Raw genomic sequence first — 113942 nt, forward strand, 5'->3', positions numbered from 1 at the left:
CCCTGTCGATCGGCATCTCCGCCGCCAACCTCCACGACAGCCAGGCACTGATCCCGCTGGTCCGCGGCATCCCACCCATTCGCTCACGTCGCGGCCCAAGGCGCCGTCGGCCCGCCAAGCTGCACGGCGACAAGGGATACGACTACCACCACCTGCGGCGATGGCTCGCTTCCCGCGGCATCCGGCACCGCCTTGCCCGCAAGGGCATCGAGTCGTCCCGGCGGCTGGGCCGGCACCGCTGGGTGGTGGAGCGGACCGTGTCCTGGCTGTCCGGCTGCCGCCGTCTGCACCGCCGCTACGAGCGCAAGCCGGAACACTTCCTCGCCTTCACAGCCATCGCCGCGACCCTCATATGTCACCGCCGACTGACCAAGTGAAATGACGTCTTAGTACTCCAGCTGGAGATCGTGATCTTCATGTCTGGGATGCGGCTTGCCGCCGGTTATGGCTGGTTCGGGATCGAAACAGCAACCTCGGCCGTGGGACCGTCCTGCTTGGCGCCTCGGATTTCAGGGACGCATTTTCCGTTAGGAAAGCGTTGCGGTGCCGAGGTGGCGGCGATGTGCTCGCTGTCGGCAGGTCGCTCCGCAGTAGCGCGCAGGGCGGCCAGTGGACCGGGCCTCGAGCCGGGCCCCGCATTCCTCGCACCGCGACGCTGCGTGAAGCGTGCCGGGGGTGTCACGAAAGCCCCGCTCTTGCGTGACGAATGAGGGAGCCCGCAGGCTCTCCAGTGCCAGCTGCACCATGCGGGCGCCGCCGTTCCGGTCGTGGTGGGCGGCCCATATCGTCGCGCACCCGACGGTGAGGGCTGCGACATCGTCCGTGTTGACGTCGGTACGGACGCCGCCGGCGTGCTGGGCTGCGCGGAGCAGTTGGTCAAGTGCCTGGCGGAACCGTCGCGCCGACGCGGTCAGGCTCGGCCGTGGCCAGCTCGTTTGCGTGGTCAAGGCGTCGCATGCGGGCTTGCGCCCGTGGGACGTGTCGACGACATCCAGGAGGAAGCCGAACAATGCCGCGGCAGGGTCAGTGCGGGCCGCCCACTGTTGAGCGGTCTCCACCAGGTCGTCGAGCTGCTGGGCGAGTACGGCCTCCAGCAGGATCTCCTTGCTGGGGAAGTGCCGGTACACGGTGCCGGCGCCAACCCCCGCCTGCCGTGCGATCGCGCCGAGCGAGACGTCCAGGCCGTGCTCGTCGAACGCCTGCGAAGCGGCGGCGAGCACCTTGCGGCGGTTACGGCGGGCATCGGCCCGGCTCGCGTCCTGGGGAACTGCGGTCATGTCACGTAATCCCTTGTCCGTGCCACTCAACCGGGTGGAGCATTCCACATCGCCCCCGGGTCCAACCGCACCGCACCCACCGACCATCCCGGGGCGGAGGACGACATGACCACTGACCACTTGGTCGTTGTGACCGGTGCGACCGGTCGGCAGGGCGGAGCCACCGCACGCCGGCTTCTGACGGCTGGCAGGCCGGTGCGCGCGCTCGTGCGGGACACCAGCGCACCCGCCGCCAAATCACTTGAAGCCGCGGGTGCGGAGCTCGTGCGCGGCGACTTCGACGACCCGTCGAGCCTGCCCGCTGCGCTGGAGGGAGCAGCGGCACTGTTCGCCATACCGCCCGTGGCGTTCGGGCCGGCCGGCTCCGGGGTGGAACGGGAGTTCGCCCGTGGCCGGGCGCTGACCGATGCTGCGGCCGCGGCGGGAGTCCAGCACGTCGTGTTCACGGGGGTCGCATCCACTCCGGGGCGTCCGGGTGGCTCCGAGGGGAAGAAGCGCATCGAGGACTACCTGCGTGAGCGGATCCGGTCAGTGACCGTGCTGCGTCCGGTGCGGTTCATGTCGAACTATCTCGGTTCGACGCCCATCGGTATCGACGGCATTGTCGACGGCGTGCACCGGCACATCTTCCCGCCGGATGAACCTGTCCAGATCATCGCGGTGGAGGACATCGCCGAGTTCGCGGCGCTGGCCTTCGACCAGCCGGACCGGTTTGCGGGACGGAGTCTGGAACTGGCCGGAGATGCCCCCACCCCGGCCGAGGCGGTCGCCGCGATCAGCGAGGCCACCGGTGCCGCAATTCGCTACGAGCAGATCACCCACGCCGAGGCAACCGCACTCAACCCCGAGATCGCCCAGGTCCGGGAACACTGGGCAGCCGGATCACGCTGGCACGCCGACATCGAGGCGCTGCGCATCATCCATCCCGGTCTGCGTACGCTCGCGGACTGGCTCGCCGAATCCGGCGCCATCCTGCTGCAGAAGCGACTCCTCGAATCCGCCTAGAACTCCAGCTGTTGGTCGTGATCTTGCTGGTGAGGGCCGGTGCGTGGACGGGTACGGCCACCGTTGATCATCGTAAGTTGTGTGGAGAAACGACGAGACGGTGGCCGCAGGTCACAGCATAGATCCCGCCCGTTGGCGGAAGGCGTTCGAGGTCGCCATGGGGCGGATCGCGGGCCGCTTCGCCCGGTACGAACCCCGCCTGCGGGCCGGGCGGTTGGTACTGGGTCTGCTGTCGGACCTGCCTCGCAAGAATTGCTGGACCATCGCGGAATGGGCCGGAGAGACCAGCCTGCACGGCATGCAGCATCTGCTGTGCCGGGCCGTCTGGGACGCCGATGCCGTCCGTGACGACGTGCGCGAATACGTCGTCCAGCACCTTCACGACGAGGCAGCCGTCCTGGTCGTCGACGAGACCGGCGACGTGAAGAAGGGAACCCACACCGTCGCCGTCCAGCGCCAGTACACCGGTACTGCCGGCAGGATCGAGAACTCCCAGGTCGCGGTCTACCTCGTCTACGCAGGTGCCCGCGGACACGCGGCGGTGGACCGGGAGTTGTACGTCCCGCGCTCCTGGACGTGCGACCCGGACCGCTGCCGGGCAGCCGGGCTCGGCGAGGACACCGTCTTCGCGACCAAGCCGGAACTGGCCCGGGTGATGATCGAACGATTCCTGGACGCCGGACACCACGTCGGCTGGGTCACCGGGGACGAGGTCTACGGCGGCAGCCCACGACTCCGTACGGCTCTGGAGGAACGCGGCATCGGCTATGTCCTCGCGGTGCCCTGCTCGGCCGAAGTGCCCACCAGCGCAGGCAAGATCCGCGCCGATGCCCTGGCGCGGAAGGTGCCGAAGCGCGCCTGGCAGAAGCTCTCGGCCGGACGCGGCGCGAAGGGACAGCGGTTCTGCGACCGGGCCGTCATCGACCTCGCCGAGGCAGCTCCGGGCCGCCACCAGCTGCTGATCCGCCGCAACCGCAGCACCGGTGAACTCGCCTACTACCGCTGCCACTCCACCACGCCGACATCTCTGGCCGCCCCGGTCAAGGTCGCAGGTTCCAGATGGCGGGTGGAGGAGACCTTCCAGACTGAGAAGGGACTGGCCGGGCTGGATGAGCACCAGGTCCGCCGCTACCCCTCGTGGGCCCGCGGGGTCACCCTCGCGATGCTGGCCCATGCTTTCCTCGCCGTGGTCCGCGCCGGCGAACACGCACACCGACCCACGCCGGACGACCTGATCCCGCTGTCCTGCAACGAGATCTGCCGCTTGTTCATCGCGCTCGTCGTCCGGCCCGTCCGCGACGCGGCCCACCAGCTTGCCTGGTCCGACTGGCGCCGCCGTCACCAGGCACGATCACGCACCAGTCACTACCGGCGGCAAGCCGCACCCCAGACATGAAGATCACGATCTACAGCTGGAGTATTAGGCTGGCCGTTGACGTACTGCCGGCGGACGCCATGGCGGAGAACGGCCAGACGGTTGGAGATGTTCGCAAGGAGATCGAGCTCCAGGAGTGGGAGATGGCGCTCGATGTGCTCATCGAGATCGCGGATGTCCATCCGGTATCCATCACCTTCTGGGAGATGCTCTCCGAGGCTGCACGGCAGATGATGCTCGACCGCAGCCGCCGTTGGTGCGAGTGGCGGCGCTGGGAAGTCAAACACGGCACGATCCGTGCCACCTTGACCCTCCTGGGAGCCGACGAGGGCGGACGCCAGAGTGCCTTCTCAGGGGACGGCCAGCTCAGACCTCTGTGGGACATCGGTCACCGCACCGCAGACGGGCAGCAAGATCTGAATATCGCGCGGCTCTGGGTGGAGTTCGAGCCGCAGCTTGGCCCTGGAGAGACAGCCGACGTTCGCCTGGCTCCCCTGCAGCCCGAGCGATGGCAGCATCTGAAGCCCGGTGACGTGATCATCATGCACGAGGCCCAACCGGCCGCTGGCATCGCCGAAATCATCGAGGTCCTGCCGCCTTGAGCCTGAGACCAGGGCAGCCAAGGGCGAAGAGCCCGTGGTCGGACGGCTGTCAGCCGCTGTCAGGGCGGTCGGTGAGTCGGCCGGCGCTGGTGCGGAAATCGGGCATGCCGAGGTGGACTGCGGTGTGCCGGGCTGCGAGGGCGCGCATGGCGGCGAGTTTCTGCTCGGCGGCGGCGAGGCTTGCCTCGATCGCGGCGACCTCGCCGAGCCAACCGTGTTCCTTGGCCTCCTGGAGCCGGTCGAGCGGTTCGCGTGGATCTCCTCCAGGCGGGGCATCTGCTCGGGATCTGGCCGCAGGACGGGGCATCTGATGCAAGCGTGCTCATGGACGCAGGGGGTGCCGAAGTCGCGTGCGCAGACTCCCAGCGCCACCTTGCGCAGCTCGAAGTGGGCCAGGAAGTCCTGCCACTCCTGTGCGGTGGGCTCGCGGTATTCCTCACTGGGCCGCAGCGACCGGCGGCGGGCGATGAAGGACCGGTGGTGGTTGATGACGTCCTCGGGGTAGATCGCTGCGTATCCGAGAGTCGTGTCGACCGTCCGGTGGCCGCAGATACGGGCGGCGATGTGCGGTGGTAGCCCGGAGCGGAGGGCGTCGGTCACGAAGATCCTTCGGAAGTCGTGCGGCGTGTACCGAAGTAGCTCGTTGGCTGGTCCGATCAGTCCACTCGCGGTGAGGGCGTCGTTGAGGCAGGTGTAGATGTAGTTGCGCGGGATCGCTCGGTCCTCCGGGCCGCAGCGGCGCTGGAAGAGGAACGGCATCGGCGCACTCCAGAGCCGTTCCAGACTGTCGTAGGCGGCGACCAGCGGCATGGCCTGCTGCCCGCGCCGGACGCGGTGGATGATCGCCGTCAGCACCTCCCGAGTTCTGGCGAGACAAGCAGCAGTCGCTCCTGGTCGAGCTTGGACGGGGCGACTTGCACCATGGGCACGATCTCGCCGGTGGCGGGCAGCTGGTAGGCGACGAAGCTGTGGTGGGTGAGCTCCAGTGCTTTCTCGATGCGCATGCCGGTGTGGCGAAGAACCTCGACGATGGCCCAGGCCCAGAACGCGCGTTCTTCCTCGACGGTCAGGTCAACGGCGCCGGCCGGTGACTGGATAGTCGGCGTAGACACGGGACGACACCCCGGCCCGGCGTAGGAGGGTCTCGCCCGCCGGGGTGATGAAAGGGGCTCCAGCCATGGTCTCCCGCCCGGTGGCGAGACACGTCTGGGCGTCCTTGAGCTGGCGCTCGACGGCTTTGACCAGGGCGGGGAGCGGGGGCAGGAGGGTGCGGGTGCGCTGGTCCATGGCCGCTTTGCGGCGGGCGCGGCTTTTGCTGTGGTCGGTATCGCTGTCGCGGACCGGGCAGGGAGCGACCCACGGGCCCCACCGCGCCGGCTCTTCGGCGGCCCAGCGGGCGAGATCCTGGTAGAACGCCCGGGCCCAGCTGAAGACGGCCCCGTCAACCCTCGGCCAAGCCCTCGTGTGGTCCGGCCGCGGCCGGGGGCTCGACGTCACCGTCGTGGCATCCCGCTTTGCGACTCGGTCCAAGCTTGATCGCATCCGCGCATTGGATGCCGTGTTGGAGCTGGTGGACGGCGACCCCGAGATGGCCCGCGAGCGGGCGGCGGCCATCGCACGGTACGACGGCATCCGGCTGGTCGAAGACAGCCTCGACCCGGTCTCGGCCGCCACTCGACGGCACGGTCGTGTCCTGGCCCAGGCCTGGTTCACCCCCGGCACGGCCGCCGTCCGGTCGCAGCAGCGTTCTGCAACACACCTGGGCGCCGGCAATCCAGCGACCGACCGATGCCCGCAGTGCGTCCGGTGGTTCCGGGCTGGTTGTGCGCGTCTGCCGGCCTGTGCCGCGCGGGCATCTGGCCTGGCCGCCGTGTTGGGGCGCCGACGGGTCAGTAGAACCACTGCTGGGCGACCACCTCGCCGCGTCCCAGAAGCGCCGTGCGCTCCTTCAGGCTGGCACCGGCCATCGCCATGGCCGTGGCCCGTACATGGCCTTCCAGGACGACGAGCCGCGTGCCAGGACCGGAATCGACCAGAATGATCTCAGGAACCGAAGCGCCTGCCACGAAGGCATCCCGCAACGCGGTGTAGAACGCCTCTTGCCCATCCGGCCCGGTCGGCTGTTCCGACGCGAACGTGGCCGCCAGCCTCGTTCCGCCGGTGGCCTGCACCCAGTAGTCCCAGTTGATGTAGTGCACTCGGGCCACATCAGCCGCGTCGATACGCACCCGCCACCAGCCCAGATCCCGTACAGGCAGCCCTCCGATGTAGGACTCGAAGGAGGTGTCCGCCTGGTCGAATCCGCGGTACTCGCGCAGCAGACCCAGCCGAGCGGCATTCGCCTGTCCGTCGGTGAGGTCCGGGCTGGTCACGAGCGCCGCAGGCAGAGCATCGCGCTGCAGCAGACTGCCCACAAGGGCGCCGAACCGATCGGAGTGAGCCTCAGCGCCGAGCCAGACAGCGACCACTTCATCAAGGGTGACGCGCAGGAGAAGGTCCATCCAGGCCTCGGAGCTAGGGCGTCTGACACCTGCCAGGGTAGGTGCGGGCTCGGATGGCCGCCTCTCCTTCAGCTCAGCTCAGCCCTCAGACCCGGTGAGGCTCGCGCACCCAGAAGGCGCCATTGGCTTCGGGCACGAACCCTCACCATCCACGCAGGTTCTCCGTAGGGAGACGTCAGGGGTGCAGGTCGCTCTGCGTTCTGGCAGTCGGATCCGGTGGCGCTCTTGGCGGCGCCGGCAGCGGCGGACGGTCCAGTGAATGCCTGTTCGTCTTGATCGCCGGTCCGTAGTCGGGGCTGGGCCAAATGCGGGGCGTGAATATGCCAGAGGGTTGTGCGCCGGAGTGGGAAACGCGCGGCGTCGTGTTTCGACAGGCCCCGCGCCGTCCGGGTGATCGGTCCCTGAGGTCGCTGTGTGTGGTGGAAGTGATGCTTACGGCGTGTGCGACGGGCCCAACTTCCCACGGGGTCGCATCGACGGGCGAACGCGTCCGCGGACGTCGCGCTGTCCTTCTCTCTTGGCACAGTCCCCTCGTGCGCTCGGTGATGCGTGCGGTTCAGGAGCACGGTTATGCGAAGACGCACACGTCATGCCCGATGGCGGCCGTCACCCAGCGACAAGGCCGCGCCTCGGATCGTCGCGCTGGTCCCCGCGCACAACGAGGCCGGCCGGATCGGTGCGGCCATCACCGCCCTGCGGATACAGAGCCGGGCCCCGGACCTGATCGTGGTGGTGGCGGACAACTGCACGGACGCCACGGCGGACATCGCCCGGCGGGCCGGGGCGAGGGTGGTCGCCTCCGCGGGCAACCGGCACAAGAAGGCCGGGGCCCTCAACCAGGCCCTGGACCAGGTCCTCAACGGCCTGGCCGACCATGATCTCGCGCTGGTCCAGGACGCCGACACCACCCTGGTCCCGTCGTTCATCGCCAGCGCCATCGAGGCGCTGGATGCGGATGTGGGGGCGGTCGGCGGGATCTTCTACGGGGAGCGGGGCGGCGGACTGCTCGGCGCCCTGCAGCGGATCGAGTTCCAGCGCTACGCGAGGGAGATCGCCCGGCGTGGCTACCGCGCCGATGTGCTCACCGGGACCGCGACGCTGTTCCGGGTCTCGACGCTGCGGCAGATCAGGCAGGCCCGGCTGGACGGGCTGATCGGCGGGGGCGTCTCGTACTACTCGCTGGCTTCGCTGACCGAGGACGACGAGATCACCAAGGCCGTACGCACCCTCGGCTACCGCACCGTCTCACCGGCCGGGTGCCGGGTGGTCACCGAGGTGATGACCACTGTGCCCAAGCTGTGGCATCAGCGGATGCGCTGGCAGCGCGGGGCACTGGAGAACCTGCGGGACTACGGCTGGACCCGCGTCACCGCCCCCTACATCGTGCGCCAGGGCCTCATGGGACTGTCCGTGCTGGCCCTGGCGATGTACCTGTCCTTCACCGTGTGGATGCTCGCCCGCGGCCGTCCCGAGTTCTCCCCGTTCTGGCTGGCCATCGGCGTCATCTTCGTCGCGGAGAAGGTCGTCACCGCCCGCGGCGCCGGCTTCAGGTCCCAGCTGCTGGCCGGCACGCTCGCCGTCGAGCTGACCTACGACCTGTTCCAGCATGCCGTGTATGTCCGCTCCCTGTGGGACATGGCCCGCCGGCGTGAGGAGCGCTGGTGCGCGACCTGACGGGACCGGCACTGCCCACAACGCCGACCCATATAGCCGGAGCAGCGGTAGCGCCGTGCGGCGATGACGGGCGGGAGACGAGACGGGAGATCCGTGTACGCAGGCGTGCCACTGGCCAGTGCCCTGGGAGCCGGCGGAGCCTCCGCGCTGTCCGCTCGGCGGCGTTCCGGCTTCGACACCCTCGCCACCGTGGTCGCGGCCACCACCCTGCTCATGGCCGGGGTGTCCGTATGCAAACTCCTGCCACGCCGCCGGATGGACGCCGCCTTCGCCGACGGTCCGGTCCCCTTCGCGCCGCAGCGGCTGGCTGCCCGGCTGCCAGCAGAGCGGAACACGGCCGGCGTCCGGGTGGAGGCCTCCTGACGCCGGCCTCCCCGGCCGCTGCCTCGGGTGCCTCGCGAAGAGGCGTCCCTTTCACACTCCGCGCCGCACACAGCCGAGCGCGGTCGTAGAGGCCCGGGTGCCCGCCCGGACATGCCGGAACACCGGCTGCCGCCGGTGCCCCGCGCCACAACAGGAGGAACAGCAATGACAACCAGAACCCCCGCCGCAGCGGCCTACCCCGACGGTACGATCATCACAGCGGCAGGCAACGGCGAAGCAGGATTCGTCGCAGACGGCGGCCCGGCCGCCGGCACCAAGCTCCACAACCCGCATTCCGTGGCCGTGGACAGCTCGGGAAACCTCTACATCGCCGAGGCCAGCAACCACCGGGTGCGCAAGGTGACGCCGGGCGGGACCATCACCACGGTGGCGGGCAACGGCCAGGGCGGGTTCGTCTCCGACGGCGGCCCCGCTGTCGCCACCAAGATCTACAACCCGCATGGCGTGGCGGTGGACGGGGCAGGCAATCTTTACATCGCCGACTACTCCAACCATCGGGTCCGCAAGGTGACACCCGACGGGATCATCACCACGGTCGCGGGCAACGGCCAGGCCGGGTTCGTCTCGGACGGCGGCCCCGCCGTCGCCACCAAACTCAACGCCCCGATCGGGGTGGCGGTGGACAGGTCGGGGAACGTCTACATCGCCGATTACGGCAACCACCGGGTCCGCAAGGTGACACCCGACGGGATCATCACCACGGTCGCCGGCAACGGCCAGCCCGGGTTCGTCTCCGACGGCGGCCCCGCCGTCGCCACCAAGCTCTACTACCCCTGGGGACTGGCGGTGGACGAGGACGGGAACCTCTACATCGCCGACCGCTACAACCACCGGGTCCGCAAGGTGACACCCCACGGGGTCATCACCACCGTCGCCGGCAACGGCCAGGCCGGGTACATCGCCGACGGCGGCCCCGCCGTCGCGACGACCCTGCACTACCCCTCGAGCGTGGCCGTGGACGGGGCCGGGAACCTCTACATCGGCGACGGCCACAACCACCGGGTGCGCAAGGTGACACCCCAGGGGACCATCACCACCGTCGCCGGCAACGGCATCGCCGGGTACATCGCCGACGGCGGCCCCGCGGTGGGTACGCAGCTCTACTACCCCTACGGCGTGGCCGTGGCCCCCTCCGGTGACCTGTACATCGGTGACTCAGCGAACCACCGCGTACGCAAGGTGTTCGCCGCGGCGACCATGACCCCGCCGCCCCCGCCCATCGCCGACCTGTACGGCGAGCTCGTCCTGCCCGTCATGGTCCCCCGCCGCCAGGAGTTCGACCTGGGCGCGCGGATCCACAACCGCGGCCCCGCCATCGCCAGCGGCGAGCACATCACGGTCGTGCTCACCCTGGCCGACGGCCTGGAAAGCGCCCAGGAGACAAACGGACGGCGTCTGACCCGGACCTTCCCCGGCACCGACCTGGCCCCCAACAAGGGCTCCCTGGACGGCGTGTTCCGCATCCGCGCCGTCGACACCGCCAAGCCGGGCACCTACGAGTCCACGCTGGAGATCCAGTACGGCGGCGACCTCAACCTCAAGGACAACAGCTTCACCCTGCCCGTCACCGTCGTCGTCCCCGAGCCGGTCGCCGACGAGACCGCCCTGACCGTCTACCAGGAGAACATTCCCGAGGCCGCTGCCGGCCAGTCGGTGCGGGTCCTGCTGCGCTTCGTCTCACCCGTCGGCCAGCCGGTCAACCCCGGCATCATCACCCAGCGGTTCACCGCCCCCACCGGCTTCGTCTTCACCGGCCGGCCCACCTACACCTACCCCGACACCGTCCAGGGCGCGATCAGCGGCGAACTCGAGCACGAGATCTACGACTCCGGCCGCACCCTGATCATCCGCGACAACCCTCACCTCAACACCGCCGACACCGACGCCGGCACCCTCGTCTACAGCCTCGGCCTGCAAGCGCAGCCCGGCGCCGCCCCCGGCCTCGTGAGCGACGGCTCGGCCAGCATCGGCCGCCGCGCGCCCGTGCAGATCCTGGCCAAGGTCACCGGCACCGCGGCAACGCCCACCCTCCGCATCGTCCAGAGCCGGCTCGACCAGGCACGGGTACACCCGGGCCAGCAATGGGCCTACCCCGTCGTGATGACCCTCACCAACACCGGCCAGACACGCATCGGAGCGACGGACATCGTCTTCACGGCTCCCGAGGGCCTGTGGTTCACCGAGAACCGGGTGATGATGTCCAGCGAAGGCACGGCAGGCGAGACCGAACTGGCCGGGCAGCGCTCCAACGGCAACCGCACCCTGACACTCCGCAGCGCCGCCCTCGACCTGGCCCCCGGCAAGTGGGCCGTCCTCTACCCCGAGATGGAAGTCGAAGCCGACGCCGCGAGCGGCGCCGTACGCGTCGGCATCCGCATCGGCACCCCACCCATCGCCACCGGCAACGCCACCGTCACCATCGAGCCATAACCCCTCACAGCACCCCGAACCGGTACGCGCGACGCCGACCCAGCAGGGTAGGCCGATCCAGCTGACGCAGCGGATCCGGGCGCGCCTGTGCCAACCCGCGCAAAGCCTCCCGAGGCGCAACCTCGGGAGGTCACGGCGACAACCACAACCGCCAGGTGAACAGTCTGCCGGGGTTCCTGGCCTGGACGCACTCAGCCCCGTCGTGACCTCACCCCAAGCGTCCGGCTCCCCCTCCCCGCCCCCTTCCGCCCGCGCCAGACCGACACGGACCATCGTGCCGCCGTGCAGCCCTCGGGAGGATCAGAAGTGCCGTTCTCAAGACAGTGGAGCAGAGTCAGGTGCACCGCTCCATGACAGCCGCACCGCTACAGAAACCGCCCCACGACAGTGACTACGCCCCTTCCTCAGCACCCCACCAGCGACGTCACCCAGTTCTGGACTGCCGTCACTGACATCCACCCACTGACACCAAACGGCACATCGCAGCCGTGCCGACCGGCCTCGTGCGCGCGGCAGTCGAGGAGCGGTTCCGGCGGGCGTTGTCCTTCCCCAGCCGGGTCGGGGAGGCGGAGGCGATGGCAGCCGCCGTTCCGGGTCGGCGCCTTCTACCGACCGCCAACCCCGATGGCCCCCTGACGAAAGACACAGGGCCCCCGCAAGTCCGGCCGCCTGGGTGGCCAGCGGCACGGAGAAGGCGTCCGGTAAGGACACGGAGCGCGGTATGTGGCGTTCGTCAGCGGTCAGGTCGCTGAGGGTGCGGGAGATCAGGGCGGGAGAATCACCGAAGTCATCTGGCTGCGGTGCGCGTCCGCGAGCTGTACGGCCAGACCCGGGCTCGTCCGGTGGAGTGCGGTGGGCTCATCCGACCGCTCCAGCCCGCTTAGCCCACCTGGGCCCACGTGTCGGTGCAGATCACAGGTTCGGGTGTCCTTCCGTGCTTCCATCGCGCCAGGAGGCATATGAGATGACCGATGACCGACAGCAGCACGCCGACCCCAGACCGACAGCGTCCCGGCGTCGCGTGCTGGCCACCGCCGCCCTTGCGCCCGTACTGACCGGAGCGATCGGGGCGGTTCCCCCCGCCCGGGCCGCGACCGCCGAGCCGGGGGCCGAGCCGGTCCACACCCCGGTTGCGCCGGTGATGACCGAACTCGCCGACTGGGCGGACGTGGGCGCGGCCCTCGGCGCGCCGGGCGGCATGAAGCGGTTCATGTACCACACGCCCCTGCTGCGCCGGGACCTCCATGTGGTCTCCCGGGGCATCATGATCAACCCCGCGCTCGCCCTGGGCACCCATGTGTCCTTCGTCCGGTACGCCGACGGCAGTTCGCTCCTGATGGGCGACGCGGTGGTCACCGAGCGCGAACTCCAGCCGTTCAGCGACGCCCTCAACGAGCACGGGATCGGGCAGACCGCGATCCACAAGCACCTGCTGGCCCAGCGGCCCGACGTCTGGTGGTGTCACCTCCACGCCCACGGCACCGACCCGGTGGCCGTCGCCCGCGGTCTGCGCGCCGCCCTGGACCGCACCGCCACCCCGTTCCCGAAGGCCCATGCCGCTTTCGCCGTGTCCCCCGACGTGCCCCTCACCGTGCGCTTCGACCTGGACACCGCGGCCATCGACGCCGCGCTCGGGGTGAAGGGCACCGCCGACAGCGGCGTCTACCAGAGCACGTTCGTCCGCCGGGAGGCCATCACCGACGGCCACCTCCTCCTTCCCCCGGGCCTCGGCTCGACCACCTCGTTCAACTTCCAGCCGCTCGGTCGCGGCCGGGCCGCAGTCAGCGGCGACTTCGCCGTGATCGCCGACGAGGTCCAGGACGTCCTCACCGGACTCCGGCGCGGCGGTGCCGACCTCGTCGAGCTCCACCACCACAACCTCAACGACCAGCCCCGGCTGTTCTTCGTCCACTACTGGGCCGTCGGCGACGCCGTGACCCTGGCGCGGCGCCTGCGCCCGGTCGTGGACGCCACCAATGTCGCGCCGATGAAGGGGACGGGTGCTGGGTAACTACCCGCCGAAAGTCCCGCGGACCCTGCGGGTCAGGGGCGGAGAAGGGCGATGGTCGTCCGTCCGCGCCGGGCCCGGCTGGATCGAGCGTGCGCAACCTTCCGGGTTCGGCGTAACCAGGTGGTCGCGATCACGAAGCCCGTCGGAAGACGGTGGCTGGTCCGATGATCTGGGCGCCGAACCGGGCACGGACCTGGTCGATGGTGTTCTCCGCGACCACGCTGGCCTCGCGTGAGGTGTCGAGGCTGATCTGATGGGTGGCCTGACCGGCCTTGGCCAGGTCCTCGGCCTTCCACATCAGTCCTGTCTGCCAGCCGCGTTGGAGAGCTGCTGCGTCCATCATCTGGTAGGCGAGCAGATGTACATCCTCTTCGTGGGCGGATGCCTCCGCCAGCCGCCCGGTCTTGTCCCCGCGGCCGTCGCCGCCGAAGGAGAGCGTGAGGGTCAGTGTCGCCAGCGAGACAGCCGGCGTGTCGGCTCGGGCGCCCGCACCGGTGAAGCCGCTGAATGCGGCGCCGATCTGCTGGATGAAAGGTCCGGAGCGAGGGCAGCAGCGCGGCCACTGCCGCGAGTTGCCCGAGCCCGACCAGCACCGCGCTCGACGCGAGGAGCACGGCTAGGACCGCCACGGTCATCACCTGCCGCTGTTCATTCGCGCCTTCCCTGAAAGGGAACGAAGGGGTCCGGAAAGCGGGTCCCTCCGCAGCGGTGCTGACGCGCCACGGAGGAACTGCGCACAGCATGGTGCGACCGACACCGAACATTCAGAGCGATCATGCGATTACGAAACAACGGCACCCCGGCGCTCGCACAGCCCTGACGGTCCGTTACTCCATCACAGCCACAAAAAGGACCAAATCGCGTCCTAATGACCGCGCAGCAGTTGCCGGACCGCGCGGCGAATCGCGATGCGACGGGCGAGGCCGGGCGAGGCGTAGGCGGTGACGACCAGGACGGCCGTGGTGGTGAACGTGGCGAGCGGGCCGATCCAGCAGGAGACGAGCAGGACGGAGCCAGCACAACACCGCGCGGTGCGGGGGCCGCGCGGCCCCCGCACCGCGCGGACCGACCACCGGCCGGTGCCCTCCCCCACCCGCCGGCCTCCAGTTCCCTGCCTCACTCAGGACCCCGAGCTCGGTGTCCGGCTGGCAGGGGGCGCAGGCCGGGACGTCGTGGCGCAGCGCGTCCAGAGCCTGCTCCCGGGTCACCGGCCGGCACCGGCCGCGCTTCGCCGCCGCCCAGCAGGCGCCGCGGTGCAGCCTGTCGTCACCGCTCCGTCACAAGTAGTCGCCGCCCGGAACCCTCCGCTCTCCCGCCCTGTCTGCACTCACGTACCACGACCACACGTACCGCGGGGCAACAACCGACCACCGAAACCCGCGGACGAGACGACTCAGGGGGACGACAGCATGCGGCACAGCAACGGCATTCGCAGGGCGGCTCTGGCGACGACGGCGGTCACGGCCGCCGCGGCGGCGGTGACCGGCATCCTGCCCGGCACCGCCATCGCGGCGAGCACCACCACCGCCACCCCGCCGCCCGCCTGCCCGGCCTCCGCCCTCCAGGTCAGCGCCTGGCAGGCCGCACACCGGCCCGTCGGGACCGGGACCGGGGCGGCGGTCGTGCAGTTCACCAACGTCTCCCGGAGGACGTGCGTCCTGAAGGGCCATCCGACGGTCGCGGGCGCCGGCAACGGCTCCCCCGCCCACAACACCCCGCTCAAGGTCACCCGCACCGGCAGGGCAGCCACCGTCACGGTCCGGCCGCACGGCAAGGCGTGGGTGAAGCTGACCTTCGTCCAGGTCCAGGGGGAGGCCGACGGCTACTGCGTGTCGGGCAAAGATCCGGTGACATATCCGACGATGGTCGTCGGGCTGCCGCACTCCGGGAAGCACCAGATCGCCCTGAACGACGGGGTGTGGGCCGAGTGCGACAACAAGGTGACCGTCACCCCGGTCTCGGCGGTCAAGCCTTCCTGACCCCCCGTCCCCACACGTCGAGAGCCTGCATGACGATCGCAAGCCTCTGGCCTACCTTGACGAGGAACTGCACATAAGTGCAGGTCAGCGATAGTTGGCCGCGCAAGGCTGGGCTAAAGCGGGAGCGGGTCAGGGCTTGGCGTCGGCTCCCTGGCGGCAGGCCTTGACGGGCTCGGGCAGGAATCGGTTGAGCAGGGCCTGGCGCTTGGTGGCCCTGTCACCGCCGACCACGTGGTCCTTGCCCGCCAGCAGGGCGTCGACGCCCTGCTGGGCGACCAGGCGCTTGTCGTTCTTCTGGCCCTTGCCGATGGCGGTCCTGCCCATGCCGGCGCGCTGGTGGAAGTCGCTGTCGGTCGCGCCGGGAAGCAGCGCGGTGACGGTGACGCCGCTACCGCGCAGTTCCTCGCGCAGGGACTCGGCGAAGGAGTAGCCGAACGCCTTCGACGGCCCGTAGACGGTCTCGTAGGGGGTGGGCATGGTGGCTGAGATGGAGGAGGTGATCAGGATGCGTCCCTTGCCGCGGGCCAGCATGCCGGGCACTACCCGCTTGGCGAGGTGGATGACCGCGTTGACATTGAGGGCGATCAGCTGGAGCTCGTCGTCGAGGTCGGTGTCGGTGGCGAAGGCACCGCCGATGCTCCGGCCGGCGTTGAGGACGGCGACGTCGAGGGGACGACCGATCTCCTGCACCTGCTTCCACGGGTTCTCCACGCCGGCGTAGGTGGCGAGGTCGGCACGGAGCGGATGGACGGTGGCGCCTTGGGCGCGCAGCCTTTCGGCGACGGTGTCGATGGAGTCGCCGCGGCCGGTGCCGATGAGGTCGTAGCCGCGGTCGGCGAGTTGGCGGGCGATCTCGGTGCCGATGCCGTTGGAGGCTCCGGTAACGAGGGCGAGCGGCCGGTTCGCAGGCATGGCGGACATGATCACTCCTTGTCTCTGGACTCTTGGCTGTGGGAGGGAGGGCCGGCGGGGCCGTCAGGCCAGGCGGGACGCCGCGGCGGCCCTACGCGCGGCGGGAGTCCTGCTCGCCCGCCTGATCACGCTGTGGCTGGGCGGTGTCCTGGCCGGCGGTGGCGGGGCGGGTGGTGGACTGGGCGTACCAGCTGGCGAGGATGCGCAGTTTCTCGAGGTCGTCGTCGGTCTTTCCGGCGTAGACGAAGAGGATCTGGTCGGGGTCGCCCGGCAGGGAGAGGGCTTCGTAGGTGATGTCGAGGCGGCCGACGACGGGGTGGTCGAACCGTTTGCTGCCCCAGGTGCGTTCGACCACGGTCCGCTCGGCCCACCAGGTGCGGAATTCGGGGGACACCGAGCGAAGTTCGGCGACGAAGGCGGCGATCTGAGGGTCGTCGGGGTTGCGGCCGGCCTCGGCGCGCAGCACGCCGACGACCTCGGAGGTGACCTGCGCCCAGTCGAGGTAGAGGGAGCGTGCGGCGGGGTCGAGGAGCATCCAGCGCAGCAGGTTGCGGTCGCCGGGCGGCCGGTGGTTGAACGGGGTGAACAGGGCGTCGAGGAGGTCGTTGGAGGCCAGGACCTCGTTGCGGCGGCCCAGGACGAAGGCGGGCTGGTCGTGCAGGCCGTTGAGCATGCGCAGCAGCTCCGGCCGCACCTGCTGCGACGGCGCCGCTTCCGCGCCGCGGCGGGGCTGGGGACGCAGCAGGTCGCGCAGGTACTGGGTCTCGGCCTGGGTGAGCCGCAGGGCCTCGGCGATGGAGAGGATGACGCCCTCGGAGGCACTGGTGAGCCGTCCCTGCTCCAGGCGGGTGTAGTAGTCCACGCTGACCCCGGCGAGCTGCGCGACCTCCTCGCGGCGCAGGCCGGGTACCCGTCGGCCCGGGTAGTTCGCCAGGCCGACCTGCGAGGGTCGGACCGCGTCACGCCGGGTGCGCAGGAACTTCTTGATCTCCTCGGCATTGTTCGCCATGGCTGCCAGTGTTCCCCGGCTCGCGGCGGGGCTCCACTGACGTGGGGGGGAAGGTTTTTCCCCGGCAGCACTGGCCCCCGTTCATGGCTTGGCCAGGCGCTTTTCGGCGTGCATGAATGGTGGGGCGGCCATCGCAGCGACCTTTTCCAGGTCCGCGGCCCGCCTGCCGTGCGTATGGCACAGGCCGGGGCGGGCGCCGCTTCACCCCGTACACAGCACCCCCGTCACCGTCACCCGCCGTGATCGCCGTGATCGCCGTGATCGCCGTGGGAGGGGTGCGCCCGTTCTGAGGGAGATCCGCATCGTGACTGCTTCGCAGAAGGTCTGGTTCATCACCGGCTGCTCGACCGGCTTCGGCCGTGCCCTGGCCCAGGAGGTTCTCGCCGCCGGCCACAGGGCGGTCGTCACCGCCCGCAACGTCGCCCAGATCGAGGATCTCGTCGAGGACGACGACCAGGCGCTCGCCCTGCCCCTCGACGTCACCGACCCCACGCAGGTCAAGGAAGCCGTCGGAGCTGCGGAGAAGCACTTCGGCGGCATCGACGTGCTGGTCAACAACGCCGGCATCGGGTACTTCGCCGCCGTGGAGGAGAGCACCGACGACGAGATCCGCCGGATCTTCGACATCAACGTCTTCGGCCTGTCCGACGTCATCCGTGCCGTCCTGCCGGGCATGCGCGCGCGCCGCTCCGGGACGATCGTGAACTTCTCCTCCATCGGAGGGCTGCGGGCCTTCCCTGCTGTCGGCTACTACGCCGCCACCAAGTTCGCCGTCGAGGGCCTGACCGACGCCCTGCGCCAGGAGGTCGCCCCGCTGGGCATCACCACGCTGCTCGTCGAGCCGGGCCCCTTCCGCACCGACTGGGCCGGCCGGTCCGCCAACGAGACACTGCCCGAGCGGGAGATCGCCGACTACGCCGACACGGTCGGCGCACAGCGTGCCGCGTTCCGCGCGGACACCGGCAAGGAGCCGGGCGACCCGCACGCCGCCGCCCGCGCGATCATCACCGCCCTCGCCGACGACACTCACCCCCTGCGCCTGCTGCTGGGCGCCCCGGCGTACGGCATGGCGATCGACCACCTGGAGTCGATGCTCGCCGAGATCCGCGCGAACGAGGCACTGACGAAGTCGGCCGACTTCGACGCCTGACCTCAAGCCGGGGCGGGCCGGCCGGTGACAGCGTCGTACGGCCTGTCACCGGCCCTGCGCCGCCGCCCTGGCGCTCCCCGGCCAACTTGTTCCTCGACTTCGATACCCGCGCACTCACCGCCAGAACGCCGCTATGCGTCAAGGAGACAGTCACCATGGCAGACCGCCGCGACAACCACCTCCAGGGCCGGGTCAGCGTCATCACCGGCGCCTCGTCTGGCATCGGCGCGGCCAGCGCCCGGGCCCTGGCCGCGCAAGGAGCCCGCGTCGTCCTCGCGGCGCGCAACGCCGAAAAGCTCAACGCCCTGGTCACCGAGATCCGCGACGCCGGGGGCACCGCCACCGCCCGCATCACCGACGTCACCCGCCTCGACGACGTCGAGGGCTTGATGGAGTTCGCCGCGAGCGAGTACGGCCCCGTCGACCACCTGGTCAACAACGCCGGCCTGATGCTCTTCTCCAAGTGGTCCGACCGTGCCGTCGACGACTGGGACAAGATGATCGACACCAACCTCCGTGGCTACCTGCACGCCATCAGCGCCGCCCTCCCCGGCATGATCACCCGCCAGTCGGGCCACATTCTCAACCTGAGCTCGGTGGCCGGCATCCGCGTCGGGGCCGCCAGTGGCGTCTACAGCGCCACCAAGTTCTTCATCCGCGGCATCACCGACAGCCTCCGCCAGGAAGTCGGCATCACACACGGCATCCAGGTATCCATGATCAGCCCGGGCGTCATCGACACCGGCTGGGCGGACAAGGTCTCCCACACCGAGGGCAGGCAGATCGCCCAGGACCTCAACCAGGGCGCCATCCACCCCGCCCGCGTGGCCGACGCCGTCGTGTACGCCCTCGACCAGCCCGCCGACGTCACCGTCAACGACATCGTCATCCACCCCACCCGCCAGGACTGGTGAATTCACCCCCAGCCCCACACGGAAACGGAGCACCTCGCATGAGCAGCGCCGCCTCCTCTCACCGTCCGCTCGCCCTGGTGACCGGGGCCTCCGCGGGCATCGGCTACGAACTCGCGAAGCTCTTCGCCATCAACGGCTTCGACCTGATCGTCACCGGCCGCAGCGAGCACACCGACGAAGCCGCGGCCGACTTCGCGCGGCACGGCGTGCGCGTGAATCCCGTACGCGCCGACCTCTCCCAGAGCGAGGGCGTCGAGGCGGTGTGGCGGGCGGTGCAGGAAACCGGTCGGCCGCTGGATGCCGCGGTCCTCAACGCCGGCCGCAGCATCGGCGGCGCCTTCCTCGACACCGACCTCGACGACGAACTCTCCCTCATCCAGCTGAACGTGGCCTCCGTCGTCCACCTGGCCAAACACGTCGCCCGGCACATGGCCGGCAACCACCGCGGCCGCATCCTGATCACCTCGTCGCTGTCGGCGACCCTGCCCACGCCCTACGAGACCGTGTACGGGCCCTCCCGCGCCTTCACCCGCATGTTCGCCCTCGGACTCCGCGAGGAACTCAAGGAACACGGCGTCACCGTCACCTGCCTCATGCCCGGCGCCACGGACAGCAACTTCCACGCCAGCGCCGGCATGAACAACACCGCCTTCGGCCCCGACATGAAGAAGAACAGCCGAAAGGAAGTCGCCCGCCAAGGCTTCCTCGCCCTGATGAACGGACGCGCCGAGGTAGTCGGCGGCGACACCGCCACCAAGCGCACCGCCATCGAACACCGCTTCCTCCCCGAGACCTACAAGGCCGCCCGCCACGCCACCAAGGCCAAACCGCGCCCTCAGCACTCGTAGGTGAACTGTCAGGGAAGCCGATCAGTCGGGCCGCAGGGGTCCGGTGCCCTCCCGGCCGGCGATGTCCAGCCCCACAGTCGGCTTCCCCGTCACAGGATTCGGTGCTCCTGGCGGCAGCTTGCCCTTCCGCCGCGGCATCGGCGCCGTCTCAATGTCCTGCGGGCGATCAGGGACGCAACGATGAGATGGCCGTCCGTACCAGCGTGCTCCCGTCCCATTCCGCGCCCAAATAACCGACAGAGAGACGCCGTTCGCGGACGATCGCTTCCGCTGCGTCGGCCACGTCCTCAGGGCGGGCGAAGACCCGCTGGAGCGGGCTGATCGACCTGATGCGGGTGGGGATCCGCGGATTGGCGGGGCAGTGGGCACAGGCCCACCCTCGTTCGGAAGCGGATGGTGATGGGTCTTGGTCTGCGGCTGGCGTCTCAGGTGAGGGTGAGGCGCATCCGGCCGCCGGCCCCGGCGGTCGGGCCGGTGGAGTAGGCGCGGACGGCGCCGGGGGCGAGGTGCCGCTGGGCGAGCGCGGCGTCGACATCCTGGAGGTAGGGCCAGTGCGGGAGGCGCTCGGCCCAGCCGGGGGTGGGCACACGCGGATCGAGCAGCACCCAGCGACCGGCCGGGCCCGGCAGAAAGGGGCCTGTGGGGGTCACGAGGCGCGCCGGTAGATGGTGGCCGGGCCGATGACCCGGGCGCCGAACCGGGCGCGGACCCGGTCGACGGCGTTCTCCGCGACCAGGCGGGCCTCGCGGGACTGGTCCAGGGTGATCTGTTCCGTGAGGCTGATCTGTTCCGTGAGGCTGATCTGTACCGTGACCTGTCCGGCCTTGGCCAGGTCCTCGGCCTTCAAGACCAGTCCGGTCAGCCGTCCGCGCTGGAGCGCGGCCGCGTCCATCAGCCGGTAGGGCCGGGCAATCCGTCAACGTCCGCAGGGTGAGCAGGTTTTGGGAACCGGGCGATGTGTGAGCAAGGGCTTCCTATCCTGGCCTGTATGGCGACACCAGATTTCATCCTCGCGCTGCGAGAGAAGATCGGGAACGACCCGCTGTGGCTGTCAGGGGTGACCGCGGTGGTCCTCAGGGAAGGACGTGTCCTGCTGGCGCAACGCGCGGACAGCGGCCGGTGGACCGCAGTGACTGGCATCATCGACCCTGGAGAGCAGCCAGCGGACGCCGCGGTCCGGGAAGTACTGGAGGAGACCGGAGTCGAGGTGGTTCCTGAGCGGCTGGCGATGGTGAATGTCACCGATCCGGTGGTCTATGACAACGGAGACCAGACGCAGTATCTCGACTTGGTGTTCCGGCTCAGCTGGCAGTCCGGTGACCCGTATCCAGCCGACGGCGAGAACACTGCCACCCGCTGGTTTCCTCTGGACGACCTGCCTCCCATGACAGACGACATGATCGCTCGCATCGCCGCTGCTGTAGCCGATGAGCCCGCCGCTCGGTTCGTCGTCTCCCCGCAGTCCGAGCACGGTCACCCCACGGCCCAGCCGGCGGCAACGGGCTGAACAGCCTCCGTAGCCCATGATGACGACGTCGCGGCCGTCGCCGTCCGCCGTAGGCGCCACGGGACTCCTGAGCGCTCCCCGTAGGTGGCTGGAACCCGTGTTACGGCTGCGTCTGCTCCCGGTGAGGAGGCGACCGCACTAGCGATGCGGCGCGCCCTGCGCGGCGACAGGCTCCTGGCCCCTGCCGAGTCGCGCATGCGATGCCGCCGACCGCGAGCCGGCCCGCGTTTTCCAGGGACGCAATCACCACGGGGGCGGCCTGGACGGGGGCGCACGGCTCGCCGCGCAGCACATCACCGCCGCAGCCCGGACGGTCAGCAGCACACCCACGCCTGCCGCGCCGGCCGGCATCTGCTCTCGACGCCCTGCTCCCGCTCGGCTCGTTCCTTCCTGCACCGACGCCCTCCGCTGCTGGGACGCGGCAGCCGCGCGACGGATTCGATCGGCGTCGGCTTGCCCACAGTGGTGTTATCAAGGGTGTATGGAGGCATTCTCCGAACGCCCTCTGAGCCCGGAACGTCATCCGCACGTCGGACGCTCGCGCAAAGGTCGAGCTTCCCGGATGGACCTGCGCAGTGCGGCAGGTCAGGTGTTCCTCCTCCAGGTCGCCATCGTGGTCGTGCTGGTGGTGGCCGCGGTGGTGGGCATGGTGCTCCAGGCGGCGAGTGACGCTCTGCAGCAGGGGCGACGGGAGTCGGTCATCGCGGCCCAGTCGTTCGCGAGTGCCCCTGGCGTGGCCGCGGCACTGCAGAGCCGGGACCCCTCGGCGGTGCTCCAGCCGCGGGCCGAGGCGGCGCGCAAGCGCACAGGCATGGATTTCGTCGTCGTCATGAGCACGGAGGGGATTCGTTACACGTACCCCTATCCGCAGGAGATCGGGAAGAAGTTCGTCGGCGCCATCGCACCGGCGCTGAAGGGCCGTACCGTCATCGAGCAGGCCGGCGGGCCGCCTCTGCCCGCGGGCAAGGGGACGGACGTGCAGGCGGTGGTCCCGGTGACCGACTCGCGCGGCAAGGTGGTCGGCCTGGTCTCCGCCGGAATCACAGTCAAGAACGTGGCGGGGCTGTGGCTGCCGCAGCTGCCGATCATCTTGGCCAGCGGCGCGGTCGCGCTGGCGCTGGCCATGACGGGAACGACCCAGGTGTCCCGGCGGCTGCGGCGGCAGACCTTTGGCCTGGCTCCGGCGGAGCTGGCACAGCTGTACGAGCACCACGAAGCGGTCCTGCACGCGGTGCGGGAAGGGGTGCTGATCACCGGCGCCGACGGACGGCTGCTGTTGGCGAACGACGAGGCGACGCGGCTTCTCGGACTGCCGGCTGACGTGCGGGGGCGCTCGGTGCGGGAGCTGGGACTGTCGGAGCCGGTCATGAGCCTGCTGTCGTCGCGGGAGGAGGTCACCGACGAGGTGCGTCGCGCCGGGGACCGACTGCTGGCGGTCAACAAACGGCCGACGTACCCGCAGGGCGACCGGGGAGGCAGCGTGGTGACCCTCCGGGACACCACGGAGCTGGCGGAGATCTCGGGTCGGGCCGAGGTCTCGCGGGAGCGGCTGAAGCTGCTGTACGAGGCCGGGGTGCGGATCGGGACGACGCTGGATGTGAGGCGTACGGCCCAGGAGCTGGCCGACGTGGCGGCGCCACAGTTCGCCGACCTCGTGACGGTGGATCTGCTCGACGCGGTGCTGCGGGGGTGGGAGCCGACGGCGGAGGGCTGGCGGCATCTGCGCCGGGCGGCGATCGGCGGCGAACAGCGGATGATGCCGGTATACCGGCTGGACGAAGTGATCGCGTTCTCACCCCGCACCCCGCAGATGCGGACGCTGCAGGAGGGGCGGGGGATGCTGGAGACGGACCTGCGCCGGTCAGACGGCTGGCGGGAACAGGACCCGGAGCGCGCCCGGAAGGCCCTGGAGGGCGGGCTGCGGTCGCTGGTGGCCGTGCCGCTGCGGGCGCGGAACGTACCGCTGGGCGTGGCGAACTTCTACCGGACGGCGGATTCTCCTGCGTTCGAGCCGGAGGATCTCGCCTTCGCGGAGGAACTGGCCGTACGGGCGGCGGTAGCCATCGACAACGCCCGGCGGTTCACCCGGGAGCACACGATGGCGGTGGCGCTGCAGCGCAGTCTGCTGCCGCGTGGACAGCCGGAGCAGGACGCGCTGGAGGTGGCCTGGCGGTATCTGCCCTCGGAGGCGGGGGTGGGCGGGGACTGGTTCGACGTCATCCCGCTTCCGGGCGCGCGCGTGGCCCTGGTGATGGGTGACGTCGTCGGTCACGGGCTGCACGCGGCGGCGACGATGGGTCGGCTGCGCACCGCTGTGCACAACTTCTCCACCCTGGACCTGCCCGTGGACGAGGTGCTCGGGAACCTGGACGACCTAGTCGTGCGCATGGACAACGAGAAGAACAGGGGTGATGCCGTGGATGGCCAGGAGGGGGAGGGAGTGACCGGAGCGACCTGTCTGTACGCGGTTTACGACCCGGTGGCGGGGACCTGCACGACGGCCCGTGCGGGACACCCGGAACCGTTGGTGGTGCGCCCGGACGGGACTGTCACCTGCCTTGGTGTGCCGGTCTCGGCGCCCCTCGGCCTGGGCGGCTACCCCTTCGAGAGCGCCGAGGTGCCCCTGCCGGAGGGTTCGCAACTGGTGCTGTACACCGACGGCCTGGTGGAGAACCGCGCCCACGACTTCGACGTCGGGATGGAGAGGCTGCGCCGGTCTTTGGCCGGGGCCGGGAAACGCACTCCGGAGGAGACGTGTCAGGCGGTGATCGACGCGCTGAAGCCGTCACGCCCCTCCGACGACATCGCGCTGCTGACGGCACGTACCCGAATGTTCCCGCCCTCGCGCGTGGCCGAGTGGGACGTGCCGCCCGATCCGGCGTTGGTTCCCTGGGCGCGGGCGCGCTGCAGGGAGACGTTGCTGAAGTGGGGGCTGGAGGAGACCGGATTCGCCACGGAACTGATCGTCAGCGAGTTGGTCACGAACGCGATCCGGTACGGCTCGCCGCCGGTCGGCGTGCGGCTGTTGCACGGACGCTGTCTGATCTGCGAGGTCTCGGACGGCAGCGGTACCTCGCCGCGCCTGCGGCGGGCGGCGACCACGGACGAAGGCGGGCGGGGGCTCTTTCTGGTGGCGCAGTTCGCGCAGCGATGGGGAACGCGGTACACGACCCGTGGCAAGGTCATCTGGACGGAGCAGCTTCTTCACGACGGCGAAAACGCCGCCTCGGGCGTCGCACCGGTCGACTTCCTTCTCGACCAGTTCGACCTCGACCAGTTCGATGATCCCGGGTTGTGAGCCGCCGTTGACCCCGAGCGCCGTACGGTCGACCTTCGTCGTGCCAGCGGTGTAGCACCATCCGGCCTCGCCCCGCTGAACGGACGGCCTCTTCCGACCGGAGTGCTACTGCCCTCTGAGTGGCATCCGACCGCATCCTGACGTCGCCGTGCGGGGTGACTTCCGCACGACCCGCTACCCAGCCGCCCCGCCCTGAGCTTGACGATCAGCGACTACCGTCTGATGGGCCGATGGGCCGCCGTCCACGGCTCTCCTGTGACAGGGGTGCTGGCCACTCGCCGGCTCGGTGACGCCGGGCCCCGAACCGTGCATCACGGTGGCGTCACCTTCGCCCGTCGGCAGCCAGGGTGGTGCGAGTCAGCCGTCCCACGGTGTTCACCGTGGGCCGAGTGCGGCGGTGAGTCGGTCTGTCGTGACGATGGCTTGGGCGTAGGTGGGGCCGTTGAGTCGGTGAGCGGCGTGCATCATCTCGGGGCTGAGGGCCGCGGTGGCGTCGGTGACCAGCGTGACGTGGTAGCCGAGCTCCATGGCGTAGCGGGCGGTGGCCTCGATGCAGGTGTTGGCCAGGACGCCGACGACAACGACGTGAGTGATGCCGTGCTGCTTGAGCTGCATGTCCAGGTCCGTGTTGGCGAACCCGCTCGATCCCCAGTGTTCGTGTACGACGACCTCGCTCGGCTGCGGCTGGAAGTCAGGGTGGAACTCCCCGCCCCACGAGCCCCGGGCGAAGTGGTGGAACTCCTGGATCTTCCGCTGCGAGGGGGTCGGATGGTCCCACGACTCGTAGTCGCCCGGCTCCCAACGGCGGTGCGGTACGAAGACCACGCGCACACCGTTTTCGCGGGCGGCGGCGACCACAGACCGGAGATGGTCCAGAAGATCGACGCTGCGGGCCACGGGTTCCAGGCGGGGCCAGACCTTGCCTCCCTCCGAGAGGAAGTCGTTGTAGGGGTCGACCAGCAGGACGGCCGTGTGGCGAGGATCGTAGGTTTCGGCCATGGTTCCTCCTCGTCCCGGCCCTACTTGGCGGGGGGCGGTCCCGGTCTGCTCACAGTGGTGCCGGGCCGGGAGGCGTCACGCCTTGTGCCCGAGTCCGCTTCGCGTGCCCGAGGCACACGGTCGGTACAGGATTGCACCGGTACAGAATTGCACCGGTACAGGATTGAACGCGCTATCCGGCCGCGGCCGGGTACTTCCCGGCGTACGGCCGTAGGTGGTCGATCTCCGTCTTCTCTGCGTACTGCTCGCTCTGGCTGAGCAAGTGACGGACGTGGGGCTGACGTGCGTGTTCCTCGAAGGCGGCTCGGTCGGCGTACAGCTCGAAGAAGAGCCGCTGGTTCGGTGCTCCGTCGACTTCACTGCAGGCGTACACCAAGGTGCCCGGCTCGTGTTCGAGGACCCCCTCGACGGCATCCCGGACCAGTTCGTCGAACGCTTCACCAGCACCGTCACGCAGCGTGAAGCGGACACAAAGCGCCACCTGACTCATCCCTGCCTCCTTCTGCCACTCCCAGTCTCCTCACCCAGCGGGCGGCACGCGCGTCGACGGCTCTGGTCCGATTGCGAGAGCACAGGTCACGGCTGAGCATGAGGCTGCGTTGTCACTCCTTTCCAGCCTGGCCGGTAGCTGCCGTCCATGCCACTCCCCCATTCGCCCGGCTGCGCGTCGAATTCGCGCGTCACGAGGAGCAGCGCGATCAGCGCGTTGACGCCGAGTTGGCAGGCGGTGGAGTCGCTCAGGTGGTCGGGTACCGGCAGGAGCCTTCGGGCGTCAGGCACGAGGTATTCCTGCCAGGTACGCCATCAAAGATCCTGGCCTTCGTCCGAACGTGGCCAGGGCATGATTTCCGCTGTGCATGAGGACGAGAAGCGGCGCGGGAGCGTGTCGTACGCGCTGACCGAGGCGGAACACGGCCATGTCTGGGGCGTCTGTGCCGAGGTGGAGGGGCTGTTCGGGGAATGCCGGCGCGGGACGTACGAGTTGTTCGGCTGGGTTCCGGAGGGATCCGGCGTGTTCGGCTGGGTCGGCAGCCGGGTGTGGCTGGTGCCGGAAGATGAGGCATGCGATGCCTGGCTGCTGGAGGACGCGGAGAGTTCGGGGCAGCCCGTCGGGACGGACAGTCTGGCGCTTACCGGCCTGGACGACTACGAAGGCCCGCCCGAGGGGTACAGGGGGCGCGTTCGCGTGCACGACGGGCATCGCTGGCTGGGCTCCTGCCAGGAGTTCACCCGCATCATGTCGCCCGAGCAGATACCTGCACCGATGGTCCTGCGAGGGCTCGCGCCGAGTGATCGGCTCCGGGCGGCACTGGCGAAGGGCACCCGGCGGGCCCTGGATCTGGAGGAGGCCGCGCTGGAGATACGGGACGGCCGAGGGGAACTGCTCACCGATCGGCTGCTGTGGACCACGATCAGCGCCTGGCGCCCATCCCCCTGCCGAGAGGACCTGATCGACCTTGAGCTCGACGGAGGCCGCTTCACACCGGTCCCCGAATATGCCCGGTCGATCTGGGAGCGGTGGTTCGCCGGACCACCGGCCGCCGTGAACACCTGGGCCGGCCTCGACACCCGCCGCCGCGGGGCCTGGCGTGACCTTGTACGCGAGCGGGGCTGCCGACGATCCCACCGTGACCGGCCGGCCGGTCACGCCTACGAACTCGACGGCCGGTACATCACCGACGAACCAGCTCTCTATCTGGCGCTCGGCGAGGCGGTCAACGGACCCGGCGGCTACTTCGGCGGCTGCCTCGCCGCCCTCGACGATTGCCTGCGCGGCGCCTTCGGCTACACCGCCCCCGCCAGCTTGCTCTGGCGAGATGCTGCGACCGCGCGCGAGCACCTGTCCCACGCCCTCACACCGGACGGCCAGCCCTACGATTTGTTCACCACAGTCCTTGAAACCCTGGCCGAGGGCGGCATGGACGTCACCTTGGCATGATCGGCTGTCCGATCCCCCGCCGATCGCGTCCACGGTCGAAGCCAGCCGACCTGCTCACGATCGCGGATGGTGCATCAGGGCGTCCGGGTCCCCTTCACCGCGGGGCCGCAGAGAAGGAGACCCACGGCATGCCCTCTACGGGGCCTTACCGTCGGCGTATGACATCCACATCTACAACACCGCCCTGTCCCCCGCGGACGCAGCCGCGACCGGTGACAACCCCACCATCAGCCAACTCGACTGACCACTGGAGCTCGTTCAGGCGCTCGACCGAAGCGCTCCGGTCGAGCGCCTGCTGAGTTCGCGGGGCGATCGTGCGGCACACCCACGTACCGACCTATCCGCTGAACGCACCGGACGGGAGCCCGGAAGCCGGCTCGACCGAGGACTTCGCCCAGTACTCGGGCCAGGACGCCCGGTCCGGAGTCTGGCGGGCGCCGGTCCACCTGACGGAACTCGGCGACTACCGGGTGACCGTCGATCTACAGGACGCCACCCCGCCCCGAGCGCCGAACTCGTCGCCGGCACCAGCGGCATGCCCTTCCAGCAGATCGCCACCGAACCCTTCAGCCTGCACGTCGCGTACGCCACCCACACCAGCATGAGCGCGAACCTCAACGACGACGCATTCCTGAAGGTCTCCGGCTACGTCTACTACGAAGACGCGCAGCGCCACATGGCCCGCCAAGCCCGCCGTCACCCTGCAGTGCGCCAAGGACGGCAAGACCGGCTGGAAGAGCGCCACCACAGATCGCTCCAGCATCATCCCCCGCTCCCCCGCCGCAATCCGTCCCGCTGTCCCGGCCCGCCGACGACTACCGCTCGTACGAAGTCGAGATCACCGAGCTGTGCGTACGACGGGTCCTGATTGACGAGGAGCACGCCCGGGCCGAGCACGGGGTTCAGGAGTTCATCCGGCCCCACGTCGACGCCGTCCGCGCCATGCTCCGGGGCCGTCGACCGGCACGGACGCGGGTTCCGCACGCGCACACCTGTTGCGGCGGGCCAGGTACGTGCACCGCCCGCGGGGCGCCTGAGTCAATGCAGTGGAGCCGGGTGCCGGGGTGGCTGATGCGACACGCCTCCGACCCCTCGAGAAGCTGGCGGGCTTCGTCGCGGCCGATCTCACGGTGACGGCGCCGAGCCGCCATCCCGCAGTTCCCTTCATGGACCTGGAGAGGGTCGCCGCTGCTCCCGGCCTGCAGCGCGCCCGGCTCACCGGCCTGGCGGTGCGCGCCGCGGACCTCATCGGTTCCTGGCAGGTCACCGAGCAGCTGTCGCGGGGCGGGAGCCCGGCCGGCGGCGGAGGACGTCGTCGACCGGGCACGGTCCCGGTTCGGGCAGCACGTGATGGTCGGCCCGGCAGCACTGCTCGGCAGGGCCTCCAAGACGACGGCGTCGGCTGCGCTCGGGGAGCACGGCTGCCGGGATCGTGTCGCGGGTCCGGCAGTGTCTGTCCCCCACACGGAGCAGGAGCGGATCGTTCCTGCCCACCTCGTTGGAGTGACAGGCGCCAGAAGGGGGCGGTCACCGGGGCAGGCTGGACCTGCATACCCGTGACCTGTGCAAAGGAGTTCCCCATGCGTCTTCGTACGGCTGTCGTCGCGGCCTTCGGCGCGCTTGCCCTCGTGGTGGCCGTCCCGATGTCCGCGAGCGCCGCCACCGGTGACTTCTCCTACAAGTTCGCCGGTCTGGACGGCACTCCTCAGTCGGCCACCCTCCATGACCCGGCAAGTCCCGGTTGCATCACTCTGCCGGAGGTCGCCGACCCGGGCTCCTCCGAGCCCGCGTTCGCCCCGCACAACGACACCGACGAGTGGGTGATCGTCTTCACTGAGCCGGACTGCACGGGCGATTCCTGGACGCTGAGGCCCCACGGAAACCCCGCCACGGACCGCCTCAAACTCCGCTCGGTGTTCCTGACCGGCCGCCACTAGCGCTCATGCCGTGTCCATCGTGTCCACCGTCGGGCAGGTCCCCCACGTCTTTCAGACGCACCGGCTCCAGGTGCCACGTCAGCGAGTCGAGCAGCTGTATGAGTCCGTTCAACGACGCGCACGTCGCGGTGCCGGGGCTGGCCGTGGTGGAGATCGCGGCCGCCGATGACGGGACCGATGGTTTCCTATGCGAAGGACCCGCGCTGCATCGCCATGGCCGAGGTCCTGGTTCCGTTGCTGCGCCGCTCCTGCCCCGAGGGGGCTGGCGGTTTCGGCGGCTCCTACCAGGTGAATCTGGACGACGAGGTAGCTGGCGGGCTCGGCGGAGTCGAACTGATCCGGGCAGCGATGCGCAGGGTGGCCCGGCCGCTGGACTGGAATGTCGAGACGATCGGGTGGATCGGCACGCGCTTCGGAACGATGGTCGCCGTTCGGGACACCCGGGAGGTTCCCGCAGCGCACCGGAATGTCGTAAGTCCGGGTCAGACGCGTCTGCCCCGGGCTTGCTGTCGGCGTGGTCAGCTGTAGCGCGGGAGCCAGACCGGTGCGCTGCTGCCGCGAGGGAGCAGGATGTCCCGGAAGTGGCCTGGGGTCTTGGACATGACCACCTGGTCGGTGACGCCCTGGTAGTGGCCGCAGGGGGTGTCGGCGCTGAAGGTGTCCGGGTCCAGGTAGGCGTGGGGGGACTCCGGGTCGGGGTTGAGCGAGACCTCATGGGCGTAGTCGCGGTCGAAGACTCCGAGGCTGAGGATCCACGTGGCGATGCGGGTGAGGTTGAGGGTGACGCGGTAGCTGCCGCCCTCGGTGGCGCGGCGCATGAGCGCGGCGATGACCCCGGTGCTGCCCAGCCAGGCCAGGACATAGTCGTTGACGACGCTGATGTACGGCAGTGCCGGCGTGCTGGTGGCCTTGGCGGCGATGCCGTCCTCGCCCTCCATGAGCATGATTCCGGTGAGCGCACCAGCCGTCTGGTCAAAGCCGACGCGTGTGGCCCAGGGGCCCGCGCCGCCGACCAGGGCGAAGTTGAGGTGGATGATGCCAGGACGGATCTCCACCGCCTCCTCGGCGTTCATGCCGACTTTCTCCAGATAGCCGGGGCGGCGGTTGGCGTAGAAGATGTCGGCATCGCGCAGCAGCCTGCGGATCTGCGCCCGCCCTTCCGGACCATAGGGGTCGATGGTGACGGAGCGGACGCCGACGTTCGCGCTGTTGTACGTGATGTCGTGTTCCAGTTCGTTGGGCCGCCAGATGTTCAGCACATCCGCGCCGTGTTGGGCCAGGTCCCGGCCGACGCCTGCGCCGGCGATGATGTGGCTCATGCCCAGAGCGCGTACTCCTGACAGCGGCTGGTCCACCGAGGAGGTCAGAGGTTCAGGCTCGCTGTCGCCGATCTTCTCGATCTTCACCAGGGGCTCTCGGGCGATGTACTCGCATTCCGGCTCGCGGAGGAACTCCGCTGTGGTGCGGAGCATGGGCATCACCACACCGATCTCATCACCGGCCTTCTCCAGCTCCTCGGCGTTCCATTTGGCAACGGCATCGGCGATGGCCTGCTGCTCGGGCCAGGCACGGAGCAGCTTGTAGACGCTGTTCTTGATCTTTGGGTAGGGGTTCAACGGCATCACCCAGTGGCCGTCGCGCGCTTGGTAGAAGTTGAAGCCCAGGGGGTTCGTCGGGTCTGACGGGGTGCCACCGGGGTAGCCGTTGAGCAGCTCCCACTTCTTGTCGTAGAAGGGGCACAGCCGATGCGGGGCCTTGCGCAGATCCATCGTGATGTCCTGGCCCTCTCCGCCGCGGTGTCGCCAGAGGGCAGCCAGGGCGACCGACTTCGCCGTCATGCCCAGTGAGGGCACCGCGCCGAGGCGCATGATGCTCGGGACGACCGGGTCGCGGCCGAGGAAGGTGATCTTTCCGTCGGTGTCCTCGGGGCGCAGGTCCACTGAGGCGAGTACTGCGCGCAGGGCTTCGTGGATGTCGAAGCCGCCGTCGTCGGTGAGCGGGTTGTCGATGTTGTGCTGAATGCGGTCGGTGAGTTCTTCAACGCTCATGAGGGACCAGCTTTACGGGTTCTCAGGTGTTGGACGGTGGCCGGGGCGAGCCGGCGTCTCGGTTCACCTGTCGGCTCAGCCGTCGCCGAGGGCACGCATGACGGCGATCTGCGCGCGGTCGCGTTCGGTGGCGAGTTCATCGATCGTGCCGCCGAATTCCTTGGCCTGCTCGTTCAGCAGCTGCTTGGTGGATTCGTCGAATGCGACGTCCTCCTTGACCATCGCGGCCCAACGGCGCTCCATGCCGACCCCGAGGTGGTCCATGAAGTGGGCGAGGCCGCCCTCGCCGCCGCCGAGGTGGAAGCTGCGGAAGGGGCCGGTGCCGGCCCAGCGCTGGCCGATGGACGACGTGACGATGTCGTCCAGTTCCTGCATGGTGACCACGCCTTCGCTCACCAGGTGCACGCACTCGCGGAACATCGCCGCCTGCAACCGGTTCGCCACGAAACCGGGTACCTCTTTGCGCAGCACCTGGGGACGCTTGCCCAGGGCGAGGTAGAAGGCTCGGGCCCGCTCGATCGTCTCCGTCGACGTCCGGCCGCCCGGTACCACTTCGACCAGCGGGACCAGATGCGGCGGGTTGAAGGGGTGCCCGATGACGAGTCGCTCCGGGGCTTTGAGGACCGTGGCGATCTCGGTGGCGGGGATGCCGGAGGTGGAACTGGTGAACAGGGCGTCGGCAGGCGCGTTGGCCTCGATGACGCGCCACATCTCGTGTTTGACCTCCAGCCGCTCCGGGCCGTTCTCCTGCACCATGCCGGCCGTACGGACGGCGGCGGCGAGATCCGGTTCGAAGGACAGGTCCGTGGTGAGCTTGGACGTGTCCAGCCCCAGCGCCTGGAGCGCCGGTGATGCCTCCGCGATGGTCCTGCGTACGGCCTCGTCGACGCCGGGCTGCGGGTCGCTGACCGTGACGGACAGGCCGCGGGCCAGGAACAGTGCCGCCCATGACGCGCCGATGACACCTCCCCCGACCACGGCGGCGCTCCGGATTCCGGCAACGCCGGGGCTCTCGGGCATGGCAATCCCTTCGGTGGCCGACGTTGCGAGGTCAGGCCAGGTAGTCGTGAATGACTTCGCCCGGGCCGAGCCTGAGGTCGGTGAGGACATGAGAGGCGGAGACGATCTCCAGGACCGGCAGGTCTGCGAGCGGGGCCAGCGCATGGGCGAAGAGCTGCAGCCGAGCCGGGCCACTCCAGGAGCCCTTGACGGTGATGTCGGTGATCTGCGAGCGGATGAGTTCGCAGATGCGCGGCGTACCGTCGTAGTTCGGCAGCTTCTTGAGCATGAACGTCGGCTGCGTGACTCCCTGCCGGGCCTCGTCGGCGTCGAGCGGTGCGTGCTTGTAGCCCATCGTCGCCCGCGCGACCGGAAGGGAGCCGAAGTCAAGGCTGCCGACGAGGGTGTCGCTGTCCACGAACAGCCGAGGCTTGCCGACCTTCTTCGGGTAGGCGCTGATGTCACGTCCACTGGCAATGGCCGGGAAGTTGTCGACGTACATCGAGAGGTTGTACTCCCCGGCCACACCGTCGAACTCGACGACGGCGAGCTGCCCCGACTCGGTGTAGTCGCCGAGACCAGTCGTGTCGGGCATCCGCATGACCTCGTAGCAGACCAGCGGCTCCACCACCCGCAGCGGCTCAGGTACCACCTTCTCCAGGGCGCGCGGATCCGTCCGGTAGGTGATCCTCAGATACTCGCGGTCCGTGAACCAGTACGGGCCTCTCGGGAAGGCTGGGGCATCCAGCGGCGTGCTTGTTGCATGCACGACGTCCTCGGCGCGCATAGTTCACCCTTTCGCACCAAATCACCCTGCATCAACGATAGGTGGATATTCCGATCCGCACATCTCGCTGTGCTTTGGCGATCCGGCGCGGTCCGGCCGCAGCCGCAGCCGCAGCGCACGCTCTCAGAACCGGTGCTGCCCTGACGCTCGGCGATGAGCATCAGCAACGAGGGTGTGAGTGGACGCTCACCGGCCCTTACGTCGGCCACCGAGTGCTTGTGTGATGCGAGTGCCTGTCTCCCGCACGTTCGGCGACGGGCCGCTCGGGTGGTCCGCGGCGACACCACGACCCCAGGCGGCGCGGATCCGGGGGACCCGCCCCGGAGCCGCGTTTAATCGCGCTCAGAACCGAAACGCCGGGCGCCCAGTGCGCTGACGGGCGCGGATCTCCAGGCCACGGCCCACAGCGCTTGAGGGAGATTGCCATGAGCGGCGCCACGACCTTGCCGACACCGTCCGGTCCGTACCTGGGCAAAGGGCTGCTGCCCGCCGACTTCTACGCCTACGAGGAGCTGCTGTCGGGCCCGGAACGGGAGAAGATCGAGTCCCTCCGTGAGTTCCTCCGCACCGACGTCGACCCGATCGTCGACGACTACTGGGCCCGGGCCGAGTTCCCCTTCCAGTTGGTCGAGGGCTTCGCGAGGCTCGGTCTTGTGGGCTGGGCGGACCCGGACTCGGAGGAATCCAGGCCGAGCAACCTCTTCGCGGGTCTCATGGCATTGGAACTCGCACATGCCGACGCGTCGGTGGCGACGTTCTTCGGCGTGCACACGGGTCTGGCCATGGGCACCGTCCTCGCCTGCGGCTCCGAGGAACAGCGGCGGCGGTGGCTGCCGGCGATGAGCCGCTTCGAGAAGATCGGCGCCTTCGGGCTGACCGAGCCGCACGGCGGCTCCGACGTGGCCGGCGGCCTGCAGACGACCGCGCGCCGCGACGGCGACGGCTGGATCCTCGACGGCGCGAAGCGGTGGATCGGAAACGCGACATTCGCCGACCTGGTCGTCATCTGGGCCCGCGATGTCGAGACCCGTCACGTGCTGGGCTTCGTCGTGGAGAAGGACACCCCGGGGTTCACCGCGACGAAGATCGAGAACAAGATGGCGCTGCGGATCGTGCAGAATGCCGACATCGTGCTCGAGGGCTGCCGCGTTCCGGAGGCCAACCGGTTGCAGAACGCCAATTCGTTCAAGGACACCGCGGAGATCCTGCGCCGGACGCGCAGCGGGGTGGCGTGGCAGGCGGTGGGCATCATGTTCGGCGCCTACGAGATCGCCCTGGCGTACGCCAAGCAGCGGGAGCAGTTCGGGCGGCCCATCGGCGGCTTCCAGCTGGTACAGGATCTGCTGGTGAAGATGCTCGGCAATGCCACGGCCTCGTGCGGGATGGTGACGCGGCTCGCCCAGCTGCAGGATGCCGGGGTGTACCGGGACGAGCAGTCCTCGCTGGCGAAGGCCTACTGCACCGTACGGATGCGGGAGACCGTGGGATGGGCGCGCGAACTGCTGGCCGGCAACGGCATCATCCTCGACTACAACATCGGCCGATTCGTCGCAGACGCCGAGGCCATCTACTCGTACGAGGGCACGCGCGAGATCCAGACCCTCATCGTCGGACGCGCCGTCACCGGCGGCCTGAGCGCCTTCGTGAAGTGATGACGATGACCACCGAATCAGTGTTCACCGGCCTGTCAGTGTTCACCGGCCTGAAGGTCCTCGACGCGTCCTCGTTCATCGCGGGACCGGCCGCAGCCACCGTGCTGTCCGACTTCGGGGCGGACGTCATCAAGATCGAGCCGCCGGGGACGGGCGACCCCCAGCGGCGGCTGAGTTCCGTGCCGCCCAGTCCACAGGCGCAGGCGAACTACAGCTGGCACCTCGCCAACCGCAACAAGCGGGGCATGGTGCTGGACCTCAAGTCACCGGCGGCCGTCGAGGTCCTCGAACGGCTTGTCGAGTGGGCCGACGTGGTGATCACCAACTTCCCGCACGGCACGCGCGAGAAGCTGCACCTCGGCTACGACGAGGTATCGGGCTGGAACCCCAGGGTCGTCTACGCCGACCTCACCGGCTTCGGGGACACCGGTCCCGACGCCCGGCAGCCGGGCTTCGACCTGACCGCCTACTGGTCGCGCAGCGGCCTGCTGGCCGCCACCCGCGACGCGGGCGCCCCGCCGACCGTGCCGGTCTGGGGCAGCGGCGACTACACGACGGCGATCGCCATCTACGCGGCGATCACGACCGCCCTCTACCACCGCGAGCGGACCGGACAAGGGGCCAACGTCGGGACGTCACTGCTGGCCACGGGCGTCTGGGCCACCGGGACCCTGGTGGCCGGCGCCCTCGCCGACGGCACCCCCTTCGAGCTGCACGACCGGAAGGCGCCGGCGAACCCGCTCATCAACCCGTACCGGACCGCGGACGACGAGTGGTTCATGCTGGTCGCATCACCACCCCACTGGCCAGGACTGACGCGGGCCATCGGGCGCCCCGAGCTGCTCGAGGACCCGCGTTTCGCCGACATCGAGGGCGTCATCGAGAACGCCGCCGCGCTGAGCGAGCTGCTCGACACCGAGTTCCGCGCGCGGCCCTTCGCCCACTGGAAGGACGCCCTGGCCCGGGAACGCGTCACCTACAGCCTCATTCAGACCCCGGAGGAGGCCGCGCAGGACCCGCAGCTGCGCGCGAACGACATCGTGGTGCCGCTGGAGGGAGTCAGCGGGCTCACGGAGACCATCAGCAGCCCGCTCAACCTGCGAGGGGTGCCGAAGGTGCCGGCGAAGCGTGCGCCGGACCTGGGCGAGCACAACGACGAGATCCTCGCCGAGCTGGGATTCGGCCCCGCCGAGATCGCCGAGCTGCGCGCCCAAGGAGCGATCCCCGGCACGACGGAAACGGAGAACCCGCGATGAGCGCGGCATCCGAAGCGGCCGACCTGGTGCTCCACGAACGCCACGACGGCGTGCTGACCATCACCATCAACCGCCCGGCGCAGAAGAACGCCATGGACCACGAGGCCGCGCTGCAGCTCGCGGCGGCTGTCGACCTGCTCGACGCCGACCCGGAACTGTCGGTCGGCGTGCTCACCGGCGCGGGCGGGGTGTTCAGCGCGGGCATGGACCTGAAGGCATTCGCCAAAGGCGAGCTGCCGGTGCTCCCCGGCCGGGGATTCGGCGGGCTCACGGGCACGGCGGTACGCAAACCGCTGATCGCCGCAGTCGAAGGCTGGGCGCTCGGCGGCGGCTTCGAGATGGTGCTCGCCTGCGACCTGATCGTCGCCGCGGACGACGCCCGGTTCGGGCTTCCCGAGGTCACGCGCGGTCTCGTGGCGGCGGCAGGCGGACTGGTCAGGCTGCCGCGCCGCCTTCCTTACCACGTCGCCTCGCGCGTACTGCTCACGGGCGAGCCGCTGACCGCCGCCGAAGGCAAGGACTACGGCCTCGTCAATGTGCTGACCCCACCGGGCGGCGCGCTGGACGGGGCCCTGGAACTGGCGGGGCGCGTCGCGCGGAACGCACCGTTGGCGCTGGCGGCCGTCAAGGAGGTCCTGCGTGAAACGCAGGGCCTGAACGAGAGCGACGCCTTCAGACGCCAGGACGAGATCACGAGCGGAGTGTTCGACAGCGAGGACGCGCAGGAAGGCGCGCGGGCGTTCGCGGAGAGGCGGGCCCCCGTCTGGCACGGCCGCTGACACCGGTCACGTCAGCGGCCTGCGTTCCCTCACCCTCGTCCGGCTCCCGGGGAGTGATCCGCCGACGCTTTGTCAGCGCGCAGGTGCCACATTCCGAGTTTGGGCCGCCACACGACCGCACCAACCCGGCGTCCTGTCCCTGGGGCCGCAACCACACCGATGACGGCACTGGCCTCATCAATACGATCGGGTCGTCCGCTCCAGTCGGGCGACGACGCCGGCGATGTCGTCGCCCGCGCGCCGGTGAGGCCGAGGCCGGCGAGGAGGGCGTCGGCGAGGTGTTCCGCGCCGAAGTCGATGCAGGTGGGCGAGCGTCGAGGTCGGGCGGGTCAGGCCGATTTCGATGTCCTCGTCGCGGCGTTCGATCAGGCTCCTTTCACCCCGGACACCGCGGCACCTTCACCTGCGCCTGGGCAACGCAGGGGCCGACCACCACTACAGCCCGGCTGCTCGCTCAGACCAACGGGCGGCTTCCCGAAGACCGATCGCGGGCTGCAGGCGCGCGTACCGCACCCCCGGCCCGGTGCCCTGGGCCCGGTTCAGGGCTGCGTTCAGTGGGTGGTGTATCCGCCGTCGACGGGCAGGGCGACGCCGGTCACGAAGCTGGCGCCGGGGCTGCACAGCCACAGGACGGCGGCGGCGACTTCCTCGGCCCGGCCGAGACGCCCGATGGGCTGCTCACTCATGATCGCGGCCATGGCCTCGGCCTGCCCCTCGAGCATGCCGGCGACCATCGGAGTCTCGATCACACCGGGGCAGACGGCGTTGATACGGATGCCCTTGGGCGCGTACTCGACCGCGGCGCTCCTGGTCAGACCGATCACACCGTGCTTGGAGGCGTGGTAGGCGGCGCGCTCGGGCAGGCCGACCAGCCCGCCGAGGGAAGAGCAGTTGACGATCGCCCCGGAGCCCTGGATGCGCATCTGGCGCAGCTCGTGCTTCTGGGCAGCCCACACACCGCGGAGATTGACGCCGTTGACGCGGTCGAAGTTCTCGGCCGTCTCGTCGGCGGCGCCCGAGGGCGGGACCTGGATACCGGCGTTGTTGAAGGCCATGTCCAGGCGGCCGTAGGTGTCCACCGCGCTCTGGACCATGGCGGCGGCCTGGTCCTCGTCGGTGACGTCGCACGCCACACCGACGGCCTGGTGCCCGGCGTCGGTGAGGTCCTTCGCCGCCCTCTGCACGGCGGCCTCGTCCACGTCGGCCAGCACGGCGGCCGCACCGGCCTGGGCGAAGGCGCGGGCGGTGGCCAGTCCCATACCGGATGCCGCGCCGGTGACCAGGGCGACCCGGCCTTCGAAGTTGTACTTCGGGTTCATGTTCAGGGGTCCGATCTCTGTGGCAGGCGGGCCCGGCGTCGGGGGTACCGCCTCGTGTACAGGGGTGTGTCAGCCGGGTTCTCGCTGCGGCGGTTGTGCCCGGCAGTTGGCCAGGGGCGCAGACTCGCGGTGCGGGCAGTTGGTCCGGTAGCCGTTCTCGCGGTTGGGGCAGGTTGTCGTCCGAGGCGAGGAACGAGCCGACCACGAGTTGGCCGGGCATAATGCCCGTCACTTCGCTGTCGGCCTCTTCGACGATGCCGACGTCTTCGTGGCCGCCGGGCGTGGGCCCGGCGATCTCGTCGATGCCTCGGCAGTCCCGCAGGCCCGAGCAGGCCCGAACCGCAGACACAGGTGGCGACGGTGGGGATCACCGCTCACCGCACGGTGGGCTGCTCCAGGGCGACCTCGGGCCGGACTTCAACCCGTACGTCGCATGGGGATGTGATGGACGGTTGCCTGCATGATCTTTTCCGTGGTCGCGGAAGGAGGGGGGCGGGGCGCCGGATGGGTCCGGGCGCCCGGAGAGGGCCAGGGGCGCGGGCGGGGCTGCGGGGGCCCAGGTACTCGTCCGCCATGACCGACTCCTTTCCGTGCGGAGAGCCAGCGCCCTCCCCTGCTCGCCGGGAAGGACATCGCCTTCCGGTTCCGACCTCCCGGGCGGCGTGTGCCGCGTGGCGAGGGCGCTGCCGTCTGCCGGCCTGACATCGATGAGACCGCAGGTCAGACGTGTGTGGAAGGACCTGCTGTTACATGTACTGGCAGGGCACCCCTCACCCGCTGCGAGCCTGCCGACCCCGGGTCACCGGCGGGTCAATGGGCTGCGCCGTGAAGAGGCCGCGAGGCTCGTTCGGAGTCAGCGCCGAGCACTACGCCCGCACGGAACGCGCTGTCACGCCCATCCCGAAGCCGTCCAGAGCTCCGGGCGGGTCTGCCGACTGCCCGGCGCGTGCGTCACTCCTGGACCTCGAGTAGATCGTGCGTCAACTCCGGGAAGAAGGCTGGGAGATCGCCCCGGAAGACCTGGCGCGCATCTCGCCGTACCCAACGGAGCGCATCCGCCGCTTCGGCGAGTACGCCACCCACGAACTCGGCCTTGAGCCCGAGGAGTACGACCCGCACCTGGATATCGATTTCAGCCGCGCGCGACGGGCTGCCGCTCTGTGCGACCCCAGTGCGGCTATGGGCGCAGTGCGACGCGCACCGCGACGCCGAGCATCTCGACGAATTCGTGGCGGGTGGTGACCCGGTGCTTCCACCCCTCACCCGCGGCCTCCAGGACGTCGGCGATCTGCCGCGGGGTGACGTCTCCGCCGGGCCGGCCCGAGGCGGCGACAGCCTCGGTCAGCTCGTCGATGAAGGCGGCCCGGCTCTCGTCGTACATCTCGTTGAGCCGCACGGCCCCGTTCTCCAGCAGGCCGTCGACGCCCTCGCTGAGGTGCGTGCCGACATAGCGACCGAGGTAGGCGTCGAGTGCCGCCACCACGCGCGCTTCGAGCTCCGCACCGGGCGTCTTGAGCGCCGCACGGGCGTCCTCGAGGGCGGTGTCCAGCTCCTGACGCATCGTGGCGCGGAACAGCTCCTGCTTGTTGGAGAACAGGAAGTACAGGCCGGGCCGGGAGATGTCAGCGGCCTGCGCCACCGCATCCATCGACGCCTTGCGGTAACCGAACGTGGCGAAAACGGTCAGGGCGGTCGCGAGCACCTGCTCACGACGGTGGGAGTCTCCTCGAACTTCGGTCACATTGACACCATACAGGATGTGCGTGCTATACATTTTCTGTCGAGTTTGTTCAGTCAGGGCATCCGAATCATTCGGCTGGCCCGGTTATGCGCAAGTTCGACCAGGGGGTCGCACTACACACGAAAAGAGCACCATCATGAGCAAGACCGTTCTCATCACCGGCACCTCGACCGGCATGGGCGAGGCTCTCACCAGCGAGTACGTGGCCCGCGGCTGGAACGTCGCGGCCACCATGCGCACCCTGGCCAAGGCCCCGGCGTCGTTCGCCGAACTCCCGAACGTGCTGGTCACGCGACTCGACGTGACCGACCCGGCCAGCATCGAGGCCGCCGTCAAGGAGACCATCGACCGCTTCGGCGCGATCGACGCCGTCGTCAACGCGGCCGGCTATGGCCAGATCGGCACCGTCGAGGAGGTCAGCGCCGAGGAACTGCGGGCCCAGTACGAGACCAACGTGGTCGGCGTCGTCCAGGTGATCCAGGGCGTCCTGCCGCACATGCGCGAGCGCGGCAGCGGCCACATCCTCAACATCGGCTCCATGGGCGGCCACGTCGCCCTGCCGACGATGAGCGTGTACACCTCCTCCAAGAGCGCCGTGCAGAACCTCACCGAGGGCCTGGCCTGGGAGCTGCAGCCGCTCGGTATCAAGGTCACGCTGGTGGAGCCGGCCGGCTTCAACACCAACTTCACGGCGAACTCGACGATGCCCGCCCGGTCCATCGCGGACTACGCGGACTCCTACGCACAGATGGCCGAGTTCGACCAGCAGGCTGTGCGCGGCGACCTGGTGAAGTCGATGTCCGCCGTCGCCGACGTCACCGGCATCGACGAGCCGCCGCTGCACCTCGCGGTGGCCACGGCCGGCCTGGAGATGGTCCGCGGCCACTTCGCCCAGCTCCTGGACGAGTACGACCGCTGGGAGTCGGTCACCGCCAAGACCGACTGACCAACCGGTCTCCGCTGCACCACCAGGCCATACCGTTGCCCGGCGCCCTCGGCGCCCTCGGCGCCGGGCGACGGTGCGCCATTGACTGCCGCGGACGGCGTCACTGCGGCGCGCATCCGAGGGGTGCCCCCATCTCTTTGGTCAAGCCGCCGGGCCCCGTTGCCCGTGGCGGTGTCAGGTCGGTGCGATGGTTGGCGCCGTCGCAGGTGAACAGGGTCGCCAGCCGCAGGGGTATGAGTGGAACGGATCACTGACGACCAGGTCGCACGGCTGGCCGGCTTCGTGGCGGCACGCATCCCCGAAACCACTGCGCTTCACGGCGAAGCCCGCCGCACTACCGCAGCCCTGCGCCTGGCCGCGAACGGCTGAGGACTCAGGGGAGACGGAGCTGCACCCAGCCGCCTCGTGGAACCTGCTGGTCGCCTTGGCTGGAATCTGGCACGCCCATCCGGAGTTCCCAGCTGACGCCGCCGTAGAGACTTTCGATTTCAACTGCGAGTCGCCCCTCTCGACGTCCGATGCGGCGTTGGCGGCCCGCCTTGCGCAGGAGAGACCGAAGCCGCGCCGTGCTCAGCCCCGCAGCCGCGGCCGGACTGGGGACTACGGTGAGGATCATGCGGGCCTCCGGGTGGGCCAGGCCTGCATTCTTGACCTGGCAGGCTGCCAGGACGGCGCCGCACCAGGTGCAGGAGGGCCGGCACAGCAAGGTCCTGGAGCACGTCACCTACAGCACGACCAGTGTGCGGGAGGAGAACCGCGAACTGCGCCGCCGGCAGGAACGCCTGCTCAGCGACCTCGGCCCATGTCCGCACGGCTGTCGACGATCTGCGTCGCGAGATCGCCCAGGCCTGGGCCCACACCCTTGGGCTGCCCCACATCCCCGGCACAACGGAAGCGGCCGAAGACGTTGTTCCGGCCCGGCAGGCGCCAGCCCTGGAAGCCGGGGCCGCCCCGACGACGAATGAAAGGACGACACATCCGCAATCGACTACCCGCACATGGCGGCCGTCGCCCTCGTACGCGACGCGGCCTCCCAGACAGACGCTCGGTGTCATCCGGACCGTCAGCCAGCTGCGCGACTGGGCCGCCGCCTGATCCCCGTCCGTCGCCCGTCGCCCGTCGTCCGTCGCCCGTCGAGCCACGGCAGCACCTGGGTAACGGCGGGCACGGTCACCCGGCTACGCCCGCCGCGTACCAGCGTCCGCATGATCTCCGCCCCCGCCGGTACGGCCGTGCCGTGCAGCGCCACGGCGACCGCGACGTTCTGCACTTCCGTGGTGTCAGGGGGCCGCAGCGACGCCGATACCGATGGCGATGAACAGCCAGCCGGTCGCCAGCTCCCAGCGGTAGCGGATCTTCGGACGGGCGAGCAGGGCACGCAGACGTGCGGCGACGGCGACCAGAACGAACCAGTAGACGACGCCGATCAGGACGTCCAGGATGCCGAGGAAGAAGATCTGCCGCGTTGTCGAGCCACCGCCGTGGACGAACTGCGGAAGGATGCTGAGGAAGAACAGCGCCGCCTTCGGATTGAGCACGTTGGTGAAAAAACCCTGGGCGAAGCCGGACCGCCATCGGCCGCGGGTCGGCCCGTCTCCCGTCGAGGCCCGCAGCGCGCTCGTGTCATGCGGCCCGCCAGTCACTACTCTTCCCGCGGGCCGTTCATGGGCCGCGCGCCGTTCGTGGGCCGCGCGCCGGGCGGCCAGGACCGCCCGGATCCCGAGGTAGACCAGGTAGGCCGCGCCCAGCAGCTTGATGGCGTCGTAGACCACCGGGGAACGGGCGGCGATCAACGACAGCCCGACGGCGGCGGCCAGCATGTGCACGCACAGCCCGGTCTGGGCACCCAGCGCGGCGGCCCGCCCCTTGGCGGGGTGCTCGGTGGCCGATCTGACCACCACGAGGAAGTCCGGGCCGGGGACTACATAGGCCACCAGCACGACACCTAAGAAGCCGACGAGGTCGACCGACATTCGCTTTCCCTTTCGCTGACCCGTGGTCTGTCTGTTCATCGCCCGGGATTCTTGCCGAGGGGCTGGCGACAGGCCCCCTCACGCTGCGAGGGCCCGATGACCGACCACCGAGGCGACGGCTTCGCCGAGTACCCCGAAGCCCTGTGCCAGTTGCCCGTCCGCCGCGGTCAGTGGCGGCAGGAGCTTCGCCACCTCGCCCTGAGGCCCGGCCGTCTCCAGCAGCAGCCGGCCTGGTGTGCGGCGCCGCATACCTCACGGGCCGCGCCCGCACGGTCGAAGGGCAGGCCCCAGGTCAGACCGCGCCCGCGCGGCGCGGGCAGTCCATGCCTTCGGGCGGTCTCGGCGGAGGGGTGCGGCCCACGCGCTCCCCGAGCCTGGTGATCCGGGCCTCCAGGCGACGGAGCGGTTCGATCGTGTCGAGGCCGTCGCCCAGGGCTTCGCGGCGCAGCGGGAGCCGTCGGTCGGTGCGGCCACACCCTGGTCAAGCCGCCCCGATGCCGTCGCCCGCACGCTCGAGGTCAACACATCGCGATGGTGCACGACATCGGCTACCTGGTGGCTTTCCGGACATGAAGCCCGAGCGGCAGTAACTGCTCGTCATCCTGATGCATCCCTTCAGGCCTGGTCGCCGGCACTGACAGCCGGGTCGGTCGCGTCGGCTGCAAAAGCGCGAGAGCCAGGTGCCATCGCTCTTCTGCTCCAGCACGGTCCGCTCCCGTTCCCGGTGCCCTTACATGAACTCCGCAGGCCGCCGTGGTTCCTGACGGATGCCCAAACGGGCGCATCGGCAATCTTGTGCGTTTCGTCTTGCTGCCTGCGCCGTTGCTGTCGCCGTCGACGGCGTCTTCTTCAGCGCGCGGGCCGCCTCCGCGGCGACCCTGCCGTCCACAAACACCGTTCACTACTGCGTCCACCACACCACCGGGGTGTGCGGCTGGACGCACCACTCCCGGCACTCGCAGGGCACCTGCTCCCGCCACCACGGCGTCCGCTGCTGGTTCAAGTAGCGCACTGCTTGGTGGCCTCGTGCTGCACGAGGCCACCAAGCAGACTCTCCTGGCGGTGAACAGGTGGGCATTGCGTCGCCCGACAGGCGTTCAGCCAGGGCGCATGCAGCAGCCCCGCAGAAATGAGGAGGCGCAGGGTTCCACTGCTGCTTCTGCGGGGCCGGTGCATCACTCACGTACCCTCCGATGCGCCCGGTACGCCCGATCTATCCGCTCCGTCTGAGCGGGTACGCACCGTTGCATGACGTGGGCCCGGCCTTCCCGGCCGGGCCCACGTCATATTCCGTTACGGCAGCGCTCCTCACGCTGAGGATCTGGGGCTACCAGCGGTACCAGCGCCCCTTGCGGCCTGCGCCGTCCGCGGACCGGACGACGAAGCCCAGCGCCCACACGATCAGCACGATCACCGCGATCCACCACAGCGCCTTCAGCGCGAAGCCCGCGCCGAAGAGGATCAGAGCCAGCAGAAGAACCAGAAGCAGGGGAACCATCGTTATCAACCTCCTGGCCCTCGAATGCCCTTACTCCGCTCCTACAAGCACACAAATCAGGAGTTTTTTCTGCGGGATGAGGGGAAGGGGCGCGCCATGCACGATTCCCCCTCTCCGGCAGCTGATGCACCGCGGTTATGCAGTGATGATCGCTCATGCACCGCTGTGGCCTTGGGTTTGTCAGCGCACGGGGGCTCTGCCGGATGTAGGCCCCGGACGCGACCGCGTTCAAGGCCCGGGGGCAGAGCTACGTCGACGACACCCAGTGGCGCGCGGCCAGGCCAAGTCGCCCCCGAGCCGGCCCAACAGCAGCGGGACGCCATGGATATCTGCACCGACGCCCGGCTGAGCCGCCTACGACCCGGGCCCGCGGTCGCGGCGCCTGGCTGGCCGGCCTGGCGCCGCGACCGCGCACGTCAGGCCAGCGAAGTGATCGCTCGGTCGAAGTGCCGGGCGAAGAAGCGGACGGCGCTGTCGGCCTCGAACCGGGGCAGTTCCTTGTGCTTGCCCGAGTTCGCATGCAACGACTTCTCCTTCGAGGCGAAGGCTTCGAACAGCGCGAGACCCTCCTCGCGGGCGATGTGCTCGTCGTCCCACTGCAGGTCGAACTCGATCGGGATCGTGATCTGCTTCGCCTTCTCGGCCAGGGCATGGGGCCAGTGCTGGCCGAAGACCGCGGCGGTGATCCTCGGTTCGATCGCCACGAACGGTATTCCGATCGCGGTGCCCATGTTGATGCCCCAGAAGCCGACCGGTCCGTCGGCGCCGATCTCCGGGAGTTCCTGGAGGGCGTCCAGGGTCGTCCGGTACTCGGGCACGGCGAGCTCCGCCAGGTGGTCGTTGTAGCGGACGACGATCGGGCCTTCCGGCTCGCCCGCCGCCCGCGCCCGGAACAACTCGGCGATTTCCGCCTCGTCGTGTGCCGTACGCGGCCGGTCGCCGTGACCGGGCGCGTCGATGACGGCGACATGGAAGCCGCAGCCGGTCACGAGTCGCTGGGCACGGCCGGACATCGCCGGGTGCTTCTTGTGGTTACCGCCGCCGTGGGCCATCAGGATCAGGGGCGTGCGGTCGGCCGCGTTGGACGCCGGCGACCAGAGGACGCCCGGGACGTCGCCCAGAGTGAAGTCGCGTTCGAGCATGCCGTTCGACGACGACTCGGCGGTGAACTTCAGAGAGTGCATAGGTGTTGCCTTTCGGGAGTGCCTTGTTGTCGAGGCGCTCCCGGCGACACCTACGTCAGTCGCCGGCCGTAACGGGAAGGGGGAGCACCCACGTCGATACAGCGTTCATGGGTCTCACCTCCTCGGGCGGTGTCACGGTCGACCGAAAGCTAGCAGCCCGACGATCATCCCTCCAACCCTTTTCCCCGCCACATGATCACGGCTCCACACAGGCCCTAGCCCAGACAGCGGACACGGGGACGGCGGCAGGCCCTCTCACTCCAGGCAGGCCACGCAGCATCTGGCGGACCGCAACGATCCGGCGGACGAGACCGGTAGCGAACCGGTCCCGCTCGTGACCCCCGCAACTCGCGGTCACCGTGGCGAGCGCGTCGAGCTTGCCCTGCTGGTCGGTCGCCCTGGTGGTGGTATCCCCGAGCCTAGCCTTCTGCGCAAGTGGACGCTCAGCGAGACGGGTCAGACCCTGCTCGCGCCGAGGCTTGGACGGCTTCTTCTTCAGCAGCTACACGAGGTCGGCCTCCTCCATCCGCCAGATCCGCTCGTGGGTGAGGGTCAGCACCGAATTGAGGCATCGGGCGGGCTGGCAGGTTCCCAGGAGCGGAGTCTCCTCCTGGGTGCGACTCCCCAGACGAGGGCGCGTGCCGGCCGTGGTCGCGATTCAGATCGGCCCGGTGCCGCTGCGCCCGGACCTGCCCGAAGATCGTTGAGTCGAGCCGCAGTTGAGGCGGGCTCTGTGGGCAGACATATTGATGGTCGGGCCAGGAACCGAACTGCTGCGGCACACGTCTCCCGCACCATGATCTCAAGCGAGCACCAAGAGCACGCGTTTTCCACCAGGTTGGTCTCGCCGTCCTCGGTGAGTGTGGATCCGTCGAAGGTCAACGACTACAACAGCTTCGCCGAGGCGTACACGGCCGCGAATGAAACCAACCTCGTCAATGCCTACTACGAGCGGCCCGCAATGCTGGGCCTCACTGGAGACGTGGCCGGACGGCGGATCCTCGACGCCGGCTGCGGCTCGGGGCTCCTGTCTGCCGCGCTGCGGGACCGTGGCGCCATCGTGAGTGGCTTCGACTCGAGTGCCGGGATGCTGGAACTGGCTCGGCAGCGGCTCGGCGACGGTGCGGACTTGCAGGTGGCGGACCTGGGCAGCCCGCTTCCTTACCCTGATGACACGTTCGACGATGTAGTGGCGTCCCTGGTGCTGCACTACCTGGAGGACTGGGGGCCTGCTCTGGCCGAGCTGCGTCGCATACTCAAGCCCGGCGGTCGGCTGATCGCGTCTGTCGACCATCCCTTTGCCATCAACCTCATACACCGCGAGGCCGACCGCGAGGCCGAGTGCAACTATTTCGACACCACCAACTGGACCGTGGAGTGGACCATAGGCGGTCAGACCGCCCTGGTGAGTCGCTGGCACAGGCCGCTGCACGCGATGATCGAGGCTTTCACCGGGGCCGGTTTCCGAATCACGGTCATCAGCGAGCCGGATCCTGATCCCGCCGCCCGCGAGATGTTCCCCGAGGCCATTGCGGCCATGCCGCGCTTCCTGTGCTTCCTGTTCTTCGTACTGCAAGCGGATTAGTACTCCAGTGTGCAGTTTCGCGATGTCCAAGGCGACGACGGCCAGTACTGCAGCGCCTGACGCAGGCGGCCGCCGCGAGATGATCAAGGGTCGTGTGGACTCCTGAAGATCGTGCGGTGGCCGCGAGTCATCGCGTAGACCCTGTCCGCTGGCGGGCGATGCTCGACCAGGTAATGGCCCGGATCAGGCCGGTTCGGACGAGATGAGCCCCTAGCCACGGCCCGCGCTTACCTCCTCGGGCTGCTGTCGAGCGTCGAGCGGAATTACTGCTGGCAGCTATCCGAACGGGCGGCCCACAGTCGGCCCGGACCGATGCAACACCTGCTGCGCCACGGCCGCTGGGACGCCGACGCCGTCCGCGACGACCTGCGTGCCTACGCCGCCGAACACCTCGGCACCGACGGCAGCGTTCTCGTCGTCGACGAGACCGGCTTCCTGAAAAAGGGCCGGTTGTCGGCAGGGGTGCAGCGGCAGTACACCGGCACCGCAGGCCGTATCGAGAACGCCCAGGTCGGCTACCGTCGCCGGCCGCCTGCCCACCCGGCCTGGCACCGCCAGAGCGCCGGAAACGGGGCGAAAGGCCCGCGATGCGGTCAGGGTCCGCAGGGAGTACCGCATGGAGGGCTTCAATGCGGACCGGCGCCCGGTCGGCCAGGCCGCGTTCACGGCGCGCAGTGTCAAGGGCTCCTGCGACGGGCCGGCCGCGTCCCTATGAACCGTCCAGGAAAAATAGGCGAATCGCGCGGCCACACCGGCCGGGGGCCTTGCATATGTTTCTCCACCGATGCCTTGGTGGACACTGCCGGAATTGGGCGAGTCTTGTCATGGCGCGAAAGGGAACCGTCTCAGTCGTCCAGCGCAAACAGGAACGTCCCTTGAATCAGCAGGTGCCTCGGGTCAGACAGCTGCCCTGTGCTGACATCTCGCGCAAAAAGTCGGCATAGGGCAGCCCGTTGCCTTTTCCTTTGTGCCGTCAGTTGAGGGCGTCGATCAGCGCCTTGGTCACTTCGTCCGTCGTCGCGGTGCCGCCGACGTCGCGGGTCAGGATGCCGGAGGCCGTCGTCCTCTCGATGGCCTTCTCCAGGCGCGCACTCTCGTCAGGGAGGCCGAAGTGATTCAGCATCAGGGCTGCGCTGCCGACCGCGCCGATCGGGTTGGCGAGGCCCTGTCCGGCGATGTCGGGGGCGGAGCCGTGGACCGGTTCGAACATGCTGGGGAAGCGGCGCTCGGGGTTGAGGTTGGCGCTGGCGGCGAGGCCCAGGCTACCGGCGAGGGCACTGCCGAGGTCGGAGAGGATGTCGGCGTTGAGGTTGGAGGCGACGACCACGGACAGGTCCTCGGGCCGCAGGACGAACTTCGCGGACATCGCGTCGACGAGGACGCTCTCGGTCTCCACGTCCGGGTAGTCGGCAGCGACCCGCTTGAAGACGTCGTCCCACAGAACCATGCCGTACTGTTGAGCGTTGCTCTTCGTCACGGACGACACCTTGCGGCGGTTCCTGGTGCGGGCCAGGTCGAAGGCGAAGCGCATGATGCGTTCGCAGCCTGTCTCCGTGAACAGGGCGGACTGGATGGCGACTTCACCGCCTTGGCCGCGTGCGGAGAGATTGCGACCTCCCAATCCTGCGTATTCGCCCTCGCTGTTCTCCCGTACGACGACCCAGTCGAGTTCGGTGTCGTCGGCCTTGCGAAGCGGACTGACGACGCCCGGGAGGAAGTGGACGGGGCGGACGTTGGCCCACTGATCGAAGTTCTGGCAGATCCGCAGGCGCAGGCCCCACAGGCTGATGTGGTCGGGCACGGTGGGCCAACCGACCGCGCCGAAGTAGATGGCGTCGAAGTCCTTGAGCTGGTCGAGCCCGTCCTCGTCCATCATCTTCCCGGTGCGTTCGTAGTACTCGCAGCCCCAGGGAAACTCCTCCCACTCGAAGGCGAACGCCCCGCCGGAGTCAGCGGCCAGGGCATCCAGTACGGCACGACCGGCGGCGACCACCTCCTTGCCCACGCCGTCGGCGGGGATGGCTGCGATACGGAACGTACGGGATTCGGTGCTCATGGGTGCCTCCGGCTCGCTGAGGTGGGGTTGGTTCCGAGTCAACACGGGGCGAACAGGCGACGTCCAAGACCGGCTTTCGATGCCTCGTATAGGCGGAGCCAATGGGTTTACGAGGAGCTGTCCTGCGCCCTCTTCTGTGCCAGCGATCCGGTCAAGGCAAGGAACGCCTGAGCGGCCGGCGTCAGGTGCGCCGGAAGGCTGACCATGGCCACGTGGAGGTGGGCGGTGGGTTCGATGCGGGCGACGACCGCGCCGCAACGGCGGGCCAGGCGGGTCCAGGACGACGGCAGGACGGCGACGCCCACACCGGTCAGTACAAGCGGCAGGATCGACGTGCGATGGTCGACGATGGTCGCGATCTCGGCGCCTCTGCCGCCGGCGGTGATGTCGTCGACGATGCTGCGCATCAGGCTGCCCGTGCGCGAGGCGATGAGCTTCTCCCCAGCAAGGTCATCGGGGTGGATCGTGACGTCGTCCTCGATACGGCCGCCGGGTGCGGCGACCACCACGAACGGTTGTTCCTCGACAGGCAGGACATCCAGTCCGGACAGAAGGACGGGGGTCGCACTGCCCAGGAGGCCCAGTTCGCAGGCTCCGTTGCGGACGAGGGAGATGGCCTCGTCCGGGGTGAAGGCGGCCTGGGTGCTCACCGTCACCGAGGGGTGGAGTTCAGCGAACCGGTGGATGAGGGTCGTCAGCGGCTCAATGCCGGGCGAGGGCATGGTGGCGATCTCCACCCGGCCGCCGCGCAGCCCGGCGAGTCGTGTGGCGGTGTCGCGGACGGCGGCCAGGTCGCGCTGTACGCGCCGGCTGGGTTCCAGAAGTTCGGTCCCCGCTTCGCTGAGGACGACGCCTCTGCCCACTCGGTGGAAGAGCGCCACACCGAGATCGGCCTCCAGGTTGGCCATCGCCTGCGACAGGGAGGGCTGGGCCACGTGGAGAGCGGCAGCGGCCTTGCTGAAGCCGCCGTGCTCGACGATGGCCAGGAAGTATTCGAGCTGCCGCGCGTCCACAGCCGCCTCCAGCGATTGAACATTTCTAGGACTGGACCAACGTATCCGCTGCGACAGTCCCCTCCCCGAACCCGTCGATCCAGTGGTTGGCGAGAGACCGTCCACACTGGGTGAGCAGGTTCGCGGACAACGCGCTGTCGTTCGCGCAGTCCGCGTCGGTGAGGTCGGTGAGGGCTTGCACGGAACGGAAGTAATGTGCGGTCCGTTCGGGAGGCAGAGTGCACCGGCCGGCGATGGCATGAACGTCGACACCATGCCGGCGAGCACGCCGCGCGAGTGCGACCGGCAGCTTCCCCGCGAGGGACTGCTCGTCCAGGCTCCCTTCGCCGGTGACGACGATCCGGGCGTCCGCGAGCAGTTCGTCGGCACCCAGCAAGGTGAGAAAGAAGTCGGCGCCAGAACACACGCGAGCGCCCAGCAACAACCCGGCGAAGCCCAATCCACCAGCCGCTCCGGCCCCGGGCGTCCCGGCGAGAGAAGCCGCGTCGGACACGCCTGCCGCCTCCAGTCGTCGCACGAAGGAAGCGAGCGCCGCGTCCAGTTCGCGTACGTCGTCCTCGGTGGCACCCTTCTGGGGACCGTAGACGGCGGCGGTTCCCCGCGGTCCCAGCAGCGGGTTGTCCACGTCCGTAGCCACCACCAGGTCGACACCGGCGAGAACTGCGCGTGCTCTGGCGATGTCGACTGTGTGGAGCTCCGCGAGCCCGCCGCCGCCGGGGCCGATCGGAGCACCATCGGCGCGGGACAGGACAGCGCCGAGGGCCTGAAGCAGTCCCGCGCCCCCGTCGGTGCTGGCGACCCCGCCGACCGCGAGGACGATGGTGTCCGCACCCTCCGTCAGCGCGCGCTGGATCGCCTGTCCGATGCCCCTGCTGGTGGCTGTGCGCGGTGCTTTGCGGCCGTCAGGGAGCACACCGAGGCCGCAGACGGCTGCGGCCTCGATGAGAACGGTGCGACCGTGAACCGCAAGGGAAGCCGTGACCGGACGGCCGGTCGGTCCGGTCACGGTGACCGACTCGGCGTGAAACCGGCCTGCGCAGGCAGCGGCCACGCTGCCCTCTCCCCCGTCAGCCAGAGCAAGCCGAGTGACACGGAGGTGCGGTGCGGCTCCAAGGATCCCGGTCTCCACGGCGCGAGCCACCGCGTCGGCGGTGAGGGAGCCCTTGAACTTGTCAGGGGCGATCAGGACCGTGGACATCAGGGTGTCACCTCGGTGCTCTGGGCCGGAACGGACACCGTGCCGGCGCCGGATTTCACGAGCTCTGGCCGGGATGCCGTGTCGTCCGCCTCGACGGCCACCGGCGGCTCCCCCGCCCTCCCGGCGAGCACGGCCCGCGCCCGCTCCAGATCGAGGCCGTTCTCCCACTTGGCGACGGACAGCGTGGCCACGGCGTTGCCGAAGAAGTTGACCAGTGCCCGGCACTCCGACATGAACTTGTCGATGCCGAAGATCAGCATGATGCCCGCGGCCGGTACGGACCCGACCGTCGAGAGGGTCGCGGTGAGTGCGATGAACCCGCCGCCCGCGACACCCGCGGCGCCCTTCGACGTCAGCAGCATGACGGCCAGCAGCCCGAGTTGCTGGCCGATGGAGAGAGAGGTGTCGGTGGCCTGGGCGATGTAGAGCGTGGCGAGCGAGAGGTAGATCGCCGCGCCGTCCAGGTTGAAGCTGTAGCCCGTCGGCACGACCAGACCGACCGTGGACCGCTCGGCTCCCATGAACTGCAGCTTGCGCATCAGTCCGGGCAGTGCGGGCTCGGCCGTGGACGTGCCGAGGATCAGCCAGAACTCCTCCTTGAAGTAGCGGAAGAGCTGGAAGATGTTCAGCCGTACGTACAGGGCGAGCACGCCCCCGAGCACGAGCACGACGAACAGCGCAGAGGTGACGTAGAAGAGGATGATCAGCGAGCCCAGGCTGGTCAGCGTGGACAGGCCGAACTTCCCGATGGCATACGACATCGCGCCGAACGCGCCCAGCGGGGCGGCCTTCATGACGAAGGACAGGACCTTGAAGACGACCTCGGTGAGCCGTCCGACGGCCGCGATGATCGGCTCCCCGGTCCTGCCGACCATCTTGACCGCGATGCCGAACACGACGGCCAGGAAGATGACCTGGAGGATGTTCCCCTCCACGAAGGGGCCGAAGAAACTGTTCGGCACGATGCCCGTGAGGAACTCCCACCAGTGTTGGTGCTCGCCCTGCTCGATGTACTGGCTCGCGTCGCCCGAGGTGGTGAGCGTGGCAGGGTCGGCGTGCACCCCGTCACCGAGGCGGAAGACGTTGATCGCGACCAGCCCGGTCAGCAGGGCGACGATCGTGCCGACCTGGAAGTAGGCCAGCGCCTTGACGCCGGTCCGGCCGACCTTGCGCAGGTCGGCGACCCCGGCGATACCGCCGATGATCGTCAGGAAGACGATCGGCCCGATCAGCATCTTCATCGCGGTGATGAACGTCGTGCCGATCGGCTCCATGTCGGTGGCCAGATCCGGCCACCGCCAGCCCAGCATGACGCCGATCACGATGGCCACCAGCACCTGTACGTACAGCTGCCGATACCACGGCTTCGCCGCGATCCGCGCGGCCTGCCCGGCTCGTCCGCTGCCTGGGGTATGCGTCATTGCAACCTCCTCATCGCGCAGTACCGAGCCCGATCGGTCCGCGCCAGCTTGCGCCACAGTGAACCGGGCACAGCAGCAGGGGTCCACGACCAAAAATCGATGCCCCGTATAGGCATGGCCTATCTATCTCGCTCCGCGTGCCGCAAGGCCTGGCATCGTCGACTCCAGGCAGCAGCAGCTGGTGCCGGCTATGCGGAGGTTCGTGAGCTCAGGAATAGCACCTGGTCACAGAAGTGACGTCGTTTCATCATGAGTGCCGTAAGTTCCGCCGCCAGCACGCCGGCATCATCTTTACTGACCGAAGCCGCCGTACGCGGAGCCCCCCGGTACGGTCATCGCCAAGCTCTTCAGCTCTCTGCGCGCCCAGGGAGACGGAGGCCTAGACCACTCTGCACTGCTGCGCTTGATCGAACGTCTCTCGGGTGTAGATCCGATGGTGAACAGGTTCAGAACCGCGCTCCCGACTGTGGCGGTGGCCGAGGCACTACTGGTGCCGGTCGCCGCGGCCGACCAACAGTCCCCACCCTCGCGGGGCGACGGCCAAGTGCAAGGACAACACCTACTCCTACAGGACCCACGCCCGCGGCACGTGCTCCCACCACCGGGGCGTGAAGTACTGGCACCGGCAGACGCGGGCGAGTGACCGGGCTGCGAGGCCCGGCATACAGCGCCGTGAGGGCGCAGGGGCCCGGGAACCAGGTGCGCGTCGACGTCCTATAACCCGATGGCTCGGTGCGCCTGTCGGCGGCGCGAACCGACGGCGGCCGGCCGTGGCCGACCGAATCGACCTCACCTCAGCCTCGCGCGCGGGCTGGACGCCTGCTCCTGGGTCGAAGGCCGCACGCACTGCGCCCGCCCACTCTGCATCCCCGAGCGCTGTCAACCCGCCACAGTCTGGCGTGCCGGCAGGGGGAAGGAGGAGCTCCGGACGCGGCGATCGACTCTTACCGTGCCTTGCTTGTGAACTTGCGTGCGGTGCTCGCAGCAGGCCGCCCCCAGACTCTCGCCGCCTGCCACAGGGCTCCGGAAACGCCACCAACTCGTCCGAGAGAGGACCAGGCACTCGGTCAGCGAGGCATGCCGACCGCGCGGGAGATGACGGTGTCGAAAGCGCGGTCGGGCAGAAGGCGGCGCAGGGCGATGAGGGGGCGGGCGCCGAAGCCGGTGGCGTAGCGGGTCTTGGGACGCCGGGCGGTGACAGCCTTGCCGATGACGTCGGCGATGACGCTGGGCGGGGAGTTGCGCTTGGCGTTGGCCTCTGAACGCAGGGAGGAGGCCACGGCCGTGGCCTGGGCGGCGTAGGCGCCGTCGGTGGAGGACTTTTCCAGTTTGTCGGCGGCGATGGCCCCCCATTCGGTGGCGATGCCGCCCGGCTCGACAACGACGACGTCGATACCGAAGGGCCTGACCTCCAGGCGCAGGCAGTCGCTGAGGGCTTCGAGGGCGAACTTCGTGCCGTGGTACCAGCCGCCGAGCGGGGTGTGGATCTTGCCGCCCATCGAGGTGATGTTGACGACGGTGCCGGAGCGCTGGGCGCGCATGTGCGGCAGGGCCAGCTGGGTCAGGCGCAGAGCACCGAAGACGTTGACCTCGAACTGGCGGCGGGCCTCGTCCAACAGGACGTCTTCGAGGGCACCGTAGGAGCCGTAGCCGGCGTTGTTGACCAGGACGTCGATGCGGCCGGTCTCGGCAGTGATCTTCTCGATCCCGGCGCGCATGGAGTCGTCGTCGGTGACGTCCATCGTCAGCGGGCGGATGCCGCGTTCGGCGAGGTCCTGGAGGCGGTCGGTGCGGCGGGCGGCCCCGTAGACGGTGTAACCGAGGTCGTGGAGCTTGAGGGCGGTGGCCTCACCGATACCCGAGGAGGCACCGGTGACGAGGGCGGTTTTGGCGGGCATGCTGGGATCCTCACGGTTAAGATGAACTCTGGTTCACCATCTATCCTGAACCAAGGTTCACCTTTATGCAAGTGGAAAGGCAGGCGAGACCAGTGACCCAGGCCAGGGCGCCGCGCGCCGACGCGGTCCGCAACCGCAAGAAGATCCTCACCGCAGCCGGTGAGCAGATCACCGCTCGCGGCCCCGAGGTCGGCATGGACGAGATCGCCGCTGCGGCAGGCGTGGCCGTGGGAACCCTCTACCGGCACTTCCCGACCAAGACCGACCTCGTCGCGGCCGTCGTCGCCGAGGCGGTCGCCCGGGTCGCCGACGACGCGGAAGCCGCCCTCGCGCGCGTCACCGCCGGCGCCCCCGCCCTGAACGAGCTGACCGCGCTCCTCGGCCGTGTCATCGAAGCGTCAGTGGCCGACCGTGCGGTCAAAGCAGCCGCCCACGCCCTCGGCGCAGAGCCGGGCGACCACGCCGACGAAAACCGCGGCAGCGCCGCCGTCGACGCCCTCATCCGAGCCGGCCAAACCGACGGCGACATCCACCCCGACATCACCGTCAGCGACATCTACCTCCTCTTCTCCACCGCACCCACCGACCAGCCACCCGCCGCCCGCGCCCGCTGGCTCACCCTCGTCACACCGGGACTGACCGCCCAAGCCCGGCAATCGGAGAGCTGACCGCAGAGAATTCAGATGCCCAGGAGACAGTGCTGTCCTCTCTCGTGAACATCGAACACGGCCACGCCAGGGCGCTGCTCAAACTCCCACACACCCGACTGCCACAACGAACGGAGCGCCATGACGGCAAGGTCGATCGAGGCTTCCAGCGACTCCGGGTGTGTGGAATGTGCCGAGTGTGGCGGGGCCGACGCCATGGAGGAGGTGGCCGTCCTGCCCGGAGCGGTCGCCACAGTCTGGTCCGCCATTGTCACGGCGACGCACAGGCGGCTCCAGGGGGGTCGTCCGGGCAGAAATGGGATGCGCTGAGGGGGGCGGACGACCTGGCGGTGTGATCGTGCGCCGGCGGGGCCGTGCGGGTCGGGGCGACGGCTAGGTTCGCGCGTGGGGGCTGAATCGCAAAAGGTTCTGATGTGCGCGATGTGCACATCAGGGAATGCGTGTATGCACCGTCAAGATCGAGCCATGGCGTCTATTTCGCGCCTCCGCTGCGCCGTCGCCCGCCCGAGCGCTGCGGTCACCGCCCCTGTGACATCGCCGCAGGGGCGGTGAACAGCGCGCGGACGGCGGCGCGGACCTGATCGGCGACGATCTCGGGGGTGGAGGTGTCGAGCTTGCCGTCGAGGTGCAGGAACGCCAGGCCGTGGACGAGGGCCCACACCGTGGTCGCCAGCGCGTCCGGATCGGCGCCGGGGAAGGCACCGCGGACGATGCCCCGGACGTACTCCGAGATGGCGGCGGTCGCGGCAAGCCGTTCCTCGCTGCTGGGATCGCAGGGCTCGGCGAACATCACCCGGAACATCGCCGGGCGCTCCAGCGCGAAACGGACGTAGGCGACGGCCACCTCGGCGAGCTCGTCGGGAGTCGTGGGCGCGGGATGCGCCGCGGCCAGGTATTCGGCGAGTTCGCGGTAGCCCTCCGCGGCGACCGCGGAGACGAGCGCGTCACGGTCCGCGTAGTGGCGGTAGGGAGCCGTCGCCGACACGCCGGCCCGCCGCGCCACCGCCCGCAGGGACAACCCGGCACTGCCGTCCTCCTCGAGCAGTTCCCGCGCGGCGCGCAGGCAGGCGGCGCGCAGATCGCCGTGGTGATACGAACTGCTCGCTTGCGACATAGGTCACGCTCCCTCATGTTTACGTCGCTTACATCGCTGGCTTAATGTGAACGCTGCATACATCGTAAGCGATCGAGATCGAGAGGGGAACTCGGATGACCAGCGAGCTGTTCTCGCCCCTGTCCCTGCGCTCCGGCCAGGTACTGAACAACCGGATCGCCAAGGCGGCCATGGAGGAGAACATGGCCGGTGCCGGCCAGCTCCCGGACAAGGAGCTGATCGGGCTGTACCGCCGCTGGGCGAAGGGCGGCACCGGACTGCTCATCACCGGCAACGTCATGGTCCACGCCGAGGCACTGACCGGCCCCGCCGGCGTGGTGCTCGACGAGGCCGCGCCGCTGGAGCCCTTCATCGAGTGGGCCGAGGCCGCCAAGGCCGGCGGCGCCGCGATCTGGATGCAGATCAACCACCCCGGCCGCCAGATCGGGTCCGACATGCCCGGTGTCGTATGGGGGCCGTCCGCGGTCGCCGTCGATCTGGGCAAGCACAGCAGCCGCTTCGGCAAGCCCGTCGCCATGACCCCCGAGCAGATCCAGGCCACCGTGACCCGGTACGCCGTCACGGCCCAGCGCGCCGAACAGGCGGGCTTCGACGGCGTCGAGGTCCACGCCGCGCACGGATACCTGCTGTCGCAGTTCCTGTCCCCTCTGGTCAACAAGCGCACCGACCAGTGGGGCGGATCGCTGGAGAACCGGGCCCGGATGCTGCTGGACGTCGTCCGCGCCGTGCGCGCCGCCGTCTCCCCCTCCTTCGCGGTCGCGGTGAAGCTCAACTCCGCCGACTTCCAGCGCGGCGGCTTCGACGCCGACGACGCGCGCCAGGTGATCGAGATGCTCGCACCGCTCGGCGTCGACCTGGTCGAACTGTCCGGCGGCAGCTACGAGAGCCCGGCGATGTCGGGCCGCGCCGCGGACGCGCGTACCCAGGCCCGCGAGGCGTACTTCCTCGACCTCGCGAAGGACCTGGTCAGGACCAGCCCGCTGCCGCTGATGCTCACCGGTGGCATCACCCGCCGCGAGACCGCCGACAGGGTCCTCGACAGCGGCGTGGCGATCATCGGCATGGGCACCGCCCTCGCCGTCACGCCGGACCTGCCAGACCGCTGGCGCCACGGCCGCGAGGCCGACGACCAGCTGCGGCCGGTCACCTGGTCCGACAAGGCCCTCGCCTCGGCCGCCGGCATGGCACAGGTCCGCCACCAGATGCGCCGCATCGCCCGCGGAAGCCGCCCCACCCCCGACACGCACCCGGCGATCGCCCTCATCTCCGAGCAGCGCAAGCAGCGACGGGCCCTGCGCCGCTACCGCGCCTGGCTGTCCGCGTCGCAGGGCGCCGCGTAAGCGTGCCACTGGAAGGGCCCCAGGTGCTCGTCGCTCATCGCGACCACCTGGGGCCCTTCCGGCCTGTCGGCGTCTGTCGCCACATCGCCGGTCGGAGTCGGCCCGTCTCGAAGACGGGAGCGACACCCACCTGGTGTACGACGACACGCACAAGCCCCATGTACGCCGGACGGCGCGGCTCCGTTGGAACCGCGCCGTCCGGCGTCTGGCGTGTGCCGTGGCCGTTGGCACCGCCGTAGCCGTAGCCCGTTGGCGTTGGCGTTTCAGCGGACGCCGGCCGCCTTGAGGACCTTCAGTGCGCCGGTCAGGAGGGCGGCCCAGGTTTCGGGCGAGATGCCCGGCGGCGGAGTGAACCCCTGGATGCGCTGGTGGGCGACGGTCTGGGCCTCGGTGTACTTGAGAATGCCGTCGGCTCCGTGGCGACGGCCGAGTCCCGAGTCGCCCATGCCGCCCATCGGCGCGTCGATGCTTCCCCACGCGGCGGCGAAGGCCTCGTTCACGTTGACGGTGCCGGCGTGCACGCGGGCTGCGACGGCCCGGCCCCGGGCACCGTTGCCGGACCAGACGCTGGCGTTGAGGCCGTACGGCGTGGCGTTGGCCAGCGCGATCGCCTCGTCGACACTGCGGTAGGAGTAGATCGAGACGACGGGTCCGAAGGTCTCGTGCTCGCACAGCGTCATGTCGGGGGTGACGTCGGTGAGAATGGTCGGCTCGAAGAACAGCGGGCCGAGGTCCGGTCGCGCCCTGCCGCCTGCGAGCACGGTCGCCCCCTTGGCCACGGCGTCCTCGACCTGCTCCCTGACGGTCTGAAGCTGGGCGGCGGTGGTGAGGCTGCCGACGTCGATGCTGTAGTCGTAGGCAGCGCCGAGCTTGAGCCTCCTGGTGCGCTCGACGAACGCGGCGACGAACCGGTCACGGATCGACTCGGCCACGTACAACCGCTCGACGGACACGCAGAGTTGGCCGGCCGAGGGAAAGCACGCGGCGACGGCTCCCTCGGCGGCCTTGTCGATGTCCGCGTCGTCCAGGACGATCATCGCGTTCTTGCCGCCGAGTTCGAGGGACGCGCCGATGAGGCGCCGGCCGGCATCGCTCGCGATCTTGCGTCCGCTGGCGGTGGAGCCGGTGAACATCATGTAGTCGGCGTTGTCCATGAGCGCCCCGCCGATGGCACTGCCCCGCCCGACCACCATCTGCCACACACCCGCCGGCAGACCGGCCTCCTCCATCAGGTCCAGCGACCACAGCGCGGTGAGCGCGGTCTGGGTGTCGGGCTTCTGGACGACGGCGTTGCCGGCCATGAGGGCGGCGATGGCGTCGCTCGCGGCCATGCTCAACGGGTAGTTCCACGGGGAGATGACCGTGACGACGCCCTTGGGGTGACGCAGTTCGGTGGTGTGGGTGAGCACCGGGATCGCGCCGCGGCGCCGCTTGGGCTCCAGGTACTTGGCGGCGTTGCGCGCGTAGTACCGGGACGTGACCGCGATGTCGACCACCTCGAGGAAGGCGTCACGGCGGGTCTTGCCGTTCTCGGCCTGCATCAGGTCCAGCCCCTCGTCCTGGCGGGCCATGACGAGGTCGTGGAAGCGCAGCAGGATCTTCTTCCGCTGGGTCAGCGAGGTGGCGGCCCAAGCCTTCTGGGTGATGCGGGCCCGGGTGAACGCGCGCTCGACGTCCGCCGGTGTGGAGACCGGCAGGTCAGCCAGCGGAGCACCGGTGTACGGGGCGTTGGTGGTGACCCGCGCGGCGTCGGGCGCCGCCACCACCCGCGCGGCCAGCCGCTGGATCAGAGCCGGAGTGAGCGAGGCGGGCAGCACGGAGGTGCGGGCAGCGGTCGTGGGAGGGACGGCGACCGTGGGAGCGGTGGCCGAGGGTGTGACGGCGGAAGGGGTGGCGGCGGGAGGGGTGGTGTGGTCGGTGGCCATGACAGAGCTCCTTGCTACCGGCTGCGGACCGAGGTCGGGACCGGCATGTGCAGGGCGAGCTGGCCCTCGGTGACGACGTCGAACTGAATCGTCCGGACCGGCTTGAGGGAACGCAGGTCGTCGGCCATGCGGCCCTCCCCCACCTGGAGCGCGAGACGGCGCGGGACCAGCTCGGTACCGGCCGACAGCACGTTGGTCTGGCTCAGCGTCGAGTGCCAGGCATCACCGATCGACGTGTACGAGGTGAGGGTCGAGACACGCCGGCCGCTCGGGTAGGCGGTCTGGGCGGGCGTCGCCGCGAGCAGCGACAGGTCGGTTCCGCCGGCGTCGTTGGCCACACGTGCGGTCGTCCGATCGGCGTCGATGTCGACGTCGAGCCCGGTGACCCACTTGGGGAAGCCGTAGCCGTCGTGGCCGCGCACCTGGGCGATGTCCGTGCTCACCGGCAGGGACAGCACGTAGGAATCGAGGTGCTCGTTCTTCAGGGCGGCGACGAGGTCGAAGAAGCCGAGCTTGCCGTGCCGGGCCGGCTTCACGGCGATCCCGACGGCGGCCTCGGTGTAGAAGTCGATGTCGCACACGTCGTAGCGGAAGAACATCACGGATATCAGCCCGAGGCCCGGCGCGACCTCCAGCGGGGCCAGCTCCCTGGGCAGCCGGGAACGGATCGCACGGGAGCGGGCGAGCATCGTGATCCGGGCGGTCGAGATGCGGTAGTAGAAGTTCGGGGTGAGCGTGGCGCCGATCGGGGAGTCGACCTTCGTCTTGGGCAGCCGGCGGAAGAAGTCCACGCCGCTGACTCGGGGATCGCGGGCGACTTCGTCCAGATCGGTGTCCATCCGGTAGCGGTCGTACAGGCCCCCCTTGGGGACGGCGACCGTACGGCCACCGAGGTCGACCTTGACTGTTCCCTGCTGGGACGAGGGCATCGACATGGCTCCCTAGCTCAGATGTTGACAGTGATTACATGAGAGTAGACTGCGAATGTAAGCACCGTCAACAAGTATCCGTGCAGGACGACGACACCGGGTCCCTGCACAGAATCGACGACCACGATGTAGGCGCCGAGGTCACGGAGTTCGCTCGCGAGTTCCGCGCGGCGCACGATGTTGGTCGTGCGCCGCCCTCGTTCCTCGGCGAAGGCGATGACGGACCGGCCTACCCCGCAGGGTCTGCTTCACTCAGCGAGGACCTGCGGCTTGCCGCCGTAGCGCATCGAAGCGTGGAGGATGACTGTGGGCACGGCGGTCACGAGGGGGTCCGTGGTGTCGTCCCGGAGGCCGTCGTCACTCCTCCTGCGGGCGACGCCGCCGACACTCGGTGGCCGTGAACGCGGCGCTGTTCCGGTCGCACGAGTTGTTGTCCCCGGCAGTCCCGAGAGTCACTGTGGCTCCTTCCTCGGTGTCCTGAGGGTGGCCGTCCCCCGGCTCGTGTCAAAGCCGTTCAACCTTGGCCGCTGACGAGTCCCGCAGACCCCCGAGCGCCAGGACCGTCATCGCCACCGCGGCCCCCGCCGCCACGCCGAAGCCCCCGTGCGCACCGCCTGCGTCGACCACCCGCCCCGCGACCGCCGCAGCCCCCGCGATTCCTGCCGCGCTTGCGGAGTTGCCCCACGTGAACGCCTGGGTGAGGACGGCACGCGGGACCGAAGACTCCGTGAGGACAGAGGTAAGGATCAGGAGGACCGGCACGGCAAGTCCGGTCAGGGCAAGGACGGCGCCGACCGCGAAGGGCGCATCGAGGACGGTCAGCGGAAGGCTCGCGAACGTGAGACAGGCAGCGGCTGCGGGCTGGTGGCGCCGGAGCGAGCCGCCGTGGCGCCAGGCTCCGTAGGCCCAGCCACCCACCAGATTCGTGCAGTTGGAGGCGAAGTAGAGCGGCGCTGCCGTGTCCGGTGTTCCACGCCCGACGGCGTATGCGGTGACGGACACCTGCATCGCGCCGAAGAACACCCCGAGCGTGAGACCGAGCGCGACCTGCCGCAGGAAAGCGGAGCGCAGCAGAGCGCGTCCGGCATGCCGGCGTTCGGCCCGGTCCGTGACGGGCGGCATGGTACGGCGCTGGGCGGCGAGGGCCAGCCCTCCGCCGACGACGAGCGCGGCGGCGAGCAGCACCCCGGCGCTCGGACGGCCCGACGCGCCGAGGACACTCACCAGGGCAGGGCCGACCAGGTAGGACACGCCGTTGGCGAGGGCCTCCAGCGCGAAGGCAGTGGGCAGCGCGGCAGCCTGTTCCCCGGACAGCAGAGCCGACCAGCGAGCAGCAGACAGAGCACCCAGCTGAGGCAGCGTCGCCCCGACGAGCACCCCGGCGACGACCTCCGGAACGGCACCGGCGAGCAGCAACGCCACCGCCCCGGCGTGTGCGCCCAGGGCGCAGGCAAGCACCCGCGCCTGCCCGAACCGGTCGACGAGGCGCCCGATCTGGGGCCCTGCGACGGCGTCCGCGACAGCGAACCCGCCGGTAACGAGGCCTGCGGCGGCATACGACCCGGTGCGCGCATGCACCAGCCAGAACATGCCGATACCCGTCATGGCAATGCCCAGACGCCCGACAGCAGCGGGAAGGAAGAACGCGGCGGCACCCGAAGTGCGCAGCAGCGTGCGGTAGTTCGCCGAAGCCGAAGGCACGGCGCATCCCTTTCGCCGCCCGGCGGGACGCGCCAACAAGGCCGCCGGCGTCCAAATGCCGACCCGTGGCTGCGCCTGAAGCCGTCCAGTGGTGGCGTGAAGCGGGGACGCGCACCCCACGCCGACTCCGTCACCGGGCAGATGTCATGCGGTAGTCGATAACTCCCCCGAGCCTACAGGGCGTTGCACAAGGCTGAGTGTGGGCAGGTCAGAGCGGACGCCGGGCTCGTCTGCTCATGACGCGGGGGCGAGGTTGTGCATGTGCGCGGGTCTGACGGTGCTGGGCGACGGCGGTTATCTCAACTGCACGGGATCTGTCGTGCCCCGGGCGCTCGTTGACCGTCTGGGGCGGTGAGCGTGCGACCGCTCAGCGCTCACCTGCCGACTCCGGCCACAACGCTCGCACCGCGTCGGGCACCTCGGCCACAGCAGCCGGATCGAGCAGGGCCAGTTGGAGGATGTAGCCAGGGAGGACGGAGAGCATCGTCGAAGCGATCGCCTCGGCCGTCACGTTCGTAGGCAAAGCACCCCGCTTCTGCTGGTCACGTACCAAGGTGACCAGATTGGCGCGTATGCGGCCGATGAGATGGTCCAGCTTGCCCGCCAGCGATCGGTCGCGCATGGCCTCCCCCCAGACCAGAATCGCGAGGGCGGCCACGCCTTCCTCGGCCGACTTGACCCGGATCACGTCGAGCAGTTCCGCCATGACCGCCCCCATGGATTGGCCCTGCCGGTTGGTGGCGACGGCGAGCGTGACGTCGAGGACATCGCGCATGTTCTCCTCGGCGATCGCGAGGATCATCTCGTCCTTGCTGGTGAAGTACCGATACACCGCTCCCGCGGACAGCCCCGACTCCGCGAACAGGTCCTGCATGGACGTGGAGTGGAAACCGTCACGGAGGAAACAACGGCGCGCCGCGCTCAGAATCTGCTCACGGCGGGCGTCCATGTGCTGCTGGGTGACCTTGGGCATGAGACCAGCCTACAAAGAAAACGAACATTCGTGTTGACGGCTGCCGTGGTGGCGGGTCAGACTGAAGTTAAAGAAAACGATCATTCTTTTTATGAGAGGACGGGTTGTGAGAAGCCCCTTGTCGGGACGCCCAGCATGGCGGGAAGTGCTCGTTGCAGCCGTGGCACTGCCCTTGGCGATCACTGCGGCGGTCTTGGCGTTCGCCTGGCCGGCGGGGCGGATCTCGCCGCGCGAGGTCCCTGTCGGCATCGTGGGGACAGGGCCGGCCAGCCAGCAGGCGGTGGAGGCACTGACCCGTGCGAAGCCCGGCGCGTTCGACTTCCACCTCTATGCGAATCGGCAGGCCGCGCGGTCGGCGATCAAGAACCGGGATGTCTACGGCGCCTTTGCCCTCTCCGGCCGCAGCATCACCGTGCTGAAGGCCACCGCCGCCAGCCCTTCCGTGGCCCAGCTTTTGACCGATGTCGGACAACAGCTGGCCGACAAGGCCACCCAGCGGATCGCCCGACAGGAGGCCGTGGATGCGCACTCCCGGGTGAGGGACCACAAGCAGGCAGCCACCAAGCCGGACGCCGTCCAGCAGAAGGCCGCACGGCAGGAATCCGCAGGTGCTGGTGCTGATTCCGCTGCGCAGATCCTTGTGAAGGCGATCGACGTGGTGCCCGTCGCCGCCGAGGACCCCCGGGGTGTGGTGTTCAGCTCATCGGTCTTCCCGCTCACGATCTGCGGCATCCTGATCGGAGCGTTCGTCTCGATGGCTCGTGGCCTTGCCCACCCGCGGCTGCGAGTGCTGACACTCCTCGTCGCGTGCGCTGTCGCAGCCCTGGGTGTCCACCTCGTGGCCCAGGGCTTCCTCGGAGCGCTGCCCCACCATCACGTGGCCACCTGGGCGATCCTGTCTCTCGACCTTCTCTCCATCAGCGCCACCGCTGCCGGCGTGGTCCGACTCCTCGGGCCCGGGGGCCTCGGGCTCAGCGCCGCAGTCATGGTCTTCGTCGGGAACGCCTTCTCCGGCGCCACCTCCGCGCCGGAGATGCTCCCCAAGGGCGTGGACCACGTCGGCCAGTGGCTGCCCCCCGGCGCCGGAGCCAGTCTGCTTCGCGACACCACGTACTTCGACGGCAACTCCGGCGCCGGCCATCTTGCCGTCCTGGCTCTGTGGAGTGTCTGCGGGCTCACAGCAGTCATGTTCGGCCACTGGGTCACCGGGAAACCCCGGGGCACGCGGCCCGGTGCGACGGCTGCCGGGGAGTTGCTCCCGGCTGTGCCGGGATCCGGCGAGATTCTGTCGGTCGGGCGTCACGCGCACGCCGACGCCCGTCGCCATGACGGCGACGGGTGATGCCGAGCACTTCACGCGCGATCAGGTCGGGACCACACCGCCACGCAGGAGCGCGGCTCGGCCGACACACAGGCCGGACCGACTCCCTGCACGAGCACGACCACGGAGCGCTGCGCAAGGTGCTGAAACCGCGATGCCTCGCGCCGTACCGGAAGGGATACACACCATGACCACCCCACAACACCCTCAACCGGTACGCCGGTCCGAGCATCCGCAGTCAGCCGATGGCTCTCCGGCCATCACTCGGGCCTTCGCCCTGCTCAGCAGGCGCTGGAACGGCTTGATCCTCATGGCCCTGGCCAAAGGCCTGGCGGACTTCGCACAGATTCGCGAGCGCGTCCCCGGCATCAGCGACCGCATGCTCGCCCAGCGCCTCCGGGAACTGACCGCGATCGACCTCATCACCCAGGACATCCGGCCCGGGCGGTCATCGCGAACCCACTACGCACTCTCCGCGCACGGCAAAGCCTTCCTCATTCCCCTGGCCGTTCTGTTCTTGTGGGCAGAGGATCACCTTCCACCGAGCGGCTCATCAGCATCGGATCAACCGACTACTCCAGGCTGCTGACCTCTCGTCACGCACAGCCAGGAGGTTGGCGTGCCGGCACCGGGGATCGGTGGTGTTGGATCCGCATCCTGGCCGTATCCCGAGTCAGCCTTCGGAGGAACGGGGAGCGCGCTTGTGCGCCCGTTCCTTCAACTCCTCCTCGTCGACCAGCGTGAGCATCGGCTGGCCCGGCGCGCACAGCATGGTCACCACGAACTTGGTCGATGCGTCCGACAGCGCATTGCCGTCCTGGTAGTGGATCACGTCACCGCCTGGCTCCCAGAACGTTCCACCGGCCTCGACCACGCGCTCTGGCTCGCCCTCAAGTTCGAACCGGAGTGCGCCCTCCATCACGTAGCCGAACGACGGGCCCGAATGGCGATGCGGAGGGAGCCCTGGGTGACCGGGAGGCCAGTCGACGAGGATGGTCATTCCCGAACCACCTTCGGGAAAGAAGGGCGGGGTGACCTCCTGCAACAACTTGACTTCGGGGGGCAAGGAGACCTGAGCGGCGGTCCCGGGCCCTGGGTTCTTCTCCGACATGTGCCACACCTCCGTAAGCCTTCCCGAGACGGACGGTCTCGCGTCAGCCACTACGCAGCCACTACGGCCCGGACCGATGTGACGACCCACTCGTTCGGCAGTGGCCAAGGTCGCCGGTTCCCTGCTGACAGGCCGTGTGCTCTTCTGCCTGTCCCAAACGGTCTCGACACCACCCTGCATCCCGTCGGCGGCCGCCACCATCCGGGAGCCGGTGGGCATCGGCACTCATCGCAGGAGCCGGTGACAGCCGAATCCCCATCCGACCGAATCCCCATCCGACCGAATTCCCATCCGGCCGCGGCCGCCGCGCCCGGCGGGCGCAATGAAGGGACCGCCGGGCCGGGACAGGAGAAGCAGTGGGTGGGATGTTCAGGACAACCAGTCGGTGTAGCGGGTGGGGGCGAGGTGGGCGTCTGTGTCGGTGAGGACGTCGCCCTTGACGACGGCGAACATGCCGGCGGTGGGGTCGGTGATGACGGTGCGGTGGTCGCCCTTGTGGGCCAGGGTGATCCGGCCCACCTCGTCCAGGGTGAAGACCTCGGGACCGGCGACGTTGTGGATGCCGTTCAGGGGGGCGCCGGCGGCGACCTCAGCTACCGCGGCGGCCACGTCCTTGGAGGCGATCGGCTGGATCGGCGTGGCGGGCAGCCGGACGGTGTCGGCGTCAGCGGTCCAGGACAGGACCGCGTCCATGAAGTCCATGAACTGCGTCGCCCGGACGATCGAGTAAGGGATCGGCCCGTCCGCGAGGATCTTCTCCTGGAGCGCCTTGGCCCGGTAGTAGTCCAGCTCCGGAACCTGGTCCACGCCGACGATCGAGAGGATGACGAAGTGGCCGACGCCGCCCTTGTGGGCCGCGGCCAGGAGGTTGTCCATCGAGGTCTGGAAGAAGCCCAGGGAGGCTTCGTCGAAGGTCGGGGAGTTCGTCAGGTTGACGACGACGTCCGCTCCCGCCGTCGCCTCCTCCAGTCCCCGACCGCTGATGATGTCGACTCCGGTGGACTTCGAGTGGGGCACCGCTTCGTGCCCGGCCGCGGTCAGATTCCTCACGACCTGCGAGCCGATGAGCCCGGTACCGCCGATTACTGCGATCTTCATGACATGCCTTCCGTGGTGATTACATGCGCAATATGGCATATGAACTGTTGTGTGGATGCGCCATGAAACGGTTCGCCTTTGGAGGGCCGGCGTCAGAGGCCGTCTATGAACGTGACCGTCTCGTCGAGCGGCGCCCGGCCTATGCGGGCCTCACCCGCTGTGACGTCTTGGAACCCGATCGACATGCCGCAGAAGAGGACCAGCCCGTCCGGGGGCGACAGGACTTCCGCGACAGTTTTGTGGTACTTCGCCCAGGCCATCTGCGCGCAGCTGTGGAGCCCCTTCGGTACGAAGCAGCAGCATTACGGTCTGCAAATACATGCCGACATCAGCCCATTGGGGTGAACCCATGTCCTTGTCGATGTAGCAGAACAGGGCGGCGGGCGCGCCGAAGCAGTCCCAGTTCGCGGCGGCCGCCCGCTGGCGCGCCTCAACGTCCTCACGCGCGATGCCGAGCGCCCCGTAGCGCTGCTTGCCGAAGGCGGATCGGCGCTCGCGGTACGGAGACTTCAGTTTCGGCGGATACATCTCATACTCCGGCGCGTCCCATGGGTCCCCCAGAGCCAGGCGCTCGCCGGCGCGCTTCTTGAGTTCGGCCAGTGGTGCGCCGGTCACCATGTAGGTGTGCCACGGCTGCAGGTTCGACCCGGACGGCGCCCAAGCCGCAGCGGACAGCACTCGCTCCAGCTTTTCTCTCGACACGGGCTCGCTGGTGAACGCGCGCACCGCCCGTCGGCGCGTGACCGCCTCGTAGACGTCCATGGCCACCCGCCTCCATCTGCTCAACGGGTCTGTCTTCGTTACACCTAAGATAGTATCACTCGATACGATATCGATCGAGACATCTCAGATCGTGAATGCCCAGCCCTTGTTTCGTGCCCATCCAAGACGTCACACGGAGGTCCCGACCTGGGGTTGGCCGACGTACGGCCTGTCGGAGGGGTGTGCCTCAGGACGACGATGCTGCGCGGCGAGGGTGGAAGCACACCGCCGTCCACGCGGGTGCCGTGAGAGCCGCGCGGACCCTCTGCCCCGTCGGTGACACCTCCGGCCGGCTGCCCGGTCGCCAGGCCCACACGCACCGACGACGGCCACGGCCCTCAAGGCGGCCTCGCCGTGCAAGCCTCATGAAACCAAGCAAACCAAGCGCGCCGATGCGGCCGACAACGGGTGCGCCGGCGCGCTTACGCCTCGTCGTCTGCCGGGTAAGCCAGCCGGGCCAGCAGATCCCTCAGTTCCTGAGGCTCCCCGGGCCGCAATTCCGCAACCAGACGCTCAGCCAGTGGCTCCGCAGCCACGTGGACCGCATCGAACAGCTCCAGCCCCGCAGGAGTGATCTCCACTGCCCGCACCCGCCGGTCCCCCGGTACGGCCTTGCGCACGGCCAGGCCCTTCCGCTCCAGGTCGTCTACGACCCGCATGATTCCGGCCTTGTCCGACCCGGTCGCCCCCACCAGGTCCCGCTGCACCGTGGGCCCCCGATTGACCAGCTCGATCAGCACCGCGAAATGCCGCAACTCGAGGCCATGCGGCCGAAGCGCCTCCCCCATCACCGCGGCCGCACGCCAGTGCGCCCGGCGCAGCAACAAGCCGAGAGCGAAAGGCGACGTGTCCCCGGGGCGGTCGGTCGCATGCGAGGCGGGGGTTCGGCGAGGAACGTCAGCGACCATGACGTCACATTACTTCATCCGATACGGTATCGGATGAAACTACAGGGCTGTCCCCCGTCTCCTGCGACAGCGACCGGAGGTCGGAGCCCATGGGCGTAGTGGCCGGGATGACGGCGCGCTCTCGCCGCCGTGGCCGGCCAGATCGCCTTGGCCGTCCCCATCGACGTTGACCCGCCGCAGTCGCCGGGCACCCGTCACCGGCGTCTGCCACACGCCCGCGTGGACCGTCGTGCCATGCCAGGCGACACCCTTCGGCGGCCCCACGTGCTCTGCGTGGCGGTAGCAGTCGGTGTACTGCGCGGCGTCGGTGAACGGGTAGTACAGCGACTGGTGGATGAAGGTGACGTCGCTGCGCTGCTTGGCCTAGATAGCCAGGGCCTGTTGCTGACATGGATTCGGTGGCGCGACGTGAGGACCCGCTCCAGTTGTAAGAACCGGCTTGCACTGGACATTGATGTCAGAGCCATCCGGCACACTGCGCCGCATGAACTTGGTGACCGCGCACGACTACGCCTGGATCCGCACTTCGCCGCTCTTCCGCCAGATGACCCAGAGCGGATACACCCTGACACTGATACAGGGGCGGACCCCGCGCGAGGTGCTGCGCGCGATGGAGGCGGAACCGTGCGGCAGGGGGGAGGGAACGGCCGGGTTGGTCGAGGCGGACGAGGCTCATCGTGCCGAGGAGGGTCACGACTACTGGGACGAGTCCTACGTCGCGGGTGCTTTCAGCGTTCCGGGCGAGAACGGCGACTGGACACTCGTACTCGGCTTCGACGGTGGCCTGGGAATTGCGGCATCGTGCGTCGAGACGCTGTCGAGGGGTGGCCGGGTCGTGGCGCACTCGACCAACGGCGGCAAGCCCATCCACCTCTTCCATTGGTTCGAGGACGGTGACCTCCGTACGACGTTCGAGGGCCCCTCGGCGCGCGACGGCAGCACTCCCGACGAACTGATCCCCCTGCTGCGAGAAGTTGGCTTTCCTTTGACCTCCGAGGGAGAGCACGACGAGAGCGCCCCGGACGTCGACCGGAAGGCGGCGGTCCTCGCTCTGGCCGAGAGACTCACCGGCGTACGCGTCACCGATTCCCTGCTCCAGGACGCTACCTACGAATTGGGGCTCGTCCCTGAACAGCCCGCCGAGGAGTGGACCGGCGTGGTCATTGACATCACCGATGCCCATGGTGAGCGCTTGTACAGGGAGTGGACCTACGAGGAGATCGCGGCGGCGTCGGACCGCGCACGGACCGAGGCAGACGCACCGGTCGTCATCAACTACAACCAGCCGCTGGCCACGGATCGTTCAGACCACGAGACAGGCGAGTAGCAAGCGCGCGGATGGAGGCTGTCCCGGGGCGCTCGCCGCCTCTACAAGGGACCTTTCGGCGACGGGGAGTGTCCCATGAAGCCATGGCGAGCTGGTGCGTGCTCTCTCACTTGGCAGTCGGGCTGGCTGGGCCTGGTCGAAGAGGGCGAGGGCTTCGGCGGGGTCCCGGATCACCAGGCCCTGGAACAGTGGCCGTCCGGCACGCTCCTCTCGCTCAAGGGCTGCGCCATGCCCATACATACCGAGTCCATCAAGCGCCCGGGCGAAGCCGATGCTGGGCCGCTTGGTCACAGGTAAGAGAAGTGTGCTGTGCAGCGGGAGGGCAGCGGGGACGATCGGGAGATGACAGGGCTCGGGGGACGCCGTCGGCGGCGCAACTGGCAGTTGATCTGGCTCCTTTGTGTCCTGGCGATCACAGCGAGCGCCGCGTACGCAGTCAGGCAGATCCTCCATGGCGGTCTGCAGTCCGGTGACACAGCAGGTGTACTGGGCCTCCCCTTAGGGGTGGCTGGGCTCGTGGCCGCGGTCCTGGCACTGCGTAAGCCGGTCGAAGGCAACGAGAGGGAACTCGCTCGAAGCGCGGCCGCAACACCGGCCAGCCAGGTCGAAGCCGGGGAGAGCGCGGTGTGGCGGCAGTTGCTGGGTGACGACACCCGGCGTATGAACCTCGTCTACGGTCTGCACCCGGCCGTGGTCCGCCCGGCCAGCGCTCCCCCCGCCGGGCAGCTGACCAGCGGCCTGGACCCGGTGACCATGCCAGACATCCTCACCTACTACCGCGCCACCCGGCCTCTGCGCCTGGTCGTCACCGGTGCCGCCGGTGCCGGCAAGACCGTCCTGGCGCTGGAACTGCTGCTGGCCCTCATCAACGGCCGCGCCGAGAACGACCCCGTCCCGGGTCGGATCCCGCTGTCGAGGTGGGACACCGAACACCAGACGCTGCCCGATCTACTGCGGCAGCGGCTGGTCGAAGCCTACGACTGGCCCGTCCACCTGGCCGCCAGCCTGTTCCGCCACCACTTGGTGCTGCCGGTTCTGGACGGCCTGGACGAGATGGACCCGCCCGCCGCTGACGGCTCCCCTGACCCCGCCGCCCCCCGGGCCACCGCCGTCATACGAACCCTCAACACTTACCAGCAGGGACGCGACGCCGGCCCCTCATCCTGACCTGCCGCACCCGGCACTACGACGCCTTGGCCGAACGTACCGAGGTCCTGGACGCTGCCCGCATCACAGTCGCCCCTGTCGGCGCCGATGACGCCCGGGCCTATCTGGCCGACCGCGCCCTCGATGTGGCCCGCTGGCGGCTCCTGCTCGACCACATGGCCACCCACCCCGGCGGGTTCCTTATTCACCCCCCCGTCCGTCCTCGGGGCGAACCTCCTCAGTCGAGCGCTTCTTGTCGCGCAAGGTCTCGATTTCGGCGGCCAGCGCGGCCATGTCGCGCACGTGCGTGTAGTACTTGGCCGCGTACTCGTCGTCGATCGCCGGGAGAACCTTCGCGAGCACCGTTGTGGCTCTCCTCAAGCCCGCGTGGCGCTGCTGATCGAGCGGGCCTTCGAGGGCGCCGGCAGCGTAGGCGTAGGCGTCCGCGTCGAGCAGCACCATGTCATGGTCCAGGACATCCCGGCCGCGGAAGCCTGGCGGGAACGGGTTGGCCATGTGCTCGGCCATCATCTGCGCGAGCGCGTCGAGCTTTTCTTCGAGCATGCGGGAGATCCTGCCAGGGCGCACGGGCGACAGGGTGCCGTTCACCGTTCAAATCCGCGGACCCGTTCTCTGGATCGTTTGTCCTCACCAAATCCCGTGGGTGGATCATGGCGTGATGACAACGGCTCCGTGGAGGTGTTGAGTGACGATCTCGATCCGACCTGCCCGGGATGACGAAGCGGCCTTCTTGTCTGAACTGGCGCTTCGCTCGAAGGCCCACTGGGGCTATGACGAGGCGTTTCTTGATGCGTGTCGCGACGAACTCACGCTCAGGGGCCCAGACCTGGCCAGCCGTCGGACGGCTGTTGCCGAGCGCGACGGCAGCATCGTGGGCTTCACGACCCTGGAGGGTGAGCCACCGCAGGGCGTCCTCGGCATGATGTTCGTCGATCCGGACGCGATCGGACAGGGCGTCGGCCGTCTGCTGTTCACGCATGCGGTGGAGACCGCCCAGGCGCTCGGGTTCACCCGGTTCAGCATCGACGCCGACCCGAACGCTGAGCCCTTCTATGAGGCCATGGGAGGTATCCCCGTCAGCCGTGTGCCCTCCGGGTCGATTCCGGGCCGGACCCTCACCCAGTACCTGCGCAGAATCCCGTCCTGAGGCCCTTTGCCTTCGAGGTTGTCTCACGTGGCGATTTTCGCGAGCTTCTTGTTGCAGGTCAGGGCGGTGGCCGTGGGCAGGCCTCGACTCTGCCGGGTCGTTGAGACCACGTACGGGATCTTGAGGCCTCGAGCAGCCCATGGCAGGCTCATTCCGCATGATCGATGAATTCGCGAAAGACAACCTGCACGGGAGACTGCGGCGGGACCGCAAGGCACTGCTCTGGAAACTCGATGGCTTGTCCGAATACGACGCCCGCCGACCTTTGACAGCGACCGGGACCAACCTCCTCGGCCTGGTCAAACACGTGGCCAGCGTCGAGGCCAGGTACTTCGGCGAGGTCTTCGACCGCCCCTCCCCGGAACCGCTGCCCCGGTGGCAGGACCACGACGGCAGCGATCTGTGGGCGACCGAGGACGAGACGCGCGATCAGATCATCGAGTCCTACCGGCGCACGTGGGAACACTCGGACGCGACGATCAACGAGCTTCCCCTCGACGCCCCCGGCCACGTGCCGTGGTGGCCGGAGCCTTATCGCAACACGAACCTGTTCGCCATCATGGTCCATGTCCTCAGCGAGTCCGTCCGGCATGCCGGACACGCCGACATCCTGCGCGAGAGGCTCGACGGCCGGACCGGGCTGCGCGCCGAACACGAGCAGCCCATCGACGAGGAAGCCCGTGCGGCCTACTGCGCGAAGATCGAGCAGGCCGCCAGATCGGCCGCATCAGTCAAGGCCTAGAGGCTGGCCTACGCGGCTTGATGTGCGAGCGGCATGATGCCGGTCGTGGGCGGAGGACCGAAGTCGGCCGCCTCTGGCGTCGGCTGCATCGGGCAGTGCTGGATCGAACTCGGGCACTCCCGCAGAGCGTCGTGGACTACAGCGACCGACTGCGCCGTCTCGGTGTCGGGGAGCGGTATGTCGAGCTGGAGCGGGACGCCTGCCCGGATCGTGCCGGCTCAGCCGGGGCCGCTCCTTCTCGCCATCGTCGGGCACCGCGAACGTGATCGCCCGGCGGAGGTTGGCATCCTCGCGTCTAGGGTGGGCCCGTGACCTCTCCGTCCTCGCTCCGCATCGCGATAGCTCAGATGATGATCACTGAAGATGCCCGCCAGAACGGCCCGACGGTCCGGCGGCTCATGCATGAAGCGGCCGAGGCGGGCGCCCGCCTGGTCCAGTTTCCGGAAGGCTGCCTGTCGGGGTACGCCAAGGAGCAGATCCGCGACTGGGACCAGATGGACTGGCCTGCGCTGCGGGAAGAGCACCGCCAAGTGGCTGCGCTCGCGGCCGAACTACGGCTTTGGGTGGTGCTGGGCAGCACTCACCGGCTCACCCCGCCGCATCGACCGCACAACAGCCTGTACGTGATCGCTGACGACGGACAGGTGGTGGACCGCTACGACAAGCGCTACTGCTCCCACACCGAGATCCTGCACTGCTACACCCCGGGATTCGCACCGACCACCTTCTCCGTCGACGGATTCACATTCGGCTGTGCCGTCTGTATCGAGATCAACTTCCCCGAACTGTTCCAGGAGTACGCGCACCTCGGAGTGGACTGCCTGCTGCTGTCGGCCTATCCGGTCGATTCGATCTTCGAGATCAGGGCGCGGGCGCATGCCGCGATCAACAACTACTGGCTGGCGATGGCCACACCGGCGCAGACGACCGATCTGCTCAACTCCGAGCTGATCGGACCGGACGGGAGCGTCCTGGCACGTGCCGATGCCGCAAGCGAACTGATCATCGGCGAACTGGACCGCCACGCACCTCAGTTCGACGTCGCCCTCAACAAGGCACGCCCCTGGCGAGCCAACGCCCGAGAGGGCGACATCTACCGCAGCCGCCGCGTCCGTGATCCGCGGAGCGAAGACCGCACCAGCTTCTGACAGCCGACGCGCTCCACCCAGCGGGTATACGGCACCACGCCTGCTCCCTCAGCGCGGTTCCGCCGGTCCAGGGTGATCGCCCGACCGAGTCGACGGTGCACCTGCGGTCCCTCACTGCCGGTGGATGCGGGGAGTTCGGGGCCGGCGGCCGTGCTGCCGCCCACGCAGGGCGATCGGCGCGCCGGGGGCTGGTCCGCCTCGTTGCTCGTTCACCCGCCCGTCGGCACGTTGCGGCCCACCGTTCACGGGAAATGATCGCATTACGAGCTCTTTAAGACCGGTGGTCGGTGAAAGTTTTCCGCCAGCGTGAGGTTCTCCGAGTGACGCGCGCTCCAGGGGCAGCTCCGTCATTCGGCCCACCAGTGGTGATTGGTGCCACAGATCATTTTGTCGCAATGTTCGTTTTGCGTCTTTTATTCCCTGCTTTTATTTCCATCTCTTTGCACAGGGCACGCGGTGCTCCGCTCTGGCGTGAACCTTGCCTCATGCGCCCGACCCGCAGGGGTAACCGGGTCGTCGGGATGTTCAAGCAACGATGAAAGGGAAGGGCATGCCCTTAGGCGTGATCGCATTAGGCGACTACGTACCTGACCGCGTGGTGGCGAACGACGAGATAAGCCGCTGGGCCGACGCGGATCCGTCATGGATCGCCGCCCGGACCGGTATCCAGGAACGCCACTATGCCGAACCGGAACTCGCCACCTCGGATCTGGCCGTGGAAGCCGCGAAACCCCTGCTCGACGCTCTGGATTCACCCGAGGAGATCGGCGCCGTCGTGGTCGCCACCTCCACTCCGGACCAGCCGCAGCCCGCGACCGCGAGTTTCGTACAGGAAAAACTCGACCTCGACACCGTTCCGGCGTTCGACGTGAACGCCGTGTGCTCGGGGTTCCTCTACGCCCTGACGGTGGCCCAGGGTCTGCTGTCCACGGCGGCGTCCGGGACGTGCGCCCTGGTGATCGGAGCGGACAAGTATTCGACGATCATGGACCGTCACGACCGGAAGACCGTCAGCCTCTTCGGTGACGGCGCCGGAGCGGTCCTCCTGGCCCCGGTACCCGAGGGCTTCGGCGTGCACAGCAGCGCTCTGCTCGCCGACGGCAAGGCCTCGTCATACGTGCGGGTGGAAGCGGGCGGCTCGCGCGTGCCCCTCACCCCCGAGGCGCGCCGGCAAGGGCGTCACCTCTTCCGCATGGACGGCAGGTCCGTGAAGGACTGGGGTCTCCAGTTCGTCCCGAAGGCGGTCCACCAGGCACTCGGCAAGGCGGGCTGGACGGTCGACGACATCGACCGCGCGGTGTTCCATCAGGGGAACACGCGACTGGTGCAGGCACTGGGTGAGGCCCTGGGAATCGAATCCGACCGGCTGGCACTGACCGCACCGGTGCTGGGAAACACAGCCGCTGCCTCGATTCCTCTCACCCTGGCGCATGAGCACCGGCGCCGCCCCTTCCAGCGGGGAGAAAGAATTCTTCTGGCTTCGGTGGGCGGCGGGATGACCGCGGCTGCCGTCACTCTCACCTGGTACTGAGGAAACGTTCCTCCCAGGGGCTCGAGAAATCCGACCGCGGAATTCGGTTCCGCCGACATCATTCCCGTAAGGAGTGCAGATCAATGCTGCCCGTCGTCAGTCATGCGACAGGTGTGTACGTCTTCGACGAAGCCGGAAAGGAATATCTCGACGGCTGCTCCGGAGCCGTCAACGTCAACCTCGGTCACGGCGTCGAGGACATCACCAAGCGGATGCACGACCAGATCGACAAAGTGTGCTTCACCTACCGCACCCAGTTCCGCTCGCGCCCTCTCGAGCAGTTGACCGAACACCTCAAGCAGCTGGCCCCCGGGGAGGTGAGCGAGGTCGTCTACGGCAACTCCGGCTCCGACGCGATCGAGACGGCCCTGCGCCTGGTCACCCTGCTCAACGCCCGCTCGTACCGTCCCTTCAAGTCGACGGTCCTCACCGAGGAGCCCAGCTACCACGGCATGACCGCCGGCGCCCTGGCGGCTTCCGGGCACCCGCTGCGCCGTGAGCATCTGACGCCGCTGCTCGCCAACCAGGCCACGGTCGCCAAGGTGCGGCCGAAGAACGGGGCCCTGCGGGCGGATGTGGAGGACTGGGAGGAGGCGATCGAGCGCATCGGGCCGGCGAACCTCGCCGCTGTGATCATCGAGCCGGTCGGAGGTGCCTCCTCGGGAGCCGCACCAGCCGACCGGGAGACCCTGCGGCGGCTGCGGGAACTGGCGGACGAACACCGGTTCGTCCTCGTCGCGGACGAGGTCATGTCCGGCCTCGGGCGCACGGGGACATGGTTCGCTTCGCAGCACGCCGGGATCGCCCCCGACGTGACCGTCGTCGGCAAGGGCATGTCGAGCGGCTACGCACCGATCTCGGCGACCCTCATCTCGCCCTCCGTGGCCGGCCAGTTCGACGTCCCTGTCTCCTCCCTGCTGTTCGGTCACACCATGGCCGGTGCTCCCCTGGCCGCAGCCGCGGGCCTCGCCGTCGTCGAGTACTCGCGCAGCGAGCAGATTCCGCAGAAGGCCGCTCGCGCCGGCGAACGGCTGCGGCAGATCCTGGAGGACGTCACCGGACGCCACCCCCTGGTCACCGGCGTACGCGGTGTCGGCCTCCAGCTCGCTCTGGGCCTGCACAGTGACCCGGACCGTTTCCCCGGCACGAGCGCCGATCTGACCCGGGCCGCCCGCGAGGAAGGACTGCTGCTCTACCCCGCGGGTATCGGGCCGCGGTGGGAGTCGGTCCTGGTGACACCGCCTTTGACGATCTCCGACCGCGAACTGGACGATCTCGCCGTCCGTCTCGACCGCGCCCTGCTCCGCCTCGCGCCGCGGGCCGCGCGGACGACGGGCGCGGCCTTGCCTGCCACTGTCTGACCGGGCCTCACCACCACACTGTCGTCAAGGAGTTACCTATGATCGACCGTTTTGCCACGCCAGGCGTCCGTGAGCGCTTCGAGAAGCTGGCCGCGGAAACGGTGGCCGTACGGGCCGAGGAATGCGCCCGGCAGGACCGCCTGGACCGAGAGTCCTGGCAGGAACTCAGCGACGCCGGCCTGTGGCGGTTAGCGGTACCCACCGAATGGGGCGGCGACGGCGGCACCTGGTGGGACCTCGCGGCGGCCCTGGAGGGCATCGCCGCCGGCGGACGGGACCTGGGATTCTGCCTGTCGGTGGTGGCCCAGGCCGGCCTGGTGCGTTCCCTCCTCACCTACGGCACCGACGCCCAGAAGGAGTACTGGCTGCGCCGTCTGCTCTCGGGTGACGTCGGGGCGACCGCCCTGACCGAGACGACCGGAGGATCGGACGTCACCCGCATCCGGACGGCCGCCCGGCGCGCGGCGGACGGCGACTACCTGCTCACCGGGCACAAGGACCACATCACCAACGGTCCGGCAGCCGATGTCGCCCTCGTGCTGGGCCGCATACCGGAGGCCGGGGACCGCGACATCACCCTGTTCATGGTGGACCTGCACGCCGAGGGCGTCCAACGGGGCGAACCCGAGAACATGATGGGCAACCGGACCAGCCCCACCGGCCCCATCGCCTTCACCGACGTACGGGTTGAGCCCCACAACATCGTCGGTGAGGTCGGAGCGGGCATCGAAGCGATCTACAACACGATCTCCCTCGACCGGCTCCTGTACGGCATCCTCGCCGCCGCCTACCTCGACCCGCTCCTGGACCAGACGCTCGAGTACGCCCTGACACGGAACGCCTTCAAGGTGCCCATCGCCGAGCACCAGTACGTCCAGGGCCGCATCACCGATGCCAAGTTCGCCGTCGAGGCCACCCGCTGGGTCTCCTACGGAGCCCTGGACCACCTCATGCGCGAGTCCGGCGAGGCCTCCCTCATGTGCTCCGTCGCCAAGTACCACGCCGGCGAGACCCTGAAGCTCGGTACGGAAACCGCACTGCGGGTGCTCGGACACCTCGGCTACATGGAAGGCCCGTACGCCCAGGCTCTGAAGGACGCGCTGGGAACGGTCATCGCCGGCGGCACCGCCGAGATGCAACGCAAGAACGTCTTCAACCAGATGCGGCGCCTGGCCGCCTGACCCGCACGACACGGGAAAGGAGGAAGACCATGTCCACTCCCCATTTCGACGACCTCATCGGCACCACCGCCACGCTCACCCGCACCGTCACCCCCGAGCAGTCGGCCAAGGCCTGGGGCAACGGTCTGGACGTCCTGGCCACGCCGGTACTGCTGTGGCTCAGCGAGATCGCCGCGATGAAGGTGATCGAGGACAGGATGCAGGACCCGGCGATGTCCGTGGGCCTCGCCCACGACTCCGCCCACCTGGCCCCCACCCCCACCGGGGAGACCGTCACGGTCACCGCCACGTTGACCGCGGTCGACAAACGACGGCTGACCTTCGTCGTCGAAGCCCGCGACGACCAGGCCACCGTACTGCGCGGCACCCACACACGAGCCGTCGTCGACCGGGACGCCTTCACGCAGAAGCTCGCCGACCGCACCTGACGACCCGACAACGGCGGGCCTGCGAAAGCGGTACGTCCGCTCTCGCAGGCCCGCCCCCAGGAGAAGGAACCCCCACATGCCACAGCTCGTCATCGGCAACACCACAGCCGAGTACAGCGGCGTACCGGCACGCGACCTGGCGCCCAAGGCCATCCACAAACAGCACGCCGTCTCCACCCGCACGGCCTGGCTCCTCAACGACGGCGACGTGTTCCTGTCCTCGCGCCCGCTCACGGACGCGTTTCGCACCTACCTCACCGCCACGCTCGGCCTCGACCCGGACACCATCACCTTCCTCACCCCTCAGCACCCCGCGACGAAGGCCGGCTTCCTGGACTCCGAGCAACTCCTCGACCCCGCCCTCTCCGAGCTGCTGCGCCACCGCATCACCCAGCCCGAACAGTGGACCGTCGTCCCCTACATCCACGACCGCGCCGTAGCCCAGCTCGGCGACCACCTCGGCCTGGCCGGCACCGCCAACCCCCCGTTCTTCGCCCAGGGCGGCAGCGACGCCTTCAACAGCAAGTTCTACTTCCGCATCTGGGCCACCGGCCTCGGTGTGCCCATCGCACCCGGACGCAGCTCCTCGACCCCCACCATGACCGTCTCGGCCGTCCACGACCTCCTCACCCGGACCGGATCCGTCATCGTCAAACAGGACAACGCCGCAAGCGGCCGCGGCAACCTCCTGGTCACCACCGACGCGGAGACCCCGGGCATCGGCGTGGCCACCACCTGCCACGTCCCCGCAGGGGCCGACGAAGACACCCTGCGAGGTCTGCTCACACCGCACCTCGGCACCGACCGGGCCGAAACCGTCATCGAGGCCTACTACCCGCACAGCCGCGTCCTCTACAGCGAGGTCGCCGTCGGCGAACCACCCGCCGCCCCCGTCATCCTCAACTGGGGAGACATGCGCATGGAACCCACGTGGAACGGCTTCGCCGTACCCGCCGCCGATCTGCCCGGCCAGGCACGCGACCTCATGCTGCACTGGTCGACGGCCATGGGCCGCTACCTGCAGACCACCGGCTACCGCGGATACCTCAACTGCGACTCCATCCTCACCCCCGACGGGCAGCTCCTCTTCAACGAGGTGAACGCCCGCATCGGAGGCTGCACCCACATGCACTTCGCCGCCCAGCGGGTCCTGGGCCCGGACTACCTGAACCGGTACACCCTGCTCACCCGCAACGACCTGCACGTCACCTCGTTCGAGAAACTCGCCTGGGCCATCAGCCGCGACCCCGACCTCGACGGCACCAACGGCTCCGGCGTGCTCCTCCTGGTCGACGACGTCCCCTACACCGGTACCGTGCAGTACCTCGCCTACGGACCCACTCCGCAGGCCGCCGCACGAGCAGAGAACCGACTCCACGAGACCGCCTCGACCTGCTGAGACACACCATGACCACCACCGTGCCCTCCGCCCGCACCAGCTACCGCAACGTGCTCGCCCTGCCCGGCACCCGCCTGTGGTACGTGACCGCCGCCCTGGCCCGCGCACCCGTCGTCATGGCGCCCCTCGCCCTGGTCTTCGCCGGGTACAGCGCCGGCTCGTTCACCCTCGGCGGCACACTGGCAGCCGTCTACGCCCTCGGTGAAGCCGCCGCGGCGCCGATACTGGGCCGGTGGTTCGACACCCGGCCCTTCGTACCGGTCCTGCGCTGGACCCTGACGGCCAACGCCATCAGCTACATCGCGCTCGCCGTCACCGCGGGACGGACGCCCGCCGCCGTCCTGATCGTCCTGGCGGCACTCGCCGGCGCCACCGGATCCGGAGCACCCGGCGGCATGCGCGCCCAGCTGTCCGCGGCCACCCCCGAGGAGCTGCGAGCCGGCGCGCTGAGTCTGGACACCTCCCTCTCCCAGGCAGTCCGCGCAGCCGCACCGCCCCTCGCATCCGGCCTGTACGCCCTCTCCACGGCGTCCGGCACCCTGATCGCCATGGCTGTCTTCGTGGCCGTTCCCGCCGCGGCGGCGCACCGCATCCCCCACGCCCCCGCGCCGTCCCGGACCCACCCCCGGCAGCAGGACGCCTCGAAGGTGACGCGGATCCTGCGCCGCAGCTGGGCCACCGCGCTGCTGTCCGCCGCCATCATGTTCCTCATCGGCACCGTCGATGTCCTGCTGCCCGCCCGGCTCAAGGCCGTGGGCTCGTCCCCCACCCTCGCCGGGCCCGTCCTCGCAGCGTTCGCCGTCACCAGCATCGTCGCGGGGCTCGTCTACGGAGCGCGCACCTGGCCCGGCGGTATGCGTGCCCAGAGCGCCTGCATGCTTCTGGTCATGACCGCGGCCCTGGCCATCCCCGGCCTGAGCGGCCAACCCCTCACCTACGCGCTCGTCTTCGCCCTCGCCGGCACCCTGTACAGCCCCCTGCTCACCATCCGCAACCTCGCCCTGCAGGAACAGCTCCCCCAGACGGCCTGGGCCACCGGATTCTCCATCCTCTACGCGGCCGCCGGCCTCGGCTACGGCGTCGCCGGCCTGCTGGCCGCGGCTCTCCTCGACACCACGACCACGTCCACCGCATTCCTCGCCTGCACCGCCGCCACCCTCGTCCTCGGCATCATCGCCCTGGCCGCGGAACGCCTCTCCAGCCCCGACCCGGCCGCCGAGGACGCCACCGAGCCACGGACGTAGAACGGCCGTAGCAGGAGTGACGGCGGGCGTCCTCTGCCCCGGTCGGGGCGGGCAGCAGTGCTGATGACGCGGGCCTTCGGCACTTGGACGAGGCGGACCGGATCCGTATGCCGATCGGCTGATGCCGGTCGGCTGCGGAGAAGGCACCGCACAGCCGTCGCCGGGTCGTGGTGTATCGGCGCCCGGCGCGGGCGGGTTCATCGTCAGCAGGTGGTGAGCATGCCTTCGCGCAGCCGGGCCAGGCAGCGGGAGAGAAGTCGGGAGACGTGCATCTGGGAGACGCCGAGACGTTCGCCGATCTGGGCCTGGGTGAGTTCTTCCACGAAGCGCATGTGGATGACCTGACGGTCGCGTTCGTCGAGTGCGGCGATCATCGGGGCGAGGGCGTGGAAGTCCTCCACGAGTTCGAGGGCCTGGTCGTCGGTGCCGATGAAGTCGGCCAGGGCCGTCTCGCCGTCCTCGCTGCCGCCGATGGCGGCGTCCAGGGAGGAGGAGTTGTAGCCGTTGGAGGCCAGGCGGGCCTCACGGACCTCGTCCTCGGACAGGCTCATCAGCTCCGACAGCTCCTTCACCGTCGGGTCGCGGTCCAGGCGGCTGCGGAGTTCTTCGGTGGCGCGGGCGAGCTGGACGCGGGCCTCCTGGAGCCGGCGCGGCACGTGCACGGCCCAGGTGGTGTCACGGAAGAACCGCTTGATCTCGCCGACTATGTAGGGGATCGCGAAGGAGGTGAACTCCACCTCCCGGGTGAGCTCGAACCGGTCGATCGCCTTGATCAGGCCGATCATGCCGACCTGGACGATGTCCTCCATCTCCTCCGGACCGCGGCTGCGGAACCGCCCCGCCGCGAAGCGCACCAGGGACATGTTCATCTCGATCAGCGTGTTGCGCGCGTACTGGTACTCCGGCGTGCCCTCCTCCAGCGCCGCCAGCTGATCGAAGAACAGGCGCGTCAGCTGCCGGGCGTCCTTCGGCGCCACCTTGGAGGGGTCGGCGACCTCCGGCAGACCACTTACCTTCGTCTCCGTCTTCGCCGCAGTCACTGTCGCCATGAGGCTTCCCTCCCCTTGTCGCTGCACGCTGCCGGCCTGCCACGGGCCGACGGCAGGCCGCCTACCCCGGCATGCGCAGGTCATGCGCACAACGGGAAACGGGTGCACCGTCCCGCCTGCGGGGCAGCTGTCGCCTCGGCCTCAAAGCCACCGTCTCCGCACCGGAGGAGATCCGAGGAAGAGACGCGCAGCAGACGGTCGGGCGGCTGCGGGCTGGATTCCCGCTCAGCATGCCGACGAGTCGGGGTGTGCCGCCGGACGTTGGCGCAGCCCACACAGCACGTCGTGTCCCGTGATCTCCAGCACCCGGATGAGGGTCGGCGCCCGCAGGCCGGTCACGGCGAACAGCGTCCCCGCCCGCGCGGCCAGTTCCCTCATCGTCATCAGAGCCCTGACTCCCGCCCCGTCGCAGAACGACACCGCGGACAGGTCCACAACCAGGCGGACAGGCTGCTGTTCAAGGCACTCCCGGACAACCGTGACCAGCTCGTCGCCGGTGAAGGTGTCCAGCTCGCCGAAGACTCCCACCGAGTGCACCCCGCCCTCGCGGGCGACCAGGGTCGTGATCCCTCCAGCACCATTCATCTGCGGCCTCCCTCGGCAGCAGTGACACGGACAGTCAGCCCGCCGTCCGCCGGGCGGCGGGCTGTCGGATACGGGTGGGTGCCGGGCAGGCACACGGCCGGCCGGCCGTGACACCGGGTGGCCCCGGTGGGGAGTGCGGTGATGGGGGCATGTCTGTCCATCACCCTCGTCTGCCCCGGCAGACGGATCGCTGTCAGCCACCGACGTTAGCGACAACCGTGACATGTGTCTCTGAAAATCCTGGTCAAGCCACCCCGAGGCGGTGCAAGCGGAGACGAAGGCTCGTGGTGGGTGCCAGGGTGGCGCATCAAGGTGTTGGGCGGAGGGCTGTCAGGAGGATTCCCGGACCACGAGTTCCGTGCGGAGGATGACGTGGCGCCAGGCCGCGGACTGCTCCTCCATCTCCTCCAGCAGCAGCCTGATCATGGCCCGCCCCATCTGCTCCAGCGGCTGCCGCACTGTGGTCAGGCGCGGCTCGGTGCGCTGGGCCAGTGAAAAGTCGTCGAAGCCGATGACCGCGACATCCTCCGGTACCCGCCGTCCGGCCGCGCGCAGGGCGCGCAGCGCTCCGGCCGCCGTGGTGTCCGACGCAGCGAGGACGGCGTCGATCTCGGGATGCCGTTCGAGGAGTTCCGTCATGGCGCGACGGCCGCTCTCCTCCGAGAAGTCGCTCTCCGCAACCCAGGACCGTGACGTCTTCAGGCCGGCCAGCGCCAGCGCATCCTCATAGCCGCGCAGCCGGCACTGCGCGACGTACATGTCCAGTGGCCCCGTGATGGTGGCGATCGCCCTGCGGCCCTGTTTCAGGAGGTGGGACACGGCGTTGCGGGCACCGCCCACGTTGTCGGCGTCGACGTAGCTCACGTACTCGTCGCCGGAGCGGCGTCCCAGCAGCACGGTCGGCAACCGTGCCTCGGCGAGCATGTCCGGCAGCCTGTCGCCCGCGTGCACCGACATCAGCAGGACTCCGTCGACCCGCCCGCCTCGCGCGTACTCCAGGAAGCGCTGCCGCTCGGTCTCCGAGCGGACCAGGGTCAGCATCAGCTGCATCCCGGTGTCCGCCAGCGCGTCGCCGAGTGAGCGGACGATCTCCGAGAAGAACGGCTCCGCGAACTGCCTCCAGTCCGGCTCGGTCAGCACGAGGGCCACGGCGTCGGCACGCTGCCCAGCCAGGGACCGGGCCGCGAGATTGGGCACGTACCCCAGTTCTTCGATGGCTCGCTGCACGGCCCGGCGTGTCGACTCCTTCACGCCGGCCGCGTTGTTGATGACCCGGGAGACCGTGCCCCGTCCGACCCCAGCGTGGGCGGCCACCTCTTCCAGAGTCGGCGCCCCAGGTCGTCGCCTGGCCATGACCACCTCCCCCACCCGCGAGATCACCGATCTTACGGGGCGGAGGACCCGGGCACATGCCTTCCGCACATGATCGACCGGGCTCGGCGCGAAGGGGGGTCTCGACAGCAGGGGCCCGCGGGCCGGCGGAGCCTCGCCGGAATCCGGAGAGGGACCGCGGGCCCGTCCAGCCGAGCAAAGTGCCGGCTGGACGGGCCCGCGGTCCCGCGGTGCCGGGTGTACGCGGTCGGACTCGGGCAGGCCTTCAGGCGGCCGGCCGGATTGCCCGTCCGGGTGCTCTCACGCGGTGGTGCAGGACGTGCCGTTCAGGCTGAACGCGCCTGGTTTGGTGAAGGCGCCGTCGTAGGTGCCCTGGAAGCCGAAGGAGATCTGGCCGCCCGGTGCGATGGACGCGTTGTACGACATGCCGCCGGCCGTCACCGCTCCGGACGAGGGAGAGACGTCGGCGCTCCACGCGCTCGTGATCTTCTGTCCGGCGGGCAGGGTGAACGCGAGTTTCCAGTTGTCGACCGCGGACGAACCCGCGTTGATCACGGTGACGTCGGTGGTGAAGCCGCCCTGCCACACGTTCGTGCCATAGGCCACCTTGCAGGCGGACGAACCACCCGTACCGCCACCCGTACCGCCGCCGAGGTTCACACTGGACGAGAACGAGGTGACCGCCAGCCCCGCGCCGTTCTGCCAGGGCTCAAAGCCTGCCTGAACGCTCGTCAGGTACCAGTTGTCCTGCGCGAGTCCGCGGGAGACGGCCTGGCGGGCGAAGTCCATCACGTCGAAATTCCAGCTGCCGATCGCGGACGGCGCGACGAAGGACAGTACGTCGTTGGAGCCGTTGTTGCCGGACCACACCTCCCACTGGCGTCCGGCCACCGTGGCGGAACCGACGGGCGAGCCCACCGGCTGCACGGACCCCACACGGTTGAACCAGATCATGATCTCGGTGCGGTTCACGCCGTCGGTGCGGGGGGTCGGATCCAGCCAGATGTCGTAGGCGGCGTCGTAGGCCGCACCGCTCACGTAGCTGTAGGAGATGCCCGAGGGCGCGCTCGCGATGGAGCTGAGCCGAGCCGGCAGGTTCGTCCCGGGCGAGCAGTTGGTGTAGTGGCAGCCGTTGTACACGGACGGGTACGACTTCGGCGCGCCGTTCGTCGGAACCGAGCCGTCGGCCTGGGCGATCCTGAAGCCGGAGTCCGTGACGGTGATGCACTGGGTGGCGCTGGTGCCCCAGCGGTTGTTCTGGACGACGTAGCGGCCCTGGATGGTGGTCGTGCCGAATGCGTCGCAGATGGTCGTGTCGGCGTGCGACGCCGGAGCGGCCGTGAGCAGCGCCGCCAGCGCGACGAGTGACGCGAGCAGCGCGCTGATCAGAGTGTGCGCTCTGCCCCGGCTCTTCAACTGTTGCATGCGGATCCTTCGCTGGGGATGTGTGGGGAGCGGCGGAAGCGCCCACATTTTGGGAGCGCTCCCAACTGGATGCTTGGACGGTGAGATGATCATGTCCCTGCCAAGTGCCGGGCGGTCTCCCGTACGGTCGAGGACCGCCCGGCCGGTGCCCCGTCTCCCTGCGACGGGGCGTGTACGCGGGACTTCAGCGGGGGCTATTCGAGGAGTTCCGCGTACGAGCCCATGGCCAGGGCGATGTCGGCCTGGGCCCAGAACCGGTGATAGGTGAAGACGGGTGCCGCGCCGCCTTTGAGGTAGGCCTCGATCTTCGACCAGGCCGGGTCGTTCTTGTAGAAGGACCGCAGCGAGGCGAACGTCGACGAGGAGTTGATCGCGTCCCCGTTCGGCATCGTGCCGCTGAAGGTGCTCGGCACGTACACGCTGTCGTTGAACCTGCTGTAGTCCGTGCGGGTCTCGGGGACAGCGACACCCAGGCTGTCCTGGTAGTTGTTCCACATGCCGTCCAGCAGCGCCTTCGCCGTCGACCTGGCCGTCGTGTCACCGGACTTGGCGCCGTAGTACGTCAGGACCTTGGCGTATGCGGCGGCCACACCGACGTCGTTGGTGTAGTCGGCGACCGTGACGTGGAGCCCGCTGTTGGAGCCGGGGTTCGAGGCGTTCCACGTGTCCGGCTGACCGGACCAGTGGAGGGTCGACGGGATCTGATAGGTGCCGTCCGGGTTGATCGTGGTCTTGGACAGCGCCCACTTGACCCATTTGTCGAGGACCGCCTTGGCCTGCGCGTTCCCCGTCTGCTGGTAGAGCTCGGCGACCCGCTCCATCGACCAGGCCTGGAAGCCGAACCACTGGTTGGACGGCGGGTCGTGGTAGACCGGCTGCTCGTCGTAGTACATCCCGTAGAAGGTCGACGTCCCGGCCGGCGGAGTCGCGTAGCGGCCCGCCCAGCTGTTGGTCGCACCGCCCGCGATGGCACCCTCCGACGACTGGAGCCACTGGTAGAACTCCAGCTGCCGGCTGAGGGACTTGGACCAGTCCGCCGCCGCGGTGGCCGACTTGGGCTTCAGGTCGGCGTCGGAGCTGAGCGCGTAGGCGGCCAGCGGGTTCTGGTAGCCGCTGTGGGCGTAGCTGGAGCCGATGCGCCAGGCCCAGCCGCCGCTGGTGTCGTTCGAGCCGCCCCACGCGTAGTACCAGGAGAGCAGGTAGTGCGAGGCGTCCTTGCCCGTGCCGGCCGGGCAGGTGGACGGGCCGACGCAGTTGCCGATCTTCTTGAAGTACTTGTCGTACATCGCGTAGCGCAGGTAGTCGCCCATCTTCGCGGCCTTGCCGACGGTCGCGGAGACGTCCCCGCCCTTGCCCTGCTGCTTGGCCCACAGATCGGCCCAGTACGCGGCCTGCACGGCGCGGGCGTCGGCGTCCGGGGCGTCGGTGTACTTCCACTGCTTGGCGTAGGACGAGTCGCCGGTGAACAGGTCCAGGTAGCCGTTCTTGCCGCCGTACTTGAACGCGTCGCAGGTCGGCTGCGGAACCGTCTCCCACACCGACTCCTGGGGGCCGCGCTGGAAGGTGTTGATGTACGACGGGCCCTTGGCGGTCGGACCGCCCTCGCAGGTCCCGCCCGGGGTGTCGCCGTAGCCGTAGACGTTGTCGACGTCCTCCAGCCAGTGCATGCCGTACACGTCGTCCGTGCCGTAGGTCGACTTCAGTTCCCCGGCGAGCGGGTCGGTACCGACCGGGACGGACTGGTCCAGCTTGGTCGGGTAGTCGTTCGGAGTGTCCGCTTCCGGAGCGTATGTCGCGGGCTTGGAGGCGTTGTAGAAGGAGTTGGCGGGCTGGTCGGCGTGGGTGGGGATCATGTACTTCTCCATGATCGCCCATGCGCCGTTGAACTTGGACCAGTCACCGGTGACCTTGCCGTACATCGCCTGAAGCCACAACAGGTAGCTGTACGCCTCCGACGTCGTCTCGTGCCCCTGGTCCGGGGCCTCCACGATCAGCGTCTCCACCGAGTGGTAGGGAACGCCGTCGGGCGAGAAGTAGCCGTTCGCCGGGTTGGTGATCTTCCCGTAGAGGTCCAGGAACCGGGCGTCGTACGCCTTCGAGGCGGCCAGCTCCGTCACCGCGACCGTCGCCTTGGTGAACCCCGTCGCCGTCGACTCGAAGGACGCCGCACCGGTCCCCGAGGAGTCCGCGGTGACGGTCACCGTCTGCGCCGTGCTCCAGTTGGCCGGCGTGAAGGTGAGCGAGGCGCCGCCGGTCACGGACAGGCCGCTGTTGCCGCTCGCCCGGGCCGTCGTGACGGTCACGTTCGACGACGGTTGCGAAGACAGCTTCACCGTGTAGGTGCCGGTCTTGCCCTGCTGTACGCCCAGTTGGGTGGGCGAGGCGACGACGGCGGGACCCGACGCGACCGTGATGCCGACCGGCGTCGACGGCGCCGACGCGCCCAGGCTGTCGTACGCCTTTGCCACCAGGGAATGACTGCCCACGGTCAAACTGGAGGTGGACAGGGTGTAGGGCGCGCTGGTGTCCGTGCCGAGCAGCGTCGTGTCGTCGTAGAACTCGACCTTGCTGATCGTCGCGTTGTCGGCGGCCGCGGCGGTGGCGGCGAGCGGGACGGCGGCGCCCTGGGTGTAGACCGCGCCGGCCGTGGGGCTGGTCAGCACGGTGACCGGCGGCTGATGGGCGCCGACGCAGGTGGTGCCGTTGATCGCGAAGCCCGTGGGGGCGGCATTGGTGCCGGTGTAGCTGAACTGCGCACCCGTGGAGACGGCGGCGCCCGCGGCGATCGTGCCGTTGTACCCGGCGTCCTTCACGGTGATCGCCGTGCCGGACTGCGACCAGGTGCCGTTCCAGCCGTTGCCGAGCTTCTGGTTGCCCGAGTAACTGTAGGTCAGGGTCCAGCCGTTGATGGTGTCCGTGCCGCGGTTGGTGATGGTGAGGTCGGCGGTGAAGCCGGAGCCCCAGTCGTTGGTCCTGTAGTCGACGCTGCACTGAACGGCCGCCGCGTGGGCAGGAGTTGCGCTGGTGGCGAGCATCGACAAGGGCAGGGCGAACGCGGCCGCGACGGCGGTCCACAGCCGCCTCACAGCTCTGCGCTTGCGTCCGGGATCCACGTTCTGGTCCTCCTTGCGGAGTGGGGGTCAAGGCTTGAACCAGTGGGAGCGCTCCCATAGTGGGGATGGCGGCTGATCCCGTCAAGACGTTGAGAAGTTGAATCGTGCTGAGCTGAAGCCGCCGAAGAAAGTTAGGCAACAACCCTGTGAAAGCAGCCCGGTTGGCGCTAGCTTCATCGCCACCAGTGGGAGCGCTTCCATCAGTCGACGCGGCCGTCACAGCCCGCCACACTGCAAGGACTCGCTCATGCGACACACGTCGTGTTCAGCACTTATAGCCGTCGCCGGTGTGGTCGCGTTCGTTCCGAGCGCGTCCGGTCCGGGGCTCGACGGTGTCCCGGAACCGGCTCCGTGGCCGGCCACGCCACCGCTGTCCGACGGCAACGCGCCCGCCTCGCACATCCGCGGTGCCTAGCCGGTGGGCGCCGGGGCATGGCCCGTCGCCCGCTCCGCGTCGAAACCCCTGCTCGTGCAAGAGCCTTGGGGCTGCCTTGGGGACGTCCCTGGTCTTGCGCGCCCTCACCTCGTGATCACCTCCAAAGGAGAAGGAACCCGCACTCATGAGCCGTACCAGAATGTCGCTTGTGGCCGCTCTGGCGCTGGTCGCCGGAACCTCGGGCACGGCACTCCTCGCATCACCGGCCGGTGCCGCCATCGCGTCGGTGCCGTGCACCGTGGACTACAAGGTGCAGAACCAGTGGGACACTGGCTTCACCACTGCCGTCACCATCACCAACAACGGCTCAGCCAAGTCGAGTTGGGCGCTGAAGTGGTCGTTCGCCGGGAACCAGCAGATCACCAATGGCTGGAACACGAAGATCTCTCAGAGCGGTGCCACCGTGACGGCCGGCAATGAGAGCTACAACGGCTCCCTCGCGACCGGCGGTTCGGTCAGCTTCGGCTTCAACGGCTCCTACAGCGGCACCAACGCGGTACCGGCCACCTTCACCCTCGACGGCGTCACCTGCAATGTCGACGACGGGGGTGGCACGGGCGGAGGCACCGGGGGCGGCACGGGCGGAGGTACCGGCGGCGGGGGCAGTGGTGGCACCGACGGCCGGGCCGACAACCCCTACGTCGGGGCCAAGGTGTACGTGAACCCCGAGTGGTCGGCCAGGGCGGCGGCGGAACCCGGCGGCAGCCGCATCGCCAACCAGCCCACCGCGGTCTGGCTCGACCGGATCGCCGCGATCAACGGCGTCAACGGCGGCATGGGCCTGCGCGCCCACCTCGACGAGGCGCTGAAGCAGAAGGGTTCCGGGGACCTGGTCGTCCAGCTGGTCATCTACGACCTGCCGGGCCGCGACTGCGCTGCCCTCGCCTCCAACGGCGAACTCGGTCCGAACGACCTCGACAAGTACAAGAGCCAGTACATCGACCCGATCGCCTCGGTCATCTCCGACCCGAAGTACGCGGGCCTGCGGATCGCCACGGTCATCGAGCCCGACTCGCTGCCCAACCTGGTCACCAACGCCGGCGGCACCCCCAGCACCACCGACGCCTGCGTGACCATGAAGAGCAACGGCAACTACGAGAAGGGCGTCTCCTACGCCCTGGACAAGCTCGGCGCCATCCCGAACGTCTACAACTACATCGACGCCGGCCACCACGGCTGGCTCGGCTGGGACAGCAACCTCGGCCCCGCCGTGCAGGAGTTCGCCAAGGTCGCCACGACCAACGGCGCGAGCGTGAACGACGTGGCGGGCTTCATCGTCAACACCGCCAACTACAGCCCCGTCAAGGAGCCGAACTTCAAGGTCACCGACACGGTGAACGGCCAGACCATCCGCCAGTCGAAGTGGGTGGACTGGAACCAGTACGTGGACGAGCAGTCCTTCGCCCTCGGGCTGCGGGACAAGCTGGTCGCCGCCGGATTCAACTCCGGCATCGGCATGCTGATCGACACCTCCCGCGACGGCTGGGGCGGCTCCGCCCGGCCCGCCGGCCCCGGTCCGACGACGTCCGTCGACGACTACGTCAACGGCAGCCGCGTCGACCGGCGCATCCACGCCGGCAACTGGTGCAACCAGAGCGGCGCCGGACTCGGCGAACGGCCCACCGCCGCACCGGCCGCCGGTGTCGACGCCTACGTGTGGGTCAAGCCCCCGGGCGAGTCCGACGGCTCCAGCTCCGCCGTCTCCAACGACGAGGGCAAGGGCTTCGACCGCATGTGCGACCCCACCTACGGCGGCAACGCCCGCAACGGCAACAACCCCACCGGCGCACTGCCGAACGCACCGCTGGCGGGGCACTGGTTCTCCGCCCAGTTCCAGCAGCTCATGCAGAACGCCTACCCGCCACTGCCGTAACCCTGTAGCACGGTGAGTGGCCGCCGGGGCCGGTTGTCAGCGGACCGGCCCCGGCGCAGACGTGCAGGATCGCGGCACACGATCGCCGCTATGCGATGCAGCCACCGGTGACGAATCGCCTCCCTCCGCTCCTCGACAGCCAGGACCTCTTCGCGCTGACGCCGGCGCGGTCGTCGACGAGACAGGCGACGGGAAGGAGTTTCTCCGGGCGTGCCGTCGGCGTCGACGGTGGTCGCCACCGCGATCGCTGCGGGATCGCGCCGAAGAGTCGGCGGAACTCCTCATGGTCCACCCGTGCCATGTCCGCCTCCGTGTCCGCGCCGTCTGGTTGAGTGGTTCGACCGTGACCGTCCCCGGCGGCCGGTGGCCGCTGTCGGCGGACTGGTGGAGATGTGCTCAGTCGGTGCCGTCGGCGCCCCCGTAGCCGTGCAAGAACGCGTCGACCGCGCGGGTGACGCAGGCGCGGACCTGTGCCGGGCTCGGGGCGCGGCTCGCGTAAGGGCTGATGGTGATCTCGGAGTTGACCAGGGCTACGAAGTGCAGGGTGGCGCGGGCGGGGCTGGTGACGTGCAGGAGGCCGGCGTCGGCGAGTTGGGAGAGGCGCCGGGAGACCTCGTGCTGGACGCGCAGGGGTCCTGCCTGCTGCCAGGTGTCGATCAGGGCGGGCGGGAAGTGCTGCATCTCGGCCTTGATCTGCCGGATCATCGCGAAGTGGTCGGGGAACTGGGTGCGCTGGCCGACGAGGGCGCGGCCGAGGGCGATCAGGTCGGCGCGGGCGTCGGTGCCGGAGAGCTGTTCGGCCACCGTCGCGATGAAGGCGTCCGCGACCTGGCCGGCGCTGTCGTGGACGACCTCCGAGAAGAGGTGGTCCTTGCCCTGGAAGTGGTTGTAGATGGTGCGGGTGGACACCCCGGCCTCGGCGGCGATGGCCTCGATGCTGGTGCGGCTGTATCCCTCGCGGCCGAAGACGGTACGCGCGCCCTGGGTGATGGCCCGGCGTTTCGCGGCTCTGCCGCCGGGTCGGCCACGTGGCGGCGCGTCGGGGTCGGCGGGGGCCGCGGGTGTGGTGTTCAGGGGAGCCTCCGGTGGAATCGGGTGGCCCGTCGGCCAGATTGCCATGCATGTTGCATTTTACTTCCTTGAGGATCGAGCGTCGGCCACCCGGGCTCTCAGGCCAAGGGTGGCATCTCCAGGACGGTCTTGCCCCGGCCGTGTCCGCCCTCCACGGCCCGGACCGCCTGAGGCGCCCGCTCGAACGGGATCACGTGCGTCACCTTCGGGTCCAGAGCGCCGGTGCGGACCAGTTCTACGACCGCGCCCAGGATCCGGGGGTCGCGGACCGGCCCCACCGGTGCGCCGCCGAGTGCGGCGACGGCGTCCCGGTCGGCGCCGCTCACCAGTTTCGTACGGTCCGCGAGGAGCGCGGCGCTCGCGCGCAGGACCTCTCCGCCGACCAGGTCGAGCACGCCGTCCACGCGGCCCGGTATCCGCGCGGCGAGGCCGGGTCCGGAGGCGACGAACCGTACACCGAGTTCCTCGACGAACGCGCGCTTGTCCTCGGCCGCCGAGCCCACCACGGTCAGCCCCAGACCCACCGCGACCTGTGCGGCGGCCACACCGACGCCTCCCCCGACGCCCGTGACGAGCAGCGTCGCGCCTGGCGGCAGGGCCAGTTGGTGTACCGCGCCGTAGCCGGTGGCGGCGGCGATCGGGAGGGCCGCGGCGTCGGTCCAGGAGACCTCCGGCGGTTTGCGGACCGCCGCTCGCGCGGGCAGCAGGGTGTACTGCGCGTACCCGCCTGTCGTCGGGCCGCCGAGGACCGCGTCGCCCACGGCGAAGCCGGTGACGCCGGGACCGAGCGCGACGACCGTGCCTGCCGCCTCACCGCCCATCACGGCGGGCAGCACGACAGCGGGCGCCCCGGCCGGGCGGCGGCCCGAGCGGCGTTTCCAGTCAACGGGGTTGACGCCGGCCGCGCGTACGGCGACCAGCAGGTCACCGGGGCCCGGAACCGGTCGCGGGAGGTCGGCGAAGTGCTCGACCTCCGGTCCGCCGAAACGGTCGTACACATAGGCCAGGGGCATGCGGCTCCTCGAGTCTTCAGCACTCGGTCATTAATTGCCATGCAGATTGCACTTTACCCAACTCGCCGGTTAGGCTTCCCGGGTATCGGCGGAGCCCTGTCTTCCGCCGGTGGTACCGACGCGGTGATCACAAGGAGCGCAACGTATGGGCAGCACGGTCGCGATCGTCGGCGGCGGGTACGGAGGGGCTGCGCTGGCCCGTGAACTGGACCCGGACTTCGACGTCGTCCTGATCGATCCCAAGGACGCCTTCGTCCACGCGGTGGCGGCCCTGCGCGGGCTGGTCGACGAGGAGTGGGCCCGGCGGATCTACTTCGGGTACGACGGGCTGTTCACCCGGGGACGGCATGTGCGCGACCGCGCCGTGGCGGTGGACGCGGGAGGTGTCACCACGGCCGACGGCACGCGTGTCGACGCGGACTACGTCGTCCTCGCCACCGGTTCGTCGTACCCCTACCCCGCGAAGCCGGACACCGAGGACAGCGCCGACTCCGTGCTGCGGCACGCGGACACGCGAGCCGAACTCGCCGCTTCCTCGCGGGTGTTGCTGCTGGGGGCCGGTCCGGTCGGGCTTGAGCTGGCCGGGGAGATCACCGAGCAGTGGCCTCAGACGGAGGTGGTCGTGGTCGACCCCGCCGAGGACCTGCTGGGCGGGCGTTATCTGCCCGAGCTGCGCAGCGCGCTGCGCGAGCAACTGGCCCAGCGTGGCGTGCGGCTGGAGCTGGGCAGCGCGCTGTCCGCCCCGCCGCCGGTGCCTGCGGGCGTGCGCGAGCCGTTCTCGGTCACCACCGAGGCCGGGGTCCGGATCGAAGCGGACCTGTGGTTCCGCTGCTACGGCATGACACCCCTCAGCGACATGCTGGCCGCTGAACTCGCGGCGGCCCGGCGGCCGGACGGGCATGTGGAGGTCGACGAGCACCTGCGGGTGGCCGGCACGCCGAACGTGTTCGCCATCGGTGACGTCACGGCCGTACCCGAGCCGAAGCGGTCCAAGGCGGCCACCGAACACGCCGTCACGGTCGCGGCGAACATCAGGGCGCTGGCCGCCGGGCGCCCGGTCGAGCAGACCTACCGGCCGGGGCCGGACGCGGTGCTCGTGCCGCTGGGTTCGACCGGCGGCGCCTCGCAGGTGCCGGGCCCCGACGGTCCGGTCGTGCTGGGCGCGGCGGAGACCTCCGGCTACAAGGGCGCCGACCTGCTGCTCGGACGGTTCGGTGCGCTGTTCGGCACCTCCGGCTGACCTCTCCGGACACCCGATACGACCGTACAGCGCCGCTTTTCCGTACATCCGCCCGGCTACGAGAGGTCGTTGACCGATGACGAACGGAACGCAGTCCCTGGTCGGCAAGGTCGCCGTGGTCACCGGCGGCGCGGGAGGGATCGGCGTCGCGACGGTGGAGGCGCTGGCGGTCGCGGGGGCACACGTCGTCCTGGCGGACGTCGCGGACGACACGGCGAAGGCGGCCGCCGAGAAACTGGCCGCGCAGGGACTCTCGGTGGTCGGGCACGGCGTCGACATATCCTCCGAGGCGAGCGTCGAGAGGCTGGTGGATTTCACCGTCGACACCTTCGGCGGCATCGACGTCCTGGACAACAACGCGGCGCTGACGTCCGCGATCCGGCAGGACCGGGACGTCGTGTCGATGTCGGTGGAGTTGTGGGACCAGGTGCTCGCGGTCAACCTGCGGGGTCCGATGCTGCTGTGCAAGCACACGGTTCCGGTGATGATCGAGCGCGGCGGCGGGTCGATCATCAACATCACCAGCGGCCAGGGCCTGTCCGGCGACCGGGTGATGGTCGCCTACGGCAGCTCCAAGGGCGGGCTGATCGCGCTGACCCGATTCGTGGCCGCCGCGTACGGTGCGGACGGCATCCGCTGCAACGCGGTCGCACCGGGGCTGGTCCGCACGCCGGCGCTGGAGGCGGACATGCCGGTGCCGGTGCAGCAGATGTTCCAGAGCGCGAACCTGATCCCCCGCCTCGGCACTCCCGAGGACGTGAGTCAGTTGGTGGCGTTCCTGGCCTCCCCGGCCGCCTCGTTCATCACCGGGCAGGTCCTCTCCGTGGACGGCGGCTTCCTCGCGCACCTGCCGACCCTCTCGCCGCTGCCGCCGCGCTGAGGGCCCGGGATGGTCCCCGTACGGCCGGTGGTGGCGGACCGCTCCGACACGGTCCGCCGGGTCCGCTCAGCCCGTCCAGGAGGCGAGGCCCGCCTCGATGGCGGGGGCCTGCGGCGCCCCCGCCCAGGCGTAGTAGCCGTCGGGGCGGACCAGGAGCGCCTCGTCGCCGCCGGTGCGGTGCGCGACGACCAGCCCGTCCCGGGCAAGCCCGCCGGCCTCCGTACCCGGCGGCAGGGCCAGCACGAAACGTCCCTCGCGCAGCACCTCGTACAGACGCCCCCGGTCCAGCTCCAGGTCGGGGGCGCGCTTGCCGGTCAGGGGGTGCGCGCCTCTCGGGGCGGGGTAGGAGAAGCCGATGCCGGTGATCTCGCCGACGGCCTGCCGGGTCACCGGGCGGACATGGGTGACCACCAGCTTGCGTACGGTGCGCAGGGCGATCTCCAGCGGGTTGTGGGCCATGGCAAGGCGCAGGTTGAGGCCGCTGCTGCGCAGGACCGCCTTTCCGATGGGGTGGCGTTCGGCGTGGTAGGTGTCCAGCAGGGCGTCGGCGGACCGGCCTTGGAGGACCGCCGCCAGCTTCCAGCCGAGGTTGGCGGCGTCCTGAAGGCCGGTGTTCATGCCCTGGCCGCCGGCCGGGGAGTGCTGGTGGGCGGCGTCGCCGGCCAGCAGGACGCGCCCGACGCGGTAGTCCGGGACCTGGCGTTCGTCGCTGTGGAAGCGGGACAGCCAGCGCGGGTCGTGCATCCCGAAGTCGGAGCCGAAGGCCCGCTCGATGAGTTCGCGCAGTTCCTCGAACTCGACCGGGGAGTCGTCGGGTTCGCCCCGGTGCGCGCGGTCCCAGCCGCCGACCCGCCAGTAGCCGTCACCGAAGGGGGCGATGAAACCGAACGCGCCGCCGGTGCCGTGCACCCGCACCACGAGGGGCGGCTCCTCAGTGAACTTCACGTCGGCGAGCGCGACCGAGCGGATCACCACCTTGCCGGGGAAGGGCAGCCCGAGTGCCTCCCGCACCGCGCTGCGCGCCCCGTCGGCGCCGACGAGATACCCGGTCCGTACGGTCGTGTCGCCCGCCTCCGTGCGCACCGACACGGTGACGCCGTCGCCGTCCTGCTCCAGGCCCGCGACCTCCGTGCCGTACCGGATGTCCGCGCCGTTCTCCACGGCCCGGCGCAGCAGCAGCTTCTCCACCTCGTACTGCGGGGTGACCAGCAGGAACGGGAACCGGGACGGCAGCGTACCGATGTCGAACGGGATCGCCCCGAACAGCCGCAGCTCGCGTATGACCTGGCCGGTGGTGACGAGTTCGTCGGCGATCCCCCGGGCGTCGAGGAGTTCGAGGGTCCGGGCGTGCACGCCGAAGGCCCGGGTCAGGTTGCTGATGCCCTTGGGGCGCTTCTCCAGTACGACGACGTCGACGCCGGCCGCCGCGAGATCACCGGCGAGCAGCAGCCCGGTGGGGCCTGCGCCGGCGACGACGACGGGGGACTCGTGCCTGTGAGACATCCGCGACTCGCTTCCATCGGTGGGAATCGGAGTCCGCCCCCGCAGGGGGTCGGAAAACGCGGTGGTGCCGGAATCCGTTTTCACGTCCGGCACCACGTGAGTGATTTTCGAGCGGTCGCCTCGATCTATTCCGTCGCGGCGACAGAAGTTACAGAAAAAGGCCGCAGGTAGCTCTTCTCATTGCCACCGAGCGGGAATTCAGGCGTGCCCGAGTCGGAATCCGACGCCCCGTACGGTGACGACCCAGCCGCTGTCGCCGAGCTTTCGGCGGAGGCTGCTGACGTGGGTGTCGACGGTCCGCCGGGACCAGGAGTCGCCCCACACCTGCTGGAGCAGGCGCTTGCGCGAGATGACCGTGTCGGGGTGCGAGGCGAGCAGGCAGAGGAGGTCGAACTCCTTGCGGGTCAGGTCCACGCCGTGGCCGTCCATGCAGACCTCGCGGGAGTTCACGTCGATGTGCAGCGGGCCGTGGTCGATCGCCCGGCCCTGCCTGGTCTGGACGCGCACGCGCCTCATGACCGCGTCGATCCGGGCCATCAGTTCACGGAAGCCGTACGGCTTGACCAGGTAATCGTCCGCGCCGGCCTGGAGTCCGAGTACTCTGTCCAGCTCCGAGCCGCGCGCGGTGACGACGATCAGCGGGACACAGCTGACGGCGCGGATGGCCTTGCAGACCTCCAGGCCGTCCAGGTCCGGGAGTTCGAGCTCCATCAGGACGAGGTCCACGGTCTCGTGGGCGGCCAGGGCGACGCTGCCCCGGTCCACGGCGGCCACCTCGTGGCCGTGCCGGCGCAGCGCCTCCTCGAGGGCGCAGGCCGCGGAGGCGTCGCCCTCGACGAGCAGGATGCGCCAGCCTCTGGTGCCGGGTACCGCGACGGGTGCCGGGCCCGGCAGGAGTTCGGTGCGCTGGTTCGGTATGAGAGACCCTGGCAAGAACTCTGACGTCTGAGTCATACTCTCTCCCCCGGTAAGTCATGTTCGTCGCACGAATCAGAACTCACGCACGATTCTACGAACCGGGGCCGTACGTTCCAACCCGCCGCTGTGAATTCTCTGTTGCAGCGACATGAAACGGCTTTCCGGCGCTTGGCGCACGGAATCGCCTTTACGGAATTCGGTTGTGCTTTTGTCAGGCGCGTGCCCGGTCGTCGGCCTCCAGCAGTCTGCGAAGGAGGCTCGTCAGTGTGTCCCGTTCCTCGGGGGCGAGGCAGCCGAGGAAGGAGTCCTGGGACTCCTGGGCCACCTGCCACAGCCGACGCTGCAACCGTGCCCCCTGATCGGTCAGTTCGACCAGTTGCCGACGGCGGTCGAACTGGTCGCGGGTACGGCGGACCAGCCCGCGCTCCTCGATCGCGTCCAGGTAGCCGCCCAGGTGGCTGCGCTGGAATCCGAGCCGGTCGGCCAGCACGTGCTGGGGCAGCGGGCCGAAATCCGAGAGCGCGGTCAGGGTCGCGAAGTGCGGCAGCCGCAGCCCGTGCCGGCCCACCGCCTCGACGAGCGCGTCGTGGCCGATCCGCGCCACGTGTCCGGCCAGGTACGACGGCAGTGCCAGCAGGCTCGGCGGACGGGACGCGCCGTCCTGGGCTGTGGCGCCCGCGGCGGATTCAGGGGTTTCGCTCATGCGTTCACGATAAGGGAATGCGGACTGGACGTAATAATGACATCGTGGAATCATTCCATGACGACACTAGTTCGGCGCTCAATCCGTGCTCCGAAACAGCGGACCGAGGCGCCCGTCCCCGGAGGACCGCTCCATGACCGACACACCAGCCCCCGGCGCACGGCGCGGCACCGCCGCCGCGTTCGCCGCCCTGCTCCTGGCCGTTCTGTCCTTCTCCCTGATGCAGACGATGGTCGTACCCGCGCTGCCCGACCTCCAGCGCGAGTTCGACGCCTCCACGACGGCCGTCTCCTGGGTGCTCAGCAGCTTCCTGCTCACGGCGTCCGTGGCGACGGCCCTGCTGGGGCGGGTCGGCGACATGTTCGGCAAGCGCCGTGTGCTGATCGCCAGCCTCACCGTCTTCGCCGCGGGCACCCTGCTCGCCGCCCTGTCCGACTCCCTGCCCCTGCTGATAGCGGCGCGCGCGGTGCAGGGTGTCGGATCGGCCGCCTTCCCGCTGGCGTTCGGGATCGTGCGTGACCAGTTCCCGCGCGAGCGGGTGCCGGTGGCGATCGGCCTCATCTCGTCCACGTTCGGCATCGGCTTCGGCGTCGGGCTCGTCGTCCCCGGCCCGATCGTCGACGCCCTCGACTGGCACTGGATCTTCTGGCTGGGGCTGGTCGTCATCCTGCTCGGCATCGCCGCCGTCACCGCGTTCATCCAGGAGTCGTCGGTCACCAACCCCGGACGCATCGACTGGGCCGGTGTGGTGCTGCTCAGCGCGGGTGTCGTGGCACTGCTGCTCGCCATCAGCGAGGGCAAGTCGTGGGGCTGGACGTCCGGCGGGATCGTTGGCCTGTTCCTCGCCGCCGTCGTGCTGCTCTCCGTGTTCGTATACGCCGAGAGCAAGGTCCGCGAACCCCTCATCGACCTGGAACTGCTGCGCCGGCCCGCCGTGCTCACCAGTCACATCACCGCGCTCATCATCGGGTTCGGCATGTACGGCGCGTTCACGCTGGTGCCGCTGCTCGCCCAGACCCCGTCCCAGGCGGGGTACGGCTTCGGCGCGTCCGTCACCGAAGCCGGGCTGTTCATGGTGCCGATGGCCGTGACGATGCTGATCGCCAGCCCCCTCGCCGGACGGATCGGCGCGGCCGTCGGCTGGAAGTTGCCGCTCGTCCTGGCCTGCCTGGTCGGCGTCGTCGGCTTCGTGGTCTACGCGGGCGCGCACGACACCGAGTGGACCATGTACCTCGGCTCCGGGATCCTCGGCATCGGCGTCGGCTTCGCCTTCGCCGCCCTCGCGAACCTCGTCGTGAGCGCGGTCGACCGCAGCCAGACGGGCGAGGCGACCGGCATCAACACGATCATGCGTACGATCGGCGGCTCCCTCGGCGCCCAGATCGCCGCGTCGATCGTCGCCTCCAAGACGATCCCCGGCACTCGGGTGCCCGCCGAGTCCGGCTACACCACCGCGTTCGTCATGTCGGCGATCGCCCTGGGCGTCGCGACGCTGGCCGCGCTGGCGGGGCCGGGCAGGTTCTGGGGCAGGACTCCGGCGCCGGTGACGCCGGCTCCCGGCGCGGAGCAGTCGCCGTCGGCGGCCTGAGGCCGTGGGTGCGCGGGGGAACGAGCCCGGGACGGGTGGCTTCACCACGGGGAAGGGGCACGGCGGTGCCATACGGGCCGGCACGCACCCCGCACACCTTGCGATCACAACCCCCTTGCCGTTTCCGGTATGTACCAGGCTCCCTGCCCGCCCCACCTGCCGGCAGCCGCTACCACCCTTCTCTCGACGTCACACCGAGGACCAGGAGTTCGCGCGCACATGCCTGACTACGGACACGACCTTCTCTTCGGTGCCGTCCTGGTGCCGAGTGCGGGGCATGCCGGCGACGCGGTGACGCTGGCCCGGGTCGCCGACCGGGCGGGACTGGATCTGGTGAGCGTGCCGGACCACCCCTACCGGCCGGAACTGCTCGACGCGTGGATGGCGCTCGCGGTGATCGCCGCGTCCACCACCCGCGTACGGGTCTTCCCGAACGTCGCGAACCTTCCGCTGCGCCCGCCCGCCGTGCTGGCCCGCACCGCGGCCGGCCTGGACCTGCTCAGCGGGGGCCGCGTCGAGCTGGGACTGGGGGCCGGCGCGTACTGGGACGCCATCGCCGCCGACGGCGGACCGCGCCGCGGGCCCGGCGAGGCGGTACGGGCGACCCGCGAGGCCATCGACGTCATCCGGGCGCTGTGGAGTGAAGGCCGCCGGGTCAGCCTGCCCGGCGAGCACTACGGGCTCGACGGCGCCACGGCCGGCCCCGCGCCCGCGCACCCCATCGGAATCTGGGTCGGCGCCATCGGCCCCCGCATGCTGAAGCTGACGGGCGCGGTGGCGGACGGCTGGCTGCCGAGCGTCCCGCACGTACCGCCGGGCCGCCTCGCCGCAGGGCACCGAGTCGTCGACGAGGCGGCGGCCGCCGCCGGCCGTGACCCCTTCGAGGTCCGCCGACTGTACAACCTGTCACCGGGGCGGGACGGCTTCCCGCAAGGCCCGCTTGACGCCTGGCCGGGACAACTCGCCGCGCTCACCCTGGAACACGGCATCAGCGCCTTCCTGCTGCCCACTCACCAGCCGGCCCTGCTCCAGGCGTTCGCGGCGGACGTGGCCCCGGCGACGCGGGAGTTGGTGGCGGCGGAACGCAAGCGCGCGGCGAACTCGCCGAGCTCGGCGGACGGCTGGGGCGCGGCACTGGGCGAGGTCGGCACCGCCGGACGGCGTACGGACGGCTGGGGCGCGGCCGACGGCCAGGACGGCGTGATCGACGCGCCGGCTGCCGCCCCCTCCGGGGAACCGCTGACGGTACGGCCCACCCCGCCCCCGAAGGTGTGGCGGTCCGCCGAGCGGTTGTGGGACGAGTCGACGCGCCCTGTCGGGCCGCCCGCCGACCCGGAACGGCGCTATCCGCGTCGCGAGCAGGAGCCGGCCCGGAATCTTGTCGCCGCGCACGACCAGCTCCGCGCCGATCTCGACCAGCTCCGCACGATGGTGCTCGAGGTGCTGGCCGACGCCCTCGCCCCCGGGGACGCCCGGACGGAGATCCAGCGGCTGAGCCTGCGCCAGAACTCCTGGGCGCTCGGCACGTACTGCGCGTCGTACTGCCGGATCACCACCCTGCACCACACTCGGGAGGACGAGGACCTCTTCCCCTACCTGCGCCGCTCCGACCACCGGCTCGGTGAGGTGCTGGACCGGCTCACCGAGGAACACCACGTCATCCACGGGCTGATCGAGCGCATCGACCGCGAACTGGTCGCCTTCGTCCGGGAGGAGGGCGGCGCGAAGGAACGGGAGGCGCTGAGGGCGGCGACGGACCTGCTCGCCGACGCCCTCCTGTCGCATCTCGCTTACGAGGAGCGGGAGTTGATCGAGCCGATGGCGAGGTTCGGGACGGGCTGGTGAGCACCGGGGCCCCGCCCGCTCGCCCCTACCCTGGCTCCAGGCCCGTCGCCACCGGCCGGGAGAGGTCCGTCGACCAGGCCGACCAGGAGCCCGGGTAGAGGGCAGCACCGGTGATGCCGGCGTGTTCGAGGGCGAGGAGGTCGTGGCAGGCGGTGACTCCGCTGCCGCAGTAGACGACGACGTCCGTGCCGTCTTCGACGCCCAGTGCTCGGTAATGTGCCCGGAGTTGATCAGCAGTCAGGAAAGTGCCGTCCGGCGCGAGGTTCGCGCTCCACGGGGCGCTGCGGGCGCCGGGGATGTGGCCGGACCGGACGTCCGTCGGCAGGACGTTCGCGCCGGAGTACCGGTCGGCGGCACGGGCGTCGAGGAGGACCGCGTCGTCCGCCGCGACCTGATCGGCACTCCGCAGCACCTCCTGGGGCCACTTCACCGGTGTCAACCGCGCTTCGGGGAGTACGACGGCGCCGGTCTCCCTCTCGCCGGGCCAGCCGGTCAGCCCGCCGTCGAGCAGGGCGGCGGGCCGTCCGGTGCGGCGCAGCAGCCACACCAGCCGGGCGGCGTACGGACCGCCGTCGGCGTCGTACGCCACCACGGTCGTACCGTCCCCTATGCCGAGGGCACCCAACGCCTCCGCGAATGCGGGCGGTTCGGGCAGGGGGTGGCGTCCGCCGGTCTCGTCGGGCGGGGCGGACAGCACCGTGTCGACGTCGACCCAGACCGCGCCGGGCAGGTGGCCGGCGAGGTAGGCGTCGTAGCCGCTGCGGCCGTCCAGGAACCAGCGGACGTCGGCGAGGACGAGGGTGTCGCGGTGGGCACGCACCCACCCGGCGTCGACCACGGGCGGCAGCTCAGGCACCGGTCACCGCCTTGGTCCCGAGACCGGTGACCTGGGGAAGGACCTCGGCGGCGGTCAGTTCGGTGGCCGCCTGGACCTCCGCGTAAGGGATGCCGCCGACGTCGATGGCGAGGAGGTGCAGGTCGTGACCCCACAGCTCGTGCAGGCGGCCCAGTTTGTCGACGACCTCGGCGGGGCTGCCGCAGATCGCGGGCCCGTTGTCGCCGATGTACGCGTCGAAGTCCGGCGGAACGGTGAAGTGCGTGGTACCGGGCTTCTTCACGGTCAGGTAGTTGTTGATGTAGGACGCCCACACGGTGCGCGCCCGCTGGGAGGACTCGGCGACGAAGACGTGGCTGGCGGCGCCGAGCCTGCCGGGCGGCTCGGTGCGTCCGCTCCCCTGCCACAGGGTGCGGTACTCGTCGAAGACCGGTACGAACCTGTCGGGTTCCCGCGCGGTGGTGCCCACGACCAGCGGCAGCCCGTGCTCCACCGCGAGCCGCACGGACTCCGACCCGCCCCCGCCGCTGATCCACAGCGGCGGCTTCGGCTGCAACGGCCTGGGCTGCACGGTGACCTCGGCCAGTGGCGGCCTGAACTCGCCCTGCCAGGTGACCCGTTCCTCGGTCCACAACCGGATCAGCAGCTCGGTGTTCTCCCGTTTCCGGGCCGCCTTGGACTCGGGGGACTGGCCGAACACCGCGTACGGCTCGGGGAAGAAGGAGCCGCCGGCGATGAGTTCGAGCCGGCCGTCGGACAGCAGGTCGACGAGCGCGTAGTCCTCTGCGACGAGTACGGGGTCGCGGTTGGCGACGAGCGTGGTCCCCGTCGCCAGCCTGATCGTCGATGTGTGCTCCGCGATCGCGGCCAGCACCAGTGCGGGCGAGGAGATGACGTCCCGCTCCCCGAAGTGGTGCTCCCCGACGGTGTACCAGACGAACCCGGCGTCCTCCGCCTCGGCCGCCGCGCGTACCACGTCCCGCAGCCGCTGGCGCTGGGTGAGGGTCCTGCCGGTGATCGGATCGGGCAAAAGACTGCCGAACGTGATGAGCCCTAGCTGCATGGAATGTCCTCCGTCGCGCTGCGGCCCGGCACGGCGGACAGCAGCTCCCGGGTGTAGGGGTGTTGCGGGGCCCTCAGCAGTTCCTCCGTGGGCCCGCTCTCCACGATCCGGCCGCCGCGCATGACCGCGATCCGGTCACTGACCTGCGCGACGACGGCCAGATCGTGCGAGATGAACAGATAACTCAGCCCACGCCGCTCCTGGAGCCCGACGAGCAGTTCCAGGATCCGGGCCTGAACGGTGACGTCGAGCGCGGACACCGGCTCGTCGCACACCAGCACTTCCGGCCCGAGCGCCAGGGCCCGTGCGATGGCGACCCGTTGCCGCTGGCCGCCGGACAGCTCGGCTGCCTTGCGCCGCTCCACATCGGCCGGCAGCGCCACGTCGTCGAGCAGCCGGCGCACTTCCCCGGCCCACTCCGCCCGGCCTCCGATGCCGTGATTCCGCAACGGCTCGGTCAGCAGCTCCGCGACGGTGAAGCGGGGGTTCAGCGAGGCATACGGGTTCTGATAGACAAGCTGGACGCGGCGGTGGAGAGCCCGCCGCGCGGCTCCCCGCACGGTGGTGACGTCGACCCCGTCCAGCAGCACCGTCCCGCTGTCGATCCGCTCCAGCCCGAGAATCATCCGCGCGGTCGTCGTCTTCCCCGATCCGGACTCCCCCACCACCCCGAGGGTCTCCCCCCTCCCCAACTCGAACCCGACGCCGTCGACGGCGAGGCGGGTACGCCGCCTTGACAGCACCGGCCCCCTGACGGGATAGGACCGGGTGAGTCCGGTGACGCTCAGCAGGGGGGTGTCCGCATCCGCCGACGGGCTGCCGGGCGCGGTCACCGGGGCGGCGCCCGCCGGGCCGGAACGGCCACGCGGGGGCCGGACCGTGAGGGTCGGTGCGTCCGCCAGCAGTTGCCGGGTGTAGGGGTGCCGGGGGTCCGCGAGAACCCGTTTGGCAGCCCCCGCCTCCACCACCTGCCCGTGCGACATCACCACCACGTGCTGCGCCCGGTCGGCGACCACCGCGAGGTCATGGGTGACCAGAAGCATGGCGGTGCCGGTGGTGGTGACGACTTCCTGGAGGTGGTCGAGGAGTTGGCGCTGGACCGTGACGTCGAGGGCCGAGGTGGGTTCGTCGGCGATGAGAAGACGGGGGCGGGCTGCGGTGGCGATGGCGATGAGCACGCGTTGGCGCATGCCACCGGAGAGTTCGTGGGGGTACTGACGGGCGCGTTGTGCGGGCTCGGGCAGTCCGGCCTCGGCGAGGAGGTCGACGGCTCGGGCCGGGCCGTCCCTGCGGGTGGCCAGGCCGTGTACCCGGAGCACCTCGGAGACCTGCGCGCCGACCGGTTTGACCGGGTCGAGGCTGACGCCGGGGTCCTGCGGGATCAGCCCGATGCGCCGTCCCCGCACCTCCCGCCACGCCCGCTCCCCGAGGCCGGTCAGCTCCTCGCCCTGGAGCCGGACGGAACCGCCCAGCACCACACCTCCGGCCGGCAACAACCCGATCAGCGCATGCGCGGTACTGCTCTTCCCCGACCCGGACTCCCCCACCACAGCGGTGATCTCCCCTGCCGCCGCCGTCAGATCGAGCCCGTCCACCGCGAGGTGCGTACCCCGCGCGGTGCGGTACCCGATCCGCAGCCCTCGCACGGCCAGCAGCGGATCCCCGGCCGACTGCGCGGGGGCCACCGCGGCACGAGCACCGGAACTCCCGGCCCCGCTGTCCTCGTACCCGGCAAGTCCCCGAACCCCCGCCGGCTCGTGATCACGGGCCGGCTCCACCGGATTCACCGATGTCCCCCCTTCGCTTCGAGTACCCGTGACAGCCGGTTCGCCGCGAGAACGACGATCGTGACCGTGAGACTGGGCAGAGTGGTCAGCCACCAGGCCGTCGCGAGGTAGTTACGGCCGTCGGCGACGAGGGAGCCCCATTCCGGGGCAGGTGGGGGTTCGCCATAGCCGAGGAAGCCCAGGCTGGAGATCGCGAGGACGACGAGGCCGAAGTCGAGGGCGGCCAGCGCCAGGACGGGGCCGACGGCGGCGGGGAGGATGTAGCGGGGGAGGACGCGCCACCATCGCGCGCCGCAGAGGATCGCGGCCTCGACGTACGGTGCGGCCCGTACGCGCAGTACTTCCGCCCGCATGACCCGGGTGAACGCGGCGACGCTGGTCGCGCCGATGGCGACGGCGATCTGGGCGGTTCCCACGCCGAGCGCGGTGACGAGGGTGAGGGAGAGCAGCAGTGGCGGGACGGACATCGTGACCTCGACGGCCCGCATGATGACCGCGTCCGTCCAGCGGCCGAAGAACCCGGCGACGAGCCCGAGGACCACTCCGCCGCCCAGGGCGATGAGGATGGCCAGGACGGTGGCGCGGAGCGACAGGGCCGCACCGTGGACCACTCGGGCGTAGATGTCGCGGCCCAGCTGGTCGGTCCCGAAGAGGTGCTGGACGCTCGGCGGTCGGAAGCGGTCCGCCGGTGCGCCCGTGAGGGGGCTGCGGGAGGTGAACCAGTCCGGTACCAGGGCCCAGCCGAGGACCAGCACGAGGACGCAGACGGAGAGCGTGACGCCGGGCGAGCGGAGTGCGGCCGAGAACACGCGGTGAAGCCGAGCGGGCTCCCGGACCGGCTCTACGGGTGATCGGGTCAGCGTCGTCATGCGGTCACCAGCCGTCCCGTGGCGCGGATACGGGGGTCGAGCACCGGATACAGCAGGTCGATCAGCAGGTTGACCACCGCGAAGGCCAGAGCGGCGACCACCACCACCCCTTGGACGACCGGCAGGTCCTGCGCGGAGACGGCCGACTGGGTGATGCGGCCCATCCCGGGCCGTGCGAAGACCGTCTCGACGACGACCGCGCCTCCGATCAGCGAGCCGACGAGCATGCCGGCGACGGTCGCGGCCGGGATGGCCGCGTTGCGCAGCCCGTGCCCGAACAGCAGCCGCGCACGGCCCGCCCCCGTGGCCCGGACGGTGTCCGCGTACGGCTCCTGGAGCGTCGTGTGGAGGGACTTGCCGAGGACCTGGGCGACGAGTGCGGCTCCCGGGACCGCCAGGGTGGAGGCCGGCAGGATCACGCTGTCGAAGCCGCTGTCGCCGAGGGAGGGGAAGAGGTGCCAGCGGAAGGAGAGAAACTGGATCAGGACGAGCCCCACCCAGAAGGAGGGCAGGGACACCGCGAACGACGGAACTGAGCGCAGGAGTTGGCGTAGGAGAGGGCTCGCGGTGAGGTTCGCGGCGACCCCGAGCAGCGTGCCCAGGGTCAGCGCGAGCAGCAGTGCGAGGGTGCCGATCTGAAGGGTCGGTGGGATCGCGTCGGCGATCATGCGGGAGACCGGCTGCCCGGTCTGGAGGGACGCGCCGAGGTCACCGTGGAGCGCGCCGGCGAGCGCGGAGCCGTACTGGACGATCAGCGGCCGGTCGAAGCCGAGTTGCGCGCGCGCCTGGGCGACCTGCTGTGGTGTCAGTTCGGCGAAGCCGCCGCGTCCGCTGAGCATCAGCGCGACCGGGTCGCCGGGCAGCAGGCGCAGGGCGATGAACGTGAGGGTGAACGCGGCCCAGACGACGAACACCGCGCGCAGTGTCCGGGTGGCCGCGTAACGGGCCGTGTGCACAGTCGGTCTCCCTCAGCCCAGCCAGGTGTCGTACAGGTCGAACCGGTTGGAGGCGTCGAGCGTGAAGCCCTTGACCTTGTCGGAGACGCCATGGACCTGGGCGCCCTCGTACAGCGGGACGGTGTCGGCGTGGTCGAGGATCCAGCGGACCGCTTTGGACACGGCGGTCTGGCGGGTCTTCGCGTCGGTCGCCGCGGCCTCCTGTTCGAGGTAGGTGTCGAGTTCACTCGGCGGCAGGTGCCACAGGTTGGCGCTCTTGGTGTAGAAGATGGTGCGCAGGACGTCGGGGTCGGCGCGGGTGACACCGACGGCGGTGAGGTCGAAGTTGCCCTTCTGCTGCTGCTCGACGTAGACGGCGGGGGTGACGGCCTTCAGTTTCAGGTCGACGCCGATCTTCCGGAGCTGCTGCTGCACGGCCTCGTTCGCGGGCGGCATCGGCGCGGGGATCAGCCAGGTGAGGGTGAGCGGCTTGCCGTCCTTCTCGCGGATGCCGTCCTTGCCCTCCTTCCAGCCCGCGCTGTCCAGCAGGGCTTTGGCGCCCTGCGGGTCGAAGCGGAGTTTGTCGGAGAAGTTCTCGTAGTACGGCGTCGTCGAGGACAGCACGCTGGTGGCGGGCTTGTACGAGCCGCTGAACACCGAGTCGACGAGCCCCTGCCGGTCTATGCCCTTGAGGAGCGCCTCGCGGACCTTCTGGTCGGCGAGGATCCCCCGGTGGTTGAGGGAGAGCGGCGGTACGAGCCCGGGCCCCGGCGCCGACAGGACGCGGAAGCCGTGGCCCTTGAACTGGGCCTCGTCCGTGGGCTGGAGGGCCTTGGCGATGTCGACCTGACCGGAGGACAGGGCGCCGGTGCGGGCGCCGGCTTCCGGGATGAACGTGAACTTGACCTCGTCCAGGTGGGCGACGCCCTTGTGCGTGGCGAGGGACGACGGCCAGGCGTAGTCCGCCCGCTTCTTCAGTACGGCTTCCTGGTTGGTGGTGTAGTGGTCCAGGACGTACGGGCCCGAGCCGATGAACTTGCCACGGCAGCGGTCGGCGGCCGAGGCGGTGAACGACGCGGGCGACAGGATCCCCAGGCCGACGGTCGAAGTCGCCTGGAGGAACTGGGCGTTGGCCGTGGCGAACTTGACGGTGAGGGTGTGCGCGTCGGTGACGGTGGTGCCCTTGTAGCCGATCAGATAGCTGGGGGCACCGTTCGCGGGCAGCTTCACCAGGTTGTCGAACGTGGCCTTCACCGCCGCCGCGTCGACGGGCTTGCCGTCGCTGAAGGTGGCGCCGTCGCGCAGCACGAAGGTGAACGCGCTGCCGTCCGCACTGGTCGTGAACGACTTCGCCAGCCACGGCACGATCTTGCCGGACTTGGGATCCTGAGCGGTGAGCGAGTCGACCACGGACCGGGTGACGTCGACCGCGCTGATCTGCCCCGTCTGCTGCGGATCCAGGCACCCCGGATCCGCCTCGGCCCCGACCAGCAGCGTGCCCCCGGCGCGCGGCGCCCCGTCGCTCGTGGTGCCCGAGTCCCCGCCCCCGCCGGAACACGCGGCGACAGGCAGGACGACCGCGAGCAGCGCGCCCGCGAGACGAAGCCGACGGCGCGAGGGGGTGGTTCTGGTGGGCATCTCAGGACCTCTCTCAAAAGGAACACGGATCTCGAAGGAACACGGATCTCGAAGGGAGACGGTGTCGAAGGGACACGGTCTCGAAGGGAAACGGTGTCGAAGGGACACGGTCTCGAAGGGACACGGCTCCAAGGAACGCGGGGAAGCGGCAGGAGAAAGTGGCGTGGGCGTGTGCTCGTTCGTCAGCCCTTGGCCACCGCCTCCCTTACGGCCGGCACGATCTCCTCCGCCCAGCGCCCGAGACCGACCTGACCCGAGGGATCACCGGACGCGAAGTACACGAACCCTGATGCGCCGTGTTCGAGGACGGCCTCGGTCAGCTCGGTGATCCACTGGCCGACGGAACCGCCCAGCCACCGTCCGGACGCGTCGCGGGGGGCGTTGACGGGGGCGTCGGTGATGCGGGCCGGCAGGTTGAACACGGTCGCGATGTCCGCGGGGTCACGGCCGACGGAGCGCGCGGCTTCCTCGACCAGCGGTCGTGAGCCGCGGTACCGCTCGCTGTGCCAGTCCGCCGCGTTGCCGGGGATCCAGCCGTCCGCCGAACGCCCGGTGACCGCGAGGGACTTGGGGCCCACGGACCCCGTCCAGACCAGCGGCGCGGGGACCGGCGCCGGGTCGAGCGCGACGACCTGGGTGAACTCGCCGTCCAGGGTGACCGGGGCCGGCCCGTCGGACAGCGCCCGCACCAGGCCGATGGCCTCCTCCAGGGCGCGTACGGCGGCGGCCGGGTCGAGCCGGGTGACGCCGAAGCGGACGATGTCGTCCCAGTAGCCGCCCGCGCCGATGCCGAGGACCACCCGGCCCCCGGAGAGCGCGGACAGCGTCGACAGGGTGCGCGCCAGCAGCGGCACCGGGCGGGTGGGCAGGTTGGTGACGGTCGTGACGCCGGTGATGGTCCGGGTCCGGCCGAGGAGCAGGCCGAGCGTGCTGTACGCCTCCAGCCGGTCGCCGTAGTACGGGTGGTCGGACAGGGCGAAGAAGTCGAGTCCCGCCCGGTCGGCGTACTCGACCCGGCGTACGACGTCCTGCGCGCTGTCGACGGCGACCCCCGGACCGATCCCGAACCACAGTTTGCGTGCGAGCCGTTCTGTCATCAGCTTCTTTCCTCGGTCACGGATTCAGTGGGCGTCACGGAAGGCACACACCCGGTGTCAGACCCGCACGGCCTCGACCACGCTGCAGTGCCCGCCCGGCACGACCCGCGTCAGCTCGAGTCCCGAGTCCGCCAGCAGTGCCTGGAACTCACCGGCCGTACGCTGCTGGCCCCCGGCGACGACGAGCATGTCGAGGTCCATCAGGGACACCGTCGGCGAGGGCCGGGGCCGGTCCGGCAACACGGCCTCGACCAGCAGTACGTGTCCCCCGTCGGCCAGCGCGGCACGTGCGTTGGTCAGGATGCGCCGGGACTGCTCGTCGTCCCAGTCGTGGATGATGTTGGAGAGGATCACGGCGTCACCGCCGCCCGGCACGGACTCGAAGAAGTCCCCGGCGACCAGCTCCGCCCGGTCGGCCACCCCGGCGTCCCGCAGCGGCTGCCCGGCCGACGCGATGACTTCCGGCCGGTCGTAGAGCACCCCGCGGGTCCCGGGCGCGGACGCGAGGACGGCGGCCAGCAACGCGCCCCGCCCGCCGCCCGCGTCGACGATCGTCGAGAACCGCCCGAAGTCGTAGGCAGCGACGACCGGCGCGATGATCTGCCGGGACGCCTCGGTCATGGCCCGGTCGAAGACGCCGAGCACGTCGGGGTGGTCGTGCAGGTAGTCCCAGACGGACTTGCCGAGCACCTCGGGGAAGGCGGTGTGCCCGGTGCGGACGGCGTCGGCGAGGCCGGCCCAGGCGTGCCGTTCTGCGGGCAGCCCGGTCCAGATCGCGAAGTTGCGCAGGCTGACGGGGCTGTCGGCGCGCAACGCGTCGCCCAGGGGGGTCAGTTCGAAGACCTGGCCGTCGTGCTCGGTGAACAGGCCGATGTCGGCGCCGGCCCGCAGCAGCCGGTAGAGGCTGGGCGCGTGCGTGTCGGTCGCGGCGGCGAGTCCGGCGAGTGCCCGGGGGCCGTCGGCGAGCGCGTCGGCGACGCCGAGTTCGGCGGTCGCGCTGACCGCCTGGGCGAGCCATCCTGCGGTGATGAGCTGCAACACCTGTGCGGGCAAGGGCAGTTCGGTGGTGCCTGGGGGCATGGCGGAGCTTCCTCCTCGGCGGCGGGGTCGGTCGGTGGGTCCGACCGGGACACACCGACAGGCCCACCTGAAGTGTGTCGGGGGCCGATCGGGCGGTACAAGCCGCGCTGACGTCAGGTCTTTGCGCGGTACGTCAGATCTCTGCAAAGTCGCGAGGTCAGTGCCCCGGAGCGCCCTGCGGGCCCTGTCCTTCGTGCCACACCAGGTCGAAGACGAACCGGTCGATGCGCCAGCCGTCGGCGGTCCGCACCGCACCGGCCTCGTAGTGTCCGCCGATGGTGAAGTGGACGCCGGGCTCGGCGGCCTTGCGGACGTGTACGGCGGTCAGGTGCGCGCGGATCGTGGCACGGTCGCCGTCGACGTCGATGGAGTAGTTGGACGCGGTGTGGTGGGTGCGCTCGAAGGTGGTACGGGCCATCTCCTGGAACTCGGTGAGGCCCGCGATCCCCTTGTACTCACCCATCGGGAAGGTGAGGTGGACGTCGTCGGTGAACACCGCCCCGAACCAGTCGTCGCGGTGCCGGTCGCGGTCGAGGTGGGTGACGTAGCGGTCGGCCAGGGCGGTGAGGTCGGCTCGGTCTCGCAGGTCGGCGAGGGTCTTCTCACTCATGCCGGTACTGCCTCTCGGTCGGTGGCGGGTCCGAACCAGCGGTGCAGGGCGTCGGTGAGCCCCTCGCCGCCGGGCGCGGCCGACGCCCACGCGGCGTGCCCGTCAGGGCGGATCAACAGGGCGTTCACGCCGACCAGTTCGTCGTTCGGGTCGTCGTACGGGTCGTCGGCCGGCTTGGCGGTCGTGACGGTCACCCGGTCGTGCCAGGGGGCGGCGGCCGCACGGATCTCCGGGTCGTCGGCGAGGTCGAGGAGGACGCCGCGCGCGGGGTGCAGGAGCTGGGCGGTACTGGTCTCCCCGGCGGGCCCGACCAGGGCCCGGGGTGCGACGCGCCCGCCGGTCAGCGGGTGGCCGCCGCCGAGGTCGTACCGGACGTCGATACCGCTCACCGCGCCCGCGAGATGGCGTTTGACGTCGTCGTACGCGATGAGCTCGGCGAACAGGGCGCGCAGCGGGTCGGACTCCCGGCCGCCGAGGAAGACCGTGCCCTGGGCGCGGGTGTTCAGCAGCAGGCGGGCGCCGACCGGGTGGCGTTCGGCGTGGTAGGTGTCGAGGAGGCCGGGGTGGGCGCGGCCGGTGACCTCGGCGGCGAGTTTCCAGCCCAGGTTGACGGCGTCCAGGATGCCGGTGCTCATGCCCTGGCCGCCAGCCGGGAGGTGGATGTGGGCGGCGTCCCCGGCGAGCAGGACGCGGCCCGCCCGGTAGGTGGCCGCCTGCCGGGTGGCGTCGGTGAAGGAGCTGACCCACTCGGTGTCGGCGTCCGCGATGTCCTCGCCGGTGAGCCGCCGCCAGGCGTCCGCGACCTCGGCGAACGTGACGGGCTGCGCGTCCTCGCGGGGCGGGGCGCCGTCCGGGCAGACGATGATGCGGTCGACCTCGTCGGTCAGGGGCGCCGCCATCACCATGCCGTGTTCCAGACGCTCCCCGAGCGGGCGGGGCCGCAGCTTGCGGCCCACCACGTCAGCGAGGTACATGACACGGGCGGCGGGTGTGCCGGGGAAGGCGATCCCGGCGGCCTCACGCACGGGACTGTGCCCGCCGTCGGCGCCCACGAGATAGGCGGCGCGCAGCCGCCCGGGCCCTTCGGGGGTACGTACGGTGATGTCCACGGCCGAGTCACCGGCCTCCAGCCCGGTGAACTCCCACCCCCGGTGGACGACCGCGCCGAGTTCGACCGCCCATTCCTCCAGCACCGCCTCGGTGCGCGACTGCGGTATGCCCCGGGCCCCGAAATGGGCGCCGGGCAGCACGGTGTAGTCGAACCGCACACCGCCGAAGTGGCCGACGGGGCTGGTCTCCGGCGTGCCGAAGCGCGGCAGCAGCCCGCGCTGGTCGAACGCCTCCATGGCGCGGGCGGTGAAACCGAGCCCGCGGGACTGTCCGGTCGGCGCGGGGAGCCGTTCCACGACCGTCACGCGCGCGCCGCCCAGGCGCAGTTCTCCGGCGAGCGTCAGCCCGGTCGGCCCCGCGCCGACGATGATGACGTCGGTGTCGGTGTCGGCCATGCCGGTCAGCCCTTCGCCGGCAGCGCCGACCGGGAGTGCGTCACCCGGTAGGTGTTGGCCTGCCGCCCGGTGACGAGGGACCGCGCCCGTTCCCGGCCCTGGCGGATGTCGGCCGGCCGCCGCTCCTCGGGAAGGGTGTGGAACGCGTCGTACGTCTCCTTGCTGTCCCACTGGGCGTAGTTGACGACGTACGTGCCGTCCACGCCCCGGAAGTAGGTGTGCGAGCGGTAGCCGGGCACGGTCGTGATCCACTCGTCCGGTTTGGCGAGGGCTTCCAGGAGGTCCTTCTGGTCCTCGGGACGCGTGTCGAAGACGATCAC

103 protein-coding genes and 6 pseudogenes (1 of these 109 running past the window's edge) are annotated in these 113942 nt (G+C 69.7%); 47 read left to right on the plus strand and 62 right to left on the minus strand.

The window, feature by feature from the left end; all coding sequences use genetic code 11:
- A partial coding sequence (locus MB828_RS16135) for a transposase (RefSeq protein ID WP_301648776.1) occupies positions 1 to 377 on the plus strand: 377 nt, incomplete at its 5' end.
- Positions 378 to 527: 150 nt separating this feature from the next.
- On the opposite strand, the gene MB828_RS16140 is transcribed toward MB828_RS16135, so the two are convergent.
- Positions 528 to 1277: a TetR/AcrR family transcriptional regulator gene (locus MB828_RS16140; protein ID WP_301648777.1), complete on the minus strand. Its 750-nt coding sequence runs from the start codon at positions 1275 to 1277 to the stop codon at positions 528 to 530.
- A 105-nt stretch (positions 1278 to 1382) separates the two neighbouring features.
- Between MB828_RS16140 and MB828_RS16145 the strand changes: the two genes are divergently transcribed.
- From MB828_RS16145 to MB828_RS16155, 3 genes are all read left to right on the plus strand, one after another.
- Complete coding sequence (locus tag MB828_RS16145; protein ID WP_301648778.1) at positions 1383 to 2282, plus strand: NmrA/HSCARG family protein; 900 nt, start codon at positions 1383 to 1385, stop codon at positions 2280 to 2282.
- A 157-nt stretch (positions 2283 to 2439) separates the two neighbouring features.
- On the plus strand, positions 2440 to 3678 hold the full coding sequence (locus tag MB828_RS16150) for an IS701 family transposase (RefSeq protein WP_301648779.1): 1239 nt from the start codon (positions 2440 to 2442) through the stop codon (positions 3676 to 3678).
- Positions 3675 to 4259 (plus strand): hypothetical protein, encoded by a 585-nt coding sequence (locus MB828_RS16155; protein WP_301648780.1) that lies wholly within the window; start codon positions 3675 to 3677, stop codon positions 4257 to 4259. The genes MB828_RS16150 and MB828_RS16155 overlap by 4 nt, the downstream gene beginning before the upstream one ends.
- Positions 4260 to 4308: 49 nt before the next feature.
- Here MB828_RS16155 and MB828_RS16160 read toward each other — a convergent pair whose 3' ends face one another.
- The 3 genes from MB828_RS16160 to MB828_RS16170 all read right to left on the minus strand — a co-directional run bounded on the left by MB828_RS16160 (position 4309) and on the right by MB828_RS16170 (position 5546).
- Positions 4309 to 4566 carry a hypothetical protein gene (locus MB828_RS16160; protein WP_301648781.1) on the minus strand — a complete coding sequence of 86 codons (258 nt, stop codon included), beginning with the start codon at positions 4564 to 4566 and terminating at the stop codon, positions 4309 to 4311.
- A gap of 541 nt (positions 4567 to 5107) precedes the next feature.
- Complete coding sequence (locus MB828_RS16165; protein ID WP_301648782.1) at positions 5108 to 5371, minus strand: hypothetical protein; 264 nt, start codon at positions 5369 to 5371, stop codon at positions 5108 to 5110.
- Positions 5331 to 5546 carry a hypothetical protein gene (locus tag MB828_RS16170; RefSeq protein ID WP_301648783.1) on the minus strand — a complete coding sequence of 72 codons (216 nt, stop codon included), beginning with the start codon at positions 5544 to 5546 and terminating at the stop codon, positions 5331 to 5333. The genes MB828_RS16165 and MB828_RS16170 overlap by 41 nt, the downstream gene beginning before the upstream one ends.
- 157 nt (positions 5547 to 5703) lie before the next feature.
- Here MB828_RS16170 and MB828_RS16175 point away from each other — a divergent pair.
- Positions 5704 to 5916 (plus strand): annotated as a pseudogene (locus MB828_RS16175) (threonine dehydratase); the annotation flags it as partial.
- A gap of 232 nt (positions 5917 to 6148) precedes the next feature.
- Here the strand turns inward: MB828_RS16175 and MB828_RS16180 are convergent.
- Entirely contained in the window at positions 6149 to 6760 is a 612-nt protein-coding gene (locus tag MB828_RS16180; RefSeq protein ID WP_301648784.1) for a hypothetical protein, read from the minus strand.
- A gap of 570 nt (positions 6761 to 7330) precedes the next feature.
- Here MB828_RS16180 and MB828_RS16185 point away from each other — a divergent pair.
- From MB828_RS16185 to MB828_RS16200, 4 genes are all read left to right on the plus strand, one after another.
- Positions 7331 to 8434, plus strand: coding sequence for a glycosyltransferase (locus MB828_RS16185; protein ID WP_301648785.1), 1104 nt, complete (start codon positions 7331 to 7333; stop codon positions 8432 to 8434).
- Between the two features lie 105 nt (positions 8435 to 8539).
- A complete protein-coding gene (locus tag MB828_RS16190) occupies positions 8540 to 8797 on the plus strand; it encodes a hypothetical protein (RefSeq protein WP_301648786.1) in 258 nt (85 codons plus the stop codon).
- Positions 8798 to 8962: 165 nt separating this feature from the next.
- Positions 8963 to 11248 carry an NHL repeat-containing protein gene (locus tag MB828_RS16195; protein ID WP_301648787.1) on the plus strand — a complete coding sequence of 762 codons (2286 nt, stop codon included), beginning with the start codon at positions 8963 to 8965 and terminating at the stop codon, positions 11246 to 11248.
- 964 nt (positions 11249 to 12212) lie between these two features.
- Positions 12213 to 13259 (plus strand): DUF1259 domain-containing protein, encoded by a 1047-nt coding sequence (locus MB828_RS16200; protein WP_301648788.1) that lies wholly within the window; start codon positions 12213 to 12215, stop codon positions 13257 to 13259.
- A gap of 130 nt (positions 13260 to 13389) precedes the next feature.
- Here the strand turns inward: MB828_RS16200 and MB828_RS16205 are convergent, their stop codons facing one another.
- The 3 genes and pseudogenes from MB828_RS16205 to MB828_RS16215 form a co-directional block, all read right to left on the minus strand.
- The gene (locus MB828_RS16205) at positions 13390 to 13602 is read right to left on the minus strand and encodes a hypothetical protein (RefSeq protein ID WP_301648789.1); all 213 of its coding nucleotides are present in this window, start codon (positions 13600 to 13602) and stop codon (positions 13390 to 13392) included.
- Between the two features lie 522 nt (positions 13603 to 14124).
- Positions 14125 to 14352, minus strand: coding sequence for a hypothetical protein (locus MB828_RS16210; protein WP_301648790.1), 228 nt, complete (start codon positions 14350 to 14352; stop codon positions 14125 to 14127).
- Positions 14353 to 14398: 46 nt separating this feature from the next.
- A pseudogene (locus MB828_RS16215) lies at positions 14399 to 14518 on the minus strand (DUF6233 domain-containing protein); the annotation flags it as partial.
- A 150-nt stretch (positions 14519 to 14668) separates the two neighbouring features.
- On the opposite strand from MB828_RS16215, the gene MB828_RS16220 reads away from it, so the two are divergent.
- On the plus strand, positions 14669 to 15238 hold the full coding sequence (locus MB828_RS16220; RefSeq protein ID WP_301648791.1) for a DUF4232 domain-containing protein: 570 nt from the start codon (positions 14669 to 14671) through the stop codon (positions 15236 to 15238).
- 129 nt (positions 15239 to 15367) lie between these two features.
- Here the strand turns inward: MB828_RS16220 and MB828_RS16225 are convergent, their stop codons facing one another.
- Positions 15368 to 16159: an SDR family NAD(P)-dependent oxidoreductase gene (locus MB828_RS16225; RefSeq protein ID WP_301648792.1), complete on the minus strand. Its 792-nt coding sequence runs from the start codon at positions 16157 to 16159 to the stop codon at positions 15368 to 15370.
- Positions 16160 to 16241: 82 nt separating this feature from the next.
- On the minus strand, positions 16242 to 17159 hold the full coding sequence (locus tag MB828_RS16230) for a helix-turn-helix transcriptional regulator (RefSeq protein WP_301648793.1): 918 nt from the start codon (positions 17157 to 17159) through the stop codon (positions 16242 to 16244).
- A gap of 304 nt (positions 17160 to 17463) precedes the next feature.
- On the opposite strand from MB828_RS16230, the gene MB828_RS16235 reads away from it, so the two are divergent.
- The 3 genes from MB828_RS16235 to MB828_RS16245 all read left to right on the plus strand — a co-directional run bounded on the left by MB828_RS16235 (position 17464) and on the right by MB828_RS16245 (position 20071).
- Positions 17464 to 18309, plus strand: coding sequence for an oxidoreductase (locus MB828_RS16235; protein WP_301648794.1), 846 nt, complete (start codon positions 17464 to 17466; stop codon positions 18307 to 18309).
- A gap of 155 nt (positions 18310 to 18464) precedes the next feature.
- Positions 18465 to 19223 carry an SDR family oxidoreductase gene (locus tag MB828_RS16240; protein WP_301648795.1) on the plus strand — a complete coding sequence of 253 codons (759 nt, stop codon included), beginning with the start codon at positions 18465 to 18467 and terminating at the stop codon, positions 19221 to 19223.
- 38 nt (positions 19224 to 19261) lie between these two features.
- The gene (locus tag MB828_RS16245; protein ID WP_301648796.1) at positions 19262 to 20071 is read left to right on the plus strand and encodes an SDR family NAD(P)-dependent oxidoreductase; all 810 of its coding nucleotides are present in this window, start codon (positions 19262 to 19264) and stop codon (positions 20069 to 20071) included.
- Positions 20072 to 20496: 425 nt separating this feature from the next.
- Here MB828_RS16245 and MB828_RS16250 read toward each other — a convergent pair whose 3' ends face one another.
- Together MB828_RS16250 and MB828_RS16255 are read right to left on the minus strand one after the other, a co-directional pair.
- A complete protein-coding gene (locus tag MB828_RS16250) occupies positions 20497 to 20721 on the minus strand; it encodes a hypothetical protein (protein WP_301648797.1) in 225 nt (74 codons plus the stop codon).
- The gene (locus MB828_RS16255) at positions 20718 to 20963 is read right to left on the minus strand and encodes a hypothetical protein (RefSeq protein ID WP_301648798.1); all 246 of its coding nucleotides are present in this window, start codon (positions 20961 to 20963) and stop codon (positions 20718 to 20720) included. The genes MB828_RS16250 and MB828_RS16255 overlap by 4 nt, the downstream gene beginning before the upstream one ends.
- Positions 20964 to 21059: 96 nt before the next feature.
- Here MB828_RS16255 and MB828_RS16260 point away from each other — a divergent pair, with 96 nt between their 5' ends.
- Positions 21060 to 21578 (plus strand): NUDIX hydrolase, encoded by a 519-nt coding sequence (locus MB828_RS16260; RefSeq protein ID WP_301648799.1) that lies wholly within the window; start codon positions 21060 to 21062, stop codon positions 21576 to 21578.
- Positions 21579 to 22140: 562 nt separating this feature from the next.
- Positions 22141 to 24876 (plus strand): SpoIIE family protein phosphatase/ATP-binding protein, encoded by a 2736-nt coding sequence (locus tag MB828_RS16265; protein ID WP_301648800.1) that lies wholly within the window; start codon positions 22141 to 22143, stop codon positions 24874 to 24876.
- A 375-nt stretch (positions 24877 to 25251) separates the two neighbouring features.
- Here the strand turns inward: MB828_RS16265 and MB828_RS16270 are convergent, their stop codons facing one another.
- The 3 genes from MB828_RS16270 to MB828_RS16280 form a co-directional block, all read right to left on the minus strand.
- The gene (locus tag MB828_RS16270; RefSeq protein ID WP_301648801.1) at positions 25252 to 25875 is read right to left on the minus strand and encodes a cysteine hydrolase family protein; all 624 of its coding nucleotides are present in this window, start codon (positions 25873 to 25875) and stop codon (positions 25252 to 25254) included.
- Between the two features lie 172 nt (positions 25876 to 26047).
- Complete coding sequence (locus MB828_RS16275; RefSeq protein ID WP_301648802.1) at positions 26048 to 26365, minus strand: putative quinol monooxygenase; 318 nt, start codon at positions 26363 to 26365, stop codon at positions 26048 to 26050.
- An 86-nt stretch (positions 26366 to 26451) separates the two neighbouring features.
- A complete protein-coding gene (locus MB828_RS16280; RefSeq protein WP_301648803.1) occupies positions 26452 to 26655 on the minus strand; it encodes a hypothetical protein in 204 nt (67 codons plus the stop codon).
- 61 nt (positions 26656 to 26716) lie between these two features.
- Between MB828_RS16280 and MB828_RS16285 the strand changes: the two genes are divergently transcribed.
- Positions 26717 to 27814: a barstar family protein gene (locus MB828_RS16285; RefSeq protein ID WP_301648804.1), complete on the plus strand. Its 1098-nt coding sequence runs from the start codon at positions 26717 to 26719 to the stop codon at positions 27812 to 27814.
- A 463-nt stretch (positions 27815 to 28277) separates the two neighbouring features.
- Here MB828_RS16285 and MB828_RS16290 read toward each other — a convergent pair whose 3' ends face one another.
- On the minus strand, positions 28278 to 28580 hold the full coding sequence (locus tag MB828_RS16290) for a hypothetical protein (RefSeq protein WP_301648805.1): 303 nt from the start codon (positions 28578 to 28580) through the stop codon (positions 28278 to 28280).
- A 136-nt stretch (positions 28581 to 28716) separates the two neighbouring features.
- Entirely contained in the window at positions 28717 to 29280 is a 564-nt protein-coding gene (locus tag MB828_RS16295) for a DUF6233 domain-containing protein (protein WP_301648806.1), read from the minus strand.
- 114 nt (positions 29281 to 29394) lie between these two features.
- On the opposite strand from MB828_RS16295, the gene MB828_RS16300 reads away from it, so the two are divergent.
- Entirely contained in the window at positions 29395 to 29751 is a 357-nt protein-coding gene (locus MB828_RS16300; RefSeq protein ID WP_301648807.1) for a hypothetical protein, read from the plus strand.
- Between the two features lie 165 nt (positions 29752 to 29916).
- Positions 29917 to 30279: a hypothetical protein gene (locus MB828_RS16305; protein ID WP_301648808.1), complete on the plus strand. Its 363-nt coding sequence runs from the start codon at positions 29917 to 29919 to the stop codon at positions 30277 to 30279.
- Here MB828_RS16305 and MB828_RS16310 read toward each other — a convergent pair.
- The 3 genes from MB828_RS16310 to MB828_RS16320 all read right to left on the minus strand — a co-directional run bounded on the left by MB828_RS16310 (position 30270) and on the right by MB828_RS16320 (position 33585).
- Positions 30270 to 31799: a CoA transferase gene (locus MB828_RS16310; protein WP_301648809.1), complete on the minus strand. Its 1530-nt coding sequence runs from the start codon at positions 31797 to 31799 to the stop codon at positions 30270 to 30272. The two genes, MB828_RS16305 and MB828_RS16310, sit on opposite strands and share 10 nt — an antisense overlap.
- Positions 31800 to 31874: 75 nt before the next feature.
- Positions 31875 to 32819 carry a 3-hydroxyacyl-CoA dehydrogenase NAD-binding domain-containing protein gene (locus tag MB828_RS16315; RefSeq protein ID WP_301648810.1) on the minus strand — a complete coding sequence of 315 codons (945 nt, stop codon included), beginning with the start codon at positions 32817 to 32819 and terminating at the stop codon, positions 31875 to 31877.
- Positions 32820 to 32850: 31 nt separating this feature from the next.
- Positions 32851 to 33585 (minus strand): acetoacetate decarboxylase, encoded by a 735-nt coding sequence (locus MB828_RS16320; RefSeq protein WP_301648811.1) that lies wholly within the window; start codon positions 33583 to 33585, stop codon positions 32851 to 32853.
- A gap of 425 nt (positions 33586 to 34010) precedes the next feature.
- On the opposite strand from MB828_RS16320, the gene MB828_RS16325 reads away from it, so the two are divergent.
- From MB828_RS16325 to MB828_RS16335, 3 genes are read left to right on the plus strand one after another with little or no spacing between them, the layout of a single operon-like run.
- Positions 34011 to 35237: an acyl-CoA dehydrogenase family protein gene (locus tag MB828_RS16325; protein ID WP_301648812.1), complete on the plus strand. Its 1227-nt coding sequence runs from the start codon at positions 34011 to 34013 to the stop codon at positions 35235 to 35237.
- Between the two features lie 5 nt (positions 35238 to 35242).
- Positions 35243 to 36493 carry a CaiB/BaiF CoA transferase family protein gene (locus tag MB828_RS16330; protein WP_301648813.1) on the plus strand — a complete coding sequence of 417 codons (1251 nt, stop codon included), beginning with the start codon at positions 35243 to 35245 and terminating at the stop codon, positions 36491 to 36493.
- The gene (locus MB828_RS16335; protein ID WP_301648814.1) at positions 36490 to 37272 is read left to right on the plus strand and encodes a crotonase/enoyl-CoA hydratase family protein; all 783 of its coding nucleotides are present in this window, start codon (positions 36490 to 36492) and stop codon (positions 37270 to 37272) included. The genes MB828_RS16330 and MB828_RS16335 overlap by 4 nt, the downstream gene beginning before the upstream one ends.
- 551 nt (positions 37273 to 37823) lie before the next feature.
- On the opposite strand, the gene MB828_RS16340 is transcribed toward MB828_RS16335, so the two are convergent.
- The gene (locus MB828_RS16340; protein ID WP_301648815.1) at positions 37824 to 38591 is read right to left on the minus strand and encodes a glucose 1-dehydrogenase; all 768 of its coding nucleotides are present in this window, start codon (positions 38589 to 38591) and stop codon (positions 37824 to 37826) included.
- A gap of 1177 nt (positions 38592 to 39768) precedes the next feature.
- Positions 39769 to 40332: a TetR/AcrR family transcriptional regulator gene (locus MB828_RS16345; RefSeq protein ID WP_301648816.1), complete on the minus strand. Its 564-nt coding sequence runs from the start codon at positions 40330 to 40332 to the stop codon at positions 39769 to 39771.
- Between the two features lie 136 nt (positions 40333 to 40468).
- On the opposite strand from MB828_RS16345, the gene MB828_RS16350 reads away from it, so the two are divergent.
- Entirely contained in the window at positions 40469 to 41278 is an 810-nt protein-coding gene (locus tag MB828_RS16350; RefSeq protein ID WP_165941726.1) for an SDR family NAD(P)-dependent oxidoreductase, read from the plus strand.
- 237 nt (positions 41279 to 41515) lie between these two features.
- Entirely contained in the window at positions 41516 to 41647 is a 132-nt protein-coding gene (locus MB828_RS16355) for a hypothetical protein (protein WP_301648817.1), read from the plus strand.
- 911 nt (positions 41648 to 42558) lie between these two features.
- Here MB828_RS16355 and MB828_RS16360 read toward each other — a convergent pair.
- The 4 genes from MB828_RS16360 to MB828_RS16375 form a co-directional block, all read right to left on the minus strand.
- Positions 42559 to 43251, minus strand: a complete 693-nt coding sequence (locus MB828_RS16360; RefSeq protein WP_301648818.1) for a LysE family translocator — start codon at positions 43249 to 43251, stop codon at positions 42559 to 42561.
- Positions 43252 to 43329: 78 nt separating this feature from the next.
- Positions 43330 to 43500 carry a hypothetical protein gene (locus MB828_RS16365; protein ID WP_301648819.1) on the minus strand — a complete coding sequence of 57 codons (171 nt, stop codon included), beginning with the start codon at positions 43498 to 43500 and terminating at the stop codon, positions 43330 to 43332.
- Between the two features lie 1078 nt (positions 43501 to 44578).
- The gene (locus MB828_RS16370; RefSeq protein WP_133028738.1) at positions 44579 to 44749 is read right to left on the minus strand and encodes a hydrophobic protein; all 171 of its coding nucleotides are present in this window, start codon (positions 44747 to 44749) and stop codon (positions 44579 to 44581) included.
- Between the two features lie 416 nt (positions 44750 to 45165).
- On the minus strand, positions 45166 to 45933 hold the full coding sequence (locus MB828_RS16375; protein WP_301648820.1) for an alpha/beta hydrolase: 768 nt from the start codon (positions 45931 to 45933) through the stop codon (positions 45166 to 45168).
- Between the two features lie 796 nt (positions 45934 to 46729).
- On the opposite strand from MB828_RS16375, the gene MB828_RS16380 reads away from it, so the two are divergent.
- Both MB828_RS16380 and MB828_RS16385 read left to right on the plus strand, forming a co-directional pair.
- Positions 46730 to 47518, plus strand: a complete 789-nt coding sequence (locus MB828_RS16380; RefSeq protein ID WP_301648821.1) for a class I SAM-dependent methyltransferase — start codon at positions 46730 to 46732, stop codon at positions 47516 to 47518.
- Between the two features lie 173 nt (positions 47519 to 47691).
- A pseudogene (locus MB828_RS16385) lies at positions 47692 to 48034 on the plus strand (transposase); the annotation flags it as partial.
- 457 nt (positions 48035 to 48491) lie between these two features.
- Here MB828_RS16385 and MB828_RS16390 read toward each other — a convergent pair.
- The 4 genes from MB828_RS16390 to dctA all read right to left on the minus strand — a co-directional run bounded on the left by MB828_RS16390 (position 48492) and on the right by dctA (position 53206).
- Positions 48492 to 49574 (minus strand): tartrate dehydrogenase, encoded by a 1083-nt coding sequence (locus MB828_RS16390; protein WP_301648822.1) that lies wholly within the window; start codon positions 49572 to 49574, stop codon positions 48492 to 48494.
- Between the two features lie 107 nt (positions 49575 to 49681).
- Positions 49682 to 50587 carry a LysR family transcriptional regulator gene (locus MB828_RS16395; protein WP_301648823.1) on the minus strand — a complete coding sequence of 302 codons (906 nt, stop codon included), beginning with the start codon at positions 50585 to 50587 and terminating at the stop codon, positions 49682 to 49684.
- A gap of 25 nt (positions 50588 to 50612) precedes the next feature.
- On the minus strand, positions 50613 to 51785 hold the full coding sequence (locus MB828_RS16400) for a glycerate kinase (protein ID WP_301648824.1): 1173 nt from the start codon (positions 51783 to 51785) through the stop codon (positions 50613 to 50615).
- Positions 51785 to 53206 (minus strand): C4-dicarboxylate transporter DctA, encoded by a 1422-nt coding sequence (dctA, locus tag MB828_RS16405; protein ID WP_301648825.1) that lies wholly within the window; start codon positions 53204 to 53206, stop codon positions 51785 to 51787. Before dctA ends, MB828_RS16400 begins: the two co-directional genes overlap by 1 nt.
- 313 nt (positions 53207 to 53519) lie before the next feature.
- Here dctA and MB828_RS16410 point away from each other — a divergent pair.
- Positions 53520 to 53630 (plus strand): annotated as a pseudogene (locus tag MB828_RS16410) (2-hydroxy-3-oxopropionate reductase); the annotation flags it as partial.
- Positions 53631 to 53670: 40 nt separating this feature from the next.
- Positions 53671 to 53814: pseudogene (locus MB828_RS16415) on the plus strand (DUF3761 domain-containing protein); the annotation flags it as partial.
- Positions 53815 to 54273: 459 nt separating this feature from the next.
- Here MB828_RS16415 and MB828_RS16420 read toward each other — a convergent pair.
- Positions 54274 to 55104, minus strand: coding sequence for an oxidoreductase (locus MB828_RS16420; RefSeq protein WP_301648826.1), 831 nt, complete (start codon positions 55102 to 55104; stop codon positions 54274 to 54276).
- A gap of 92 nt (positions 55105 to 55196) precedes the next feature.
- On the opposite strand from MB828_RS16420, the gene MB828_RS16425 reads away from it, so the two are divergent.
- Positions 55197 to 55772 carry a TetR/AcrR family transcriptional regulator gene (locus MB828_RS16425; RefSeq protein ID WP_301648827.1) on the plus strand — a complete coding sequence of 192 codons (576 nt, stop codon included), beginning with the start codon at positions 55197 to 55199 and terminating at the stop codon, positions 55770 to 55772.
- A 517-nt stretch (positions 55773 to 56289) separates the two neighbouring features.
- On the opposite strand, the gene MB828_RS16430 is transcribed toward MB828_RS16425, so the two are convergent.
- Positions 56290 to 56886, minus strand: coding sequence for a TetR/AcrR family transcriptional regulator (locus MB828_RS16430; protein WP_301648828.1), 597 nt, complete (start codon positions 56884 to 56886; stop codon positions 56290 to 56292).
- 95 nt (positions 56887 to 56981) lie between these two features.
- Between MB828_RS16430 and MB828_RS16435 the strand changes: the two genes are divergently transcribed.
- Positions 56982 to 58226, plus strand: a complete 1245-nt coding sequence (locus MB828_RS16435; protein ID WP_301648829.1) for an NADH:flavin oxidoreductase/NADH oxidase family protein — start codon at positions 56982 to 56984, stop codon at positions 58224 to 58226.
- Positions 58227 to 58489: 263 nt separating this feature from the next.
- Here MB828_RS16435 and MB828_RS16440 read toward each other — a convergent pair whose 3' ends face one another.
- The 4 genes from MB828_RS16440 to MB828_RS16455 form a co-directional block, all read right to left on the minus strand.
- Positions 58490 to 60151: a succinic semialdehyde dehydrogenase gene (locus MB828_RS16440; protein WP_301648830.1), complete on the minus strand. Its 1662-nt coding sequence runs from the start codon at positions 60149 to 60151 to the stop codon at positions 58490 to 58492.
- A 14-nt stretch (positions 60152 to 60165) separates the two neighbouring features.
- Entirely contained in the window at positions 60166 to 61080 is a 915-nt protein-coding gene (locus tag MB828_RS16445) for an acetoacetate decarboxylase family protein (RefSeq protein ID WP_301648831.1), read from the minus strand.
- A gap of 504 nt (positions 61081 to 61584) precedes the next feature.
- Positions 61585 to 62781 carry an MFS transporter gene (locus MB828_RS16450; RefSeq protein ID WP_301648832.1) on the minus strand — a complete coding sequence of 399 codons (1197 nt, stop codon included), beginning with the start codon at positions 62779 to 62781 and terminating at the stop codon, positions 61585 to 61587.
- 367 nt (positions 62782 to 63148) lie between these two features.
- Positions 63149 to 63754, minus strand: a complete 606-nt coding sequence (locus MB828_RS16455) for a TetR/AcrR family transcriptional regulator (RefSeq protein WP_301648833.1) — start codon at positions 63752 to 63754, stop codon at positions 63149 to 63151.
- Positions 63755 to 63914: 160 nt separating this feature from the next.
- Here MB828_RS16455 and MB828_RS16460 point away from each other — a divergent pair, with 160 nt between their 5' ends.
- Both MB828_RS16460 and MB828_RS16465 read left to right on the plus strand, forming a co-directional pair.
- Complete coding sequence (locus tag MB828_RS16460) at positions 63915 to 65096, plus strand: hypothetical protein (protein ID WP_301648834.1); 1182 nt, start codon at positions 63915 to 63917, stop codon at positions 65094 to 65096.
- Positions 65097 to 65262: 166 nt separating this feature from the next.
- A complete protein-coding gene (locus MB828_RS16465; protein WP_301648835.1) occupies positions 65263 to 65664 on the plus strand; it encodes a winged helix-turn-helix transcriptional regulator in 402 nt (133 codons plus the stop codon).
- Between the two features lie 84 nt (positions 65665 to 65748).
- Here MB828_RS16465 and MB828_RS16470 read toward each other — a convergent pair whose 3' ends face one another.
- The 4 genes and pseudogenes from MB828_RS16470 to MB828_RS16485 form a co-directional block, all read right to left on the minus strand.
- Positions 65749 to 66186, minus strand: coding sequence for a cupin domain-containing protein (locus tag MB828_RS16470; RefSeq protein ID WP_301648836.1), 438 nt, complete (start codon positions 66184 to 66186; stop codon positions 65749 to 65751).
- 369 nt (positions 66187 to 66555) lie between these two features.
- Entirely contained in the window at positions 66556 to 67284 is a 729-nt protein-coding gene (locus MB828_RS16475) for an SDR family oxidoreductase (protein WP_301648837.1), read from the minus strand.
- Between the two features lie 92 nt (positions 67285 to 67376).
- Positions 67377 to 68046 (minus strand): annotated as a pseudogene (locus tag MB828_RS16480) (nitroreductase).
- Positions 68047 to 68468: 422 nt separating this feature from the next.
- Positions 68469 to 68954, minus strand: coding sequence for a MarR family winged helix-turn-helix transcriptional regulator (locus MB828_RS16485; RefSeq protein WP_301648838.1), 486 nt, complete (start codon positions 68952 to 68954; stop codon positions 68469 to 68471).
- A gap of 484 nt (positions 68955 to 69438) precedes the next feature.
- Here MB828_RS16485 and MB828_RS16490 point away from each other — a divergent pair, with 484 nt between their 5' ends.
- Together MB828_RS16490 and MB828_RS16495 are read left to right on the plus strand one after the other, a co-directional pair.
- A complete protein-coding gene (locus MB828_RS16490; protein ID WP_301648839.1) occupies positions 69439 to 70281 on the plus strand; it encodes a DUF6461 domain-containing protein in 843 nt (280 codons plus the stop codon).
- 516 nt (positions 70282 to 70797) lie between these two features.
- Positions 70798 to 71448: an NACHT domain-containing protein gene (locus MB828_RS16495; RefSeq protein WP_301648840.1), complete on the plus strand. Its 651-nt coding sequence runs from the start codon at positions 70798 to 70800 to the stop codon at positions 71446 to 71448.
- Positions 71449 to 71628: 180 nt separating this feature from the next.
- Here the strand turns inward: MB828_RS16495 and MB828_RS16500 are convergent, their stop codons facing one another.
- Positions 71629 to 71991: a hypothetical protein gene (locus MB828_RS16500; RefSeq protein WP_301648841.1), complete on the minus strand. Its 363-nt coding sequence runs from the start codon at positions 71989 to 71991 to the stop codon at positions 71629 to 71631.
- A 142-nt stretch (positions 71992 to 72133) separates the two neighbouring features.
- On the opposite strand from MB828_RS16500, the gene MB828_RS16505 reads away from it, so the two are divergent.
- The 9 genes from MB828_RS16505 to MB828_RS16545 all read left to right on the plus strand — a co-directional run bounded on the left by MB828_RS16505 (position 72134) and on the right by MB828_RS16545 (position 81629).
- A complete protein-coding gene (locus MB828_RS16505; RefSeq protein ID WP_301648842.1) occupies positions 72134 to 72595 on the plus strand; it encodes a GNAT family N-acetyltransferase in 462 nt (153 codons plus the stop codon).
- 157 nt (positions 72596 to 72752) lie between these two features.
- Complete coding sequence (locus MB828_RS16510; RefSeq protein WP_301648843.1) at positions 72753 to 73337, plus strand: DinB family protein; 585 nt, start codon at positions 72753 to 72755, stop codon at positions 73335 to 73337.
- 308 nt (positions 73338 to 73645) lie between these two features.
- Complete coding sequence (locus tag MB828_RS16515) at positions 73646 to 74485, plus strand: carbon-nitrogen hydrolase family protein (protein ID WP_301648844.1); 840 nt, start codon at positions 73646 to 73648, stop codon at positions 74483 to 74485.
- A 550-nt stretch (positions 74486 to 75035) separates the two neighbouring features.
- Positions 75036 to 76016 (plus strand): 3-oxoacyl-ACP synthase III family protein, encoded by a 981-nt coding sequence (locus MB828_RS16520; RefSeq protein ID WP_301648845.1) that lies wholly within the window; start codon positions 75036 to 75038, stop codon positions 76014 to 76016.
- Between the two features lie 83 nt (positions 76017 to 76099).
- A complete protein-coding gene (locus tag MB828_RS16525) occupies positions 76100 to 77377 on the plus strand; it encodes an aminotransferase class III-fold pyridoxal phosphate-dependent enzyme (protein ID WP_301648846.1) in 1278 nt (425 codons plus the stop codon).
- Positions 77378 to 77415: 38 nt separating this feature from the next.
- Complete coding sequence (locus tag MB828_RS16530) at positions 77416 to 78558, plus strand: acyl-CoA dehydrogenase family protein (RefSeq protein WP_301648847.1); 1143 nt, start codon at positions 77416 to 77418, stop codon at positions 78556 to 78558.
- A gap of 29 nt (positions 78559 to 78587) precedes the next feature.
- On the plus strand, positions 78588 to 78986 hold the full coding sequence (locus MB828_RS16535) for a thioesterase family protein (RefSeq protein WP_301648848.1): 399 nt from the start codon (positions 78588 to 78590) through the stop codon (positions 78984 to 78986).
- A 76-nt stretch (positions 78987 to 79062) separates the two neighbouring features.
- On the plus strand, positions 79063 to 80385 hold the full coding sequence (locus MB828_RS16540; protein ID WP_301648849.1) for a hypothetical protein: 1323 nt from the start codon (positions 79063 to 79065) through the stop codon (positions 80383 to 80385).
- A gap of 8 nt (positions 80386 to 80393) precedes the next feature.
- Positions 80394 to 81629, plus strand: coding sequence for an MFS transporter (locus MB828_RS16545; protein ID WP_301648850.1), 1236 nt, complete (start codon positions 80394 to 80396; stop codon positions 81627 to 81629).
- Positions 81630 to 81832: 203 nt separating this feature from the next.
- Here the strand turns inward: MB828_RS16545 and MB828_RS16550 are convergent, their stop codons facing one another.
- The 5 genes from MB828_RS16550 to MB828_RS16570 form a co-directional block, all read right to left on the minus strand.
- Positions 81833 to 82678, minus strand: a complete 846-nt coding sequence (locus tag MB828_RS16550; protein ID WP_301648851.1) for an RNA polymerase sigma factor SigF — start codon at positions 82676 to 82678, stop codon at positions 81833 to 81835.
- A 225-nt stretch (positions 82679 to 82903) separates the two neighbouring features.
- Positions 82904 to 83263, minus strand: coding sequence for an STAS domain-containing protein (locus tag MB828_RS16555; protein ID WP_301648852.1), 360 nt, complete (start codon positions 83261 to 83263; stop codon positions 82904 to 82906).
- A gap of 330 nt (positions 83264 to 83593) precedes the next feature.
- Positions 83594 to 84616 (minus strand): LacI family DNA-binding transcriptional regulator, encoded by a 1023-nt coding sequence (locus MB828_RS16560; RefSeq protein WP_301648853.1) that lies wholly within the window; start codon positions 84614 to 84616, stop codon positions 83594 to 83596.
- A 279-nt stretch (positions 84617 to 84895) separates the two neighbouring features.
- A complete protein-coding gene (locus tag MB828_RS16565) occupies positions 84896 to 86020 on the minus strand; it encodes a GH12 family glycosyl hydrolase domain-containing protein (protein WP_301648854.1) in 1125 nt (374 codons plus the stop codon).
- 194 nt (positions 86021 to 86214) lie between these two features.
- Positions 86215 to 89133 carry a glycoside hydrolase family 48 protein gene (locus tag MB828_RS16570; RefSeq protein WP_301648855.1) on the minus strand — a complete coding sequence of 973 codons (2919 nt, stop codon included), beginning with the start codon at positions 89131 to 89133 and terminating at the stop codon, positions 86215 to 86217.
- 560 nt (positions 89134 to 89693) lie between these two features.
- Between MB828_RS16570 and MB828_RS16575 the strand changes: the two genes are divergently transcribed.
- Positions 89694 to 91442 carry a glycoside hydrolase family 6 protein gene (locus MB828_RS16575; RefSeq protein WP_301648856.1) on the plus strand — a complete coding sequence of 583 codons (1749 nt, stop codon included), beginning with the start codon at positions 89694 to 89696 and terminating at the stop codon, positions 91440 to 91442.
- Between the two features lie 396 nt (positions 91443 to 91838).
- Here the strand turns inward: MB828_RS16575 and MB828_RS16580 are convergent, their stop codons facing one another.
- Together MB828_RS16580 and MB828_RS16585 are read right to left on the minus strand one after the other, a co-directional pair.
- Complete coding sequence (locus tag MB828_RS16580) at positions 91839 to 92561, minus strand: TetR/AcrR family transcriptional regulator (protein WP_133028703.1); 723 nt, start codon at positions 92559 to 92561, stop codon at positions 91839 to 91841.
- 50 nt (positions 92562 to 92611) lie between these two features.
- A complete protein-coding gene (locus MB828_RS16585) occupies positions 92612 to 93526 on the minus strand; it encodes an NADP-dependent oxidoreductase (RefSeq protein WP_301648857.1) in 915 nt (304 codons plus the stop codon).
- 145 nt (positions 93527 to 93671) lie between these two features.
- On the opposite strand from MB828_RS16585, the gene MB828_RS16590 reads away from it, so the two are divergent.
- Both MB828_RS16590 and MB828_RS16595 read left to right on the plus strand, forming a co-directional pair.
- The gene (locus MB828_RS16590; RefSeq protein ID WP_301648858.1) at positions 93672 to 94766 is read left to right on the plus strand and encodes an NAD(P)/FAD-dependent oxidoreductase; all 1095 of its coding nucleotides are present in this window, start codon (positions 93672 to 93674) and stop codon (positions 94764 to 94766) included.
- Positions 94767 to 94842: 76 nt separating this feature from the next.
- Complete coding sequence (locus MB828_RS16595; RefSeq protein WP_301648859.1) at positions 94843 to 95646, plus strand: SDR family NAD(P)-dependent oxidoreductase; 804 nt, start codon at positions 94843 to 94845, stop codon at positions 95644 to 95646.
- 66 nt (positions 95647 to 95712) lie between these two features.
- Here the strand turns inward: MB828_RS16595 and MB828_RS16600 are convergent, their stop codons facing one another.
- The 3 genes from MB828_RS16600 to MB828_RS16610 all read right to left on the minus strand — a co-directional run bounded on the left by MB828_RS16600 (position 95713) and on the right by MB828_RS16610 (position 98770).
- Complete coding sequence (locus MB828_RS16600; protein WP_301648860.1) at positions 95713 to 97149, minus strand: FAD-dependent oxidoreductase; 1437 nt, start codon at positions 97147 to 97149, stop codon at positions 95713 to 95715.
- A gap of 198 nt (positions 97150 to 97347) precedes the next feature.
- Positions 97348 to 98103: a response regulator transcription factor gene (locus MB828_RS16605; RefSeq protein ID WP_301648861.1), complete on the minus strand. Its 756-nt coding sequence runs from the start codon at positions 98101 to 98103 to the stop codon at positions 97348 to 97350.
- 175 nt (positions 98104 to 98278) lie between these two features.
- Positions 98279 to 98770 carry a MarR family winged helix-turn-helix transcriptional regulator gene (locus MB828_RS16610; protein ID WP_301648862.1) on the minus strand — a complete coding sequence of 164 codons (492 nt, stop codon included), beginning with the start codon at positions 98768 to 98770 and terminating at the stop codon, positions 98279 to 98281.
- A gap of 133 nt (positions 98771 to 98903) precedes the next feature.
- Here MB828_RS16610 and MB828_RS16615 point away from each other — a divergent pair, with 133 nt between their 5' ends.
- Positions 98904 to 100358 (plus strand): MFS transporter, encoded by a 1455-nt coding sequence (locus MB828_RS16615; protein WP_301648863.1) that lies wholly within the window; start codon positions 98904 to 98906, stop codon positions 100356 to 100358.
- 219 nt (positions 100359 to 100577) lie between these two features.
- The gene (locus MB828_RS16620; RefSeq protein ID WP_301648864.1) at positions 100578 to 102203 is read left to right on the plus strand and encodes an LLM class flavin-dependent oxidoreductase; all 1626 of its coding nucleotides are present in this window, start codon (positions 100578 to 100580) and stop codon (positions 102201 to 102203) included.
- Positions 102204 to 102228: 25 nt separating this feature from the next.
- Here MB828_RS16620 and MB828_RS16625 read toward each other — a convergent pair whose 3' ends face one another.
- From MB828_RS16625 to MB828_RS16675, 11 genes are all read right to left on the minus strand, one after another.
- Positions 102229 to 103059, minus strand: a complete 831-nt coding sequence (locus tag MB828_RS16625; RefSeq protein WP_301648865.1) for a sulfurtransferase — start codon at positions 103057 to 103059, stop codon at positions 102229 to 102231.
- Complete coding sequence (locus MB828_RS16630; protein WP_301648866.1) at positions 103052 to 104101, minus strand: LLM class flavin-dependent oxidoreductase; 1050 nt, start codon at positions 104099 to 104101, stop codon at positions 103052 to 103054. The genes MB828_RS16625 and MB828_RS16630 overlap by 8 nt, the downstream gene beginning before the upstream one ends.
- Positions 104092 to 105786, minus strand: a complete 1695-nt coding sequence (locus MB828_RS16635; RefSeq protein WP_301648953.1) for a dipeptide ABC transporter ATP-binding protein — start codon at positions 105784 to 105786, stop codon at positions 104092 to 104094. Before MB828_RS16635 ends, MB828_RS16630 begins: the two co-directional genes overlap by 10 nt.
- Before the next feature lie 98 nt (positions 105787 to 105884).
- Positions 105885 to 106697, minus strand: a complete 813-nt coding sequence (locus MB828_RS16640; RefSeq protein WP_207920976.1) for an ABC transporter permease — start codon at positions 106695 to 106697, stop codon at positions 105885 to 105887.
- A gap of 56 nt (positions 106698 to 106753) precedes the next feature.
- On the minus strand, positions 106754 to 107713 hold the full coding sequence (locus MB828_RS16645; RefSeq protein WP_301648867.1) for an ABC transporter permease: 960 nt from the start codon (positions 107711 to 107713) through the stop codon (positions 106754 to 106756).
- A 12-nt stretch (positions 107714 to 107725) separates the two neighbouring features.
- Positions 107726 to 109330, minus strand: a complete 1605-nt coding sequence (locus tag MB828_RS16650; RefSeq protein WP_301648868.1) for an ABC transporter substrate-binding protein — start codon at positions 109328 to 109330, stop codon at positions 107726 to 107728.
- A gap of 182 nt (positions 109331 to 109512) precedes the next feature.
- Positions 109513 to 110427 (minus strand): LLM class flavin-dependent oxidoreductase, encoded by a 915-nt coding sequence (locus MB828_RS16655; protein WP_301648869.1) that lies wholly within the window; start codon positions 110425 to 110427, stop codon positions 109513 to 109515.
- Between the two features lie 57 nt (positions 110428 to 110484).
- A complete protein-coding gene (locus MB828_RS16660; RefSeq protein ID WP_301648870.1) occupies positions 110485 to 111507 on the minus strand; it encodes a methyltransferase in 1023 nt (340 codons plus the stop codon).
- Between the two features lie 157 nt (positions 111508 to 111664).
- Positions 111665 to 112117, minus strand: coding sequence for a nuclear transport factor 2 family protein (locus MB828_RS16665; RefSeq protein WP_133028689.1), 453 nt, complete (start codon positions 112115 to 112117; stop codon positions 111665 to 111667).
- Positions 112114 to 113622 (minus strand): FAD-dependent monooxygenase, encoded by a 1509-nt coding sequence (locus MB828_RS16670; protein WP_301648871.1) that lies wholly within the window; start codon positions 113620 to 113622, stop codon positions 112114 to 112116. The genes MB828_RS16665 and MB828_RS16670 overlap by 4 nt, the downstream gene beginning before the upstream one ends.
- Before the next feature lie 5 nt (positions 113623 to 113627).
- Positions 113628 to 113942: the 3' portion of an antibiotic biosynthesis monooxygenase family protein gene (locus MB828_RS16675; RefSeq protein WP_301648872.1), read on the minus strand. It continues 375 nt past the right edge of the window; the window shows 315 of its 690 coding nt (coding positions 376-690); its start codon lies beyond the right edge, outside the window; it ends in the stop codon at positions 113628 to 113630.

Source organism: Streptomyces arenae, assembly GCF_022343545.1.
Classification (GTDB): domain Bacteria; phylum Actinomycetota; class Actinomycetes; order Streptomycetales; family Streptomycetaceae; genus Streptomyces; species Streptomyces humi.

Bases quoted from the DNA above. Each gene is read 5' to 3' on its own strand.
- MB828_RS16230 (WP_301648793.1), bottom strand. From the start codon at position 17,159: ATGGCGAACAATGCCGAGGAGATCAAGAAGTTCCTGCGCACCCGGCGT.
- MB828_RS16490 (WP_301648839.1), top strand. From the start codon at position 69,439: ATGAACTTGGTGACCGCGCACGACTACGCCTGGATCCGCACTTCGCCG.
- MB828_RS16180 (WP_301648784.1), bottom strand. From the start codon at position 6,760: ATGGACCTTCTCCTGCGCGTCACCCTTGATGAAGTGGTCGCTGTCTGG.
- MB828_RS16475 (WP_301648837.1), bottom strand. From the start codon at position 67,284: ATGAAGATCGCAGTAATCGGCGGTACCGGGCTCATCGGCTCGCAGGTC.
- MB828_RS16545 (WP_301648850.1), top strand. From the start codon at position 80,394: ATGACCACCACCGTGCCCTCCGCCCGCACCAGCTACCGCAACGTGCTC.
- MB828_RS16325 (WP_301648812.1), top strand. From the start codon at position 34,011: ATGAGCGGCGCCACGACCTTGCCGACACCGTCCGGTCCGTACCTGGGC.
- MB828_RS16265 (WP_301648800.1), top strand. From the start codon at position 22,141: ATGGACCTGCGCAGTGCGGCAGGTCAGGTGTTCCTCCTCCAGGTCGCC.
- MB828_RS16270 (WP_301648801.1), bottom strand. From the start codon at position 25,875: ATGGCCGAAACCTACGATCCTCGCCACACGGCCGTCCTGCTGGTCGAC.
- MB828_RS16470 (WP_301648836.1), bottom strand. From the start codon at position 66,186: ATGTCGGAGAAGAACCCAGGGCCCGGGACCGCCGCTCAGGTCTCCTTG.
- MB828_RS16285 (WP_301648804.1), top strand. From the start codon at position 26,717: ATGATTTCCGCTGTGCATGAGGACGAGAAGCGGCGCGGGAGCGTGTCG.
- MB828_RS16400 (WP_301648824.1), bottom strand. From the start codon at position 51,785: ATGTCCACGGTCCTGATCGCCCCTGACAAGTTCAAGGGCTCCCTCACC.
- MB828_RS16300 (WP_301648807.1), top strand. From the start codon at position 29,395: ATGCGTCTTCGTACGGCTGTCGTCGCGGCCTTCGGCGCGCTTGCCCTC.
- MB828_RS16150 (WP_301648779.1), top strand. From the start codon at position 2,440: ATGGGGCGGATCGCGGGCCGCTTCGCCCGGTACGAACCCCGCCTGCGG.
- MB828_RS16575 (WP_301648856.1), top strand. From the start codon at position 89,694: ATGAGCCGTACCAGAATGTCGCTTGTGGCCGCTCTGGCGCTGGTCGCC.
- MB828_RS16600 (WP_301648860.1), bottom strand. From the start codon at position 97,149: ATGTCTCACAGGCACGAGTCCCCCGTCGTCGTCGCCGGCGCAGGCCCC.
- MB828_RS16260 (WP_301648799.1), top strand. From the start codon at position 21,060: ATGGCGACACCAGATTTCATCCTCGCGCTGCGAGAGAAGATCGGGAAC.
- MB828_RS16420 (WP_301648826.1), bottom strand. From the start codon at position 55,104: ATGCCCGCCAAAACCGCCCTCGTCACCGGTGCCTCCTCGGGTATCGGT.
- MB828_RS16630 (WP_301648866.1), bottom strand. From the start codon at position 104,101: ATGCAGCTAGGGCTCATCACGTTCGGCAGTCTTTTGCCCGATCCGATC.
- MB828_RS16540 (WP_301648849.1), top strand. From the start codon at position 79,063: ATGCCACAGCTCGTCATCGGCAACACCACAGCCGAGTACAGCGGCGTA.
- MB828_RS16455 (WP_301648833.1), bottom strand. From the start codon at position 63,754: ATGCCCAAGGTCACCCAGCAGCACATGGACGCCCGCCGTGAGCAGATT.
- MB828_RS16485 (WP_301648838.1), bottom strand. From the start codon at position 68,954: ATGGTCGCTGACGTTCCTCGCCGAACCCCCGCCTCGCATGCGACCGAC.
- MB828_RS16580 (WP_133028703.1), bottom strand. From the start codon at position 92,561: ATGGCAATCTGGCCGACGGGCCACCCGATTCCACCGGAGGCTCCCCTG.
- MB828_RS16435 (WP_301648829.1), top strand. From the start codon at position 56,982: ATGACCAGCGAGCTGTTCTCGCCCCTGTCCCTGCGCTCCGGCCAGGTA.
- MB828_RS16255 (WP_301648798.1), bottom strand. From the start codon at position 20,963: ATGGACGCGGCCGCGCTCCAGCGCGGACGGCTGACCGGACTGGTCTTG.
- MB828_RS16655 (WP_301648869.1), bottom strand. From the start codon at position 110,427: ATGACAGAACGGCTCGCACGCAAACTGTGGTTCGGGATCGGTCCGGGG.
- MB828_RS16525 (WP_301648846.1), top strand. From the start codon at position 76,100: ATGCTGCCCGTCGTCAGTCATGCGACAGGTGTGTACGTCTTCGACGAA.
- MB828_RS16440 (WP_301648830.1), bottom strand. From the start codon at position 60,151: ATGGCCACCGACCACACCACCCCTCCCGCCGCCACCCCTTCCGCCGTC.
- MB828_RS16565 (WP_301648854.1), bottom strand. From the start codon at position 86,020: ATGCAACAGTTGAAGAGCCGGGGCAGAGCGCACACTCTGATCAGCGCG.
- MB828_RS16245 (WP_301648796.1), top strand. From the start codon at position 19,262: ATGAGCAGCGCCGCCTCCTCTCACCGTCCGCTCGCCCTGGTGACCGGG.
- MB828_RS16650 (WP_301648868.1), bottom strand. From the start codon at position 109,330: ATGCCCACCAGAACCACCCCCTCGCGCCGTCGGCTTCGTCTCGCGGGC.
- MB828_RS16530 (WP_301648847.1), top strand. From the start codon at position 77,416: ATGATCGACCGTTTTGCCACGCCAGGCGTCCGTGAGCGCTTCGAGAAG.
- MB828_RS16220 (WP_301648791.1), top strand. From the start codon at position 14,669: ATGCGGCACAGCAACGGCATTCGCAGGGCGGCTCTGGCGACGACGGCG.
- MB828_RS16550 (WP_301648851.1), bottom strand. From the start codon at position 82,678: ATGGCGACAGTGACTGCGGCGAAGACGGAGACGAAGGTAAGTGGTCTG.
- MB828_RS16510 (WP_301648843.1), top strand. From the start codon at position 72,753: ATGATCGATGAATTCGCGAAAGACAACCTGCACGGGAGACTGCGGCGG.
- MB828_RS16365 (WP_301648819.1), bottom strand. From the start codon at position 43,500: ATGCGGCGCCGCACACCAGGCCGGCTGCTGCTGGAGACGGCCGGGCCT.
- MB828_RS16155 (WP_301648780.1), top strand. From the start codon at position 3,675: ATGAAGATCACGATCTACAGCTGGAGTATTAGGCTGGCCGTTGACGTA.
- MB828_RS16305 (WP_301648808.1), top strand. From the start codon at position 29,917: ATGACGGGACCGATGGTTTCCTATGCGAAGGACCCGCGCTGCATCGCC.
- MB828_RS16315 (WP_301648810.1), bottom strand. From the start codon at position 32,819: ATGCCCGAGAGCCCCGGCGTTGCCGGAATCCGGAGCGCCGCCGTGGTC.
- MB828_RS16595 (WP_301648859.1), top strand. From the start codon at position 94,843: ATGACGAACGGAACGCAGTCCCTGGTCGGCAAGGTCGCCGTGGTCACC.
- MB828_RS16340 (WP_301648815.1), bottom strand. From the start codon at position 38,591: ATGAACCCGAAGTACAACTTCGAAGGCCGGGTCGCCCTGGTCACCGGC.
- MB828_RS16520 (WP_301648845.1), top strand. From the start codon at position 75,036: ATGCCCTTAGGCGTGATCGCATTAGGCGACTACGTACCTGACCGCGTG.
- MB828_RS16670 (WP_301648871.1), bottom strand. From the start codon at position 113,622: ATGGCCGACACCGACACCGACGTCATCATCGTCGGCGCGGGGCCGACC.
- MB828_RS16370 (WP_133028738.1), bottom strand. From the start codon at position 44,749: ATGGTTCCCCTGCTTCTGGTTCTTCTGCTGGCTCTGATCCTCTTCGGC.
- MB828_RS16610 (WP_301648862.1), bottom strand. From the start codon at position 98,770: ATGAGCGAAACCCCTGAATCCGCCGCGGGCGCCACAGCCCAGGACGGC.
- MB828_RS16185 (WP_301648785.1), top strand. From the start codon at position 7,331: ATGCGAAGACGCACACGTCATGCCCGATGGCGGCCGTCACCCAGCGAC.
- MB828_RS16140 (WP_301648777.1), bottom strand. From the start codon at position 1,277: ATGACCGCAGTTCCCCAGGACGCGAGCCGGGCCGATGCCCGCCGTAAC.
- MB828_RS16605 (WP_301648861.1), bottom strand. From the start codon at position 98,103: ATGACTCAGACGTCAGAGTTCTTGCCAGGGTCTCTCATACCGAACCAG.
- MB828_RS16330 (WP_301648813.1), top strand. From the start codon at position 35,243: ATGACCACCGAATCAGTGTTCACCGGCCTGTCAGTGTTCACCGGCCTG.
- MB828_RS16170 (WP_301648783.1), bottom strand. From the start codon at position 5,546: ATGGACCAGCGCACCCGCACCCTCCTGCCCCCGCTCCCCGCCCTGGTC.
- MB828_RS16465 (WP_301648835.1), top strand. From the start codon at position 65,263: ATGACCACCCCACAACACCCTCAACCGGTACGCCGGTCCGAGCATCCG.
- MB828_RS16445 (WP_301648831.1), bottom strand. From the start codon at position 61,080: ATGCCCTCGTCCCAGCAGGGAACAGTCAAGGTCGACCTCGGTGGCCGT.
- dctA (WP_301648825.1), bottom strand. From the start codon at position 53,206: ATGACGCATACCCCAGGCAGCGGACGAGCCGGGCAGGCCGCGCGGATC.
- MB828_RS16335 (WP_301648814.1), top strand. From the start codon at position 36,490: ATGAGCGCGGCATCCGAAGCGGCCGACCTGGTGCTCCACGAACGCCAC.
- MB828_RS16585 (WP_301648857.1), bottom strand. From the start codon at position 93,526: ATGCCCCTGGCCTATGTGTACGACCGTTTCGGCGGACCGGAGGTCGAG.
- MB828_RS16390 (WP_301648822.1), bottom strand. From the start codon at position 49,574: ATGAGCACCGAATCCCGTACGTTCCGTATCGCAGCCATCCCCGCCGAC.
- MB828_RS16535 (WP_301648848.1), top strand. From the start codon at position 78,588: ATGTCCACTCCCCATTTCGACGACCTCATCGGCACCACCGCCACGCTC.
- MB828_RS16620 (WP_301648864.1), top strand. From the start codon at position 100,578: ATGCCTGACTACGGACACGACCTTCTCTTCGGTGCCGTCCTGGTGCCG.
- MB828_RS16195 (WP_301648787.1), top strand. From the start codon at position 8,963: ATGACAACCAGAACCCCCGCCGCAGCGGCCTACCCCGACGGTACGATC.
- MB828_RS16360 (WP_301648818.1), bottom strand. From the start codon at position 43,251: ATGTCGGTCGACCTCGTCGGCTTCTTAGGTGTCGTGCTGGTGGCCTAT.
- MB828_RS16145 (WP_301648778.1), top strand. From the start codon at position 1,383: ATGACCACTGACCACTTGGTCGTTGTGACCGGTGCGACCGGTCGGCAG.
- MB828_RS16160 (WP_301648781.1), bottom strand. From the start codon at position 4,566: ATGCCCCGTCCTGCGGCCAGATCCCGAGCAGATGCCCCGCCTGGAGGA.
- MB828_RS16225 (WP_301648792.1), bottom strand. From the start codon at position 16,159: ATGTCCGCCATGCCTGCGAACCGGCCGCTCGCCCTCGTTACCGGAGCC.
- MB828_RS16560 (WP_301648853.1), bottom strand. From the start codon at position 84,616: ATGGCCAGGCGACGACCTGGGGCGCCGACTCTGGAAGAGGTGGCCGCC.
- MB828_RS16200 (WP_301648788.1), top strand. From the start codon at position 12,213: ATGACCGATGACCGACAGCAGCACGCCGACCCCAGACCGACAGCGTCC.
- MB828_RS16375 (WP_301648820.1), bottom strand. From the start codon at position 45,933: ATGCACTCTCTGAAGTTCACCGCCGAGTCGTCGTCGAACGGCATGCTC.
- MB828_RS16310 (WP_301648809.1), bottom strand. From the start codon at position 31,799: ATGAGCGTTGAAGAACTCACCGACCGCATTCAGCACAACATCGACAAC.
- MB828_RS16240 (WP_301648795.1), top strand. From the start codon at position 18,465: ATGGCAGACCGCCGCGACAACCACCTCCAGGGCCGGGTCAGCGTCATC.
- MB828_RS16205 (WP_301648789.1), bottom strand. From the start codon at position 13,602: ATGATGGACGCAGCAGCTCTCCAACGCGGCTGGCAGACAGGACTGATG.
- MB828_RS16320 (WP_301648811.1), bottom strand. From the start codon at position 33,585: ATGCGCGCCGAGGACGTCGTGCATGCAACAAGCACGCCGCTGGATGCC.
- MB828_RS16275 (WP_301648802.1), bottom strand. From the start codon at position 26,365: ATGAGTCAGGTGGCGCTTTGTGTCCGCTTCACGCTGCGTGACGGTGCT.
- MB828_RS16660 (WP_301648870.1), bottom strand. From the start codon at position 111,507: ATGCCCCCAGGCACCACCGAACTGCCCTTGCCCGCACAGGTGTTGCAG.
- MB828_RS16430 (WP_301648828.1), bottom strand. From the start codon at position 56,886: ATGTCGCAAGCGAGCAGTTCGTATCACCACGGCGATCTGCGCGCCGCC.
- MB828_RS16615 (WP_301648863.1), top strand. From the start codon at position 98,904: ATGACCGACACACCAGCCCCCGGCGCACGGCGCGGCACCGCCGCCGCG.
- MB828_RS16500 (WP_301648841.1), bottom strand. From the start codon at position 71,991: ATGCTCGAAGAAAAGCTCGACGCGCTCGCGCAGATGATGGCCGAGCAC.
- MB828_RS16665 (WP_133028689.1), bottom strand. From the start codon at position 112,117: ATGAGTGAGAAGACCCTCGCCGACCTGCGAGACCGAGCCGACCTCACC.
- MB828_RS16290 (WP_301648805.1), bottom strand. From the start codon at position 28,580: ATGATGCTGGAGCGATCTGTGGTGGCGCTCTTCCAGCCGGTCTTGCCG.
- MB828_RS16555 (WP_301648852.1), bottom strand. From the start codon at position 83,263: ATGAATGGTGCTGGAGGGATCACGACCCTGGTCGCCCGCGAGGGCGGG.
- MB828_RS16350 (WP_165941726.1), top strand. From the start codon at position 40,469: ATGAGCAAGACCGTTCTCATCACCGGCACCTCGACCGGCATGGGCGAG.
- MB828_RS16590 (WP_301648858.1), top strand. From the start codon at position 93,672: ATGGGCAGCACGGTCGCGATCGTCGGCGGCGGGTACGGAGGGGCTGCG.
- MB828_RS16380 (WP_301648821.1), top strand. From the start codon at position 46,730: ATGATCTCAAGCGAGCACCAAGAGCACGCGTTTTCCACCAGGTTGGTC.